Origin of the sequence: Eudoraea algarum (genome assembly GCF_050589645.1) — a bacterium.
Classification (GTDB): Bacteria; Bacteroidota; Bacteroidia; order Flavobacteriales; family Flavobacteriaceae; genus JBNGOQ01.
In genome coordinates this window covers 547,220-662,562 of record NZ_JBNGOQ010000001.1, presented here as the reverse complement: position 1 = coordinate 662,562, position 115,343 = coordinate 547,220, and the positions used below count along the sequence as shown (strand labels likewise).

Below are 115,343 nucleotides of genomic sequence, written 5' to 3'. Positions count from 1 at the left end.
CTCGCGCTCCAGCATGGCCACTAGCTGCGCATCTACATCCGTTATGTAATCCGCTAGACTACCAAAGACATCCTCCGAAAACTGAAGTTGGAAGCTCATGTTTTCATAATCTACCTGCTGCTGCACCATTTCCTTGAACCATTCCATTTGATCTTCTCCCGCGTATTCCCCTTTGGTAGAAATATGTACCAGGTCCAAAGGAATCTTTAAAGGACGTGCAAATTGGGCCACCAACTTGCCTATGGCATAAATATCGGCTTGTTCAAAGGCAGTGGCATAAACCATTCTTTCAATTTTGGTAGGAAGCGCATCGGGTGGAACGGCCAGCACAGGACAAGAAGCGTTATGGATCAAATCTTTGGCAGTGCTGCCCATGAGCAACCGTCGCAAACCGCTTCCTCCTTCCGTCCCGATTACGATCAGTTCGGCCCCAACGGCCTCGCGTTGTTCGAGGATTCCGTCCCAGACCAAGCTATGCTCGTCCACGACTATGCGGAATTTTTTGCCATCTGGTTCCGTTCCCAATTGGTCCTGGCAAAAAGCCGTCAATTTTGCTTTGTGCTTTGCCAAGGCCTCTTCCTGCATGCGGGCATAGGCAATGCTCACTGGACTTACCAGGGTATCTATATCGTATACATGCAGAATCACCAGGTCTGCCTTCAACTTGTCGCTAAGGAATTTTGCAAACTTGAGGGCACTGACAGAGCTTTCGGAATAATCGGTAGCACATAATATGGTCTTCATAGGCCGCTGCTTTTGGATAGGATGAAACTAAAAAAAAGGAGGGATGCCAACTATGACTATAGTCATTTGCCGGTAAGTGGTCCTTTATTAGAAAAGGGTTTTATGCATTGAGGCTCAACAACGGAAAATTGACGCTGGATTCCATTTTTTTCACCAGCCCTTTGTGGAATAGTTTCCGAAAAAATCCTTCGCCCTGTCGTTCCAGGAGCGCCACCATATCTGCATTTACTTGAACCATATAAGCACTTAGGCCTTTGTACACCCCTTGGTGTCGAAATAATTTGAATTCCAGTTTGGCATACCCCACCTTTTGGGAAAGCATTTCGTTGAACCAGGACAACTGCTCCTCACCGCTAAATTCCCCTGTGGTTGGGATGTGAACGGCATAAATTCTCGCCCCAAAGGGTTCAGCAATGCGTACCAATGTTCTTAAGGCGATGATGTCGTCTTCTTCGAAATCGGTCCCATAGACAATATTGGAAATCGTACAGTGGGCAAGGTCGTTGGGTATTATCAACAAGGGGCAGTGTACCCTATCTATGAGTGCCTTGGCAATATTTCCGGAAAAAAAGCCCCGCAGGGTATGGGTACCCTTCATGCCTACAAGGACCATATCGGGCCGCAGTTCCCGTGATTTGGAAAGAATACCTTCCACTATGGATGTATTTTCAACAAGCCTCAGGTAAACCTTGACCCCTTCGGTCCTATCGTCCAAATACTTTTCCACGTAGTTTTTTAAGAGGTCAAAATGTTCATGAAAAGCCAGTTTTTTAATCTGTGCAGGCGCACGTATCGTGGAAACCGTAATCGGAGGAAGGTCATACACATGCAAAACCACCAAATCGGCACCTAGTACAAGGCATAGCTGATGTGCATAAGCCAGGGCACCTACGGAATGTTTTGAGCAATCGGTGGCATATAGAATGGTTTTCATGGTTTTAGACTAACAGATGGTGAATCTATTGCAATCCCTGCCGGATAAAAATGATAACGGTCATTTTAGCTATAGTGTAGTGTGGCTAATTTTATAATCTAATCATTAAAAATGATACACCATGAGCGAATACAGAAATAGACCCAAAGGAATATATATCCAGCAGGCCCCATGGGACGAACTTTATGTCCTCACCCAACACTGGAAATCCGACCTGGAATTTTACAGGGACGATCTTCGCTTTTTGCACCACTTAATCGATAAGTACTTTATGTGGATTACCGAGAAGGAGAACCTGGACCTGGTAAAGGAGATTAAAAAGAACCTCTTTACTACAGGAAAACAGAGCAAGGACCTATTGGCCAAAGTGGGAAAACATCTCATCCAATTGGGACAATTGGTAGAAAATCCAAACTCGGGAGAAGCGGCCATATTTAAAATGGAGCACGAACACCTGGAAGATGAAATCGCCGATTTTGTAAAATCCTTTCGTCAAAATAGAAAAGAGGTATTTGCCATAACGGAATATATCATTGACAGTGAACAACTGCCTCATATATTTGAATCCTAAACCAATGACAAGCAAAAAAACTGCGCTCCCCATCATGCACGAACAAAACGATTGTCCGCCACATCATCGGAAGTTATGTAGGCCCTTATTGAAAGTCAAAGAGGAGCCGTCATGAAAACCTTTCTGGCTTTGGTAATGCTTTTCCATGGACTTATCCACCTCATGGGGTTCGCAAAGGCTTTTGGACTAGCGAAGATTGACCGTTTAACCGTAAATATCCCGTGGTCTCTTGGCCTTTCATGGTTGCTGGCAACGCTGGTTTTTAGTATAAGCGCCATTGCACTTTTATTGAAAAAGGAATGGTGGCCAACTCTAGCTATCCTTGCCGTGGCGATTTCGCAAATCCTTATTATAATCTATTGGAAGGATGCCAAATACGGAACCGTGGCCAACCTGCTTATTCTTCTTGTCAGTATACCCTCCTATGGCAGCTACCGGTTCCAGAGCAGGAGCTTGAAAGCGGCCCGTACCCAATGGGTTCAAAAGATCCCAAAAAACACTTCGGTAATCTATTTGCAAGATCTTGCCCATATGCCCCCCATAGTACAAAAATGGGTGTTGGCCTCCGGGGTGGTGGGACATCAAAAGCCAACTACGGCCCATATCGAACAAAAAGGACGTATGAAAACCGACCCCGATGGGCGGTGGATGCCCTTTACGGCAGAGCAATACGTGAACACACGTTCACCGGGCTTTGTTTGGATAGCAAAAGTGAGGTCCTTTCCATTTATTTATTTGGACGGGCGGGATAAGTTGGAAAACGGCAAGGGGGAGATGCTCATAAAGTTATCGGGGCTTTTTCCGGTCGTGGACGTGCAGCCGGACGATAAGATCAACTCAGCGGCCATGCAACGTTATCTCGCCGAAATTAGTTGGTTCCCATCGGCGGCACTTAATGAAAACATTGTTTGGGAAGCTGTGGATTCCCTTTCAGCCAGAGCGACCATCTCCACAGAAAACCTAAAAGTCTCGGGCATCTTTACATTCAATTCGGAAGGTGGCATGGTTTCCTTTGAAACGGAACGTTATTTTGGAAACGACGCGGACGCACGGCTCGAAAAGTGGTTTATTGAGGCCTTGGAATATAAGGAGTTCCAAAACTTTACCATTCCAAGTAAATGCAAGGTGAGTTGGAAATTACAGGAGGGCGACTTCACTTGGCTTGATCTGGAAATCGATGACGTGTATTATTATCCAAACCTATCTACCGTCCCCGATCGCTGATGTTTTTTGTGGTCCAAAAAAACCATCTCCCAATACCTGTTAGTTGTCCTGAAAATTAATTTTCTTCTTCCACCCTAGCCTGTTTTTCCAGCTTTCTAAAATACCTGCGTGTAAGGAAACTGTGTTTTAAGGCCTCCATGTTCTCGTTGAACCGGGCCGTCCCCTCTTGGATGTGCAGCATCGTGCTATCCAATCGCCGTACCAATGTGGTATCCTTTAGGAGATAGGTCACGGCGCCCTTTCCGTGCCTTATTTCCCCGATTGTCGTATTGAGGTTCCTTGTAAGACTATCAATATGAATACTCGAAGATTCCAGATGGGCAATAACAGATCGCACCCTTTCGGCAGCAATCGTATCACTTAACAAGACCCCGGCCACACTTTCCTCAAACTTCACCTTTTCCAGAAAGGCATTTAAATCGGCTATCGTTTTATTGGCCCTACCGCTCGCCTGCTTCAAATTAAGAATCATTTTTTGCAGGTCCCCAGCCATCAAGGTATCGTTCAATAGTCTCCCTAAGGTACCCTTCCCTTGCGTCAGTGCCTGTGTAACCTGCAAAAGGTCGGCTGTAAGCAACGCAGCATTCTGGTTGGTAACATTCAGGGTACCCAACATGTCCTCCGCACCGATCCTGCTATAGGACGCGATTTGGTTCCCCTCCTGTACCCGTTCCCCGGACATCCTTCCCGGTATGATGTTCACGATCATGTTACCCACCAATCCATCCGAACCAATGCTTGCCACAGCATCCGTGGTGATGTGTTTTCGCATCTTCTCCTCTATGGCCATTTTTACCCGGATAATGGAATCATTTTCCATCTCTATGGATTTTACTATGCCCACATTGATACCTGAAAAACGCACATTGTTGCCCAGTCTCAATCCATTGACGTTGTTAAATACCGTGCTGATCGTGAACGTTCTGCTAAACATGTCCTGATTGTTCCCTATCAGGTAGGCCGCAATCACCAGGAAGACGGTCCCGACCAGTACAAAAATTCCCAAGCGCATTTTTTCCTTCGTTGTTCTATCCATGTTGTCAATGTTTAAAGAAGGCCTTGACCTTTTGGTCCGTAACCTTCAAAAGTTCTTTAAATGTGCCTTCCGCGTAATCAATCCCGTCTACCAACAAGATCATCCGATCCGCGATAACCCGAGCACAATCCACATCGTGGGTGATGATCAAGGAGGAGGTCTTATATTTCTGCTGTATGCTCAGCATCAGTTCAATAATTTCCTTGGAGGTAATAGGGTCCAAACCGCTTGTAGGTTCATCATAAAGAATGATCTTGGGTCGCATAATCAAGGTCCTTGCCAAGGCCACCCTTCTTTTCATGCCACCGGAGAGCTCAGACGGCATCATATTGACCGTGTGCGCCAAGCCTACATTGCCCAAGGTCTCCAGAACCAGGGATTCGGTATCCAAGCCCTCCCCAAATTTGTTCATGTGCCTCCTCAAGGGGAATTCCAAATTTTCCCTTACGGTCATGGAATCATAAAGAGCGCTGCCCTGGAACAAAAAGCCTACGTCCGTTCTAAGGTCGTCCAAAGTGGTTTGGTCCAGGGTACGTATGTCCTTTCCCATCACATTTATGCTTCCGCTATCGGCCTTCATTAATCCGATCAGGCATTTGATCATTACCGATTTTCCGGAGCCCGATTTGCCCATGATCACCAAGTTTTCGCCCTTGTATAGCCGCATATTAAATCCGTTGAGCACATGGTTGTCCCCGAAACTCTTTCTGAGGTCCTTGATTTCAATGACCACCTCCCTGTTTTCCAGGGGTTTTGTAACCGTAAGTACGTCTTTATCTTCCCTCATAGCTCATAAAAAATATCCGATACGAAAACTGCAATAAAATCCAGGATAAAGATGAGCATGGAGGCCATTACAACCGCCGTATTGGCAGCCATTCCCACGCCTACGGTACCCTTTTTACAATTATAGCCCTTAAAGCAACCTACCAACCCGATGGCAAAACCAAAGAAAAAGGATTTTACGGTGGCCGGTATCAAATCGCCAAAATCCAGGGATGAAAAAATCTTGTTAAAAAAAAGCTGAAAGCTAACATCGCCCTTAAAATGTTCCACCAAATAAGAACCAAAGAGTGCCAATACATCGCCCAAGATTACCAAAATAGGAACCATCAAGGTAGTCGCGGCTATCCTAGTCACCACCAAATATTTAAAGGGATTGGTACCGGACACCTCCATAGCGTCTATTTGCTCGGTAACCCGCATGGACCCCAATTCCGCTCCTATTCCCGAAGCCACCCGTCCCGCACATATGAGGGCAATGACCACGGGCCCAATTTCCCGTACTATGGAGATACCCACCATATTGGGCATCCAGGAAACTGCTCCAAATTCTATAAGGGTTGGCCGCGTCTGAAGGGTAAGGACCAATCCAATGATAAAACCTGTAATCCCTACAAGTGTCAGGGACCTGTTTCCTACGCTATAGCACTGGCGTAGAAGTTCATTAAACTCGAATGGGCGTTTGGGAGCTTCCCGGAGAAAACGCCCGGCAAAATGCGAAAGTTCCCCAATTTGAATCAGGAAATCCTTTATGCCCTCCGTTATTTGAGCCTTTGCCATCATACCCTATTCCCAAAATGGGGTATTCAAATATATTCCGGTCTCCACGGGCTAACAATGATATCAGTCATGTAGCGTAGCATGCAGCCAATATCAGGTATCAGAGGTTTAAAAGGTGTTGCTTTTATTGATGAAATCGTTCCAATCTTTTCTTAAGCAATTTTAATTCCTCCTGCAAATCGGTTACCCGATCCAAGAGGTGGTGAATGGCTTGTAAGCCTTCCGCATTAATATCCAATTCGAGATGCAAACGTAGCATTCGCTCCAAGTTTGGAAGTTGGTCCCTGGAAACATGCGGCTTCCTATTGACCGTGTTAAGTTGAACAAGCTCGTATTCCGAGAAGATTAGCACTATGGATTCATCTATGCCATAGTGGGAACAAAAATCCGTTAACGCTATGTAATCCTTTGTTTTCATGCCATATGCTATAGGTTAGTGGCTGCAAGCGCCTCGAACAGTTGCCGTTGCTCATCGTTCAATTGCTTTGGTAGCTTTACGGCAAAGGTCACGTACAGATCTCCATATTGATTCTCCTTTTTGTATTTGGGAACCCCTTTCCCTTTCAGTTTTACGATGGCTCCATTCTGAGTTTCCGGTTTTACATTTAATTTCACCTTTCCATCCAGGGTTTCCAACATAAGCTCCCCTCCAAGGATTGCTGTGATCAAGGGAATTTCAATGGTTTTATATAGATTGGCGCCCTCTCTTTTAAAACCCTTTTCGTTAGCAATGGAAAAGGTAATGTACAGGTCCCCTGCCGGTCCCTGATTGATACCGGGCCCGCCATGGCCGGCTATTTTTATGGTTTGCCCATCCTCAACACCAGCTGGAATGGTAATACGTATTTTCTTGTTGTTCAGTGTAAGCGTTTGTTTTTTAGTGGTCAGGACATCCATCAAGGACAAGTGCAGCATCGTATTATAATCCTGTCCCCGATATCGTACTTGGGAACTCCCCGGGCCAAAGCTGCCTCCTCCGAACATGGATTCAAAGAAGTCCGAAAAATCGCCGGCATCATCCTTGCTGTAGGTGTAGCTCCCAAAACCCCCTTGCTTTCTTCCGGAGCGCTTGGCCTTTTCAAACGCCTCGGCGTGCTGCCAGTCCTTTCCGTAGGCGTCATATTTTTTTCGTTTCTCAGGGTCGCCCAGCACCTCATTGGCTTCATTGATCTGTTTGAATTTCTGTTCTGCCGCCGTGTCGTTAGGGTTCAAATCTGGATGATATTTTCGTGCCAGCTTTCTATAGGTCTTCTTGATTTCGGCTTCAGTGGCAGTTTTATCGAGCCCCAACACCTTGTAGTAGTCTATGAATTCCATGTAACGATATCCTATACCACGTTTGCTACGCTAGTGTTCCAGGAAGCGTAGTTCCGAACGTTTTTTTTTTAACTCCTGTTGGGTAGATTGGTACCCTATTTCAAACACTTTGTCGAGCTGGTTGGTGCTAAAAAGCCCATGATTGCTTAGCTCCTGGGGGTACACCACCAAATCGCAACTTGGGAATTTCGCGAGTGAAGCCCTATGCATCCTGAGATGAAAGGCCCGATCTATAACGTTGTACGATCGTTTAAAGTCGGAAATTTGCATTTTTTTTATGGGGCTCACGTAAACACCGTAAACCTCATCACACAGGCACTTAATAGGGTCTACCGGAAAATTGTCCAAAATGCCTCCGTCCGCGTACAACGAGTTTCCCAGGGCCACTGGGGTAAATATTCCAGGAAAAGAGGCCGAGGCCAAGATAGACGATATCAGTGCGCCCTTTTGGAAGACCTCAATACTGCCATTGACCAGGTCGGTGGCCGTAATGTACAGTTTCTTTTTAAGGATTTCAAAACTGTCCTCCGGCATGTACTTGATCAAAAACTGATAAAAGCTATCGGTATCTACAAAACCGGGTTTTTTTCGCGCATACCTGGAAAAACTGAAAATCTTTATTTTTTTGAAAATTTCGAGGATTTCATATGGCTGGTACCCATAGGCATACAGAGCGCCCACTAGAGCACCGGCGCTGGTGCCGGATATCATATTGGGAAATATCCCGTTCTCCTCCAAGGCCTTGATAGCTCCTGCGTGCGCTGCCCCACGGTGACCTCCGCCCGACAATACCAGTCCTACATTTTTTGATTCCATAACACATGTGTTTGTTGGGGTGACTAAACCGTTGTCATTGCATATGATTGGTACGGCCAAGCGCCAAGACCATCATATACCAATGTTTAAAACTAAGGCCGTAGCGGCAAAATAGAAATGATATTTATCAGCTAGTGTATTAAAAGGGAAGGTATGTCCATCAGCTTAAAAATTCCCGTTGATCCAGTTATACGGTTTCCGCTTTATCCATAGACCCCGAGTAAAATCCGGAAAATTCTGGACCGTTCCATTGTTTTCAATGGATGCTTCGGACAGGGGTGTTATGGCACTCCACGCGGCCGCATCATAGACGTCCAGTGGAGGTGCAATGTTCAATTTAGCAGATTCAACAAAGGCGTTGATCACAAAAAAGTCCATCCCTCCATGTCCGGCGCCTTCCGCGTATTCCCCGTATTTCTTCCAAAGCGGGTGGTCATATTTTTGCAACCATTCGTCTGCCTTGTCCCATTTGTGGGGTTCCGATTTTCCTTCGATATAAATCCGATTTCCATCCACTTCCCAAAGCCCATTGGCACCTTGCACCCGAAACCCCAGCGAATAGGGTCGCGGCAAATTACAATCGTGGGTTACAATAATGGTCTCACCCCTAGCGGTTTCCAAGGTAGAGGTAATGACATCTCCTTGTTTAAATTTAATCTTTGCATTGGGATGGTCCTTTCCGCCCTGTTTCACAATATGGTTGTGCAGACCTATGGCCTTTGAAGCGTTGGCGGTCATGGACACAAAGCGGTTTCCCCTATTGATATCGGCCATGACAGCAATGGGGCCTACCCCATGAGTGGGATAAACATCCGCGTTACGGGTTATGGAATGTTGGGTTCGCCATCTGGCCTCGGAAATCGCGTTTTCACCAAATTCCACGCCGCCGCCATAGGGCTGTTTTCCGTTGTTGAACTTTACTTCCCGTAGATCGTGCTGATAGCCACATCTAAAATGTACCAGTTCGCCAAATACATTTTGCCGCACCATGTTCAATATTGCCAGGACATCCCTGCGGTAATTTACGTTTTCCAAAATCATCAGGTGGGTGCCCGTTTCCTCATGGACATTCACCAGATCCCAACACTCCTCCAAGGTATTTGCCGCCGAGACCTCTAGCCCGACATATTTTCCTGCCCGCATGGCATCTACCGCCATACGGGTATGCCACAACCAGGGTGTGGCTATGAGCACTGCATCCACTTCCTTAGTACCGAGGAGATTTCGATAATCATAATCGTTCTTCCCATATATTTTTGCAGGCTTGGCCCCAGATTTGGCAATCAGGTCCTTGGCGATCTCTATTCGGGACTCATCTATATCACAAAGGGCGGTGATATTGACATCCTTTCTCAGCAAAAGATTTTTCAGATGATTGGTCCCTCTGAGGCCTACCCCGATCAGCCCCATTTTGAGCTTGGCATCCTGCTCCCCATCCAACAAGTCGTGCGTAAGGCCGGGGGCCACAAAAACACCCGTGCCCAATACGGAAGTATCTTTGATAAACTTTCTTCTTGAATTCATAATTTTCGGTTATTTAATCGGTGGCAGTTTAGTCCGGTTTGCCCGCCGCAGCATATCTTTGAACCCGTTGAAAATAGGAAAATATTCTTGGAGTAGTTTATTTCAGCTTTAAAAATTATTTTTGCGACAGAAAAATACAAGATGGTTTTACTATTAATGGCAGCTGGTCGTGGGAGTCGGTACGGAAAGCTTAAACAGTTCGATGAAATGGGTCCGAATGGGGAGTTCCTTATGGAATTCAGTATTTATGACGCTATAGAAAACGGCTTTGACCATATCATCGTGGTGACGAGCAAGGATAATGTCGGCTTTTTGCGAAATTACTTGTCCGACAGATTACCGACAACGGTTAAATTGGATATTGTTCCCCAAGAAATAACGGACCTCCCCGAACCTTCCGAATTTTCAGGGAAACGTGAAAAACCTTGGGGCACGGCCCATGCGGTCTGGTCTGCCAGAAGACTTATTTCAACCCCTTTTGTCGTCATCAACGCTGATGATTATTACGGGAAGAAAGCCTATGCGGACTCGGCCCAGTTCATCCGGACACATTTAGAGGGAACTGGGTTTGGACTTGTTGGATATGCCTTGAACAACACACTTTCGGAACACGGTTCCGTTTCCCGTGGTGTTTGTAATTTACAGGGCAATACCTTGCGTTCCGTTAAGGAACATACCCAATTGGAACGTCAAAATGGACATGTTATCGATCGGGATTCCGGAGCGGAATTTACGGGCGAGGAACTGGTAAGCATGAACTTCTGGATCTGCAGGCCGTCCCTATTTGAACACATAGAACACTACTTTAAACAATTCCTGAAGGATCAGGAAAACATTGCTGGCGGGGAGGTCTATTTGCCGTTTGTTATTCAGGAAATGGTACAACGCCAACAGGTTTCCGTAGAGGTCATCCCCTCCAATGGTAACTGGTTCGGGGTTACCTACGCAAACGATAAGGAAACCTCGCTGCAACGCTTGAAGGAAATGACGGAAGCGGGCAGATATGCCTCACCACTCTGGAAATAGTACAATATCCTGTGGACAAATTAAAAAAAAACGAGCTGGGTTCGCTACTGGAACATTTCTCCATAGAAAGGAAGCCCTACCTCTTTGTGCCCATCAATGATGGCCTGATCAATGACACCTATCGGGTTCTGGACCAGGACACATCGGTGTACATATTGCAGCGTATCAATCATAACACGTTTAAAGATATTGAAGGGCTCATGTCCAATGTGAAAAATGCGTTACAATATCTCAAGGATACCGATTATGCTCCCATTAGCCTTGTACGCACCAAATGGGGAAAATCCTATTTTGAGGATGCTGAAAAAGGTTTTTGGCGTTTAATGACCTACATAGATCAAAGTACTGCCCATAATACCGCAGAAAATGAAAAAATCGCTTTCGAAGCTGGGAGAATCGTAGGGAAGTTCCACACCCTTTTACAATATGCTCCAAAAACGGCTTTTGTAGAAACCATTCCCGACTTCCACAACCTCAGGGTCCGGGAAGTCCAATTTGAGCAGGCGGTGGTTTCGGCCAAAAAGGAAGCCTTGGAAAAAGCGAAAGGTGCAATTGCCTTTGCAAAAGACACCTTCCCGTTATTTTCTGATTTATCCACCGGGGATCTGCCTGTGCGGATTTGCCATAACGATACCAAACTCAACAACATCCTTTTTTCGAAGGTCACGGACAAGTCACTTTGCCTAATTGATTTGGATACCGTTATGACGGGCCACTTTTATTACGATTTTGGCGACGCGGTACGGACCATTGTCAACTCGGCCAAGGAAGATGAACGGCAACATGGAAAAATTTCCTTTGACCGCCGCTTCTTTGAAGCTTTTTTGGACGGACTATCCTTGAACGGCTCTTTCCTAACGGCAAGGGAAATTGAATTGCTGCCGTTAGGAGCGGCCTTTATGCCCTTTATACATGGGCTACGCGCTTTGACCGACTATTTGGATGGCAATAGGTACTACAAGGTGACCTACGAAAATCAAAACCTCGACAGATGTCTAAGCTTGTTCAATTTCACCCAAAAAACGCTGGTCCTATTGGATTACATGAAAATTACAACAGCAGAAAAGTTGGGCCGTTAAATTTCCAGTATCTGCCGAATCATCTGATTGGTAAAGCCCCACTCATTGTCATACCAGGTCATGATCTTTAAGAGGTCACCGTCCACTACACGGGTCATGCTCAGATCTACTGTAGAGGCATAGGGACTTTTAACAATGTCCGAGGAAACAATGGGTTCATAGGTAGTGGCCATAACATTTGCGTAGCGCGCAGTGCTGGCTTCCTCCTCCAAGATGTCATTCACCTCTTGCACCGTAACCGGTTTTTCCGTAACAAAGGTCATATCCGAGATCGATCCTACGGGAATAGGTACCCGTATGGCCACGCCGTCAAATTTACCGGCAAAAGCCGGCAAGGCCTTGGTAGTGGCAATGGCGGCACCTGTTGTGGTAGGCACCAAATTGGCGGCTCCTGCCCGGCCCATCCTAAAGTTCTTTTTGGATACGGCATCTACCATTTCCTGAGAAGCGGTATACGCATGAACTGTGGTCATTATGGCTTTTTTGATCCCTATACGTCGGCCCAGGACCTCCACGACCGGACTAATATTGTTTGTGGTACAACTGGCACAGGAAAAGATACTGGTCTTTCCGTCCTCGGAATTGACCCCATGTACTACGGTAGGGGTATCGGCACTTTTGGTAGGTGCAGAAATTACCACGGTCTTTGCCCCTGCCTTAATATGCCTTTCGGCATCTTCACTTAGCGTAAACATCCCAGTGCTTTCAATAACGATCTCAATGTTGTTCTCTGCCCAGGGCAGTTCCTCCGGATTGCGTTCGGAGGTGTATTTTATCGTTTTCCCATCAATGACCAAGTTCCCCCCATCAGTACCGATCTCCTTGTCATAAATACCGTATACGGTGTCGTATTTTAAAAGGTAGGCGATATTCTCAATGGGTACCAGGTCGTTCACAGCTACCAACTCCAATTCCGGGGTATCCAGAATAACTTTTAGGGAGGCCCGCCCTATGCGACCCATCCCGTTAATGGCAATTCGTTTCATATGTTGTTCTTTTTTAGGTTTTTATTTTAATCTTCTTTCGGTCTCTTTGATGGGAAGGTCATTGATGCTAGCATAGCGTTTTTGCATGAGCCCATCGGCGTTGAACTCCCAATTTTCATTTCCGTAGGCCCGGTACCATTGCCCACTGTCGGTACGGTACTCGTATTCAAAGCGCACGGCTATCCTGTTATCGGCATGTGCCCAATATTCCTTTTTAAGTTTATAGTCCAGTTCGTGGTCCCACTTTCGGGAAAGGAATTCCCGGATCTGTTCACGACCGCGAACAAATTGGGCCCTGTTGCGCCATTCGCTGTTCGGGGAATAGGCCAGGGATACTTTTTCAGGATCCCTGCTGTTCCAGGCATCTTCTGCCAATTGAATTTTTTGCTTGGCCGTTTCCAGCGTAAAAGGAGGTAAGGGTTTTTTTTGCTCGCTCATTGTGTTTGTATTTTACCAATCGTTCGGTAAAAAAGTCGTTCCGCTACCCTTTTCCTTACGTTTTAGGCCTTAAAAAAGTTCGCTCCCTAAAACTCCAAAAAAATAGCACAAAAAAAGGGAATGACCCCATTATTTTTATGTTATTTTTTGAGTGTCAAAAGCAAAGGGAGCCCTCCCGTGGTTCATTTCCCCTATAGCGAATCGGTCCATTTTCGTGTAAAATGATGCATCAAGGCCCAATCATATTGTATATTTGTTGTAAACGATATAAAAATGAGGATCAGAACGCAAATTTCCAGCAAGTATATTGAGGAGACAGATATCAGGACCGCGGAAATAGCCAATGCCCTGGCCCACCCGTTACGGGTTGCCCTGGTCCGGTATTTGAGCACCAAAAATTCAGGCAAGGGGGTAGACAATGTGACCTGTAACAAAGATCTAGTGGAGATGTTTGACTATTCGCAGTCTACCGTATCCCAACATGTAAAAATTCTCAAGGACGCCGGACTGTTTATAACCGAAAACAAGGACAAATACACCTACTATTACCTAAACACCGATTTGCTACAAGAGTTTTCCGAATTCTTCGCTATTTCATAAAACCTTGGTGGGTTTATTTTTTTTTGTAAATTCGTATATCGCTTATAAGCGATTTATATTATTAACCTTTTTAAAATCATCCGTCATGGCAAACAAACTTATTTTAGTTCTGGCCCTCCTTGGAACCAGTGCTCTTCTTTCGCAGAACCTCCACTCCCTTGAAGCCGCCAAGAACCATTATAAAGAATTAAAGGAGCTGAGCACAGATCCACGACCCGAGCAGGCCCCAATGGACAAGATTGTCTTCCCGTCTTCCCAATACAGCAGTGGTACCTTGATCTATACCATGATCACTCCGGAATATCTGACCCAGAATGAGGTAAGTAGTCTTAAAAGCTCCTTGCAATTCCCTGCAAACAGCTCCGAACAGACCAGGGCAGAGCTCGACTTTCTTCTGGAATGGCAAACCAAAAGAACCGCCGCACAGAAAGATAGGGCCTCCAATGTTCTGGCCCCTATAGGCTATTGGCCCCATATTGGCATATTGGAAAACCATTCCCGTTATGAAACCAATAGGGAACACCTGTTTTATGTAGGTAGGGTGGTGTTGGGCGAGGAGTGTGCAGCAGACAACTATCCCGCAACCACCGCCCTTCTAGAAGGTATTACCAAAGATATGCGGCTCATGGAGTTTACGGTGAAGTACCATTTGCTACGACCAAGACCGTATCACCTGGAACCCAAATTACGTCCCTTAGCGACCATCTCATCCCCCTCCTTTGCCAGTGGGCATACGCTTTGGGCCTATATTCATGCCTTTATATGGAGTGAACTGGTGCCCGGGAAACGGGCAGAATTCCTGGCCGTTGCCTACGAGGTCGGGGAATCCCGTGAAATTATGGGCATTCATTATCCAAGTGATGAGGAGGCCGCCAGGGTACTTGCCCACAACATGCTCACTGCCATGTGGGACAACCCTAAGTTCAAAACCGATTTTGAGAAGGCCAAATCTGAATGGTAAGACCTTGCAATTCCCAAAAACGCTACCTTATTGGGTAGCGGTTCAAAGCAGTTGCTCCTTGGCATCCTTAAGAAGTGAAAGCCGAATTTTTCTAATTTCACCAATAAGGTCCTTGATATGTGCCAAGGTGGTTCTTTCACTCATAAATACGAGGCGTAGATACCTTTCCCCGTTAAACAACACTGTGGTAATATAATACCTTCCCTCATCGGTCAATCGCTGCCTAATATCCATTTGGGTCTTGCTATCTCCCTTGATCTTAAAACACAATATATTACTCTGAGGCCTTACGGGACATTCAAAATCCACAAGTTCATTAATATAGTCATAGGCCTGTAAGGCCAGTCCATATTGACGGTCAATGTATTTTCCCAATCCCCGTTCTCCTAGGGCCCCCAACACAAAGAACAGTTTTTCGCCCAGACCGGATTTGGTCGTTTCCAAGGTCCTATGTATGAAGTCGAATCCAGGCTGTTGTTTTTGGTGAAAGAGGTAACTGGCGTCCAGTGAAATCTGGAGTCCTTGGTCCAGATGCTTATGGTCCCTAAGCAATAGGGCCGCACACAAGGAGGGTGTCTGCAATAATTTATGGGCGTCCCATACCAGAGAGTCTGCCTTTTCAACACCTTTGAGAAGTCTGCCATAGGTATTGGAGAGCAATGCGCTGGCGCCGTGCGCCCCATCCACATGCATCCACAGCGCGTTTTCCTGGCAAAAATCGGCGATTTCATCGAGTGGGTCATAAATACCAACGGCCGTACTGCAGGCATTTGCCACTAAGGCTATGGGCCGTTTGCCCTCTTGCAGGGTTCTCTTGTAGCATCTTTGGAGTCGATCGGGGCGAATGGCCCCCATTTCATCCACATCTACAAAACGAATGGCTTCTGCTCCAATGCCCATGACGCCGGCAGCTTTGGCCAGGGAGTAGTGCCCTTTGGAGGGCAGTAAAATAGATAAATTAGAAGGCGTTCCCTTTTCCCAAACATCCGGTACCAATGCGCTTCGGGCAATTACCAGGGCCGTCAGGTTGGCGAGGGAACCCCCATCGACCAATACCCCACCTCCAAAATCTTGATCTTTCACCCTATGGGCCAAGGTAGTCGGGGCCTTTTTCCAGCCTACCTTTTCCAACATCCAGTTGATCAAAAAATATTCCATACAGACCGAAGCCGGTCCCATTTCATAAATGGAGGACACATTGTTGGTAAAGGCGTTGACAAAAGTGCCCAAGGCAGCTGCATAGTGGGGAGCAGCACATTGGTGTCCAAGATAGGCAGGATGGTGCAACCTGGTGTTGTAGGCCAAATATTTGTCCAAAAAAAGTTGCAGTTTCTTCCCCTCCAGTCCCCCTTTTTTGGCATAATATTCCAAATCCAGATCGCGTACAACCTGATCCAATCTTTTTTGGTCGATTACGGGTTTTCTAGCGGAAATGGAATCGTTGTAAAATCTATCCAAGGCCTGGGCCACAATGGTAATGTCTGCTTCGAAGGGCATGTTTAGTTCATTATATCGTTTATTGCTAATATACGATATTAATAATAATTCCGATACACCACTAGGGCTGTTTTTCGGGATTTTGTAAAACCCATTACAATCGCGCTACCTATCAAAGCGGCATACGAAAACCGAAAACGGGAAGATCTCCTTGCATAAAATCCAAGTCGCCCGATCTCTTAAAACCCATATTTTCATACATCTTCCAAGCGGTCTGCATGGCCTTGGTGGTATGGATAATCAGCTGGGACCGTCCGGAGGCCTTGGTCCTTTCAATGCATTCTTGAGTAAGTTGTTTTCCAATGCCTAGACCGCGGGCCTTATGATCCACGGCCAAAAGCCGAAATCCCGAAGCGTCTTTTTCCAAGGTTGCCGTACCCCCAGAGCCATAGTATTGCATATCGCCGAAATACACCACGCCCCCCAGAATCTCTCCCCTGGGAGCGACTGCCACCAAAAGTGCGGCCCGCGGTTTCTTGGTAAGGGAACCGATATTGGCTAGCATCTCATAATATTCGGGTTGTTCATGCCGATCCGGAAATCCATCCAAACGGGAGTAGACTTGGACCATCAGTTTTCCCACGGCACCAAACTCCGAAGGTTTTGCATTTCTTATGGTAAATTTCCCCGGTGGGGAAGCTCGTTGCTTCCCGTATCTTTCGGCATATCGACTCGTGAAACTTTTTTCATTTAAATTTTGCTCAAGCCGATACAGCCCCTGGAGCAATGCATCATCAACAAACCCCCGAATTACGCCCAGGATATTTGCCCACTCCTCCTCGAACCCCGGTAATTCGCGGAGGGCCTTTTTGGAGAGACTTAGGAATTGTTTTCTCCGGTCCTTGGGGTCTACCAAACTTTCCAGATATCCACCCTGCTTCATCTGTTTCGTAATCTTTATTACCGCGGGATGGGAGAACCTGAGGCGTTGTGAAATATCGGTCACCGTAAGTTGCCCCTCTTTTTTAAGAAGCAAAAAAATAAGGTGCCAATTGGGTTCAATACCAATGTTGATCTGCTTATAGTGCTCCCGTGCACTGTACACCAATGTATCGCTGATTCTTTTGAACCTGGCGGTGAAGCCAAGATCGCCCAAATCGTCCAAAAAATCCTCTTGCATTTTTTACGTAACTAGTTACACAAATATAAAAAAATATTCGTAACCAGTTACGTAACTCCAATAATGCCCTGCTTAGGGCAGTACAACAGGCGAAAAGGGGTTTGGCCAGCGTAAGGCAGACCGACCGACCCGCTTCCCGCCCTGGTTGTGCTACTGTATTAAAAGGCGATGCTTTCCATGCGTTTCCCAAAAATTTTTCCCTTCGTTATGCCCCTTTGCATGGCCTTTTCCATGGCGTCCGCTCCACCGTTTTGGGTGACAATGTTGTCGGTTCTGCCACTGTGATGCGCCATAAGTATCCAGCGGGGTGAGAACAAGGTTTTTATGGAATCTATATAGTACGCTCTTACCAAGGGCCATTTGTTGGCAATGACCAAATCCGTTTTGCCATACCGTTCACCTAATTTTCCCAGGACTTCCTTATGGGTCACTCCTCCATTGAGATATACCAGGCCCATTTCCTTTCCCCGAAGTCCCAGCCCTATGTTCTCTACCCCCGAATGGTTGAACCGAAGGATATGTCCCGAAAAAGGTCCCGATTGAAAAGGTTCCAAGGCATTTTCCTCAGGATAGGAGATGCTAATCCGGGACTTGAGGGAAGTACTAAGTCCCTTGTCCTGTAGCACCTTATAGGCCTCAGGCGTAAGTATCACATGGGCCTCCTTATTGGCCTTGAGATGTTTCAGGACGGCGGTGGCATTAAAATGATCGCCGTGCACGTGACTAATAAAGATTAATTTTACCTTGGAAAAAACACCTTCGGCCCTTGCTATTTCGTCATCCGGATTCAGGAGTGCGTCAATTAATATCCCACCTTGCGGCGTATCTATGTAAAAGCCCGAATTTTCTATCCAATTTACGCGGTTCCCGGATTCCTGTTCCTTTGCAATTCCCTGGCCCCAAAGGAATAGGGTGCCCAGAAAAAAGCTGATTATGGAATATGCCATGGACATGATGGTATTTTTGGACGGTGCAGGACTAAAGATAACTATAGGGACATCTATAACTATTGCGCTCGGGAACAATCATTGTCATTGGCAACATTTTATGGCCTTTGCCGCATTTTTTATTGGAATTTTAGAAATACAGACCACCTTTTTTAGTTCCTAAGGCCCCTGGCTCCATATACACAGGGAGAAAGGAATATGCCTTAGCTAAAATTAATGTGTAACTTTCTATATGCAAATTTTAAGAAAACAGAAACCTCCCATACCCCATCGATTCATCTATCTGGCCACGGTGCTTATCAGCTTGGTCATCGTTCTACAGTTTGTTAGCACCAATGCCCAAGGAGAGTTTGTGATTAGACTCAATTATATAGTCCTTTTCATTATCAAATATTTTGTCTGGGCCTTATTGATCGATTTCGTTTATGGCATGGGGAACCTGTTGGACAAAGCGGTCCTTAGGGATTACAAAATGGCTTTTACCCTGCTATGCAACATCGTGCTTCTTACCTGCTTGCATTTCTTGATTTCCAATTTCATTTATTATATGGTTTTGTTTTGTACGGGAGATGCAAATCCAAAGTGTATTTTGCCCACGCTCTACCGCATTCTCCCGGAAGTGTTTATGAGCCGTATAGTTGATCTTTTTGCTATCCTTCTGATTCTTAAGGTTATAGATGCTTATCGGGTTTCAAAGAATCGAAAAATGCAGATTACCAACCTCAAAGGTCAGTTGCACCTGGCCCAACTCCGTTCGTTGCGTGCCCAATTAAACCCCCACTTCCTTTTTAATTCGCTGCACGCCGTGCAGACCCTTATTGGTTATGATGATGTAAAGGCGAAGGCCATGGTTATAAAAATCAGCAATTTATTGCGAAAAATGTTAGATCAGGAAGATCGGCAGCTGATCAGTTTGGAGGAAGAACTGACCTACCTCAAGGACTACCTGGATATTGAACAGGAACGTTTCCACGATCGTCTTTCCATTATATTGGAGATTGATGAGGCCACCAAGCAAATGCTGGTACCACCACTGTTGCTGCAGCCGCTTGCGGAAAACGCGATCAAGCACGGTATCTCCCTCTTGGAACGCCATGGGGAAATTTCCCTGGTCACCACGGCCAAGGACAATGGCCTTCAAATCGAAATGAGCAATACCATGCCCTTAGCACCAAAGGAGACCCCTGTAAGTTCTACCAAACTGGGTCTCAGAAACATAAAAAATAGGCTTTCCCAATTGTTCAAAGAGGATTATACCCTCAGTTTTGATAAAAGTCCGGGAGTTTTTAAACTTACACTAACCATTAAAAACATCGGCAAATTATGAGGTCTACCGTATTGATCGTTGATGATGAGCCACATGCGCGCAGATACTTGCGAGAATTGTTGAGCAAGGACCATGATATAGAACTGGTGGGGGAATGTAAGAACGGAAGGGAAGCCCTGGCCCAAATTGAAAGTAAAAAACCGGATATCCTATTGCTGGATATCCAAATGCCGGGTATTAACGGCATTGAAGTGGCCCACAAACTAAAGGAAAGCTCCTGTATCGTCATATTCACTACAGCCTATGATCAATATGCATTAAAGGCCTTTGAGGCAGAGGCCTTAAATTATTTGCTCAAACCCTTTAATGAAGATCGGTTTTTTAAAGTGCTGGATCGGGCCAAGGAAATGACTGCGCTCCAACAGCATGCTCAACTGGGCGAAAAGATGATGGGGCTCTATAGCGATTTTAGGCAAGCTCATTCTCCCCATCTTACCCAATTTACCTTTAGGGAAAACGGATTGGACAGAACCATACCTACCATGGATATCATTTTTATTGAAGCCCGATCCATCTATGCCATTTTAAATACAGCCGATGATGCCGTACTGTACCGCGCGGCATTAAACCTATTGGAACAGCAGCTTCCTACCAACTTTTTGCGGATTCACCGTTCGTACATTATCAATATGGACCATGTGGAACGGTTTACCTACCTGAACAACAATACCTTTTCCTTTTTGATGACGGACAATACCGAACTGATTTCCAGTAGGTCTTACAAAACTGCAATATCCGAAAGATGGTCCGGTCAATAACGACTTATAAACAGAAAAGGCCTGAAAAACAGGCCTTTTCCTTACATGAAGGGCATGACTAATTTGTGACTAATTCAATGCAATCAAAGCAACCAGCTTGTAGACTTGGCCGGGGCTATACCCTTCAATCTCATGTATATGGTAATTTTTCCGTGTTCCCGTTGCAAATGGTGTTCGGTAAGCATTAATGCTTCCATTCTGGAAAGTGTTTGTCCAAACATATCGATGTTCTCATCGTATCCCTGTATTTTGGGTAGCGTAGCGATCACATAATCAAAAGATGCTTCCAGGTCCTTGATGATGGCGTCCTTGCCCGATACCTTTTCCAAGGTGTTTTTATTGGCCACATTGTTGTCTTCCCCTGCCAAAAAGCCCACAAAAAAACGATTGGATGTGGTAATATGTTTTACCTGATCGGCAAAACTACGGAGACCTTCTGCAGGTATCAGGTCAAAATGTTCTTCTGGCATCTGCTGCGCCGATTTTACCACCATATTCTTCATGTTCTTCCAGGCAAATACCATACGTTCGGTTGCGATGGACTGCGCCGAAATGGTCGATATACTAATTATTGTAACCAGTAAAAATCCTAGTGTTTTTTTCATCAGAACTGTTTTTTAGATGGGAGCAAGTAAGAAAATATAAATGAGCCTTTGCCGCGTTTTGATGCAAGTGTCATTTATTGATGCAAATGGTTATATTCCCGATATATCTTACCCAAGCCCGAACAAAGTTTCCTCTGCATCTTCGGTTTGCTAAAAGAGGGGAAGTATCGGGCTATTTCGGCGTTAACCTAAAATCATCCAAATGTAGCACAGGGTTCCATACTACCTCGGTAATTTCAAAATCCACCAGAAGGCTATCGTTTCCAAACAACGCCATCTTTTTGGGAAAGAGGACCTTTCCCTCTTGTCGGTATTCGGAAAATACCGTTTTAAAGCGTACGCCCTTGTATTGTTCCTCGGCCGAATATTCCTCTACCATTTCCAGGAGTTGCGTCCTTGTATTGATATAATACTGTTGAACGTCCCATTCAGATTTATGTAGGCTGATCTTTGCGTAGTTTTGGTCATTGATCAAGGTATCCTTTAGCCGCTCCATGGAATGGCCCCTTTCCTTGTAGAAAATCAGTTCGTCAAAAAAATCGGCTTCTTCGTGCATTTCATACCGCATGCCCGAGGACATTTTTTCAAGGGTGCCCTGCCTTCCGATCTGGCCCTTCTCCCCATCGTAGGTCAGTATCTCGGAGCCGCTGCTCAATGTAAAGACGATTTTGTAACAATGCGGTTTAAGCATATAATGTTCGGAGACGCTCATATGGTCCCCAAACTCGCCTATCATCTCCAATTTAAAGGATTTTATGGCTCCCCATGCTTCCTTTCCCCCTACTTTTTCAATATAGGAATCAAGTAGGGAATCTGCTTGGGCCCTGGTTCCCATCATAACAAGACATAAGAGGATAGTAAAAACGATTTTTTTTCTGTTCCGTATGGTACTCATGGGTCTTTCAATGTTGGTTGGCGCACGCATTAATCACCCTGCATTGGCCGCGTGGCCAGATAGGAACGTAAGGATTTGCCCAAAATAGACCTCAGGGGATTCCAACCATCCAAAGTGAGCACAATCCTTGAGTATCACCAGTTTTGAGTTTGGAAAAATCGCGTGGCTGGCGCGACCAACTTTGGGGTCTATGACATCATTGTCCCCTTGGATAATAAGAACCGGTTTGTTGAACCGCTTCATTTTGCCACTCAGATCAAATCGGTTTCTTTGCATGTCCCTCCAGACCATGCTATGGACCTTGGGATAAAAACGCGTACTAAAAGCCAAACCTCTGTATACCTGATCCTTAAGCTCCTGGTCAAACACATAGCCACCGGCCAAGAGTCTTGCCCGGTATTTGTAACGAACATCAGGATCTTTCACCTTGGTCAGTTCGGCAAGTGCTTTGCGTTCCGCATCGGTCAACCTGGCCTGCAAACGTCTATTTGTTTCGGGTGCAAAGCCCAGGTTCATTCCGCCAGAGTGTGACAGCACCATTTTTTTTATCTGGTCTGGATATTTGGCCGCATAGGCCATGGCGTACATCCCTCCGAAGGAATGCCCCATAAGATTTATTTGACCGTACCCCAGATGTTTCCGCAACGCCTCCAAATCATCCACCATACTGCTCATGTCAATGGAGGTGCGCCCACTTATCATGGAAGAATATCCCGTGCCCCTTTGATCAAACAGGACCACCGTACGCTGGTCCGCCAACTTTCTGGCCAGGTCTAAAAAGTGATTGCTCGGAAAGCCTGGACCACCGTTGAGTAGGAAAAGAGGCTCCCCCTTACCGAAAGTCCTGTAGGCCAAAGCAACATCGTTCCTAAACAGGTAGCTATATCCTGTTCTGTTTTTATTGATGTATTGGATGATTTTGTCCCTGTAGCCACTTTTTTCGCTAAAGGCCAGATTTCGAAACAGGCCCGAATGATCTTTATCCCTAACATGAAGAAATTCCATGTTTCCATAAGCCGCTTTTTTTGCAGCACGTTCCAAAATTCTCGTGTACTCATAGCTATCTGTCTCTGAGACAACCAGCATGGGAATCCATTGATTTTCCATGTAGGTCGTAGGTGATGCCTGTACCAGTTGCTTTCTGGTGCTACCAAAGACCGCCGCGACGTGATTCTCTGCCATGGCTTTTCCATTATATTTTAAATGGGTGTCATAATAGGCCTCAATGTCATAGGCCCCGGCTATGGGAATGGCCCCCTTAATATCCCTTATCGACCTACCTTCCTTGGCCAAATAGCTCGGGTCCATGGCCAACAGGGCCGATAAATGCGCCCCTGCAGAATACCCACTTACAAAAATAGCGTGTTTATCATATCCGTATTTTGAAGCCTTATCGTAAATCCAGGCAAAAGCCCGGGCCACATCCTTAATATGCTCCGGATGTTGAATACCCTGTGTACGTTTGGGATCCTTCCAGGTTCCAGGGCTTAATCGATAACCAACAACGGCAACGGCAATTCCTTGTCCGGTAAACTTTCGGGCCAGCTCGGTCTCGTCCTTACGATCTCCAAAAGCCCAGGCCCCGCCGTGTATCCATAACATCATGGGCGGATTGTCCACATCATTAGGGATAAAAAGGTTAAGCCGATGTTTGCTATCGTCATAATCTGCCCCCTCATAATAGGGGATATCATAGATTTCCTGAAAATCCCTTTGTACGGGCTTATCGGTCAATACCGTCATGGACCCTGCAAGTTGGGTGCATCCCAGAATGCCCAAAGGAAAAACTGTTAGGACAAACAGTATTTTTAACAACCCTATTTTGATTTTCACGATCACAGCTAAAAATATATCCAGGACCATTGCTTGGCCCCTGGCTTAGTTTTGCTCCCTAAACAAAAGGATATCCTTTCCCCTAAAGTTACACAAATAAACATCCATTAATCCATCGGCATTAAAATCAGCCACTTGGAAGTCGAAGGTGTAACTGTTACATTCCGGAAAATATTCCTTGGTCCTATCCACAAAACGGCTCTTGCGATCGTTTAGGAGTACGATCATTTGTGTGCCGTTAAATCTATTGCCGGAAAGGATATCCATATAATGATCATTATTTACATCAAAAAAGGTGGCCCCTACGGTACGGTAGGCACTTTTAGGCAGTGCCTCCTCTGTAATCTCCGTAAAGTAGCCTTTACCATCATTTATCAAAAGCCTATTCTGTGGATTGCCAAATCCCCGAAAATCAACGTTTGCAAAGAAAATGTCAAGATCTCCATCCGCGTCGATGTCCGCCACTTCCACCTCGCGCGTCTGGTCGTTTACCCGGGGCAATCTTTTTTTGGACTCGTCTACAAAACTTCCCTTGCCCGAATTGATCAACACCCTGTTATAGGTCTCGTTCGCCTCTACCATGTCCAAATCCCCATCACCGTCCAAATCGGCAAGTTCCAGATCCTGGGTGGTATAGGTATTGGATGTCAGATAGGCGCTCGTACGGTCAAGAAATTGGCCTTTGCCGTCGTTCAACAGGACAAAGTTCTGTCCTTGGTTGCCCACAATTAGGTCGGGGAAACCATCCGAGTTAAAATCTGTGGTCCCTACCAGGTTTGAGATTCCTTTTACTTTCAATAGTGCACTCGCGTTCTCAAAATAGCCATTCCCCTTGTTTAGGTAGTATTCATTGGTGCGGTCGTCCTCACTAACAAAAACGATATCCATATCACCGTCCTGATCAAAATCGGCTATGGCCATATCTTCGGAATCGTGTTGGCTGTCCGGAAACCGCTGTGCACTCTGGTCCTCCAGTTTTCCGGTACCATCATTGATCAAAATGACATTTCTTTTATATTCCATGGCCAATATCATATCCATATCCCCATCCTGGTCTATGTCAACGGCCTCGCCATCCATGGAATTGTTCCCTAGGCGGGTACTGATAAGATGTGTGTCACTAACGTTCTTAAACCCTGGCGCCTCTTCCCTGATGGCGCTATCTGCCGCGAAAGCAAATAGCGCTGTAAACAGAACATACCGTAAAACAGGGTATACCATCAAGGGTTCGTTTTATGATTGAATAAAAGCCTGTACCCTAAAAATGCATTAAAATTTTAAATAGGCTTATGAATATGTTGTAGGATACAATTTTTGATCTGGACAACATTGCTATTATAGGTTTCCCTAGAATGTTAGGCAAGAAAGCCCTTGCCGCTCAGGGTTTTTGTTTTTTTACAAACACCGGGGCGTACTGTTCTATTTCATCTTGGGTCAACCGGAGGGTAGTACCCTTAGGGTCCCTGAGATACAGTTCGTAACCGTCCCGATTGTTCATGGAAGCTTCAAAGACCAAAAAACCCTGATCGTTCCAACTGTGAAACACCTGATTGTTCTCTTTCTTGGTAAGGGCTTTTAGGCCAGCACCGTCCGGGTCGATTTCATAGATATCGTAATTACCATTCCGTTTGGAACCAAAGGAGATGCTGCCATCCCTGGGCCATCTGGGTGCTGCGGACAAATAACCCGCCCACTGTGCCTTTTCGTCGGCCTCTGGATGCGAGGTAAGCTTTGTGACCTTCCCGGACCCTATTTCCAGTCGGTAAAGTTCATCGGTAAACCCCAATTCCCTGGGCGATGCTTTGGTCGCTCCCCTGAAAACGATCTGCTTCCCATCTGGGGAAAAAGCGGGATCGTTTATATAGGCCAGGTCTATGGAAATGCGGTCTATTACCTCGCCCTTAAGGTTAATGATATAAAAGCCGGAAAAGTCTTTCCCTGCAGGTTTTACAACGAACTCACTCCCCTGTTTTCTAGCAGAAAACCAGCTGTCGGCAAGTTGAAAGTCGGTCATCTTTCGCAGCTTTCCCGAGTTTACCTCCATCTCATAAAGGTAGAAGCAGCGGTTACAGCTATCTCGGTCAGAAAGAAGATAAATCTTGTTTTCAAAAGCGTAATACACCCAGTCTACCCCGGGGTGCTTCGATAAATTCCGTTGGTTGCTCCCATCCATATCCATAAGGTACACCTCGTAGTCTCCGGACTGGGCATCCTCCAATACATTGTATGCAATCTGATACGTGTCCTGCGCCGCACAGGAAAGGGCAAAAATCAGGCTTAAAAACAGGGAAATCCTCATAGGTTGCTTTTTTAGGTTATCGCCATATTCCAAGAACAAATCCGATCAATGAAAAATAGAAAACAATATAACCCCCGTTGATTAGGATATACTTCCAGGATTTTAATTCAAAAATCGCAATGGTTGCAAATATCATAGCGCTCCATCCAAAACCGGCCAGGAAGCCAGCAGTGGTCCCCCAGGTCCAATCCGTTCCAGGGTCCCCGAGAAAAAAGGCCATATTATAGGACATAATGAGTGCCAACAAAAAGCTGATGAGATACATCTTACCCATATTCACCTGTTTGAAATCCTCATCGCTCAAGGCATTTTCTTTCTTCCACGCTTTGTAGAAAAGGGCCGGGGAGTACCATAAGGCCCCTACAACCAGGTTTAACAGTGCGCAGACAAATACCGCGATGTGATTAATGTAGATGGTTTCCATATTCGGTCAATTAGTTAAACTGTCACAAAGAAATGGTAACCGACCGAATCGGCATTGTAAAAAATTTACCTTATGGGCACATAATGGGGCCAACCGCCCTGCTCGTCGATGTATTTTTTGGGATTCAAGCCCGAAAAAGCCTTGAAATCCTTGATAAAATGTGCTTGGTCAAAATAACCACAGTCCAGGGCAATACTTGCCCATTCCAATTTCTTCTTTCCATACATGGCATTTAGAATATCGTTGAACCGTATAATCCGATGGTAGTGTTTTGGGGTGAGCCCTACATACTGTTTGAACAGATGGATGAACTGCTTTTGGGAATAGCCCGAGTTGAACGCCATTTCCTGCAGCTTTATTTGTCCCTTGGATTGGTCGATTTCTCCAACAAAGGGCCGCATCGCTTTTTGGAGGTCCGATTTAAAATGACATGACCTCAGTAACCACTGCTCCAACGCTTCGAATTTCTCCTGAATGTCCAATTTTTGTATAAGCTCCCGTCTGAGGGCAAAAACAGGTTCGCCAAAGACCTGCCCGCCGGGAACAACAACGTCCTTAAAGGGGTAGAGCGAATCTTTCAAAAGGGTATGGGCGCCTCCGGCCCTAAAGGTAACCACCATCATTTCGGCATGCTGGCCAGAGCTAATGGTGAGATATTGGGTATGCATTCCCGAAAACCAGACTTTGGTGCATTCCTGCTTTTTTTTCAAGGTCTTGTTATCATAAATGTATTTGGGATCGTCCTGAAGGTCAAAAACAATGTTCGTGGTTCCATCGGGCAGAAAACGTTCCTTGGAATGCTCTGGGGCATATCCTTTGTGATATACCATATTTACCAGGATATTCCCTAGCTCGTTTTTTGGGATATAGGTCTCGAATACCAAGTGCTCAACATTTGGTATAAAGTACTAATTTTTCCAATGGCCCGGAATCATTTGTGCGGTTTATTTGGGATGGATACACATAATTTTTATAAGGTGTTGATTGGTACGGCGGGACTCGAATGCCGGTAAGCGTAGCTTGACCGGCATTCTGATTTCCGCAATGCGGATCATCAGTGGTCCCGCTCCCCCAAAACTTTTATGGAACTCATGTTTTTGGGAGCTACCAATGTAATATGCCCTTAAGATGTAAAAATTGCGTAATTATATTATCATACTCTTTTTTCTAGATTCAATGATTATGCACTATCCAGCAATCGCAATTTGCTCAATGCTTCCGATTTTGAATTCACATCCAGTTTCAAATAGATGTTCTGGATATGGAAATTAACCGTACTAGGGGTAACAAAAAGCTTGTCCGCTATGGTTTTGTAGGTAGCTCCCTGTCCTAGATAATCAATGATCTCGTTCTCCCGATCGGAAAAGGAGTCATAGGATTTCCGTTGGAACATGGAAATCACCTTTTTTGCAATATCATTGCTCATAGTGGCGCCCTCGTACTTGATCGAATTCAAGGCATGGTACAGGCGTTTCTTGCTCACCGGTTTGGTAAGATAGCCATTGGCGCCGTTCTTGAACGCCCTTTTGATCAACTCAAAATCGCTCATGGCACTTACGGTAATGATATTTACATCCGGGTCTTTCTTTCGAAAGTGTCCGATTCCTTCTATGCCACATTCATCGGGCATGGAGGCTTCGGTAACAATAATATCGGGCAATATCCGATCATAGTCCGATAGGGCATCCGCTACCGAAACATAGATTCCTTCCAAGGAATAATCCAAGTACTTTTCAAAATAGTACTTGTACGCGTCATGAAATTGTAGGTCATTGTCGATTACGATAACTTTTAGAATGTTTGACTTCATAGCTCATAGTATTTGATTGTATCATATAAGATTTATTGGGTTGCATTTGGTACGTTTTGCGGGATATCATTTCATAGCATTCCTCATTGATCTTGGGCGCGGGGAATAATTGGAGCGTTAAAGCTCCGTCATCTGGTCGCTACCTTGACGTTTTGGATGTTCGTAACCTTAAACAGGTTGCCCTGTTCAATGTACTATACGCTAAATAAAATGGCTATCCGGTCTTTTTAACAGAGTTGATATCCTCCGGGGTTTTGTAAATAAGACCTAAAAAGAAACTTGTTGGAATCGGCACCTGCTTTTGGATCGATGCCAACAGCTTTTTTTGTGGTGTTCCTGAGGTTAAGATAAGTTTTCATATTGGGGGATTTGAGGGTTATCCAGTAGTTTTTTCTACTACTTTCTATAATTAAATATACTAAAAATATATGTAGGTTTTTCGATTTTGTATGTTTTTTCGTTCAAATGCACCTTACAGTTTTTATCTTTTTATGGGCGCTCGGGTTTTGGGCTAAACTTGCTGATTGTATTCCTGGAATTGCTCGTTTTTAACCGTTTCCATTTTTCCTGTATACAATTTTAGTCAATAGGGACGGGCAATGAGCTATGTATGATGCACCGCCCCCTTGAACTAAAATTTAATCTTCGAACATCACATCGGCCGTTGCCGTGTTTGGGTTATCTACCTGCATAATCCATTTTTCATCCCGGTATTTTCCGTTTAAGTTGGAGACAAAAGCCGTTTGGGCGTCCTTCTTCATATCAAAATCTGCCAGGTACACATAGTACAGACCGTTCTCCTTGTTATAGAACTGTTTTGCGTTTAGGCCTTGGGCCTTTAAACGCTTCATAAAAGCGTTCAACCATTTTTTATTTTTGTACACATTGGCGATAAGATAGTATCCTGATTTTACACCAACGATATCGGACTGGTTGAGGACTTTTATGGGCAACTCAATAAAGCCGTTATGTTCGGCAGCATCCAAACTGGTGGGGGTAACGTGCTCTATGGATGCGACTGCCGTTTCATAGGAAGCTTTAGGCTCCTTTCTTCGGTACTTATTCTCGGAATCATTTTTCGTTTTCATCTCGTTGCGCAAGATCCGCACCATGGTTTCGAACTTTTTTTCCAACATATCGTTTCGAGCGGACTCTATGGAATCTTGGCGTAGGATGAGCTCATCCAAAATCAGACGGTTCTCATAGGCAAGGGTGTTCTCGTCGCCTTCCTGATCTGTGTTCTGTTCCGCCCGTAGCTGCAAAATTTGTTCTTCATAATTTCTTACGACCTCATCGATCGTTGCCTCTTCTGAACTTGCAGTGTAACTGTAGGCAGCGGGAAGCTCATCCTTAAAGGTATACGCCAAGGACAATTCGTGGTTCCAACCGAGGTTGGATTCTATTTGGAAGAAGTTTTTTTCCATTAAATATCCCAGAGATAATTTTTTACTAAGATTGAATCCAAGACCCAAGGACAGCCCATAGTTGTCATCCAAGGTGCTCTGTACCCAACCGTATTCGGGCAGATCCAATAATAGAGAGCCAATGTAGGACAAACTGGCGTCCTCATTTCTGCCCACTTGCAACAACGGCATTAACCTGGCATTGGCAAACAGACCCGAGGTGGCCATAAAGGCATGGGTATATTGGAGCGATGCTTTGACCGACCTGTCATTGAGGTTCATCAGCAACTGATTAGTGCTTTGATTGTAATTGAACAGCTCCTGTGCATACAGCCCAAAATCAAATTTGCCAACAGAAAGGGTGATTCCTGGTTGGATGGAGATTTTACTTTCTTTCTCGGCTTCCAAAAGTGCAGGATCGTTTTCGGCAGCGACCACCCTATTTTTATCGAGTCCTTCGCTCAAATAGGTGAGGTTGGTACCAAAGGTCAATTTGCTCTTCTCACCTAATCGGACAGACGTGGCATAATTGGCATTAAAGCCAAACTCTTGTATTACTCCAGTCCATTGGCCGTAGACGCCAATTCCCAGGGCCGTATGGTCGTTTAACTTGTTGCTGAAGCCCACAAAGTAATTTTGGACATTGTCTTCAAAGGTGGTGTACTGATTCCTGTGCAGTATGTTTAGATAGGATTTGTTTTCCCTAACCAATGAAAAAGTGGGGTTGACCAAAAACCTATTAAAAAACAGTTGATTGTGAAAGGGCGTATTTAAACTGAAATTCGTGTTGATCTGCTGCCCCTCCTGACCGTACGATGGCTGCGCTCCTAGAACCAGGCAAAATAGTATCACTTGGAATACTCGCTTTGTTATGGTAGTGCTATAGTTCATCTTAGTACGTGTTAATATTGTTCTGATAGTTAAGCGTCCGATGTCTCTTTTCGTAAACATGTGCTCTTGCAAACATGGGACCTTAACGATTCTAAGTTAACCTTTTACAGCTGTGGACTCCCTATGAAATACTCATAGTTAACCATCAAGGGTAGATGCTCCTTATTCCTGATCTTCAAAAATGGTCGTGGAATAATCGATTTTTAAATCGTTGTTCAAGGTCTCCAAAAGATTGTACTCCTTTTGCTCCATTGGAGTACTCTTTCTAGTCTCGGAATAGGAGAAGGCCAGCTGTTGAACAACGTCCTTATCCCTATTGCGGTTAGACATGACATAGCCTGTTCCCCTTTCGGTCATAAGTACTATGGAGAAATCGTCCTGATCACTGTTGATCGGGCTGCCCAGGTTAAAGGAACGGCCCACTTTTTTGTGACCTACCTCTGCCAGATAGATATCCAGACCACCATTGCCCTTACGCCCATCGGAAGCAAAAAACAGTGAATTGCCCCCTACGATGTTGGGGTATAGGTCATTCTTTTCCGTATTTACCTTTTCACCCAGGTTTTTCGCAATACCTACCGTACCGTCATTGTGTATGGCCGAAACGTAGATATCGTATTTTCCAAAAGTGCCGGGCATGTCCGAGGCAAAGAACAGACGCTTGCCATCCTCGGAAATCGCAGGATGCATTGCGGAAGCGTGTTTGGGGCACACGGCAACTTCCTGGATATTTTTCCATTGCCCGTTGATCCTATCGGCCTTAAATATTTTGTGGACCAGTTGTTTTTTGGAAAACAAGCCGTACAATGGTTTTACATAGATCGCCTTACTGAAATATGCGGTCTTGCCATCTGCCGTTAGGGCCACCGGGGGCTGGTAAGCGTTTCGATATCCAAGCTTTTCACCTGCATCGGCCCCAAGGTCGTTGCCTTCTCCAATTTCGTATTGGACAAGCTCGCGTAAAGCCTGTGATGAATTATCCACTTGAAAGTTGATCTCTCTGTATTTGCCCGCCAAGGGTTGGGCCTGTTCCCCTTGCTGGGGATTCTTTTTTAGTTGATAGTCCGCCCTGATCTCGGCCAACCAGTCCTGTTCGTTCAAGGTGCCCTCAGCAGGGTTCCTCGACATCTTCATTGCGTATTGATACCGCTTGTGGTAACTGGCACTTACCGCATCGTCCTCACTGATGTCCATGAGTTTTTGATACCAGAAAGCCGCGGTTCCATAATTTTCGGTCAGGAAGTTGACATTTCCCAAGTCCTCAAAAATTTCTTTTTCGGAATACCCTAGCTTTAAAAGTTTCCGATAGTCATCGATTCTTTTATCGGCCTCTCCTATATTTGGATTGCTGACGTTGACTGTCTTGGGACGCTGCGCACTTATAGTACAGCAAAGGAACATAAGAAGGCATCCCAGGGCCACTTTGTAGGTTTTAGATTTTTTCATAAGATTAGATATTGGGGTGTTCATGTGTCCAAAGTTGAAAAAATGTTTTGGAAGCCCTATTAGTAATATTTCATAGGTTTTTCATTTTTTTAACCAATTTCCTATGAATAATTCATAGATATTGCCCTTTTTATTGGATTATCGCATCCTAAGAGCCTCCCGTTTACCCGAAAAAGGACACTTTTTATCGGTTACGATTTGGGCGATTTTTGGAAGAAACCAAGAAAAGTACGGATGAATCCATAAGATCCGCAGCGGCTGATTTTTAGAAAAAAGGGCCGTTGTTGTAATTAAGCGAAACGGGCTTATCTTTAAAACGCCATTAAACCTTAAAAACCATGGACTACTTCCTAATTGCTTCCATCCTTGTATTGTTATCTGCCATTTTTGGGTATATCAATGTGCGTTTCCTAAAACTGCCCAATACCATAGGCTTAATGCTGATCACCATTCTGTTTACCCTAGCTGTTTTTGTAGTCAGTTATTTTGATGACACGCTGCTAAATGCGGAAAGATATATTATTGCCCGTATAGACTTCAAAACATTATTATTGGATGTCATGTTAAGTTTTCTACTTTTCGCGGGAGCGCTCCATACCAATTTTGAACGTCTTAGGGTACAGCGCTGGCCTATTTTTGTATTTTCTACATTAGGCGTCCTGGCGTCCACTTTTTTGGTGGGAACCTTTATGTATTTTGTACTTGGTTCCATGCATCTGGACGTAAATTATATCCATTGCCTCTTGTTCGGGGCCCTAATTTCTCCAACCGATCCCATAGCCGTGTTGGGCATTCTTAAAAAGGCCGGGGTCCCTAAAAAACTGGAAACAAAAATTGTAGGGGAATCCTTGTTCAATGACGGCGTAGGCGTTATTGTATTCCTTACCATATTTCAAATTGCTTCCCTGGGCGGCGAGGCAATTGAGGTCTCCCATATCGCAGAGCTGTTTGTGGAAGAAGTTTTTGGAGGTATCGTTTTAGGGATGGTGCTGGGATGGTTGGCCTATCGATTTATGAAAAGAATCGATGATTATCAAATCGAGGTCATTATAACGCTTGCCGTAGTGATGGTGGGCACGGTAATCGCGCAGAAATTTCATTTTTCGGCACCCTTGGCCATGGTAACCGCCGGACTGTTGATAGGCACCGATCGTGTCCGGGAAAACGCTATGTCCGAACAGACAGAAAACTACGTAGATAATTTTTGGGAGTTAATGGATATCCTCTTGAATACCATTTTATTTGTATTGATCGGTATGGAAATGCTGGTACTTGCTTATGATGGCAGTTACTTGTTGGCCGGATTGTTGGCCATTCCCGTTATTTTGATAAGCCGGTTTTTGTCCTTATTGCTCCCGATCAATTTCTTTAAAAAGAAACTGGATTTTGTTCCCAAAACGAATTTGGTGATGACCTGGGGCGGCCTGCGTGGGGGAATCTCCATAGCATTGGCATTGAGCTTAACGGAAACGATGCACAGGGAGCTATTTCTATTTGTCACCTATGTGGTCGTGGTATTTTCAATATTGGGACAAGGGCTTACTATAGAGCGTTTGGTTAAACGCCTGTACAAGACAAGTGCCCTATCCGGATAAGGGAACGATGGAATTTAAACGATGAAACCGCAGCTGAGACTACCGGCAAAATTCAAACAAACAATCTACTATCCGAGACCTAAAAATGATATAATCCATGATTATAGTTCTACATTGGTCAAAATTTAAACCTCCAAAATAGCGGAAGTTTTTGGATTGAATTGGACAACCTAATGAACGGAGCGGCCCAAGCTGCGCTTTTTATCAAGATCGGTGTCAAGGTCTATCTCATCGTGTTGACCGACAAGAAAATGTACTGGGATATAACCCAAATGATATAGGAGAGCTATTGTTCGGTAAGCCGCACCTTACAAAAAGCAGCTTCCATCCAATATCCTATTTTCCTTAACCAAGAGCTTTTGTTTACGGCAAACAGTAAAATTTAACAAGCAACCCTAACACCAGAATGCGTATCTTATTAAAAAAGAACGCCATGAAAAAAGCATTCCTCTTTTTACTGATGATCGGGCTGCTGGGTTTTGCGGGCTGTAATACCGATGACGACGCAACGGGAGTTCAGATTGTGATCTTGCAGGTCACCGATGCCGACTTCCCGGTCACCTTTACGGTCGGGGAGGTATATACTATAGAAGTGACCTTTTTGATTCCGGATGCCTGCACCTTGTTTGAGGGTTTCGATTTTACCTCCACGGGACTGACCGAGCGACAGATCGTCGCCATAGGCACACGCTTTCCCGAAGAGGCCTGCTTACCGGACATGGAAGAACGTACCGCCACCTTTGATTTTGAGGTATTCCATGATCAGACCTACATTTTTCGGATATGGACCGGCACGGACGAAAACGGGGAGAACGAATTTCTAACCTTTGAAGTCCCCGTCAATTAGGCGGTATCGTCAGCTTAGAGAACATTAACTGGGATTAACAACCATAAAAAGGTGGGGCAATGCCCCACCTTTTTCCCCAAATCTTACCATGAACTTAACCTACTTATGCTATGGTCCTTCAAATGTATCCCAATGGATAGTATCCCCGAATTTTTTCAGTTGAACATCCCTAAAATAAGTCGAACTACCTTCTGTGGGGTTTTGCCCATGCAACCAATTTCCGGATTCCGCCGATGGCGGGACGGGCAGGACTCGAATGCCGACGTTTGCGGCCCGCGACCCGTATCATTTCAGGGCCATGTTGTCCGTGAAGGATGATAACCCCAACCACGGGCCCAAAGCTCAGAAAAACAAAAAGCCAACTTGCCTTTATGTGTTATGCTGATTTCAATTTTTGTGATAACAATTGAATCGGGTTCAGGCCAAAAAAGACAATCATTATAAAGGTTGTCGATTTTGCGCTAACAGAATAGTACTATTGAACAGCGGTCTTTGGTTCTGCTGATACGCCTTTGATTCAATGGTCTTTAATGGCGGTCTACACTGGCACACTGGAACAATTGGCACACGGGGTCAAGGGCTAATAGGGAGTTAAAAAAAATATAAATAGAGTAAGCCCTTGTAAAAGCTAACGCGGTACGCTACCCGATACTTTAATTTTGAAGAATTGTTTCCCGTGGATCGTTAGAGCGGACGGTGTTTTTATAGGGAAAGCTCGTGACCACTTTTACTAACCAAAACTACTTCTATGGACTTTTTTGAGGTCGTAATCCTGTCGTTCGCAGTGCAGGCAGTTTTTATCGGGTTCATCTTCATTTTCAATAGAAAAGGTGATCGTGTTGCCAAGATTATTTGGTTTATCTTTCTTTTTCTGTTATCCTACAACCTTTTTAATAGCGTTTTATATTGGTCTTGTGAAAATCCAAAACTCATCAAAAAATTATCGGCTTTCTATTTTTTGCCCATCGCGCTTGTTGGGCCCTTATTTTTTCTGTTTGTAAAGCGACGTATTACACAGCGTAAGCTCAAGTTAAATGAGGTACTGTTACACCTTATTCCCGCAGCTATCGTTTTGATTTCTTGCCTCGGGATTTTTTTGATCCCAGCTGAACTTAAGGAGGCATTGACGAAGGACGGAATCCGTGCACAACACAAGTCCATCATCAATCCCTATTTCCTAGTTGGGTTCATACTCAGCAGCTTGTTTTTTTATGGATTGGCCGCCTACCGAATCTATCGGAAGTATACGTACAAAGGATTTGAAATTACCTTTTGGATAAAGACCATTACCCTGGTTTTCTTGGGATTCTGTACGCTTAGGACGTTGTATTTCATCATGGTCGTTTTTAACGGTTATAAGGCGGAGTACTACTATACACTTATCACGGGGCTAACCCTGTTTCTAGGTTTTGTCACCTATTTAGGATACATACATCCGGAGCTTTTTAACGGAAGAGTTCTAAAAGCGCTTGGATCTCCGGTCAAATACAAGAATGCCGGTTTTTCGGCCAAGCTCTCTATACATTACAAACAAAAACTTCTCGATGGAATGCATAAGGACAAGCTTTATCTGAACAATGATCTTAGACTAAACGACCTATCCGAATATCTGGGTATTGCCAGGCATCATACCTCACAATTGGTCAATGAGCATTTTCAAATGGGCTTTTTTGATCTCATCAACAAATTCCGTGTGGAAGAGGTGGTAAGACTCCTTTTGAACAACACCGAAAATCTCAGCACTATTGAGATTGCCTATAGATCAGGATTTAATAACAAGGTAAGTTTTTACAGGGCCTTCAAAAAGTTTAAGGGCGTTACGCCTACCCATTATCTCTCCAAACACCAAGCATCCACATAGGGTAGTAAACTTTTAATTAGTCTCGGATAATTAGTTTGTCACTATAAGGGCTAACTGTTTGATCCCAATCTTTTTATTGTTTTATCCCGCAATTGTAAAGGTAGGGCAGGGAGAGAGAGGGTCAGTCTTACTTTTTTGGAATAAAAGAATCATTAAGCTTTGTTCTCATTTTAAGTATTAATTGAATTAGTACGAATCTCCATCCTGCCTGCCTTTCTTAATTGCACTAACTCATTTTTTAACCAAAACTTTGATTATGAAAGTAAACAACTCTTGGATTGTGATTGTGCTTTTGTTATTGGGAATAAGCTCGGCAATAGCACAGACGAAAACAATCAATGGTAGGGTCACGGACCAGGAATCCTTGCCTCTGCCCGGTGTAAATGTCTTGATAAAAGGAACAACGACAGGTACACAGACCGATTTTGACGGAAATTATTCCATCAATGCCAGTGTTGGTCAGATTCTGGTATTCTCTTATATCGGCCAAAACACGGCGGAAAGAACTGTAGAAATCCCATCGGTCATTAATGTGCAAATGCAGGAAGACGCCGAAGCTTTGGAGGAGGTGGTTGTTGTGGGCTATGGTTCCAAGTCCAGAGAACTTTCCACTTCGGCCATTTCAACGGTCTCTACGGAGAAGATAGAAGCCTTCGTGCCTTCTACCAGTATAGATAACATACTTCAGGGACAGGCGGCAGGTGTTGCCGTTACTGCGGCAAATGGCAGGCCTGGCAATACGGCCTTCGTCCAAATCCGGGGAATTGGATCTATCAATGCCCAGACCACACCGCTTTATGTGATTGATGGAACACCTATTCCTGTGGACACCACGCGGGATTTCAACCCCATTAGCAACATCAATCCAAATGATATAGCATCATTTTCCATTCTCAAGGACGCCGCCACAGTTTCCAAATACGGTTCTAGAGGTGCTAATGGTGTCGTCTTGATAACCACCAAGAAAGGTAGATCCGGAGATGCGCAAATAACCTTCAGGTCTTCCTATGGCTTTGCGGAACGGATTCCAGATCCCTTCGATCTTTTGGACGCGGAGCGCAAGTTGGAACTGGAAAGGCAATTTGCAGAACTAGGTGTCAATGCAGCACAAAGTCTGCCGGGAGCCACCGCTTCCCCAACACAACTGGCTGCGCTTATTGCCTTGGATACCGATTGGGAGGAAGAACTTTTGAGAAATTCCATCATCCAATCAAATTCGCTGAGTGTTTCTGGAGGGGACGAACGCTTAACCTATTTTCTTTCCTTGGGATATGATAAGAATACAGGTATCATTGACAGAATTGATGGATTTGAGCGGGTCTCCGCTCGTTTAAACACCACCTATCAAGCCAAGGAATGGTTAAACCTCGGGGCCAATATTTCCCTGGCTCGGAGTACGACGGATTTGCCAAGGGATAGGAACAATGTACAAAATCCCTTTCGAGGGTTTTATGACTACAATCCGTATGAGCCCGTTTTTTTGAGGGATGGGAATGGTGCTATTGTCGTTGACGCCGATGGCAATAACGTATTTAACCCCACTTCGACCGGTTTTCCCATCGCTAGGGCGCTTACCACGGAGCCCGAAGACAACAGGAACTTGCTGATCATCGGCAACCTTTCTGCCGACGTGAAACTATCGGACAAGTTCTCAAACCGTTTTACGGTGGGAGCGGTCAGCAATAGGTTTAATAGAACTGTCAGGTCCTTGTCTGGCGGTGTATTGCAGCAGTTCGTTGGGGATGTCAACTTTCCAGGGACACAAACAGATAATTTTGCACTCGATTTCGAATACAACGTCAATAACCTATTCACCTATACGGACACCTTCAATTCGGTACACAATTTGTCCGTAGGTTTCCTTTTGGAATATAACGAGAACATTAGAACCGATCTTTTCGCCGCAGCAAGGGGCTTCCCATCACCTGATATTCCATTTCAGGATGTAGCTGCCGAGGCAACTGATTCCGGTACGGAAGAAGATAGAAGAATCCTATTCTCCCAAGGGCTTTTTGTGGATTATGATTACGAAGGTAAATATATTCTTTCCGGTTCCATCAGGAGGGACGGTTCCTCCCGTTTTGGTCCTGATAATAAGTTTGGGTCCTTCTTTAGTGGTAGCGCTGCATGGAATATTTCCAATGAGAACTTCATGGAAAATTCCGTTTTTAACAATCTTAAGCTAAGAGCTTCTTATGGGACGTCTGGAAACCAAAACATCGGAGACTTCGAATTCCTGAACCTGCTATCCTTCGATACCTATAACGGTTTCACTACCGCCATTCCCATAGGGGTGGGGAATCCTGCCATTCAATGGGAGTCCCAAGCAATTTTGGATATAGGCCTGGAGTACGGGTTGTTCAACAACCGAATCAACGGTGTGGTCGACTATTTCAAAAAAAATTCAAAGGACCTGCTCTTGAATCAGCCACTTTCCAGAACGGTCGGAGATGAGGACGATTCCATTTTGGCAAATATCGGAGAAGTGGAGAACAGCGGTATTGAGGTTTCCCTTAATGCAGATATCATTAGAAACGACAACCTCCTTTGGTCCGTAGGTGGGAACATTACCTTTTTGGACAATAAGGTGTTATCCCTGGTCAATGGTGAGGATATCATTAACGGCAACACCATATTACGGGAGGGCGAAGAAATCAATTCCTTTTACCTGGAGCGTTATGCAGGGGTAAACCCGGCCAATGGGGAACCCTTGTACCTAGATACCGATGGAAACGTCACCAACGAATTCAGTCCGGGTTTTCAAACCCTGTTGGAGGGTAAATCACCCAATGCCGATTTTGAAGGTGGATTCTTCACTTCGGTTCGTTATAAAGGTTTTGGACTGCGGGGCGACTTCGTCTTTAGGTCGGGGAACTACATCCTGAACCTTCAGCGTTCTGCAGGAATAGCCATTGGAAATATTGACGCCAATCAAAGGGAAGAGGCTTTTAACTACTGGAGGCAACCTGGCGACCAAAACGTATTGCCAAGTCCCTTGTTCGCGGAGACAGCCGACCAAACTTCGACGCGATTTCTGGAGCGGGGGGATTACATCCGACTAAGGACCCTCACTCTGGACTATAATGTTCCCAACAAATTTTTAAAGGATACGGGTATCAATTCCCTGCGGATATTTGCCACAGGCCAAAACATTCTAACCATAACGGAATATGAAGGAGATCCTGAAATAGGCCTTGGTTCCGCTGAAAATGCCGAGCCCGGGGATGCCGGATTTGTCCCCGGGGAGTTTTCCCTGTTTAGTTATCCCCAAACAAGGTCGTACACCTTCGGCATAGAGGTAGGGTTTTAATCAAAAAAGAAAGAAAAATGAAAAAAATCAGTTTTAAGATAGCACTATTATATTTTGTATTCGGGTTCATGGCCTGTGATGATGAGTTGAACGGTTTACAACCTTTTACGGAAGGGAATCCTGAGACCTTCTTTAACAGCCTAACTACCTTCCAAAATGGTGTGGACGGTGCCTATGCACAGGTAAGAAACTACTATACAAATGCGAACTTCGGCTTTCAGGGCATCCCGGACATCTTATCGGACAACGTAATATTGGTGCAGACCGGGCGTCGTTCCAATGAGATTTATTATGATTACCGATATGTACCCAACACGGGCGGACCCATAGCGCTTTACTGGAGTGAAGCTTATGAAGCCATAAACGCCGCGAATCTGGTAATCGGCCAAATAGACAATCTTACGAATAGTCCCGAAAAGAACAATATCCTGGGGCAGGCCTTGGCCATAAGGGCCCTGGCCCATTTTGATCTGGCAAGGACCTTTGCAAAGATTCCCACTCAGAGCGGGGATGCCAATGGATCCCCTGGCATTATCTATGTAAAAGTTGAAGATGGAGATACCGGAGACCCCTTTGCCCAGCCTTCGAGGGAAACGGTCCAGAGCAACTATGCCGAAATCATCGGTGATCTGGAACGTGCCAGTCAATTGATCGGCACGTCTAACGGAGAGGGCCGTTTGGACAGAAATGGCGTGTTTGGGACTTTGTCCAGGGTTTATCTTTACAATGGACAGTATCAGGATGCGATAGCTGCTGCCAACCAGGTAAACACCCCGTTGGCGACAGCCGCTGAACTCCCCGGAATGTATACCGATTCCAACAACGCCGGTATCGTATTCGAACTCGCCATAAACACTTCCAATGAAATGGGATCCGATGACAATCCCCCTTCGGGTAACAATGTAGGGGTGCTCTACAGTCAGTCAAGTGCGGGCAGCACCATTTCCGAATATGCTGTTGAGTTCGATTTTTGGAATAGCATCGACCCCAATGATCAGCGCAGAAACGTATTGCAATTTGTAGGGACAAATCAAGGCAACGATTACAACGCCATATTGAAGTTCCTGGGAGAAGCGGGGCAGGTCAACGGACGGGTAGACAATAAGGTTATCCGTGCGGCCGAAGTAGTTTTGAACAAGGCGGAGGCCCAGTTTGAATTGGGTTTAGAGTCTGAAGCACTCGCTTCCCTCGACGTACTGAGAAACCTGCGTTTTACCTCCTTCACAGGGGGAGAGACCGGGCAGACACTGGAAGACGCCATTCAATTTAACCGAAGGGTGGAGCTTGCCTTTGAGGGGCATCGGTTTTTCGACATAAAACGACGTGGGGAGTCTATCGTCCGTTCAAACAACGGGGATATCATTGATGGCTCGGGTACGCCAGCAGAGATACAAATGCTTGAGGCTGGTGATTTTAGGTTCCAGTTGCCCATACCTGTAGACGAGACCAATGCAAATCCCAACTTAATTCAAAACGAAGGGTATTAAAATATAAACAATAGCAATATGAAAAGCCAAACCTATAAATTTATGATGTTGTTCCTGGGAATACTCTCGATGGTTTCCTGCGAAGAAAATGAGATTCCCATCTTCGACACGGAAAATGGAAGAGCCATTGCCGGATTCAACGGAGGAATAGCAAATCCCCGCATCGTGTTCAATCCTGCGGCCGATACGGAAAGTACTGTCACCATTGGAGTCTCTACCCTTTCGTCCTCGGATAGGGCCGTACAGCTTAGCGTGGATGCCAACAGTACCACCCTAGACCCGATGTTCTATGCTATAAGTACCTTGTCCACAGTCATCCCGGCGGGCGCCTTTACCACGGATATCGTCATTACCACGCGGGCCTCTAGCGCACTTCCCGGCGCCAGTGATGCCATTGTATTGGTACTGGACGCCGTGGAAGGGGCAGAAATACTGGACGATAGCATAGACAGGTTATCCATCGGTCTTGACGTTCAGTGCCCCAGCGTGGACATCTCGGCACTTCCCGGAAGCTATGATGTTTCCTTTTCTACCTTTGCCAGCTTTTTTGGCGAAACCGACTTTACCAGAGAAGTCGTTGCCGGACCTGGTGAAAATCAAATTACGATTATAGACGGTACGCACATCACTGAAGGAGCGGAAGACCTTGTCCTTACCATTGACCCAGAAACAGGGGCCATAATCGGGGTGAATGAGGACGGTATAAACTCCGCGGTAAGCTTTGGACCCAACTTCTATACTTTACTTCCCGGGGGTAGGGTATTGAGCTGTGTGGGGATTATTGAGGTGAATTTGGATTTTAATGGTAGTGTAACCGGTAACCCCCATAACTTTAATCTGGTCAAACAACCGTGACCAAAACCGACATTTTGGAAGCTGTAACGGTTTCCCGGAATTTCTAGGCTACGGAATAAACCAAAATTCCGGTTTTAATAAATATAAAAGCCCCCAACTTGCGTTGAAGGCTACAACGGTCCGGATCCCGCCGATGGCGGGACAGGTGGGACTCGAATGCCGACGCTCGCGGTCGGCACCCCGACTTCCGCAAAACGGAACGTCGGCGGCCCGCGGCCCTTATAATCTCAAGACCACGTGGTACATGGAAAATAATAACATGGACAATGGGACCCAAAGGACCAAAAAAACAAAAAGCCCTCAACTTGCGTTGAAGGCTTTTTGCGGTCCGGACGGGACTCGAACCCGCGACCCCCTGCGTGACAGGCAGGTATTCTAACCAACTGAACTACCGGACCAATTCTTAAGCGAGTGCAAATATACATCGGTTATTGAATTCCGCAAACAATTTCCCTCAAAATTATGGCTGGTCTCAAAGAAATTTTTGCCGCTCTATCATGTAGGTATTCAGCACCTTTGAAAAATTGGCATGGATGTCCACATCCACATACTTGATCTTGTACTGGGCACATTTTAGCTTTAGCTCCCCAATATAGCTTCCTATCTCCCTTTCATAGGCAGCCTTGATGGTGTCCGCGTACAAGTCTATATGCTCCCCTGTTTCCACATCCACAAAACGTTTGGGCGTGTTTTCAAAATTAAAGCGATATTCCTTGTCCTTGTCCAACAAATGAAAGAGCACCACTTCGTGCTTGTTGTATTTTAAATGCCGGAGCGCATCAAATAATTGGTCCTTGTTCGTTGTGGTCTGAAACATATCGGTAAACAGAAAGATCAGGCTCCGCCGATGCATCTTTTCAGCAATCTGATGAATGTACTTATAGGTTTCCGTGCTTTTTGCCGGCCCCGTATCCAAACTGATCTTGCTCAAGGTGGCCAGCAGCATTTGATGGTGCCTTTCACTACTCTTTTCCGGGGCGTGAAAATTGTAATTGTCCGAATACACACTGAGCCCTACGGCATCCCGCTGTTTTTTAAGAATATTCATGAGCGCCGCAATGGCCAATACACCGAAACCAATTTTGTTCAGGTTGTCAATGTTCAATTCCTTGACCTCCGGATAGTACATGGAAGCCGAATTGTCCAAAATCATATGACAGCGTAAATTGGTCTCCTCCTCATAACGTTTGGTATACAGCTTATCGGTCTTGGCAAACAGTTTCCAATCGATATGCTTGGTACTCTCCCCCGTATTGTAAATCTTATGCTCCGCAAATTCTGCGGAAAATCCATGGAACGGACTTTTGTGGATCCCACTGATAAAACCTTCCACCACCTGACTCGCCAAAAGTTCCAGGTTCTGGAAGAGGGCGGCCTTATGTAATTCGGAGGGTAGGTTCATGCGACTAAGATAAAATAAAAAAAGGTTTGGCCCCGAGCACTCGAAGCCAAACCTTTCTTAAATAAGCGTAACGCTGTTATGTACTACAATACCGCGTCTATTGCGTCTGTATAGACTTTCTTCGGGGATACTCCCACCTGTCTGTTTACAATTTCACCATCCTTGAACACCAAAACGGTCGGGATGTTACGCACGCCATATTTTGCGGCGAATTCCTGATTGGCATCAACATCTACCTTTCCTACAACGGCCTTGCCGTCGTACTCATTGCTTACTTCATCAATGATAGGCCCTACCATTCTACAGGGACCACACCAAGCTGCCCAAAAATCGACTACTACAGGTTTATCACTTTTTAAGACTACTTCGTCAAAAGTAGCGTCTGTTATCTCTAATGCCATTTTATATTAGTTTTAAATATTACGCAAATTTAGTCAATTATTCTCCCTTTTCCTTACTAGGTGCATATTCGTTTTGCCTATAGGCATATTGGCAAAGTTTATTGCCACCACTTCAAACAGAACGGATTAGACATCAGTTTAGTTTGTAATGTACCGCTTTTTCCTCTAGGGCAGTCAAAAGCTCGCTGGAAATCTGAACCTTTTGTTTCCTGCTCGATAAATTCACCTTTATTTCCTCCTCCATCTCATAAACGACAAAATTAAGGGCGTGATTTCCCTTGTGCATGACCAGGGTATCCTTCAACTCCCGAATGTTTTCCTCCGCTATATGATCAATATCCAGTTTAATGGTCAGTTTTTTGGCAAAGGCCTCCATCACCTCCTGTAACAACATAAAGTTATTGTATTGCAAACGTGGTTCCCCTTTTTTACCCGTGTCACGGTTTACCCAGCCTTCACGGACAAAGACTTTTACAAAAGCAAAGGAATTGATCATCAGGAAATGGCGATACTTTAAATACTCTTCCCCAAAAATTCGAAATTCAAAGGAATCGGTATAATCCTCCATGGTAAACAAAGCCCAGCCCTTGCCATTTTTGGACACCCTGTGTTGCACATCGGTGATTACCCCTGCAAAGGCAAGCTCCCTGTTAACATGCTCCTCCAAATTTGCAAAAGCCGATACATTGGTGTTGCAGAACGCATTGATCTCGGTCCTGAAATCATCCAGAGGGTGCCCAGAGATATATATCCCCACTACTTCTTTTTCCCGTCTTAGTTTTTCCATGGTGCCCCATTCCTCACAAGGAGGGACCACGGGCTCCGGTATCTGTACTTCACTGGCATCCCCAAAGAGGCTTACCTGGGAGGAGTTCTCGTTCTCCTGATACTTGGCCCCGTATTTTATTACCTTCTCCAAAAAAGTAATCCCGTCGCCTTCCTCATGAAAATATTGTGCCCGGTGCACTTGGCCAAAGGAGTCGAAACCTCCGGCCAGGGCCAGGTTCTCGAATGCTTTTTTATTGGCAGACCGCAAATCGATGCGTTTGGCCATATCAAAGACCGATCGGTACGGACCATCTTCTTTTCGGAAGCTTACAATAGTCTCTACCGCAGATCTTCCCACCCCTTTTATGGCACCCATACCAAACCGGACCGCGTTGTCCTTGTTTACCGCGAACTTATAATAGGATTCGTTCACGTCCGGACCCAGTACCTCCAGTCCCATCCGCTTACACTCTTCCATAAAGAAGGTCACCTGTTTAATATCGTTCATATTATTGGACAGCACGGCCGCCATGTACTCTGCTGGATAGTGCGCCTTTAGATAGGCGGTCTGATAGGCAATATAGGCATAGCAGGTAGAATGACTTTTGTTAAAGGCATAGGAAGCAAAAGCTTCCCAGTCTTTCCAAATTTTTTCCAGGGTCTCCCTAGGATGTCCGTTCTTTTCCCCACCATCCAAAAATTGAGGGCGTAATTTTTGCAGGAGCGAGAATATCTTTTTTCCCATGGCCTTCCGCAATACATCTGCCTCGCCCTTGGTAAAACCGGCCAGCTTCTGCGACAACAACATCACCTGCTCCTGGTACACGGTAATGCCGTAGGTCTCCTTGAGGTACTCCTCCATTTCGGGAAGATCATAGGTAATTTCTGCCATCCCGTTCTTTCTTGAAATGAAGGTAGGGATGTACTCCATGGGACCCGGACGGTACAGGGCGTTCATGGCAATAAGGTCATCAAATACCGTGGGCCTAAGGTCCTTTAGATGTTTTTGCATCCCAACGGATTCATACTGAAAGATACCCACGGTATCGCCACGTTGAAAGAGCTCATAGGTCTTTTCGTCGTCCAGCGGAAAATCATCGGGCACCAATTCAACATGGTGTTTGGCCTTAACGATTTTTACCGTATCCTTGATCAGGGTCAGGGTTTTTAGTCCCAAAAAATCCATTTTCAATAAGCCCGCACTTTCCACCACGGAGTTGTCAAATTGGGTGACGTACAGGTCAGAATCCTTGGCCGTGGCCACCGGTACAAAGTTGGTAATATCATCCGGCGTAATGATGACCCCACAGGCATGAATGCCTGTATTTCTCAGGGACCCTTCCAGCACACGTGCCATATTCACCGTCTGCGCCTCCAAATCGTCCCCTTCGGAAATGTTCAATAAGTTGTTCACCTTCTCCAGATCATCTGAGCGAAACTTCTTTTTTAACTCCGCCTCCGGCACCCCAAAGATCTTTCCCAATTTGGACATGGTGGGGATCAACTTGGCAATACGGTCGGCATCGCCCAAGGGAAGATCCAATACCCTGGCCGTGTCCCGAATGGACGACTTGGCCGCCATGGTCCCATAGGTGATGATCTGTGCCACCTGATTGGCCCCGTATTTATTGATGACGTAATCCATGACCTTACCGCGGCCCTCATCATCAAAATCAATATCGATATCGGGCATGGAAACCCGGTCTGGATTCAGGAAACGCTCAAAAAGCAAATCGTACTTCAGTGGATCTATGTTGGTAATGCCCAAACAATAGGCCACTACCGATCCTGCAGCGGAACCCCGGCCCGGTCCTACCGAAACCCCCATGTTCCTGGCCTCCCGGATAAAATCCTCCACAATCAGAAAATAACCCGGATAGCCCGAATTTTCTATGGTCTTTAACTCAAAGTCGATTCGTTCCTCGATTTCAGGAGTGATGGACGCATAGCGTTTTTTGGCGCCTTCATAACTAATATGTCTCAAATAGGCATTCTCTCCGCGTTTGCCCCCATCCGTTTGGTCCTCGACAACCATAAAGCTCTCGGGAATTTCAAAATTGGGCAACAGTACTTCCCTGGCCAAATCGTAGGTTTCTATTTTATCCAAAAGATCCTGGATATTCAGTATGGATTCCGGAAGGTCCTTGAAGAGTTCCTTCATCGCTGCGGCCGACTTGAAGTAATATTCCTGATTGGGGAGTCCGTAGCGATAGCCCCTGCCCCGACCGATTGGCGTTGCCTGTTTTTCCCCGTCCTTGACGCAAAGTAAAATGTCATGGGCATCGGCATCTTCCTTGACACAGTAATACGTATTGTTGGTAGCGATCAATTTTATCCCGTGCTTTTTGGCAAATTCTACCAGGACCTTGTTCACCCGGTCCTCGTCTTCCTGCCCATGCCGCATAATCTCCATATACAGATCGTCCCCAAAGGTTTCCTTCCACCACAGGAGCGCTTCTTCGGCCTGTTTTTCGCCCACATTCAAGACCTTCCCGGGCACCTCTCCGTAGAGATTGCCCGTGAGTACCATAATGTCCTCCTTGTATTGTTGAATTACCTCGCGATCAATACGCGGCACGTAGTAAAAGCCATCGGTATAGGCAATGGAAGACATCTTGGCCAAATTGTGGTAGCCCCTTTTGTTCTTGGCCAGGAGCACGATCTGATAGCCATAGTCCTTTACGTTCTTGTTGGTATGGTCGTCGCAGACAAAGAACTCACAGCCGATAATCGGCTTTATTTCTTGGGCCTCAGCCACTTCCCCATTTTCACTCGCCTGTGCGTTTTTTTCGGCAACCGCGGTATTATGTGCCTTGATCTCCTTTACAAAATGAAAGGCGCCCATCATATTGGCATGATCTGTTATGGCCACAGCGGGCATCCGATCCTCTGCGGCCGACCGTACAAGATCCTTGATGTTGATGGTGGATTGTAAGACCGAAAACTGGGAGTGGTTGTGTAAATGTGCAAAGGGGGCCTCGGCCAGCGAGGCGATGTTCTCCTCCATCTCCTCATGGGAGATTTCCCCGGTATCCTTTTCCCAAAGCCGTTCCGCTATTTTTTTTGAAGCTTCCTTTAGGTTAATATGTTTTAGGCCGATGAGTTGGATTTCCTGGGGATTGGCTTCGGAAAAATTCTGAAAATAATCGATAGGGGCATCCAACTGCTCCAAGGTATAGTGCTTTCTGCGCAGCAGTTCCAGAAAACATCGGGTAGTGGCCTCCACATCGGCGGTGGCATTGTGCGCCTCGGCAAAAGGTTCCTTAAAAAGGTATTCGTGTAGTTCGGTCAGGGTGGGCAATTTAAATTTGCCGCCCCGTCCCCCGGGAATTTGGCAAAGCAGGGCCGTATCTTCCGTACAAGTATCCAGCACAGGGAGTTCCTGCAAAGGATTGTCTATCTGGGCCCTTAGGAATTCAGCCCCCATAATATTTACATCAAAGCCTACATTCTGGCCCACAATGAATTTAGCTTGGGACAGTGCCTCGTTGAACTTTTCCAAGACCTCTGGCATGGGGACTCCCTCTTCCTCGGCCAAGGCCGTGGAAATACCATGAATCTGCTCGGCATCAAACGGTATGTTGAACCCCTGGGGCTGTACCAAAAAATCCTGATGTTCCACCACATTGCCCATGGCGTCGTGCAATTGCCAGGCAATCTGGATACAACGTGGCCAATTGTCCAAATCCGTAATGGGGGCGTCCCAACGCTTGGGCAGGCCGGTGGTTTCGGTATCAAAAATCAGGTACATAGGATATTCTTGTTTGGAAAAATGAATGTATAAAAATATAGAATTGTAGGCTCTTGGTAAAAGGGACTTATCAGGAGTTATGAACCATATTTATTTTCTCAACCAAACTTATATGCCTACTTTACATAGCCGTTAAATTGTCGCATATGAAAAACTTGATCTTTGTAAAAATCCAACTGCTTTTATGGCCTGTCTTGCTCTCCGGTACTTCCCTGTGGTCGCAGACCGCTGCCCGGGAACAGCCCAATTTCATCATCATTTTTGCCGATGACCTCGGATACGGTGATTTGGGAAGCTACGGGCATCCCAGCATACGCACGCCCCATTTGGACCGCATGGCCAGTGAAGGACAAAAATGGACCAACTTTTATGCCGCTGCCAGCGTTTGTACGCCTAGCCGGGCAGCCCTGTTAACAGGAAGACTTCCGGTGCGCAGTGGTATGGCAAGCAATACCACCCGAGTACTCTTTCCCGATTCCAAAAACGGCTTGCCGGCCCATGAAATAACCCTGGCCGAACAACTAAAACAAGTGGGATATCGCACAGCCTGTATCGGAAAATGGCATTTGGGTCATAAAGAGCAGTACCTTCCCACCAATAATGGCTTTGACTATTATTTTGGGATCCCATATTCCAATGATATGGACAAGCTTTCCAACATCCCCTATTGGGAGTACTGGAAACAATCAGATGATTTGATCAAAACGACGGATTTCAATGTCCCGCTGCTACGGAACACGGAAGTTGTAGAACGACCCGCCAACCAGCACACCATAACCAAACGGTATGCAGAAGAGGCGGTTTCCTTTATCAAAAAACACAAAGACCAACCTTTTCTGGTGTATTTGGCCCATAACCTGCCCCATATTCCCTTGTTTGCTTCCAAAGAATTTTTGGGCAAAAGTGACCGCGGGCTTTATGGCGATGTCGTGGAGGAAATAGATTATGGGGTAGGGCAGATCCTGGCCACGCTTGAAGCGGAGGGCCTTGCTGAAAACACCATTGTGGTCTTTACCTCCGACAACGGGCCCTGGTTACCCTTTAAGACCAATGGGGGTAGTGCCGGACCCCTAAGGGCGGGTAAGGGCACCACCTGGGAGGGCGGTATGCGCGAGCCTGGAATTTTTTGGGGACCCGGATGGATCAAACCCGGACAGATCAGCGCATTGGGGTCCACCATGGACCTTTTTACCACCTTTAGTACCCTGGCCGGCGCGGCCCTTCCGGAGGATCGTATAATGGATGGGGTAGATTTGAGCGAAACCTTGCGCTATCACAGGCCAAGCCCTCGTAAAAGTGTCCTTTATTACAGAGGAACGGATCTGTACGCCGCTCGATGGGGGGCTTACAAAGCACATTTTATTACCCATGGGGCCTATGGGCAATTCGGGGAGCGGGAAGAACACGACCCTCCGCTGCTCTATCACCTGGGCCATGACCCGTCGGAACAATTTAATGTAGCCCAAGATCATCCGGAGGTTTTAGCGCAAATCAATGCACTTGTACTGAAGCACCAATCCGAGCTGGTGAGGGGAAAAGATCAACTGGTGGAACGGGAATAAAGGAATTTTGGAAAAGCTATTGCCGAATTGAGGAAATGCAGTATATTTGCACCCCTTTTGAGGGATAAAAAACAAAAAGAATTAATAATCAGGGTCGGGCACCCTACAAATTAATGTGATATGCCAGTTAAGATTAGATTACAAAGACACGGAAAAAAAGGAAAACCATTTTATTGGATCGTTGCTGCGGATTCGCGTTCAAAGCGAGACGGTAAATTCCTTGAAAAATTGGGCATCTACAACCCCAATACCAATCCTGCCACCGTAGAGCTTAAGGTGGACAACTCCGTAACATGGCTTCAGAACGGGGCACAACCTACAGATACGGCCAGGGCCATCCTTTCCTATAAAGGAGCATTGTTAAAACATCACCTATTGGGCGGTGTGCGCAAGGGGGCATTGACCGAGGAGCAGGCAGAAGAGAAATTCAACGCTTGGTTGGCCGAAAAGGAAAAATCCGTTGCCGATAAAATAAGTGGTTTGGACAAAGTGAAAGCGGAAGCCAGGGCCAAGGCACTTGAAGCGGAAAAAGAAGTGAACGAAAAACGTGCGCTAGCAGCAGTGGAAGCGGAAGCTCCCGAGGCTGAAGAGGCCACGGAAGAGGTTGAAGCCGCTGCAGAGGAAACTGCGGTAGCCGAAGAAGCTCCGGCAACTGAGGAAGCCGCTCCCGAAGCAGAGGTTGAAGCCAAAGAAGAAGCTCCCGCTGCTGAAGAAGCTGCAGTGGAAGAAACTCCCAAAGCGGAGGCTGAAGCTAAAGAAGAGGCACCTGCGGTTGAAGAAGCTGCCGCTGACGCCAAGGAAGCCGAAGCGACCACAGAAGAAGAATAGGTTTTTTTGGGAACGATGCAGAAGTCGGATTGTTTCTACCTCGGCAAAATCGTTTCAAAATACAGTTATAAGGGTGAGGTGCTCGTAAAACTCGACACTGACGAGCCCGATATTTACGAAAATATGGAATCAGTATTTGTTTCTTTGGGAAACAATCTGGTTCCTTTTTTTATTGAAACATGTGTGCTGCACAAATCGAGCCTGCTCCGCATTCGTTTTGAAGAGGTGACCAACGAGTCCGATGCGGACAAGGTGATGGGTTCAGAACTTTACCTACCCCTGGAATTCCTGCCTAAATTGGAAGGGAACAAATTTTATTTTCACGAGGTTATTGGTTTTGTGCTGATGGATAGCATTCATGGTGATATTGGTATCATAGCAGGGGTAAACGATACTACCAATCAGGCCCTGTTTGAGGTGGACAAGCAAGGCAAACAACTGTTGATCCCCATAAACGATGAAATCATCACCAAAGTAGATCGGAGCAACAAGACCATCCATGTTACTACACCAGAGGGCCTGGTAGACCTTTATCTGGGCAACCCGTAAAACCAAGAGGGAAATCAAACCTCCCCTTTCCGGCCAAGCCGGGACACCTCTTCTTATCCAAGGAGGGGAGCTAATAAAATCAAAATTTTGGAAAAACCCTTTACATTCAAACAATTTACTATAAATCAGGACCGCTGTGCCATGAAGGTAGGTACGGACGGGGTATTGTTGGGCGCATGGGCACCTTTGGAAAACGATCCCAATTCCATTCTGGATATTGGAGCGGGAACGGGTCTGATCTCCCTAATGTTGGCCCAAAGAAGCAAGGCAGAAGTGCTTGATGCCGTAGAAATAGATGGCGACGCCTATGAACAATGTGTCGAAAATTTTGAAGCTTCGCCCTGGGGCGATCGTCTTTTTTGCTACCATGCCGGGATGGAGGAGTTTGTTGCGGAAATGGACGAGCGCTATGATTTGATCGTTACCAATCCGCCCTTTTACACCGAGGGTGTATCCAGTGGGGACGGCTCCAGGGACCAGGCCAGAAAAAATGAATCCCTACCTTTTGAAGAACTCTTGGAGGGGGCGTCAACTTTACTTTCCCCCCAAGGTGTTTTTGCCGTTATCCTCCCTTTCAAGGAGGAGGACAAGTTTGTACAACTGGCCGCAACTGTTGGGCTTTTTCCTAAAAAAATCACCCGGATAAAAGGCAATCCTTCCTCGGAAATCAAAAGAAGCTTGATTGCGTTCAGGTTTGAAAAGACCGCACCGGTCCGGGAAGAGCTGACCATAGAAAAAAAACGGCACGATTATACCTCCGACTACCGTAGTCTTACACGGGATTTTTATCTAAAAATGTAACATTTTGACTTTGTAATGTTATATTTCTTTAGCTACCTTTGATCAAAATTCTTTGTATGAGACCCGACCTATTTGAAGCTCCCGACTACTATAACCTCGACGATCTGCTCGGCGATGAACACAAATTGGTCCGCGATGCGGCGCGCCAGTGGGTGAAACGGGACATTTCGCCCATCATTGAGGAGTTTGCCCAAAAGGCGGAATTTCCCAAACAGATCCTGGGCGGTCTGGCAGAAATTGGGGCCTTTGGTCCCTATATCCCACCAGAGTACGGCGGAGCTGGATTGGACCAGATCAGTTACGGGCTCATTATGCAGGAAATAGAACGGGGCGATAGCGGGGTGCGCTCCACCGCTTCGGTGCAATCTTCCCTGGTCATGTATCCCATTTTTACCTATGGAACCGAGGAACAACGCAAAAAATACTTGCCTAAACTGGCCACGGGGGAATTTATGGGTTGCTTTGGACTTACCGAACCCGACCATGGTTCCAATCCGAGCGGTATGACCACCAATTTCAAGGACAAGGGCGACCACTACCTCCTCAACGGGGCCAAGCTGTGGATCTCCAACTCCCCTTTTGCGGACATTGCCATTGTCTGGGCCAAAAATGAGGAAGGCCGTATCCACGGCTTGATCGTGGAACGGGGCATGGAAGGTTTTTCCACGCCAGAGACCCATAACAAATGGTCCCTAAGGGCCTCCGCCACCGGAGAGCTCATCTTTGACAATGTAAAGGTGCCCAAGGAAAACCTCTTGCCCAACAAAAGCGGTCTGGGTGCGCCTTTAGGATGTTTGGACTCTGCCCGCTACGGCATTGCCTGGGGTGCGCTAGGTGCGGCCATGGATTGTTATGATACGGCCCTGCGTTACGCCAAGGAGCGTATCCAGTTCGGGAAGCCCATTGCGGCCACCCAGTTGCAACAGAAGAAACTGGCCGAAATGATTACCGAGATTACCAAGGCGCAGCTCATGGCATTTCGATTGGGGCAGTTGAAAAACGAGGGTAGGGCCACTACGGCCCAGATTTCCATGGCCAAGCGCAACAATGTGGACATGGCCATCCATATTGCCCGTGAGGCCCGTCAGGTGCTGGGCGGTATGGGCATTACCGGGGAGTACAGCATTATGCGGCATATGATGAACCTGGAGAGCGTAATTACCTATGAAGGCACCCACGATATTCACCTATTGATTACCGGGGCGGACATCACGGGCCATGCCGCGTTTAAATAAGAGGGATGACCAGCCCTGTCCCAAACCCTTAATGTGTTGTTTTTTTTAATCAGGGTATTTTATTCCGTCCATAGGTGCCCCTTTGAATAGGTTTTTGCCTGTCCACTGATGATTACCCGATCCTTTTGGTTTTTGCAATATAATTTTCCAAGCCTATCGGAAATTTGGATTGCCGTTAGTTCTTCCTTTTGCAGTCTTGCTGACCAAAACGGAATTAGGGAGCAGTGCGCGGAACCTGTTACAGGGTCTTCCAAAATTGACGCCTGAGGCGTAAAAAATCGTGAAACAAAATCACAACTTTCCCCTTCTGCGGTGATAATTACCCCACCTGGGTCAAGATTGATCTGGTCAAAAATTGGTCTATCAATTTTGATATTTCTTATTTCTTCTTCCGAATCATAAACCAATAGGTAGTCCCTTGATTTATGCACCTCTCTTGGCTGTATGTTCAATGCCTTCTCAATGATTTTGGGCAAGTCCGAGGCTGTTGGCATTCTTGATGGGAAATCCAAATGATACCGTCCATTTTCCACAAAAACGGTAAGGTCGCCACTCAATGTTTCAAACGTTATTTCATCCTTTGGATAATCCAAAATCGACTTTAAGCAATGGGCTGTTGCAAGGGTCGCGTGCCCACACAGATCCATTTCAATTTCCGGTGTGAACCATCGCAAATGGATTCTATCGCCTTTGTCAATGAAAAAAGCAGTTTCGGCAACCGAATTTTCTCTGGAGATGTTTAGTAGCGTCTCATCGGAAAGCCAATCCTTTAAGGGGACAACACAGGCGGGATTTCCGCCGAACATCGTATCGGTAAATGCATCTATTTGATATAATTGAAGCTTCATTGGCCTATGTTGGCTTGCTGTTTACGGTCTCGAATAAATCGGGAACGACTTAAAAGTACGTCACTTTCAAACCACTACCAAGTTACTTCATTGCGCTAAACCTACGGGAACAATTCCAGCTGCCATTATCCTGTGCCGAGCTACAGTGCGTTTTTATAATTTTGGTGCTGTCTTATTGAACATATATCGAGCAATTTTCCATTCTCCAGCCTCCCTCTCGAAAACAAATAGTTCCCTATTCGCTTCGGGAATGGTATCCCCTGTTGCGTGAATCAGCGTTGTACCTTTGGAAGATGTTACTGCAAAGGCAAAATCGTTTTCAACTACTATCTCGTCTATATAGAACTCGATATTGAGCTGAATTTGGGAGAAAATGAACTCATACGATTTAAGAATGTTCTCCGAACCTATCGCGGAGGGAGCCTCTGTTGGCATAAATATTCCGTTTTTAGTGTAAAGGCTTTGAGCCAGCGCAGCATCGGAAGTGTTCAATGCCCTCTTGTATTGGTTTAATAATTCTTCGATTTTTTGCTTTTCCCCTTTTTGCATGATTTCCGTTTTTTGGGTTATAGTTTGATTTACTTCCCGATCGTTTTTTTGACCGTAAGAAGCCATAATTAGCAAGACCATTACTGGTATCAGTTTACGTTTCATTTCTCGTGAATTTTATTTGATACAAAGGTTGGGAATCCTCAGCGGGCGTACCTATAAGATAGCTTAAGAAAGCATCTTAAACTACCTTAAGATTTTGCCAAGCGTTTACGTATGGTGCTAAGAAATTCAGGGGTTACTCCGAGGTAGGAGGCTATTTGAACATTGGAAATCCGATTAAAGAAGTGCGGATACCGCTTCATAAAATCAAGATAGCGTTCCTCAGCGGTCGAGCTGATATTTTGTAAAATTCTGCGCTGGGAACTCACCAGGGCATTTTCGGTGATTACTCTAAAAATGCGGTTGAACTTTGGATACTGTACAAATAGACGTAGTTGGTCCTCTTTCTTAATTTGAAGAATCACGGAGTTTTCGATTGCCTCGATATAGAGGGTGCTGGGTTCTTCGCTATGAAAACTGCCTATATCGCCGATCCACCATTGCTCTATAGCAAACTGGAGGTTATGTTCCTTGGCGTTTTCATCCACCATATACATCCTAAAACATCCTTTGACCACAAAAGTGTTGTGCTTGCAGACATCCCCTTCTTGAAGAATGAACTGCCTCCGTTTTATGCGGTGTTCGGTAAAGACTTCTTTTACAAAAGAAATCTCGTCCTCACTCAAGGGAAGTAGTCGATTGAAGTAGGCTATAAGAGGTTCTATTTGCATTTTTAAACCATTGACAGTTTGTTATATAAGGAACTAAAATACGTATTTAACAGGGTATTGTTGGGATAACCGAAGGTTTTGTTCCTGTTTTCGGGTATCGTTTTTCGCAAAAAAGATTGCGATTGGCAAGGCGGTTGTATCCGCACTTGAGCTATTCCAATTTCTTCAAAGTCGTTAACCTTTTTTGATTGGCCACCTTTACCTCCGCATAGCGCGGGTCTTGGATATAGTCCTCTTTTTGCATCTTGATCGTTTCTATGCTCAAAAAACCGAATTCGCTCACCACTTTACCGTAAAAGCGATAGATACCCCTGCCCCTAAAATAGTATTTGGCGGCCACGGGCGGAAACAGTACCGTATCGAAGACTTCCCCATATTGGTCCACCAGGGTGGCAAAGTGCATCTGTCTGCCATGGTGTGTTGTGGTGTTCTTTACCGTTACCAGATAGCCATAAATATCGATATATTGGTTTAAGAAACGATCCAGGTCCTTGCTGCCATGGGTATTCTTCGGGGCCTCTTTTAAAAGTTCAAAAGGACTACACAGGGAAAAACCCAACAGTTCCAACTGCTCAAAGGCCGTTTCCAGATCGGTGGTATGCAATGGGGGAATCTCAAAATTTTGGGGGCGGGGTGGGAAAAGTTTGGGATGGTCCACGGCGGGCCCTTTGGTCAACAACAAATGGGCCTGCCATAAAAGTTCGTGCTTATTGACTTTGGTAAACCGAAAGGCATTGATCCGGATTAGAATGCTCACCTGCTCTATGGAAATGGGCACCCGATCTAAAAAATCCTCCAGGGAGGTATAGGCCCCGTGCAATTCGCGTTCCTTTACCATCCGTTCCATGACCCTGCTCTCCAACTCCTTCAGGTACATATAGCCCAAATATATCTCCTTCCCGTAAATGCAATTGGTGGCAAAACTGCTATTGATACAGGGCGCGTGGATAACGGCCCCTTGCATGCGCGCTTCATGGATATAGAATTCTGAACGGTAAAAACCGCCGCCATTGTTCAATACGGCCACCATATATTCCAACGGAAAGTAAGCCCGCAAGAACAAGCTCTGGTAACTTTCCACTGCATAGGAGGCAGAATGGCCCTTGGCAAAGGCATAACCCGCAAAGCTGGCCACCTGGTTCCAGACTTCAAAAATCAGGGTATCCGTATAGCCCTTTTTCCGGCAATTGCTTATGAACTTGTCCTTCACCTTTTGGAATTCTTCCCGGGAGCGAAACTTACCGCTCATGCCCCTACGGAGCACGTCGGCCTCCCCCAAGGTGAGGTCTGCAAAATAATGGGCCACCTTGATTACGTCTTCCTGATACACCATTACCCCGTAGGTATCGGGCATAATGTCCAACATCACCGGATGGGCTTCCCGTTCGGTCCTGCCTTCCTCCCGATGCCGTAGAATATATTCCCGCATCATCCCACTCTTGGCCACCCCTGGGCGAATAACGGAACTTGCCGCCACCAGGCCCAAATAATTATCCACCTCCAATTTCCTGAGCAGCATCCGCATGGCGGGCGACTCCACATAAAAGCAGCCCATGCATTGTGCGGTTTTTATCAAGCTATTGATCTGGGGATCCTCCTTGAACCTTTTGATATCGTGGATGTCCAAAGTGGAAAATTTTTCGGGTTGATTATACCCTACTATTTCCATGGCCTCTTTGATCTTTCCCAAGCCCCGTTGTCCCAAAATATCAAACTTATAAAGGCCCACATCTTCGGCAATGACCATGTCGTACTGTGTTGTGGGAAAGCCTTTGGGGGGCAAGTGGGTGGCCGAAAAATAATGCAGGGGGCGTTCACTGATCAAAATACCGCCCGCATGGATACTCAGGTAATTGGGTATCCCTTGGATCAGTTTGCCATATTTTAAGACCAGGCGGGAAACCTCATCCAATTTGGAATATTGGTACCTCCCTTGGGACAAAAAATCGATTTCGGCCTTGGGAAGACCAAATACCTTCCCCAATTCACGGACGACTCCCTTTTCCTTAAAAGTGACATAGGTACCCAAGAGTGCCACATGCTCAAAGCGCTCAAAGATATACTCCGTCATGGCCGGCCGGTCCTTCCAGGAGAAATCAATGTCAAAATCGGGGGGATTGGCCCTGTACAAGTTGATAAAGCGCTCAAAATACAGGTCCAGCTCTATGGGGTCCACATCGGTAATGCGCAGCAGATAGGCCACAATACTATTGGCACCACTGCCCCGCCCTACATAGAAGAACCCCCTTTTCCTGGCCTCCGAAACAATGTCCCAATTGATCAAGAAGTAGGAAACAAAGCCTTTTTCCTTGATCAGGTCCAGCTCTTTTTTAAGTCTTTTTGTAATATGCTCCCCTCCCTTGGGATAGCGATATGGCAAGCCCTCCCGGCATAATTTTTCCAACAGCTCCTCGTCTGCCGCCTTGTTGCCCAAATACGCCTTTAAATTTTGGGGTTCCCGTTCTTTGGAGAAATCAAAATGAATGTGGCAAGACTGCACCAGTTGTTCCGTATTCTCCAGGATAAAGCTATATTCCGAAAAGGCGGCCGCCAAATTTTGCACGGGAAACATTTTTTCATCCTCCCGGGCCTCTTCCGTTTTGGGAAGCTTGCTCAACAACACATTGTTATCAATGGCCCGCAGCAAACGATGTGCATTATAGTCGCCCTTATGCCGAAAGGTGACCGCTTGCAACACTACGAGTTTATCCTTGTATTCCTTGAGCCTGGAAAAGGGCAATCGCCTTAGATCGGCAATGGAAATTCCAATAAATTCATGCGGCGCAAATACGGTTTGGTCGTTCAACACCACTTTTTCAAAAGGGTAAATGATATAGGCCTCCTTAAAAAGGGGTGCAAGGGCGGGGAATTCCTTTTCTTCATGGAGGTGCACCGATAAAAAAGTGTTCAATTCCTGATAACCTGCATTATTTTTTGCAATGCCCACATAACAGGGATCTACCCCGTTTCTAAAATCGATGCCCAAGATGGGCCTCACCCCAAATTCGGGTGCCTTTCGCACAAAATTGAGGCAGGCAGAGGTATTGTTGATATCCGTCAGGGCCAAACGGGCCACCCCGTTTTCCTGGGCCAATTGCAAGAGTTGGATCTCGGAAAAGGTCCCGTAACGCATACTGTAATAGGTGTGGCAGTTGAGATACATATACTAGCTAGGGGAATACAAAGCTTGCTGGACCCTGTTTTTTTGAATCCGGTATTTTTTATTGCCCCCTTTATTGTTCATTGTTCATTGTTTATTGTTTCCGATGTGCGAGTACTACCGGCGGTTGGCCGTTGAACGGATTGTGCATTCGCCCAATGGTCTTGGCCCCCATGGCCGAGGCTCTAATGATACTATTGTCCCCATAGCGTTCCCGTATGGTATCCATGGCCGCATATAAATTGAGAGCTTCCTCGGTATCATCGAACAGGTTGATCTGATAATTTCCCTGCACCAAATGGCTAAAACGGATGCCCACCAAGCGAACCAGGAGCCTCCTGTTGTACAGCCTGTTGAACAACTCAAGGATCTTGGGGATCAAAATATGGTCGGCGCTGGTATAGGGAATCCGCAGTTGTTTGGAATAGGTGTTGAAATCGGAATACCGGATCTTTACGGTGATACAGGCCGTGAGCCGTTCTCCCCGTCTTAACTGATAGGCCAAATTTTCTGTCATGGCCATCAGGATGCCCCTAAGCTTTACCACATCTATGGTATCCCTGTCAAAAGTACGTTCAGTAGAAATGGATTTGCGTTCCGAGAAAGGAATCACCGGGGTATGATCTATGCCATTGGCGCGCTTCCAGATGACCCCGCCATTGGCGCCCAATACCCGTTGCATAAGATCCATGGGCATTTCCTGAACGGTCTTCACTTTTCGCAGCCCTAGATTCCTAAGGGTCTGGTAGGTTTTGTCCCCCACCATGGGAATTTTTTTGATGGACAAAGGAGCCAGAAAAGGTTTTTCATACCCCTGATCTACCTTTAATTGATTGTTGGGCTTGGCCTCATTGGTAGCCACTTTGGAAACCACTTTATTTACCGAAAGACCAAAGGAAATAGGAAGTCCGGTCTCCTTAATGATCCTTCTTCGCAGTTCGGAAGCGTACTGGTAACAGCCAAAAAAACGATCCATGCCGGAGAGATCGGCATAAAACTCATCGATGCTCGACTTCTCAAAAACGGGTACCTGCTCCTTGATGATATCGGTGACCACATCAGAATGTTTGCTATAGGTCCCCGCATTGCCCCGTATCACCACGGCCTCGGGGCACAGTTCCTTGGCCATCTTCATGGGCATTCCAGAATGGATCCCAAACCCGCGGGTCTCATAACTACACGCGGCCACCACGCCCCGATCGCTGGTCCCCCCCACCAATAGGGGTTTGTGTATCAGTTCTCTGTTGATGAGGCGCTCTACAGAAACATAAAAGGTATCCAGATCTAGATGTAGTATCGTTTTGTCCACTTTGAGTTGATTCAGTGGTACAATTTATGGATTATTTCCAAATTAATGGAATAATTCCATGTAAAATGATTCTTACACCTGCTCTGGAAGAAAGCACACATAAAAAAGCCCGAAGCTAAGATCGGGCTTTTAACGGAGGACAAATGTTATCGATTTTAAAATACTTCGTCCAACAACTTTTGAAGTTCGCCCCAAGATTTCTCATCGGCCTCCTGTTGGTAGGCCAGGGGCAAATTGAATTCCTTTGCCAAGGAATCGGCTGCCTTGCTCGTAAAGGAATGTGCGGCGTTTTCATAGGCAATGTATTTATAATCTGCCTGCACGCTGTCCATGGCCTTTTTATAGGCTGCTACCGTTTCGGCCGGAATAAAGGGATCCACGGCCCCATTACAGACCAACACTTTGGCCTTAATGTCCGAAGTGGGCATAATGGGAAGTTGCACCCCACTGTGAAAGGCAGCTACCGCATCCAAGTCCAACCCGGCATTTGCCATGGTCAAGACCACACTGCCGCCAAAACAATACCCGATTGCTGCAATCTTTTCGGCATCCACGGATTCCTGTGCCTGCAACATTTCCAAAGCGGCCTTAAAGCGGGCGGTTGCCCCATCTATATTGCCCATAACGCTCATGGCAAACTTCCCCGCATCATCCGGGTGGGCCGCTTGCTTGCCATCACCGTACATATCAATGGCCAGTGCCACATAGCCCAATTCGGCCAACATCTCCGCTCTTTGGCGTACATAATCGTTGTGTCCCCACCACTCGTGGACCACAATGACTCCAGGACGTTTGCCCGTAGCATTTTCGTCCCAGACCAGATAGCCTTTCATGTTCAGGGAATCGGCAGCATAAGTGACCACTTCGCCCTTAAGCTTTACGGCCTGTTCCTCTGTCGTTTCTGCCGCTTCGGAAGCTGTCTTGCTTTTATTTTCCTTGCATCCCGCCAAGATCAAAATAGAAAGGAGCAGTATGCCATATTTTTTTACATCGCTCATAAAAACTGTTTTTTTAAGTTAGCATTATTGTATCCTTAAAAATAAGGAAATTAGCCCGTCCAAATTGTATGTATCCGGGAATTCTCCTAAAATCATGTCCTTTCCAAAGGACACTTGCCCATAGTTCTATACCAAAAATAGCCCCAGGGGGGCCACCTATACAAAAATCCTTGCCAAGCGGTATCCCAATCCCTATATTTAGGGTACTTCCTCCATCACTCCCCCATTAAACCCTTTAAAAATGAAAAAAGCAGTATTCACTTTGTTGGCTTTTGCCTTTCTGGTAGCAGTTACCTCCTGTAGGAAGTCCGATGACGGAGCCTATGACCCACCCAGCGATAGCACCGCAAAAATTGAAGCGGCAGAATCAATGTCCTAATCAAATCGGGGCCACAAATTTGTTGGGAACTATCCTAAACTTGGTCCTGGCCTATATGCCAAGGGCATAAAATCTGCCGTATTGGTGTATGTGTTTTCCCGGATTCTGATCAAAGCCCTCTTTTTGATCCCAGAAGGTAACGTACGATGCGTTTTTTTATACGTAGACCTGTACTGTTTGCAACCTCTTTGGGCCAATTCCAAATCCGGATGGGAAACCGGGCTATCCCTTTGTAACCTATTTTACTGTCGTCAATATTGTTTGTCTTTTTATTCTGGGCAAAACGCCCCGCCAGTATTTTTCGTGACCTGTACCGACCAACCCGACAACAAAGGCTGGAATTACATTCCGTATAGCTACCCATTCCCATGGTGATTTGCCAAAATAGGGAGAAATCTTTCCGTCTATGGGAGTTTAATAAGCCCATAATCGCATTTATCAACATATGTAAATGCAAGGCGCCCAGGGTCAAAATAAATTTGTTCCATAATTAAAATAAGCGATTATGGCACTATACACCAGCTCTTTAAAGGCATTTAGAAAGGATAAATGGGGATACGCCACCATTTCGATCATTGGGCAAAGTTGTTTGGGCTCTATAGCAGCAATGTTTGTCCTAATCAATGGAAACGGCCTAATACAAATGCTACAATTATTCTTGGTGACCGTTGCATGTATGCTCTTCAATGCCGCTGTACTCTCGCAGCGAAAATCAGAATTGGTTTTCAAATTGTTATTGGCGAGTATCTTGACCAGCACATTACTCATCCTCCTGAATGCATTCTGATAAGGTCCTCAGGAAAAAATCGGTAAAAGAAACGGTGAATCAAGGGGGCAGTGTTAATCAATGGTTAAATATGTTGCATATACAACATATTACATTATCTTTACCCTGCAACCATATGTCTGACCGATCAAGGGATTAAAGAAGCGTTTTTCAAAACATTCAAATTTAATGTTGTACATACAACTTATTATAAAAAATAAACCACTAACTCATGAAAACAAAATCACTTAGTTACCTAACTGTCTTACTGGCCACCCTGCTGGTGGCTTGCGCCCAGCAAAGCAACATCCCTGATGTGCCATCGTATACCGATGGGGCCTTGATCAACGAAAATACGGCCCAAAGAGGGCTATCGGAAACACTGTTGCCTTCAAAGGATTTTGAGCACTTTAAACCCCACGAAAACGATCGCAGTTTTCATTCGGACATTGCTTTCTATGAAACCGTATTGTCCTACGGGCCTAGCAAGGACCCCAATCCCGTGTTCCTTCTTGCCAATGCCTATATAGCTGCCAATCAGCAGCAGCATGGCATCCCTTACTTTGAATCGGTCCTTGGACGTTTTCGCCTTCAAATGTCCGACGGGGTCAGGTCCAATTACTTATCCGCCTACGCCCTTTTACGTGCAAGCTATGCCGACAATATTTCCCTTATTTCAAGAATGGGCTGGGTAAAGGACACCTTCAAGATTTTGGAGGAAGCTAAGGCATTGTCACCGCAAAACCCCTTAGCCCGCTGGGCATCGGGCATTATCTACGCCCAAGTCCCCTGGATCTTCGATAAGAAAGAAGCGGCCCTCGAAGAACTTCTGTGGTTACTCAACCATCCGGAACTGGAACCCACGCCTGGCTTCTATCGGGAAGTCTATCACCATTTGGCCAAGCTATACGCCGAGGAAGGCAATACGCCTTTGGCAAAGAAGTATCTGGTCCTAAGCGGATATACGGAATATCAGCCAAAAATGCTGTTTTCCGGTTGGTTTTCCACCACCAAGGAGAAGGGCCTTTTATTTGCTCCGACACCATGGATAGAAGAGGTAATTCCGGATAGGGTGTTTGCTATTAGGGGGTTCGGATTTTCGGACCTGCATTTCGTGGTCTCCCAAAACGGGGAGGAACTTATATCGATCGATGCCGGCACCCAACCTCACAGTTATAAGGAGGGATATGCGTTTTTATTGGAAAAGTATCCCGGCTTACCACGGCTCACAACCGCCTTGATCACCCATGCGCACTGGGACCATATCGGGGGACACACCTACCTAAAGTCCTTGGACCCCGCTATAACACTATACGGGCGCGGGAATTTTCACGGAACGGTAGACCGTGTACTTAAAAACCACAGCTATCGTCAATTCCGTGGGGTCGACTTCAAAGATAATTGGGTGAGTGAATACAAGCCGGACGTCATTGTCGACTCCATAAGGGAGGTTCAAATTGGCAAGTCCAAAGTAACTCTTATACCCGTTACTGGAGGCGAAACCGAAGATGCGCTACTGATTCATTTTCCTGAATTGGAATTGGTCTTCATGGGCGACGCGCTGATGCCCTTTTACGGAGAGCCCTGGACCGAGGAAGGGTTTATGGATGACGCCTTACAGGTAATGGACGTGGTTCTGGAGCTCGACCCCAAATACCTATTGCACGGGCATATTGGTATAACGATTATGTATGAAAACACCCATCAACTGAGCGCATATCGCGATGCTTTTCAATGGTTGGTGAACGCAACCAGAAGGCACGTACGGAATGGGTATTCCGCCAAGGATATCATACGGCTTAATCTGATTCCCCCGGGATTGCAAAACCATCCCGAAATCTTCATCGGCTATTTGTCTCCCCGAGATCATATCATAGCACGTACCGTGGATCACATGGTGGGCATATGGCAGGAGGAAGTCAGTGGGAAAGACCCTGACGGACTCGATGTCATTACTTCCGTGGAGCGCGGGCGCCTTCTGCAAAAATATTTAGGGCTGTCCGGAAATCAAGTGGCCAATGCCTTGAAAAAAATGATTGCCAACGGCGACAACGAGCTGGCGCTGCAGATGGCCGTGGCGGCAGAAAGCAGGTATCCCACAAATGCGCGTATAGGAAGATTAAAAGAAGAAGCGGCAGATCGACTGCGAAGTTCCGTGCAATTTTTTGATCCCTTTAAGTTTGTGACCTACACAGAAATAATCGGGAAAGAACATCGGCCCATAGCAAAGCAATAGAAACACATTTAATTGGTCATAACATCCAAAAGAAATAATTATGAACGATTTTAAACAACAATATGGTCCTTGGGCACTGATTACCGGGGCATCTTCGGGAATCGGCAAGGAATTTGCCAAACAACTGGCCAAAAAAGGGTTGAACCGGATTCTGGTAAACCAGATGCCCGTAAATACCCAAAAAGGATTTCCGGGTCTGGTGCCCTCTAAGTGAACGCGCTTTTGCACCTCATCACCCCAGCCATCTTTTTGGTATCTTTATCTGTACAACACACCATCAAAAATTGCCGTTAAGTGTTACCTGTGCTTAGCACGGGATGATTATCGATAAGACTACAATTATGATTTCTTGGGACCATCCACATATCCAACTTTTTTATCGGTACCTAAACGGATTTGCCCCGGTTTCCCAAGCATCCTTTGAGGCCTTTCTTCCCTATATTAAAATTAGGGATGTCCAAAAAAACGAGAACATCGTATTTCCAGGGCAAACGGCCAGAAACATTTATTTTGTCTGTGAGGGCATATTGGTATCCCAATGGATGGATGATGAGGCCAACGTGTATGTAAAAAACTTCTTCGTCGAGAGCCATTTGGCGGGTTCCACCGTTTCCATGTTGACCAATACCCCTTCTGGTTTTGGCATTGAATCTGTTGAAGATGGGACCATTTTGGAGATGAACTATGAACGTTACAAACAAGTAATTTACAAACATGAGGACCTAAAGAACTATTATATCGCCAATCTGGAACAAAATTGGATTATTGAAAATGAAAGACGACAAATTTCATTTGCCGCCGAAAACGCTACGGAACGCTATTTGTCCTTCCTTAAACAATACCCCAAATTACCTCAACGGGTACCTCAATGGCTAATAGCATCTTACCTCGGAATCACCCCCACCCAGCTAAGCAGAATTAGAAAAGACCTATAAAATTCAAAGGCATCAACATATGTAAATGCAGGGCAGTGTTTACTGGCTTAATTTTGACCCATAAATCATTACTAAACAGATTATGAGTCAGTCAACACCAATTCTTCTAGCATTTATAGGAGGTATATTTTTAGCCATGCATGGCGGTTTTAATGCGCAGCTTAGCGAACAACTTAAAAGTCCTCTGCTGACTTCATTGGTAGCCTATATCGTGAGTACGTTGATCGCTTTCTTAGCCATAGCCGTCCATACCAGACATTTCCCATCTTTCTATCAACTAAAGGACGTTCCTTATTATTTATGGTTTTCCGGAGCACTATTTAGTGTGGCTGGCATAGGCCTGTACTATTACACCATCCCTAAATTGGGTATCTCTACCATGATCTCTATAGGTCTCTTTGGGCAGATTTTGTTTTCGGTCATTGCCGGCCACTTCGGTTGGTTTGGTCTACCCACGGAACCCATCGCCTATAAAAAGGTCTTTGGTGTACTTACCCTGATTTTAGGAATCATATTAATCAAAAACACCTAATACAATGAACCTAGTAAAAGAAAATATTACCAATTTAACTTCACTTTGGCGCTTGGTTAACCAACGAACCGAGGTTTACAAACCAGGTGAAACCTATGACCACGGACTAGTGAATTATTCCAATTGGCCCAACCGTTTGTGGTTTCACGGAGACCCTGACCTGAAGAGCATAAATGAAGCCAGAGCAATAATTGCATCCGCTTCCACCAAGATGACCATTCCCTATTGGGACATCTACCAAAACGAGTCATATCGGTTATTGGAAGAGGCCGGATTTGTAAAAGTATTGGATCAGGTGGGCATGTCATTGGAACTTCCCAAAACCTATCCATTAGAGGTCGAAATTGAGCTTCAAAAAGTAGACAACAGAGCATCTGCTTTACGCTGGGAAGCCTTATTTGAGAAGGCTTTCAACTATACCATTAGTCATCGATTGCTTTTAAAGACCTGCGACACCGTAGATTATTTGATTGCCTTTCACGAAGGGAAAGCGGTGGGAACAGTTGTACTGCATTATACACGCGGTGCCGTAGTGGGTATTCATTCCATGGGAGTCATTCCTGAGATGAGAAGAAAGGGCTATGCCGAAAAAATGATGCATGCCGTTCTTTCACAAGCGGTCGGTGAGGCGTTCGCCCATGCCACCCTTCAGGCCTCCGCCATGGGAAAGGGCCTGTATCTGAAGCTGGGTTTTAAGGACCAGTTCTTAATGAGCAACTACGAATTGCCACAACATATCTAAGCAGCAGATTATAATATTTAATCCTTTAAAATGAAACTAGTAGAAAACCTAAAATGGCGATACGCTATAAAAAAAATTAGATCGTTGCACACTTGTCTAGCAGGTCTTTTTAGATTATTGCAAGATTTCATTTTTCAGACTTCAAAAGGCGTTCCATTTTCGGGAGCATTATCTCTTTCTTATCGTGGTTTTCTTCCATGTCGGAAAGGATGGTATTCAACAAAACAATGGCCCTATTGATATAGGGTCCTTTGTTGAGCATTATACATTCCGCTTGCAGTGCGGCCATGGTATCGGTGATTTCCGATCGGGAGGGCAAGCCCTTTTTTGCCAAATTTTCCAAAACTTGCGTAGCCCATACCACAGGTACATGGGCGGCACCGCATAAAAGCAGGATTTCTTCCTGCACTCTTCCAATAGTGTCCCAACCGGTTTCTACGGCCAAATCGCCCCGAGCGATCATTACACCTATAAACCTGGACCGCATGGCGGCCAACAGGATTTCGCTGAGGTTATCTACTGCAAATTTCGTTTCAATTTTCAGAATAACATCAAGTTCATTGAATGCCCCATGTTTTTTCAATTCCTCATGCAGTTCCTCCACATCCCTTTTGGAATTCACAAAAGAAAAGTTCACGATATCGGCATGTTTTGCAACAAACGCCAGATCTTTCCGATCCTTTTTGGTCAATCCGCTGATTCCCAGGTTGGTATTCGGAAAATTCATTCCCTTTTCCGCTTTGAGCCTTGAACCCTTTTCCTTGGCCAACGTAATACGAATATCAAAAGCGCTTTTACCGACCTCCGTTATGACCCCTTCAATTTTGCCATCATCGAACAAAATGCGATCCCCAGATGTTATATCATCGAAAACCTCCGGAAGTTGACACGATATAAGTGCTTTTTGAATGACCTTCCCATCCTCATCGATCAATGCCGGAATTCCTTCCACATCTTCTTTAACGACCGTAAACACATCGCCTTTCCTTAAAATTAGGGCCTGTTCAATGGGGGGCAACTCGCCCACAATTATTTTTTCCAAGGGTTGGTTGGTACTGTGCAATTCGGTACCCGTTCCTATGTAAGAAGTTTCATAGCAATGGGCGATAGCCTCATTGTCGTTTAATGCAATTATTTTGAGCTTTCGCGTTTTATCCCGCGTATCCGTGAAAGTAAACGTATCATTTAAATCCAATTTGGCAAGGTCGTTAGGGGCAACTGCCAAAGTATTGGGCAGTGAGAATTCATCAATTCGGGGAACAAGGACGATTTCGGCAGGTTGTACAATATTGCCGGTGACATCTTTTTCGGGCGTGAATTTTCTTATTTTGGGCCCTGGGGTTATGCGACCGGTCCTGATTTTTGGTCCGGCCAGGTCCATCGCTATTTTGACATTTTTCCCCGATGCCTTTGCGGCACGCCTCACATTTTCTATGATTTTTAGCCAAACTTCGGGCGTATCATGTGCGCAATTTACCCGCGCACAGTTCATCCCATTTTTGACCATTTGGAGCACCATCTGATAATCATAGGCCGCTGCCGTTGGCTGCGTTACCATAATCCGTACCCTCCTACCCTTGGAACGGTATCCTAAAAGTGCCTTGGTGTTTTTGGCCAGCAGTCGTTTTCCCTTTTTAATGGACAAATGCGATTTTAACGCCACGTCCCCATCATCACGAATCAGGTTTTGCAGTATGTGCCGCGTGTTGGTCAGACTTGCCAAAACATGGCCCTCGGCATTCGCGAACCGCGTAAGCCCCAGGTTTCTGAGTTTCTTTTGGGTACTCCTCAGATCAAACTTTCGGAAGGCCGTATAGTGCACTAGGTTCCGTGCACTTTTGGAATACATGTCATCAACGGTTCCGAGTAGGGCCTCGTGCTGTTTTTCCTCCTGCAATGCCGCTTCGATTACCTGGTTCAGTGCCGCTATGAGCTCTCTTATTTTTTCCGCTTTGATTTTCATTGGGTCATGGGAGTCGGATTCCCGCATTTTTGTTTTGGAATACTACGAACCTAACACAAAAAAAGCCCGGATGCAAATCCATATTGTTGTCCCTGTTTTTTTACAGCTTTATGTAATCATCACAAAAAAAAACGTCTAAATAGTATAGTAAAAATCAACAGTATGCTTATGGACAATAATGGACTTATAACAAAAACCAGTCGTTTGGACTTCGAGGCAACGTACAACAAGTTGAAGACCGGGATTGACACCAATCCCAATCTTGGGATCATACTGGAATTAGATCACGCCAAGAACGCAGCATCGGTTGGACTAAATTTAAACCCGACACGTATTATCATGTTCGGAAACCCAAATTTGGGAACTTTGTTAATGCAAAACAGCCAAGCCGTTAGTATTGATCTGCCACAAAAAATAATCGTATTTCAAGATGACAAGGCCGAGGTTAAGGTGGCCTACAACGATCCAATGTACCTTAGAGACCGCCACAACATTGAGCACAACGAAAAAGTGTTGGATAAGATAAGTATGGTGTTGGATAATTTAACCACTGCCGCAACCACAGACTAACTTATATAATCGGCCGTTCCGTTCGAGATTGGTATGATTGGTTCTGGGGTTTTCACGGAGGTTAAATGCAAAAGCGAGACGTTGGCGGCCCATACTCCTGAAAGAACTGGATTTATTTTCCAGTACGATAATCAGTTAGACGAACTCTTACAGTCCCATAAAAGGTCTATTAACGAAACTACTAAAAGAGACCAGGTTTATGACATTCTAGAAAACGTTTTGCGTATTCCAAAAGTTGCACTATAAATCGGCCGTCAAAAAGAACAGATAAAGCAAATTGGTGGAATCCTATAAATGGTCGTTTTACAGGACAGTATCATACATCCAAAGCCCTATAAGCTCAAAATCGTTCATTTATTTCGGATTAATACTATTGTGTTTGAATTAGGTTTTACCTTATAATATTAACCCAATTATGAAATTACTTTAAGCGCTCTGTTGTACCTTTAACAAATAGGCTTAACGTTGAGGAGTTTTTAATTTTTTTCCAATTACCGCATAATCAAAAGGATAAATCAAATTTGCTCTATCCACAGGAGAACTAAAACACTCATAAATAACCTCGAGATTTAACTTTGCCAATGGATAATGCAATAATAGAATTTTTGTCACAATATATTGAGCTGACACAAGAGGAAAAAGAAGTTATTACCAGTCAAAATGTAATGCAATTCTTTCCTAAAGGAACCATGTTATTGTCCGCAGGGGATTACGCCCGCGAATGCTATTTTATTTTGAAAGGTTGCGTATACAGTTATTATTTAATGGATGGTGAGGTTAAAGTGACTGACTTTTATACGGAAAAACAGCCAATTACACCGATAAGCTATACCACTAAGAAACCCTCTGAATATTATTTAGAATGTTACGAAGATTGCATAATCGCCTTGGGGAATCAAGAGAGAAACGCGGATTTGATGAAAAATTTGCCTCGACTTGCCACAATTGGGGGCTCCGTTATGGAAGACCAGTTGGCCAACCAAAGAATGAAATATGATGATTTCGTAAAACTATCTCCTGAAGAACGTTATCAAAACCTTCAAGAAAATTCGCCTGAACTTCTTAATCGAGTTCCTCAATACTTGATAGCAAGTTATCTGGGTGTAAAACCAGAATCGCTTAGTAGAATTCGGAAACGTCTAACTAAATAAGGACTTGAACACAAATCAAACCCTTATTCTTGCTGAAAGCTTGGTTCTTAACCTAAGTCGAAGAACATGGTCTGACTTTGCCCCAATTTTGCAGTTTAACACATGATTGATTTCTATATTTTTCATTGTTACTATATTTTCATTTGTATAGTTGTATGCCAAAACTGTTATGTAAGTCGATATAAGATGATTTCCGTTGGATTCAGCCTATCCCAAAATTGAAGCAACAAAAAAGTGTAGGGGCGTTCAACAATAATTGACCTGAATCGAGAAATATGGGGGAAGTTCCATAGGTGAGTGACCCCCCATTTAATCATTGAACTGTACTCTCAACAGTTTACTGGATAAAAAACTTTTTAAGACCTTGATGTTCATATGGAAGCTAGAGGCCATGGAAGCTGTATAGTCTTTATATTCATCCAACGCTCCCCTGCTATAATAAACTCCTTCGTGCAATACCCCAAAAATTTCTTCAGTATTTTCAATGGCATGTAATGGGTTATCATTAAGAATTACCAAATCAGCAAGTTTACCCTTTTCAACCGTTCCCAATTCGTTATCTAGATTGGCGTATCTGGCCGGTACGATTGTCGCAGCTTTTAATGCTTCAATAGGAGATAAACCACAAGCCACCAAATCTCTCAGCTCTTGATGTACGCTAAAACCGGCAAAAACATATGAGTCCGTTACATCTGTTCCCACCATTATGGAGGCACCCAAACTATTGGCCAGACCTATTTGCTTTCGGACAATTTCATAGAAACTTCGGCTCACAAATTCATCTTTGTTGCTTAAGTTTTTCTCTTTATTGTTTGATATGTCAAAGGACCACCACAGTTTTTTCCTAATGGTCGAAACGTATTCTAAATGCGGATTATCCAAGAAATTTTCGTCATGAGCATTGGCTTCAAACTTTAAAGTCTGCAATGTTGGCGTCCAATGGGCGTTGTTTTGTTTCATCAATTCCATCAATTGTTTAGCCTGGTCAAAATCAAAGTTTTGAACCATGGAACTTTTATATCTACTAAAATTTTGTTTCCAATTTGGACTCAATCTCAAACTGTCCGCATATGGAAAGCACTCGTACATAAAAATACGACCATGCTCAAAACTTCTTTGCCCCAACTTTATAGCTTCTTCTAAAGTGATAAATATGGGTTTATGGCCGGCTAAATGAATTTTATACTTTGAAGCTTGTTTTGCCAATTCCCTATAGGAATCTGGTTTAATTTGCTGATAGATTTTGATGAAATCCGTGTTCTCATCCCTGTAAAAACTTAAAAATTTCCCAACATCCTTCCGGTTGTTCAACTTGAAAAAATCAGGTGCTCCTTTAGGTACCGAGGCCTCTCCATCTATTTGGTAGCTACTTTGCAGCACATATCTTGGGGCTACTCTTTTGTTTCTGGCTAAATCAGTATTCCATTGAAGTCTTGTTTTGCTACCCACCCAATATGCATCTCTCTCGTTTAGGGTTCCCGACATATCTCTAATGTTGGTTACCCCATTTGCAATATATAAGGGGTGGTGTAACCACTCGGAGTGTACATTGGAATGTGTGTGCATGTCCCATAGACCAGGAATTACGTATTTATTTTCGCCATCTATGGTCAAATCAAATTCTTCTAATCTAAATTTTCCCGTAGTATCGATATGTTTAATCGTATTGTTTTCAATCAGAATATCTCGGTCTATAAGTATACCTCCTGATTTAACATCGATAATATTTGCAGATTTAATAAGTATTCGGCTTTGTTTTGCTGGAGGTTCCAATTTCGGCATCGGCCAGAGTATAGCAACAGTGAATACCACAACAAGCAGTAGCAGAAGAAGTGATAATAGTTTAAGTATTTTGATGACAAGCTTTTTCATTTGTAGTGTTATATCAACCAATCGACGATTTTGTTCGAAAGACGTTACATACGACAGAAACAATATCTTATTGGATTAAGTTTTTTAGCACGATTGCCAGTTTTTTGGAAAGCAGGTTTTTTGTACGCCTTATATTGTTCACAAATAGATGTTTAAATGCTGGCAACTGTTTGTCTTCCGGTATATAAACAGCCTGAAACCCGGAGGCAAGCTTATATTGTTTAACTTGTTTTTGATACTGACCTCCTGTAATGGTATAGTGTTTTTTTTCATCGCAAATAATACCGTTGCACATGAACTCATAATAAATATGACTATCGGAAACCCAGGTTAGTTGGTTACCCGGATTCAAAAAAGCATAATGTGGGTTTTTAGCTGAAATCCTTCCTGAATTATCAAAATGATATACAAATCCCAATATCAGTACCTTGTTCTTTGTGTTCACTACGTAATTCCATCCAAATCCGTCTCCTGTAAAGCATGATTGAAAACCAATCAAAGTAAATCCATCATTTATTTCCATTTTGAATTCCTTTACCGGAAGCCAAAGGTGATGTACTTTCATGGCTTGCCATTTTCCATGCCATTCTCCTGAAAACTCATTCAATGCTTCGAATGCTCTTGATATGCCTATCTTACTTATCTCGGGCCTAATTATTGGATGCTCTAAATCTGGATTCCTCCATAGTTCTAGCTCTATTAAATTGTTTACGGATGACTGATCTATGTATTTAGATGATAAACAAAATTTAAGGGATTCTTTTATTCCTTCCCAGAATAGTTCATCAAAGCATTCTTCTGTTATTCCGTATGATTTCATATTCTCGGAGAAACCTGCTAATTGTTGATAATCGAAAGACAATAAGTCACTGAAAGCTTGAAACTTCGAAAGGTGTAGTGGTGCGGTTTTTCTTTTTTTGGACCATTCTTCTTTTCGTGAATAGACGGACCACCCATGAATAGAATCTGATTTTTTTTCATCCTCTCGCCTTTCATTGGACTCCCATTCCTTGATACTCTTATCCCTCGGGCTGAGAATCCATTGTGAGGAACAACTTGCCGAAGACAGCAAGATCAGTAGTGTGAAATTAAATATGACATCAAAACGCAGTGATTTTCTTGTTTGTGCCAGAACTTGGTTTTTGAGAACTTTCATGACATAATTTATTTTGTTTGATTAACACTTAAGTTAAAGGGCAACATAAGATTGATTGATATGGATTTTAGAATACCAGTATCTGAATTCTCCTTGGTCATTCTAATTATTTGTTACACTGCTAAAATGAAGATGGTCTATAACGGCATTTGATTTGCCATAGTAATAATTATCATCGCTGCCGGATTTTATGATCAATTGAATAACCATGTACTTTTCTTCGGTGATATTGATGGGTGCTGCGAGGTTTAGATAAAAGGATTCAAATTGAGCCAAAGGCTCACTTAGTTTTAGTAGAGCTGCTTTATCTGGAATTAAGCCTTTATTCAAGTTGGCTATTAATAGAGAATCTGTTGATTTTACATAGTGCGCAGCAATAATTAGGGTGTCTTTGGTTTGATCGATATCTGATCCAGAAAACTTTGCCCTACCCTTTATCGCTTTTAGACTTTTATTTGGGTCATCAATCGCTATTATTGAAAAACCATTATTAATCGGTGTATTATATGCTCTGAAAAGGGCCAGTGCTTCTCCATGGGCATCAGGTAAGTCATATGGATAGAAGAAACCAATGTCTCCATGTTTTCTATATTCAACATTCTTACTTGATTCTGTCCAGAAGAAATCATCCGAAATTATGTTCATAGACAATTCGCTTTCCTTTGGCATTACCTGTGATAACGCCAGATTATAATAGACTAAGGCTACGAAGGGTGCTATTAACTTCTTCACTATTTTTTTCATACTCACTATTTGTAAATACCTTGGTATTATTTTTCCCATTTCAAAGCAATTCTGAAGATGATAGTCATGGAAGTGTTTTAATTCATTGATTCATTACAACAAGTTGCTTTTTTAATAGAGATTTATTTTAGTTCAAGACGAGATGTTTTAGTTGTCTATGTCTTGATTTGTTTTGATAATCACATTTCCCTTTTTACGTCCGGTTTCAACATATCGGTGGGCCTCGGCAGTTTGTTCCAGCGGGTAGCATCGGTCTATTACCGGCTTTAGTTTTCCAGTCTCAACCAACTTTTTTAAGATGACCAGGTCTTGTTTGATTACACTCACCGGTCTCATATATGTAGTCGTTAGGATGGCTTTTTTACGGCTTAATAGTGAAGTCCAAAACATGTGAAAAACAGTAGACAACCCAGCGGCATCAAGATATATTCCTTCTGGTTTCAGTGAATCTCTGCAGTGTAAAAATGATTGCTTACCCACCGTGTCAAAAATAATGTCGTAGGTCTGGCCGCTTTTGGTAAAGTCCTCCTTACTATAATCTATTACAGTATTTGCTCCCAAAGATTTAACCATTTCAATATTTGTCGTACTACAAACCCCGGTAACTTCCGCACCAAAGTACTTGGCCAACTGTATGGAGGCGGTTCCTACCGATCCCGATGCACCATAGATAAGAACCTTTTGCCCGTGCTGGATTTTCGCTTTGTTCTTAAGAAAGTTCAATGCCGTTAAGCCCCCTTCAATAACAGCTGCAGATTCCTTATAGTTAGTATTGATTGGTTTTTTGATTACAGCAGCGTCCTCAGGCAGACTTTTGTATTCAGCATTTGAGCCGAGGGTCATTCCCGTGAGTCCAAAAATCTGTTCTCCTTTTTTAAATAATTTTACATTTTTACCGATGGCTTCAATTTCACCGGCCAGCTCCATTCCCAGAATATTTTTTTTGGGTTTAAGGAGACCACTGAATAATCTGGTGAAAAAGGGCTCACCCTTTCGACCAATAAGTCCTGCCGTGGTCACTGCGGCAGCGTGGATCTTTATTAGTACTTCATCTTCTTTTGCCACAGGTTTTTCTACCTCTTGAAGCCGAAGCACGTCAGGAGTTCCATATTTTGTACATACTATTGCCTTCATATCGAAAACTGAGAATTAGTCTTATTATGAGAAGGCAATTTCCATGCAATGATGATAATTGCTAAAAATGCTGCAGATTCAATGATCGTAAAAAAAATATCATCCATATCTGCTGAAGGTAGGTTAGTGAGTAATACCAGTATAGTAATTACGCTAGCGATTATGTTTGTCCATTTGTTTGCTTTTGCATTTAATGTTTTGGAGAGAAGCACCATTAAAATGGGTATCTCTGCTAAAAACCCTCCAAACAGCATAAGTTCTTCCGTAATTTTAATGCCATTCACCATGCCTGTCATAATTTCTTCAAGAAAACCTTTTTTGCCTAGTTGATGGAGATCTCGAAAAATCATGTTAAAGAGGACAAATGTCCATAATGTTGACAGTAATTGCTGCCGCTCAATTTTCTGTTTCTTCACTTTTCTAATTTTTTGAAAAGCAAAATTGCAAAGTCAGGAGGCTATTTACATTGACTTGGGTTAAGAAAGGCCTAACGTTTGAACTTAAGGAATAAGAATTATACAGAAACATGGGATGAAAAATTGTAAGTTTAATTAAGTTGAAATAGGTTTGGTTGAAATTTGGAGATTGGATGTAGTCCCATAAAATCAAGGTTTTAAAGGACATCTTAATATACAATTAAATAAATTTTGTGATTAAAAGGCATCAAAATATGTCGTTTCAAATGAGCCTCTAAAAAACAGTGATTTATTGTACCTATGTTGTACCTGGGCATGAAAAAAGCCCAGACTTTCATCTAAGCTTTTGTATTCGTGCACCGTAGCGCAGCGAAGGTGTACCTTGGGTGGGAATCGAATGCCGACGCTCGCGGTCGGCACCCCGACTTCCGCAGAGCGGAACGTCGGCGGCCCACACCTTGTCCCAAAACAAAAAAGCCTAGACTTTCATCTAAGCTTTTGTATTCGTGCACCGTAGCGCAGCGAAGGTGTACCTTGGGTGGGAATCGAACCCACACGTCCTAAGACACTGGATTTTGAATCCAGCGCGTCTACCAATTCCGCCACCAAGGCAAATTAAGGACTGCAAAACTAAAAAATATTTTGATTTCCAGGACAAAAAATAACAACATTTATCCTTTAGCAACCCAAATAAATTTTTAAATTTGCACCTCCTTTACAAAAAGGGGTGCCAATAAACTAGATAACAATACCTTAAGCATGTCCTATACAGTCCCGGAACCTAAGATTTTTGCCTGTACGCAGAGTAGTGCCTTGGCAAAAAAAATAGCAAAAGCCTATGGTACGGATCTGGGCAATGTCATCTTTTCCAGGTACAGTGATGGGGAGTTTCAACCCTCCTTTGAGGAATCGGTGCGTGGGGCGAGGATCTTTATCATAGGATCCACCAACCCGAGCTCCGAAAATCTTATGGAAATGTTGTTGATGCTCGATGCGGCCAAAAGGGCCTCGGCACGGCACATTACAGCTGTTATGCCCTACTATGGTTGGGCCCGGCAAGACAGAAAGGACAAGCCACGGGTTCCCATAGCCGCTAAATTGGTGGCCAAAATGTTGGAAGCGGCAGGCGCCACGCGGATCATCACCATGGACCTGCACGCAGACCAGATCCAAGGGTTCTTTGAAAAGCCGGTAGATCATTTGTTCGCTTCTACCCTTTTCCTGCCCTATCTAAGGGGACTTAATCTGGAAAATTTGACCATCGCCTCGCCCGACATGGGAGGTTCCAAAAGAGCCTATGCCTATTCCAAGGCCCTGCAGAGCGATGTAGTGATTTGTTATAAACAGCGTGCCAAGGCCAATGTAATTTCCCATATGGAACTTATTGGCGATGTACAGGGGAAAAACGTGGTGTTGGTAGATGATTTGGTAGATACGGCAGGTACCTTGGCCAAAGCGGCCGATTTGATGATGGAACGTGGCGCTAAAAGTGTAAGGGCCATTACCACCCATGCTTTGCTTTCCGGGGGCGCTTATGAAAAAATAGAAAAATCACAACTATTGGAATTGATCGTCACCGATTCCATTCCCATTAAAAAGGAAAGTGGAAAGGTGCGCGTGTTGAGCTGTGCGGAGCTTTTTGCCGATGTAATGCATCGTGTGCACCACAACACCTCCATCGCTTCCAAATTTTTGATGTAGCAATTAAAGTTTAATTTAATATATATAATGAAGTCAATTACAATTAAAGGATCAGAAAGAGAAAGCGTGGGCAAGAAGGCAACGAAGGCCCTACGTAATGCTGGAAAGGTTCCTTGCGTGGTATACGGAGGGGATAAACCATTACACTTTTCAGCAGATGAACTGGCGTTCAGAGATTTAGTGTACACCCCAAATGCCCATACGGTTGTGGTTGATTTGGAGAACGGTGAAAAAGTGGAGGCCGTAATGCAGGATATCCAATTTCATCCGGTAACGGATAAAATCCTGCATATTGATTTTTACCAATTGTTCAAGGACAAAGAGGTTACCATGAACATCCCCGTTAAATTGATAGGAAATTCTCCCGGGGTACGGAACGGGGGTAGGCTATTGTTCCGAAAAAGAAAACTGGCCATCAAGGCATTGCCGGACAATTTGCCCGATTTCTTTGATGTGGATATTTCCAAACTGAAAATCGGTCAGAACATCGCAGTGTCCTCCTTGTTGAACGACGATTTCTCCATTCTTCACCCTGACAGTACCGTGGTAGTACAGGTTAAAACGGCTCGTGCTGCTATTGTGGTCGAGGAAGAGGAAGAGGAAGAAGGAGTTGAAGGAGCAGAAGCTACTGCAGAAGGCGCAGCCGAAGGAACAGAGGCACCTGCTGCCGACACGGCCGCAGAGAGCAAGGAATAAGCATATTTGTTCATATGTAAAAGCATCCCTCCCGGTAACCATCGGGATTCGGGATGCTTTTGTACTTTTATACCGATCAAGTCCATGCTATGTGCTCTTTTTTAAAATCGTTTTTCGGTAAAAACAAGCAAGTTCTAGAAGAAACGGATACAATGAAAAAGTTTTTGGTCGTAGGCCTAGGAAATATTGGGGAAGAATACGCGCATACCCGACACAACATCGGCTTTAAAATATTGGACGCCCTTGCGGAACGCGATGCCCTTAGCTTTGAAACCGAAAAACTCGGGGACATCTGCTCCACTAGGATCAAAGGGAAGAGTGTCCTTTTTCTAAAACCCGCTACCTACATGAACCGAAGTGGAAAAGCGGTAAAGTATTGGTTGGAGAAGGAAAAAATTCCTTTGGAAAATTTATTGGTAGTAACGGATGATATCAATCTACCCTTTGGTACCCTCAGGGTAAAGACCAAGGGAAGCGATGGAGGGCACAACGGCCTAAAAGATATCCAAAATAGCTTGGGAACCACATCCTACCATCGGTTTCGATTTGGTGTGGGGTCCGATTTTGGAAAGGGGAGACAGGTAGATTACGTGCTTGGTGAATGGAACGAAGAAGAACTTGCCGGGTTATCCGAACGCTTGGAAAAATCGTGTGCCTTGATACATTCTTATGTCTTCGCCGGAGTGAAGAACACCATGAACCAATTTAACGGCACCTAAGGCCACTAGTTCACTCTAAAATCAAAGATTCCGCTGTCCGAGCTATTGCCCTCGCTATCCGTAGTAATTACTTGCCAGTAGTATACGCTGCCTGCAGCAATACTGACCTTTATGTTTGTTGTGAACGCAGAAGGAGTGGCTACCAAGGTTTCCGGCGGTGTACTCGTTGAAAGATATACTTCATATCCCTCAATATCATTGTCCACGTCCGCACCTGTCCAATTCAAGCTTACCTCGTTATTGATATCCCTCAAAATGGAAGCACCCGATTGTGGCGCGATGATATCTGCCCTAAAGGGGGCATAGGTAGTCTGTGAGCCTGCATTATAAAATTGCCAGGTGCTGCTTGTCGCCGTTGCACTGGTATTGGATTGTTTGGAGATGACCAACCAAGAATAGGGCGCGCCCTTTTCCAAGGGCAATTGGGCAGACAGGGACAAAGTGCTTATGGTCTGGAGGACGTTTGTGTTTAAATTGGTGGCGCGCAACTCGTATCCCTCCGCATTGGCCCCCGCCTGCCATCTGAACTCCACCTGGCTCGTGGTCTCATCTAGGGATACCCCGGTGGTACACTCTGAATTTTGCAGGGGAAATTCCAAAACTGCGGCCTGCGGAAGCTTTGGGGCATCATCGCCACCACCACAACCAAGTAAAACAAGGCCGATCCAGAGTACATGTACACATTTCCTCATCGCTTCAATACTTTAAAAGTTCCTTTTACCCCATTTCCGTCAAAACGGATAAAATACATTCCAGAGGGCAGTCCGATAAAATCCAAATCCAGTTCGCTACCATTTACTGTATGGTTGGTCTTGCTGATCAGCCTGCCGTCGGCCGTATGTATGCTCAGTTGCAACTGTGTTACCTCTGACCCCAAAAACACTTTTGTACCAATGTCAAAAGGGTTAGGAGCAATTATAGGGCCGTCCGCTGTAAAAAATTGTTCCTCGAACGTCCCTTGACAAGGAAGATTGGTGGAAACTTTAAGCGTATTGATGCCCTTTATCAGGTCTAGTGAAATTTCAGATGCCGAGGTCTGGGTCACGATGCCGTTCAGTTCCACATTGTACAAATTTCCTCCCTGCATGGTCAACATCAACTGTTCCCCGTTCGTGGAAATTTGGGAGGAAACACTTAGCGGCTGTGGTTCACTGATGACCACATCCAAACAAAATTCTTCATAATCATTGGTGCCGTCCGTAGCCGTGATACATACCACATAGGTGCCTGCCGAAAGGTTTTCCAAAAGGTAGGAGTCTGTGAAATCGGCATTTTCGTTGACGCCGTTACCGGTGGTTACCACGCTATAGGTCAGTGAGGTATCCTCTACATCTATCTGAAAGGAACCGTCATTATTGTTGCTGCAGCTTTCACTTTGTATGGCAACCCTAAAATTATCCGCGGGAAATCTGAACACCGGACAGCCATCCGTGCCCACCTCGGTCCCTGGAGGTGTTCCCAGGCAGAGATCGTCCCCATCATCAAAAACGCCATCCCCATCCGCATCTGGCCTAAAGCTGCCTTCCACACATATTTCGAGCGAAAAAGCGTTTAAAGAGCCTCCATCGGCCGGGGCGGTATCCATAATCCGTAGGATCCAATCCCCCTGAATGGACTCGCCGTTAAAGGAAGACAGAAAACCCAGTGGTTTTACCGTTCCGGTAATGCCAGGGCTTCCTCCGCAAACAAAAGTTGCAGCAGCCTCATCATCAAAGGTTGCATTGATATCCCTTAGATTCCCACAGGATTTAGAGGTAAGCACCACAGTAGTCCCTTGAGGCGAGGTAAGGCTTATGACCAGATCGGCCAGAAAACTGTGTGCAATGTCCAAACTTACATTGACATCGGCCACGGGAAGGTCGTCCAAAAAGGAAATGGTGGAAGTCACCGTAGGCGTTCCCGTGGTAGAGATTTCCAAAGGTAGGCCCGTAGCGATCTCGGTATTGCAGTTTACGTCGATGGTCGTAAAATTAAAGGCAGGACCAAAAACCCCCTCCCCACACTCATTTTTTGGTTTTACCCGCCAGTAATAGGTGGTTAGTTCCTGCAAGGTAGTGGTAAGGTACTGATCAAAGATCACCGTAGCCGATTCCAACACGGATCCAAAGCCAGGGTCTGTACTTATTTCCACATCATAGGAAGTATAGGCGGCATTTGATTCCCATTGGAGCAATTGCTGCAGTGCGGCGTTCTGGAGACCATTGGCCGGGGCTGTCAAGTTCACATTTGAAAAGCTTGTATTGTAAATGTTCAGGTCCAGGACCACGTTTTGGGTAAGGCTGGCCGAGGTAGCGGTAATGGTAATGGGATAGCTGCCCACGGCAACAGCGGCCGTATTGGAAAAAGTCAAATCTACCGGGGTACCATCAGCAGTCGCGGTAGTCGGTGAAAAAGCAGCGCTTAGGCCCGCAGGAATATTGGTAGCGCTAAAGGTAACCTGCTCGTTAAAGCCCAGATCGGTTTCATAAACAAAAGGTATGGTGATATCGTCCGATTGACATACCGTAAATTCCAGTGCATCAAAATCCAATACGGCCTGCGCTGCGTTAATGGTAAAATTGGACGTATTTACCGCAAAGAAAATATTGTTTTTTGCCCGTACCATAATGCGTGCACTTGTTGTCGCAGTTGCGGGTAGTAAGACCGTATGGGCGCCATTATTGGGAACATCCTCGGCCAAGAATATTGGGAAACTGAGCCCTCCATCGGTAGACAGCAAGATATCCACCATCTGTGCATTTATGGGCGTTTCGTTGGTTTGCGCCACATCCCATAGGACCTCCTGTGAGGTTCCTGCCGTATGGGTTTCACTAGTAGTCTGTGAGGTCACCACAAAGGGGCCTGCATTGTTCACCACCCTGACCTTTACCAAATCGGAAGCCACTTGGCCGCCCCCATTGGCATTATCCCTAACGGTGAGCGCAAAATTCATTTCGCGTGCAACATCCGACACGGTTTCCCAAGCCGAATTGGTGGCCGGATTGGTCTGGACAAGATTTCCCTGTACTACCCTTGCCAATTGGGGGAAATAACGTTCTGGGCTAAGAGAAGGTCTTCTAGACCTGAAATTGGCGCCACTTGGATTTGTTGGTCCAAAAGTGGCGGTCGTCACCACTCCGTCATCTATCTGTTCCCAAGCATAGGTGAGGGTATTTCCATCGGGGTCTGTCGCATTTCCCGTAAGAACAAAGGCCGTAGAGCGCGGAATCACAAAATCACCCGTTGCCGTGATTACCGGCGGATTGTTGGTCAAAGGCGTTTCCATCGCGCAACTAGTCGTGCCCAAATATGCGGTAATCTGAAGTATGCTAAAATAGTGGAAATAGTCATCACCGTTGGGTGCCACGTTGTTGCCCGGCGCTATACCTGCATAGCCCATAATCGTGGTACCGCTGGCCGGTTCTGCTTGCACCGAAGTGCCTTCGGACTCAAAGGACCAGGTGTGGTTGGCCCCAAACTGGTGTCCCAGCTCGTGCCCCACAAAATCCAGGTCGTAGGTATCGCCCTCGGGGGTCGTACCCGAAGAAAACGCACTTCCCTTCTGACCATCTCTACAGACCGATCCAATAAAACCGGCGTTCCCGTTATCGGTATCCTGGTGAAAAAGATGTCCTACATCGTAATTTGCCTCGCCTATGATACTGGTAAGGGTAGTTTGCGTCTGTGAATTGAAATTGCCCGTATAGGGATCCGTGGCCGCGTCCGTATAGATGACTTGATCGGTATTGGCCACCAGTTCCAGGGTAACCGCTAAATCAGTTTCAAAAACCTCGTTTACCCGCGTTAAGGTAGCGTTTATGGCAGCTAGGGCATCTGCAATGGTGCCCCCATGGAAGGCGGTATATTCCCCTGTCGCCGAAACGGCAATCCGATATTTTCGCAGCACTTGATCATCCACGAGTTTAAGGGTGGTACCTCCCAGGAAGGTAGTGCCTCCCAGACTTTTTTCTACGTCCGAACGTGTACGACAGATAAAGCCACTATTTGCGAAATCTTTGGAATCTTTGTTATAGACAACATAGCGGTTACTTTCCCTGGTCGTTTTTTGCATAAAGGTGGTACTGCCCTTATCCGTATGTACGATCATACTTTGTACGCCCCTATGGGAAACGCTAAAACGTATTCTATCCCTTTTATTGGTTAAGCTATATCCCTTATAGGACCTAATTCCCGGATATTTCGCCGCCAATTCCGGGGACAGTACGGATGCTTCGGAAACCTGAAAGGGTATGAGGGTTCCCGTTTCATCCGGAAAGTAAACGGTTTTTTCTCCGTTAACATCCTTCCTTCCTGCCTGTAACTGTCTGCTAAAGGCTTCCTGTTCTAGCGAAAATACCTTGGTTTTTTGTAGGTCCAAATGTTTTATGGACCTCCCCATAACCGTGTTTTGGGGTGCTTCGGCCTGCCAATAATCCGTCTGCGCATACCCGTAAAAGCAGGCAAAAAATATGGTTATTGGCAAAACAAGACGTAGTTTTGTAATCATCTGGGGTTATATGATAAATCAAATGTAAGCCTTTTTCTTATTTTATTTGAGTGATAACAGTCCAAAGCATTTCCAAATACGACGAAACGCGGTCCACGGCCATAACCATTGGCACTTTTGATGGTGTGCACCTAGGTCATAGAAAGATACTTAAACGCCTCATAAATGATGCCAAAACCTTAAATTTAAGGGCCACGGTACTCACTTTTTTCCCGCACCCCAGGATGGTGCTTCAAAAAGATACGGATATAAAGCTTCTGAACACCATTGAGGAACGCATCCAAATATTGGAAGAAACCGGTTTGGACTGCCTGATCATCCATCCATTTACCAAGGAATTTTCCAGGCTTTCGGCCACGGAATTCGTAAGGGATATTCTAGTTAATAGCCTAAGGATCAAAAAAATAGTCATTGGATACGACCACCGCTTTGGTAGAAACCGAAATGCGAACATAAACGATCTTACCGCCTTTGGGAACACCTTGGATTTTGAGGTAGAGGAGATTCCGGCAGAGGAAATAGACCATGTATCCATTAGTTCCACCAAAATAAGAAAGGCACTTCAGGAGGGCGATATCAAAACGGCCAATACCTACTTGGGATACGCCTATATGCTTACAGGCACCATAAAAAAAGGAAAGGGTTTGGGGAGGCAATTGAATTTCCCCACCGCCAATCTTTTGATCGAGGAAGGCTATAAGTTGATTCCCAGAAACGGGGTCTATGTGGTAAAAAGTAACTTGGATAATCGGGTAATCCATGGGATGATGAATATCGGGTACAACCCTACCGTCTCGGGCAAGGAAAAAAGTATTGAAATCCATTTTTTTGACTTTGAACAGGACCTCTACGATCATAAGATCCAGATACATATTTTAGAACGGATCCGGGACGAACACAAGTTCGATTCGGTGGAAGCCCTGAAGGAACAATTGGAAAAAGACCGGGAAACATCGCTCGCCCTAATTGCCAAATAAATGCTGAACAGGTTTCTTTTTAAGAAAATCGACAATAGCTCCCTAATCATTTTTAGGGTCTTCTTCGGTATCTTGATCGGTTTTGAATGTTTCGGGGCCATTGCGACCGGATGGGTGCGAAGAACCCTGATCGCTCCGCAATTTACTTTTTCCTTTATCGGTTTTGAGTGGCTGCAGCCCTTGCCTGGACCGGGCATGTACCTCTACTTCTTTATTATGGGCATCTTGGGCATATGCATTGCGCTGGGATACAAATACCGATGGAGCACTATCTCCTTCACCCTCCTCTGGGCCGGAGTGTACCTAATGCAAAAAACATCCTACAACAATCATTATTATTTGTTGGTATTAATATCGTTTATCATGATATTTTTGCCAGCAAACCGGGGTAGCTCCTTGGATGTCAAACAAAATCCTTCCCTGAAGACCAATGCCATGCCCCAATATGTAAAATGGATCGTGGTGGGACAACTTTTGATCGTCTATACGTTCGCCTCCCTGGCCAAACTGTACGAGGACTGGCTCGATAATAGTTTTATCGAAATTTTGATGCGGAGCCGAGCCGATTACTTTCTTATCGGTGAGTTTTTGCAACAGACATTCGTCCATAAGGCCATTGGATGGTTTGGAATCATTTTCGATCTGCTCATTATACCTGCCCTGCTGTGGAGACCCAGCCGAAAAATTGCCTTTGTACTGGCCATTTTCTTCCATCTGTTCAACTCCGTTGTGTTGCAAATCGGGATTTTCCCCTATTTGGCATTGGCCTTTACCGTATTCTTTTTTGAACCGCAGACCATACGAAAGCTGTTCTTCAAGGGAAGGGACTTGTATACCGGAGCGGAAACCGAGGTCCCTACCTACAGAAATCCCCTGTTATTGGGCCTAGGTCTCTATTTTTTGATCCAATTGGCGTTGCCCGTAAGGCATCATTTTATAGAAGACGATGTATTGTGGACGGAGGAGGGGCACCGTATGAGCTGGCGAATGATGCTCAGAAGCAGGTCGGGTTCTACTTCCTTCAGGATAGTACACCCCCAAAAGGGAACATCGGAGATCGTGAAGCTCCAGGATTATCTTACCAAAAAACAGCAGAGGAAAGTAGCCTGTTATCCTGATTTTATCTGGCAATTTGCCCAACATATTAAAAAGGAATACGCCAAAAAAGGGGAGGACATAGAGGTCTACGTAAGGTCTAGGGTCAGCATCAACGGAAAACCGTACAAAACCTTTATAGACTCCAAAACCGACCTGACCAAGGTTTCCTGGAACCATCTTGCCCATCACGAGTGGATTTTGCCTTCAGAAAAAAGGAAATGAGGCTTTCCCATGAATTTGAAAGCTTTAAATTTGTGCTCTAAATAAAAATCAATGCTACAGTTACAGGCTATTCGTGAAAATAAGGAGGACATTCTTCGCGCTTTAAAAAAGCGAAATCTTGATGCTTCCCCCCTATTGAACAGCGTTGTGGAATTGGACGAAAAACGCCGTGGTATCCAGACCAAACTGGACAACACCCTAGCGGAGTCCAACAAACTTTCCAAGGAAATAGGCATGCTCTTTAAAAGCGGCAAGGCGCAAGAGGCCAATGCGCTAAAGGAACAAACAGCTGCGCTAAAAGACCTTTCCAAGGAGCTGGGCGAAGCATTGAACAGCACGGCAAACGAGCTTCAGACCGTGCTGTACCAGATTCCGAACGTACCCCATGACAGCGTTCCTGCAGGGGATTCGGAGGAGGACAATGAGGAGATATTCAGGGAAGGCGATATACCTCAATTGGATAGTAAGGCCCTGCCCCATTGGGAATTGGCAAAAAAATACGACATCATAGATTTTGAACTGGGAGTCAAGATCACCGGGGCGGGTTTTCCGGTATACAAAGGAAAGGGGGCCCGACTACAAAGGGCTTTGATCTCTTATTTTCTGGATAAAAATACGGAAGCCGGATATCAGGAAATCCAGGTGCCCCATTTGGTGAATGAGGCCTCGGGCTATGGCACCGGACAGTTGCCCGATAAGGAAGGGCAAATGTACCACGTGCAGGCCGATGACCTTTACCTGATCCCTACGGCAGAGGTGCCGGTTACCAACCTATTTCGGGACAACATCCTACAGGAAAGTGAGTTCCCCATCTGCTACACGGCCTATACTCCTTGTTTTAGGCGGGAAGCCGGCAGTTATGGTGCCCATGTCCGGGGCCTTAACCGCTTGCACCAGTTCGATAAGGTAGAGCTGGTCCGCGTAGAACATCCAGACCATTCCTATGCCGCTTTGGACGGGATGGTAGCCCATGTAAAAACCCTTCTGAGGGAACTCAAATTGCCCTACCGCATCCTCAGGCTCTGTGGCGGTGATCTGGGCTTTACCGCTGCGCTCACTTATGATTTTGAGGTCTTTTCCACAGCCCAGGACCGCTGGTTGGAGATAAGTTCGGTCTCCAATTTTGAGGCCTACCAGACCAATCGGTTAAAACTCAGGTTCAAGGACGGCAATGGGAAAAGTCAACTGGCTCACACTTTAAACGGAAGTTCCCTTGCCTTGCCCAGGGTATTGGCGGGCATTCTGGAAAACTACCAGACCGAGGCGGGCATACAAATTCCTGAAGTGCTTGTACCCTATACGGGCTTTGATATACTAAACTGATTCCCATGGATGCAAACACAGTGGCCCAGGCCTATCTCAAGCACCTACAGGAAGGAAATATGGCCCAGGTGGTAGCGCTTTTTTCTGAAAAGGGCCTAGTGGTCTCGCCCATTTACGGTACCCGGCCGGCAGCGGAGTTTTATAGCCTCTTGGCCAAGGACACCCAAGCTTCGGAACTCCATTTCAACGGCCTTTTTGAAGAAAAGGACACTGGACGGGTCGCCTTGCTTTTTGATTACCATTGGACCCTAAAGCATGGTAAAAAAGTGACCTTTACCGTTGTGGACATCCTGGAGCTGGACCAAGACTCTAAAATAACGAAGCTCAGTATCATTTACGATACCGTAGTCAGCAGGGAACTGGTAAAATCACTTTAAAATAACCGCAAAAATGGCCATTTGACCATATTATGGTTTCTTTGGCAGTTTATTTTAGTGGGCTTGCTTAAATTTGATAAATTTCCAATATGAGATGGATCATTCTTTTGGCAGTCTTGATCGTGTCCCACCCTGTTTCGGCACAGGACGATTTTCTCGCCAAACAGTATTTTAACGATGGGGATTTTAAGAAAGCCGTGGTGTTCTACGAAAAACTTGCCGAAAGAAATCCGCGAAGGACGGATTATGCCGAAGGCCTGGTGGCATGCTACCAGCAGTTGGAGCAATATGATAAGGCCCAGGCATTTCTGTTCAAGAGCCTGAGCCTGCCCAATGTGTACCCCACCCTATATATTGAAATGGGATACAACTATGCGCTACAGGACTTTCCCGAAAAGGCCGAGGAGTATTATAAAAGGGCCTTGGCGAAAATAGATGAAAATCCCAATTACGGCTACGGCATCGGGTTCCGTTTCCACAAATACGTGTTGTTGGAGCATGCCATAAAAGCGTATTCCCGGGCCATGGAGCTAAATCCACAGTTAGACTATAACTTTCAATTGGCCCGTATCTATGGGGAACAGGGAGACGTGGAAAAGATGTACGAGTCCTATCTGCAATTGGTAAGCAATGGCAAGTCCTCCAAATCCAATGTGCTGCGCAATATTGATGATTTCATCACCTCGGATGCCGAACATGAGAATAATAGCGCACTCAAGCGCATCCTGCTCAGAAGAGCCCAAAAAAGTCCCAATTTGCTTTGGAACGAGCTTTTAAGCTGGCTTTTTGTGCAGCAAAAACAGTACAACAGTGCATTTAGTCAAGAAAAGGCCATCTATAGGAGAGCAGAGGGCGGATCGCTACAACGGCTACAGGGCCTTGGCAATCTGGCCCTGGAAGATAAGGAAATTGAAGTGGCGCAGGATGTTTTCAAGTATATTCTGGAAAACAGTAGAGATCCAGTCACCAAACTGAACGCCGAACTGAACCTCATCGACATTGAACTTTTAGATCCAAGCCCCAAACAGCTCCAACAGGTCCAAAAAAGCTTTCAGGAACTGATCCAATATTACGGATACCGGAGTCAGACCCTACAGCTTCAAATTGCCTATGCCAATTTTTTGACCTTTAGGAAGGATGACCCCCAAAACGCGGTGGGCATGTTGAAAAAGTGTTTGGAACTTCCATTGAACCGCTACCAGCGGGCCTATACAAAAATGGCGCTTGGGGATATTCTTGTCTTCGATAGGAAATTTAACGAGGCCTTGATCTATTTCACGCAAACACAAAAAGACCTAAAAAATGATGTGCTGGGACAGAATGCCCGATTCAAAGTGGCGCAGACTAGTTTCTATAAAGGTGATTTTGACTGGGCTCTGACCCAACTTAAAGTGCTTCGGGGCTCCACCTCCCAACTCATTGCCAACGACGCCATGCAGCTAAGCTTGTTAATTTCTGACAATTCCCTGGAGGATTCTACCCAAACTGCCCTAAAAAAATATGCCAGGGCCGATCTTCTGGCCTATCAGAACAAGACCCAGGAAGCCATTACCGTATTGAAGGACATTCTGGAAAACCATAAAGGCGAAAAGGTAGAGGACGAGGCGCTTTTGAAACAGGGGAAGCTTTTGGAAGGCACAAAAAACTATGAGGCTGCAGAATTCAATTATCAAAAAATTGTAGAGTTCTATCCCAACGATATTTTGGCAGACGATGCGCATTTTGCGCTGGGAGAACTGTACGGCAATATCTTGAACGAGCCAGAAAAGGCCAAACGTCATTACGAGAAAATAATATACGACTACCAGGACAGCTATTATTTTCCACAGGCGAGAAAAAAATATCGGGTCTTGCGCGGGGATGCGATCAATTGAGATGGTACAGCCCACTTTCGCAAACCAAAAAACCATCGTAACGAACTTTAGCACCATGTACATCTACAACGTTACCATAAACATTGAGGAAGCCGTTCATGACGAATGGCTCGGCTGGATGCAGGAAATTCATATCCCTGATATGTTGGCGACCGGGAAATTTTCACAAGCCAAAATATGCAAGGTGCTTGTGGAAGAGGAAAACGGAGGCATTACTTACGCCGTGCAATACACCACTGGAAGTAAGGAAATCCTGCAGCAGTATTATGAGGAAGATGCAGCACGTCTACGGCAGGACGGCTTAGCGCGTTTCAAGGATAAATTTGTGGCCTTCAGAACGGAACTGGAAATCATAAGCGAACATTAGGGGTGTATGGGGAAACATAAAAAAAAAGGCCCACTTCAAAAGAAGCGTAAAAAGCCTTGGCAAGAGGAAAGTCCGGTGAAGGCCAAAAAACATTTGGGCCAACATTTTTTAAAAGACGAGGAAATTGCACGGAAGATTTCGGAAACCCTTTCCTTTAACGGATACGGTAAAGTCCTTGAAATTGGACCGGGAACCGGTGTGCTTACCAAATATCTTTTGCAAAAGAATACTGACTTGGTAGCCATGGATCTGGATTCCGAATCCATTGTCTATCTCAACCACAGTTTCCCTTTGGAATACCCCCAGCTATTTGCCAGAAAAGGGAAGTTCAGGGTCTTGGAGGCCGACTTTTTAAATTATGATATTCAAGGGCTATTTGGAGCAGAGCCTTTTGCGATAACTGGAAATTTTCCCTATAACATTTCTACCCAAATTGTCTTTAAATTATTGGACCTAAAAGAACAGGTCCCGGAGTTCTCCGGAATGTTCCAACGTGAAGTGGCCCAACGCATATGCCAAAAGGAAGGTAGCAAGACCTACGGTATTCTATCGGTTTTGGTGCAAGCGTTCTATGAGGCCGAATATCTTTTTACCGTACCTCCACAGGTCTTCGACCCGCCCCCCAGGGTACATTCTGGCGTACTAAGACTAATCCGCAAAGCGAATTTTGCCCTGGATTGCGATGAGTCTCTGTTCTTCAAAGTGGTGAAAACGGCCTTTAACCAACGTAGGAAGACGTTGCGCAATAGCCTAAAAACATTTATGCTTTCCGAAAATTTAAAAGAAGATGCTATCTTTGATCGGCGTCCGGAACAATTGGCGGTTGCCGATTTCGTTACGCTGACAAAGAAGATAGCAAATGACATCGTTTAAACTCACCGAAGATCTTATAGCTGAGATAGAACAGCTTGTTGAAAACCAAAGGGATACACAGCTGGTATCGCTTTTGGAAGAGGTGCACTACGCGGATGTTGCAGAAATCATAAATGAGCTTAACGAGGATGAGGCCACCTACCTTATTAAACTCCTGGATAGCGATAAAACCTCCGATATCCTTACCGAACTCGATGATGATGTAAGGGAATCCATTCTTAGGAATCTTTCCACTAAGGAAATAGCCAGTGAGTTGGAGGAACTGGATACGGATGACGCCGCGGACATCATTGCCGAATTGCCAGAAGAAATTGTACAGGAGGTTATTTCGGAAATCGAGGATAGGGAACATGCTCAAGACATTGTAGATCTACTCCGATACGATGAAAACTCGGCCGGGGGGCTCATGGCCAAGGAATTGGTAAAAGTGCGGGAAAGTTGGGACGTGCTCAAATGCGTGCGGGAAATGCGGCAGCAAGCCGAAAATGTGACCCGGGTACACTCCATTTATGTAGTGGACGACGAGGACCGACTCATTGGTCGTTTGTCCCTAAAAGACCTTCTGACCACCTCTACCCGTACCCATATCAAAGAAGTATATATCCCAAAAGTAGATTCCGTAGACGTAAATGAAGACCCCGAAGAGGTGGCCAAGATCATGTCCAAGTACGATTTGGAAGCCATCCCTGTCGTTGACGAAATGGGCCGTCTAGTGGGCAGGATTACCATCGATGATATTGTGGATGTTATTAAGGAAGAGGCCGATAAGGATTATCAACTGGCGGCAGGTATCTCGCAGTCAGTAGAGGCAGATGACAGTATATGGGAACTTACCCGGGCTCGTTTGCCCTGGTTATTTCTAGGATTGGTCGGAGGTGTAGGTGCCGCGGCCATCATGGGTGGTTTTGAGGAGATGATCAGCAAACATGCCATTCTTTTTTTCTTCACCCCACTTATCGCGGCGATGGCGGGAAACGTAGGAGTCCAGAGTAGTGCCATTATTGTACAGGGCTTGGCCAATGACGATTTAAAAGGGAGTATAGGCAACCGCTTGGTGAAGGAAATGCTTTTGGCAACCCTTAACGGGCTAGTCCTGGCCGTGGTGCTTCTGGTTTTTACCTGGTGGTGGAATGGGGATTTCAATACGGCCCTTGCCATAGCCATGTCCCTGGTGGTGGTCATCATCGTGGCCGGAATCATAGGCACGTTTATTCCCTTGTTTTTGGACAAAAAAGGGATAGATCCGGCCATAGCCACCGGACCCTTTATTACGACCAGCAACGATATTTTCGGCATCCTCATCTATTTTTGGATCGCCAAATGGATTCTGGGCATATAACCTTAAATGCAAACCGATGAAAAATGGCCTTATCAGCATGGTATTTATGACCATCGCATGTGCGGTTTACGGTCAGCAAGTGCAGGAAACCATCCTGTCTAACCATCCGGGTCAGGACCGATACGGCAGCTATTCCCCAGACGGGAAACACATTGTTTTTGAATCGGATCGGGACGGTAACTGGGAAATATACAGGATGGACGCCACGGGTGAAAACCAGGAACGGCTGACAAAATCGGACGTTGAAAACCGAAGACCCAGTTGGCACCCCAACGGAAAGAAGGTCTTATTTGAGTCCAACAGAAATGGCCGTTTTGAACTGTATGAACTTTACATCCGCACAAAAAAAATTAAAAAACTATCCCTGCCACCCCTAGAGGGTGAACCCATGTTCGCTCGCTATTCCCCTGACGGCAAGACCATCGCCTATTCCAATAAAAAATCAGATCAGGAAGCGGAAATCGTTCTTGTAGACCGCAAGGGAAGGTTATTGGCATCGTTAACAAATAATGGATTCAGAAGTTTTTATCCCTCCTGGTCGCCCCAAGGCGATGCCCTTTTGTTCTTTTCCAGACATGAGACCAACAATGAGGACGATGAAATCTACAGCATTAATTTGGATGGATCGGGTCTTGACCGATTAACCCATTGGCCCAAGCATAATTTTTGTCCGGCTTGGTCCCCGGACGGAAAAAAAATAGCCTATGTTACATCAATGGAAGGCACCAGACCCGAAATTTATGTCATGGACACCAAGGGGCAAAACGAGTTTCGAATTACCTATAACGAAGACGGGGATACCCTTCCCAACTGGTCTGGGGATTCCAAGAGACTATTGGTTACAGGGTATAGGAACGGGAACTTTGAAATTTGTGAACTGACCTTTTTGGACTAGGCCGTCCCCTTGAAAATAGAATTGACCCTCCCACACACAGACCTATTTTACAAACTCCTTGTAAGAAAAGTACCTCCCCGGGATTGGTGCTTTTTTAGTACTTTTATTTTCCGATTTCGAACCCCCAGAATACACGCTTAAGATAAACACATTGATTTTATGAAACCCATCAATTTAAAAGAAAAACATGCCGCCTTTGACAAACGGTGGCATCCCCATCAAATTGCCGTGGTAGATGATATGCAAGTCATCCTGGCCAAAATTCAGGGAGAATTTGTATGGCACGCCCATGAGCATGAGGACGAGCTTTTCCAGGTACTCAAAGGTACCTTGTACATGCAGTTCAGGGACAAGACCGAGGTGGTGCGAGAAGGAGAGCTCATTGTAGTGCCCAAAGGAGTGGAACATTGCCCTGCCACCAAAGGAGGTGAGGAGGTGCATCTTTTGCTTTTTGAAAAACTGAATACAGCTCATACCGGTGATGTGCAACACGAAAGAACGCAGACGCATTATCCAAAAATTTGACCCTACCCTATGAGAGTACTGCACCTGGATACGAACCATCCGCTACTTATTGAGCAGCTTACCGCCTTAGGCTTACAGAATGATGAGGATTATAGTTCCCCCAACGAGGAGGTCCTACAAAAAATACATGCCTATGACGGTATCATTATCCGCAGTCGTTTGACCATTGATCGGCCCTTTTTGGACAAGGCAACCCAATTAAAGTTCATTGGTCGCGTTGGGGCGGGATTGGAAAATATCGATGTGGCCTATGCCCAGGAGAAAGGAGTGTTTTTGGCCGCTGCACCAGAGGGCAATCGTAACGCAGTTGGGGAACATACCCTGGGTATGTTGTTATCGCTTTTTAACCAATTAAACAAGGCCGATGAGGAAGTACGCCAGGGCAAATGGGACCGTGAAGGCAATCGGGGAACGGAACTCGATGGCAAGACGGTAGGTATTATCGGTTACGGAAATGCCGGAAAGGCCTTTGCCAAAAAACTGCGCGGTTTTGATGTGGAAACCATTTGTTATGACATTTTGGAAGGTGTTGGCAATATTGATGCAAGACAGGTAGACCTCATGGAACTACAACAAAAATCGGATGTGATCAGTCTTCATGTTCCCCAGACCAAGGACACCATGGGCATGATAAACAAGCGGTTTATCAACGCCTTTCAAAAACCTTTTTGGCTGCTGAACACCGCAAGGGGTAAATGCGTGGTAACACAGGATCTGGTATCGGCCTTAGACACAGGTCAAATCCTGGGGGCAGGATTGGATGTATTGGAGTATGAGAAGAAGTCTTTTGAGCATATGTTCCAAAATGTAGGTGGGAAAAAGCAACTGCCAGAGGCCTTTCAATACCTTACCTCATCAAACAAAGTGCTGCTTTCACCGCACGTTGCGGGTTGGACCATAGAGAGCAAGAAAAAGTTGGCTCAGACCATCGTGGACAAAATCAAAGCCGAATTTTACTAAATTCGAAGGTGAAAAAAACCGTACTGGTATTCGGACTGCTTATCTTGGCGCTGCTGCTACTGTTCCAAATAAGCAAATATTCCATAGTTAGCGGCAACTTACAGGTCGAGATGGCCATAGCTGTGGTCGCCATCGTTTTTTTTCTTATTGGGGTATACCTCAACAAGAAAAGCCTGCATAGGAACAAGCTGCCCCAAGGCGAAATTGATTACCAAAAAATTGAGGCCTTGGGCCTTAGCAAAAGGGAGTACGAGGTACTTCGCGAAATCTCAAAGGGCGCTTCCAACCAAGAAATCGCAGATCGTTTGTTTCTATCGGAAAGTACGGTAAAGACCCATGTTTCCAATGTCTTGCTAAAACTAAACGCCAAACGCAGAACACAGGCCGTACAGATTGCACAGGAGATGCAGATCCTATAAAAGACCCATTTCTATCCAAGTTATGTTATTTTGGTACTTTAGTATGAGTGCCATCTAGGTGGTAAAAACTAGTTTTGAACCCAATGCCTTTACCAACCATAAAACTGGAAGTTTGCGTCGGGGGTATATAGGTATACAAGCATCTACCCCAATCCATTATGCGGTGGCAATGCAGATAATTAACCATCAACCATTAAACCATCACATATGAAAAGTACCGTAATCAGATTTGGCGCCCTTGGGTTTGTCCTAGGGCTGTTATTGTTTCTTTCCGGCCTATATTTTGGACAGGGAATGGATTATTCCATGGGAGAGGTCATTGGCTATGCCACCATGATCGTTTCCCTGATTTTTGTCTACTTTGGAATAAAACACTTTAGGGATAGGGAAAATGGTGGGCAACTCAGCTTTGGCAAAGGATTGACTGTGGGACTGCTTATTTCTCTTTTCACAGCAGCGGGCGTTGCCATTGCCGATTATATCTATACCACCCTGATCAATCCGGATTTTTTTGAGTCCTACAAAGCGGTAATGATAGCGCAAGGACATACCGGTGAACTACCGGATTATGGAAGTGCGTCCGTAGCGGCGCTTATGTTCCTTATGGTATTAATCATTGGTCTGATCATCTCCCTCATTTCGGCGCTGATGCTTCAACGCAAAAACTAACCTTATGCGATACGAAGCGGCAACACCGGAAGAATACATAGAACAACTCCCCAAAGATCGACAGCAGGTTATGCGCAAACTGAGGTCGGTGGTCTTGGAGAACCTGCCCGAAGGATTCGAGGAAACCATGAATTACGGAATGATCGGCTACGTTGTTCCCCATTCGCTTTATCCGGAGGGCTATCATTGCAGTCCGGAACTTCCCCTGCCCTTTATGAACCTGGCCTCCCAAAAAAACTTTATCGGGGTATACCATATGGGCATCTATTCCAACAAGAGCCTTTTGGATTGGTTTGTAGAAGAATACCAAAAGCAGGTACCGACCAAATTGGATATGGGAAAAAGCTGTATTCGGTTTAAAAAACTGGAAACTGTCCCATATGGACTTATTGGGGAACTATGTACAAAAATTAAGGTTCAGGATTGGATCAATTTTTATGAAAACGCAATTAAAAACAGAAAAAAATGAAAAACAGGGTAACAGGACTGGGCGGTTTTTTCTTTAAGACAAAGGACCCGGATGCAATTAAGAAATGGTACAAGGAACATTTGGGCATCCCAACGGATCAATACGGATGGACGTTTTGGTGGAAGGACAAGGAAGGTAACGACTGTTCTACCCAATGGAGTCCCTTCAAGGAAGACACCACCTACTTTGCCCCTAGCAAAGCCCCTTTTATGATGAACTTCAGGGTAGAAAACCTGGAGGAATTACTCAAAGCGCTCAAAGCGGAGGGGGTTACCATAGTTGGGGAAATGGAAACCTATGATTACGGCAAATTTGGTTGGGTCCTAGATCCGGAGGGTAACAAACTGGAACTTTGGGAACCGGTAGACAAGGCATTTTTATAAGGTGGGGGCCAAACGGCTCATTTAGGGTTGCGAAGTTTGCTCCTTGGTTTAGGAAGCAATAAAAATTTTAACCCGATAAAAATTATTGTTACATTTAACAATAGTATTAACCACCAAAAAAACAACAAGATGTCAGACGAAAATAAGGATTTGGGCGATAAGGCCGAAGATGCTTTTGATAACGCCAAGGATGCTGCCAAGGACGCAGCTGAAGATGCCAAGGAAGCGGCAAGTGATTTTGCCGAAAGTGCCAAGGAAACCGCCAAAGAGTTTACCGAAGGGGCTAAGGAAGCTTTCAATACTGCAGGCGGTGACAACAAAAAAATATTAGCGGGCATCCTGGCCATCGTACTGGGAGGTTTCGGGATTCACAAATTTGTACTGGGCTATAACAAGGAAGGCATCATTATGCTCGCCTGTACACTGGTACTTGGAGTTCTTACCTGTGGTATTGCGGGATGGGTCATTTGGTTGATCAGTTTGATCGAGGGGATTATCTACCTCACGAAATCTGACGAAGAATTCTACAACACCTATCAAGTAGGCAAGAAACCCTGGTTCTAATCAATGTATAAAGTCAGATTTTTTACCGTCTGACTTTTTTATTACGTTTTATTATCGTAATATTGCAATATATAAATATGTTATGGGCATTACCAAAACAGATATCTTCAATACCGAACAAAATGAATTGGCCGTGATCTTTAGGGTACTGGCCAATCCGGCACGAATCGCCATTCTGGAATATATAAGCGGTCAGGACGCCTGCATCTGCAATGATATTGTTGAAGAAATTGGGCTGGCCCAACCCACTATTTCGCAGCACCTTAAGGAATTAAAAAGTATTGATTTGATCAAAGGTGAGATAACGGGAAAAAAAATATGTTACTGTATTAACCTGGAGAAATGGTCCGAAATACAAGGGCTGTTAAACTCCTTTTTCGAAAAGACAAAATTTAACTGTTGTTGATTTAAACATTCATTTTATGCAAACCAAGGAATTTTTATCATTGTTAAAGGAACATCCCAAAAAAAGCCTTCTCTTTGAGTATCGGGATGGGCATACCGTGGGAGCCAACTATCACATAACCGAAGTTAAGAACATCACCGTAGATTCGGTAGACTGCGGTGCGGGAACCGATTTTTGGAAGGAGACCGTCATCCAACTTTGGGAGAGTCCGACTGAAAGGGATAAAAAGGACTATATGTCGGCTTACAAAGCACTGGGCATTCTCAAAAAAGTAAACGGCATTAAACCTCTGAACCAGGATACCGAGCTAAAATTCGAATACAGCAATGCACATTTTCATACTGCACAGCTTTTTGTGAACGACATCCAGGTAGCTCCAGACCGACTGCTGCTTAAGTTAGGTGTGGAAAAAACGGACTGTAAGGCCAAGGAAACCTGTGGGGTGGCCGTTGGTGCCACGGAAGAGGCGTGTTGCGATCCGGCTAGTGGCTGTTGCTAACCATAGGGTATATGGAACTTAGAGCAATGAAACCAAAAGATTGGCATAGGGTCTCCGCCATTTACGCTGAAGGAATCGCTACGGGTTTTGCTACTTTTGAGACCCAGGTTCCCCCCTACGAGGATTGGGACCGGGCACATTTGAAAGATTGCCGGGTAGTTGCCATAGAGGACGAGCATATTTTGGGATGGGCGGCCCTATCTCCAGTGTCGGGCAGATGTGTCTATGGAGGTGTTGCCGAAGTAAGTGTATACATAGGCCAGTCTAGCCGGGGTATGGGCGTAGGCAAACGGCTCATGGAGGCACTTATAACACAAAGCGAAGCGGCCGGTTTTTGGACATTGCAATCGGGTATTTTCCCGGAAAACACCTCGAGCATTAAATTGCACGAACGCATGGGGTTCCGTTTTATCGGCGCACGGGAACGCGTAGGTCAATTGCACGGTGTTTGGAAGGACAACCTGCTTTATGAAAGAAGGAGCAAGCGGGTAGGTGTGGATTGAACTTTTGCCCTACAAACAAAATAGATGGCTGTACCTATAGGATCTGCACAAGATAGCAACGAAAACCCTTGGACCCTGGTCAAAGAAATTAAACCCAATTAAAAGAATGAAAAACATTTTAGTCCTGTGTACAGGCAACTCCTGCAGAAGCCAAATGGCCCATGGTTATCTCAATCAACTCCAAAAGGGTTTGGCCCAAATTTACAGTGCAGGTATAGAGACCCATGGTTTAAATCCGGGGGCAGTGGCCATTATGCGGGAAGATGGCATCGATATTTCCGGACATACCTCCAACCATGTGGACGAATACCAGGGCATAAGCTGGGATTTCATCATTACGGTGTGCGATCATGCCAAGGAAAACTGCCCTTTTATTCCATCAAAAGGAGCAGAGCGTATTCACCATAACTTTTTTGACCCCTCCAAGGTAGAGGGAAACGAGGAAACGAAGCACGCCGCCTTTTTAAGGGCAAGGAACGAAATCCGTGATTTTTGTGCGCGTTTTGTCCGTGAAAAACTTTCCTAGCACCGCTAGAGCTTTGTGCCTTCCATAAGTTTGCGTTCCAGCTCGGCCTGGAATTCTTCCATGACAGGCTTGACCGTACTTTCGGGTAAATCCGATATCTTAATATACATGAGTCCGTCTACCGAATTGTTGAAGAGGGGGTCCACGTTAAAGGCGATGACTTTTGCGTTCTGTTTGATGTACTTTTTGATCAACACGGGCAAACGCAGACTTCCCGGTTCTACCTCATCAATAATGCGATCAAATTTGTTCAGATCGGCCTTCGTCTCGTCAAAGACGAATTCCTTGTCTGCATCTTTCAATTTTACTTTGAATTCCTTTTTGGGGTGTATATATTGGGCCACATAAGGGTCCCAATAATGCGATTTCATAAACTCGATCATCAGGGACTTGGAGAAATTGGAAAATTGGTTGCTAATGCTTACCCCACCAATTAAATATTTGTGTTCCGGATGCCGCAAGGTAGTATGTACGATACCCTTCCACAATAGGAACAATGGCATGGGCTTTTGTTGGTATTCCTTTACGATATAGGCCCGGCCCATCTCAATGGATTGCCTCATCATCCCATAAAGTTCGGGCTCTACACGGAACAGGTCCTGAAGGTAAAATCCATCGATTCCATATTTTTCAAAGATATCGGCGCCCATTCCCATACGATAGGCTCCTACAATGTTCTTTTCCTCATCGTCCCAAAGGAACAAATGGTAATAGTAGGAATCAAATTCATCCAAATCAATGGAATTATTGGTGCCTTCGCCTATGGCCCTGAAAGTGACCTCGCGTTGCCTGCCAATTTCCTGCAGAATGAACGGCATATCGGCCTTTTTGGCCAAAAAGACCTCGTAGTTCTTGCTCTGCAACAATCTACAGTCCTTTTCCCGTAATCGTTCAATTTCGCCCTCGATTACCTCGGTACGTACGGCAGAAGCTATTCGCCTGGGAGGTTTGGGTATCTTTAGGGTAGAAGGCACTTTATCGATAAGTCGCTCCTTCTCGTACGCATTGGCAAGAATATATGTTTTCTTCCGCAGCAGATCCGAAAACTCCTCCAGAGTCTTGTTTTCCTGTTGCGCCGTTACGGAAATGGGTTGGCCGATCCTTACCCGGATGAGCCTATTTCTTTGGGAGGTGACTTCTGATGGTAATTTTGCGGTCCTGAAAACATCACTGATCTTTGACAAGCGGTAGAACAGCCTACTGTTCTTTGCATGGAAATATATAGGCACTACCGGTACTTCGGCACGTTGTATGAGCTTTAGGGCGGCCTCTTCCCAAGGTCGGTCCACAATCAGTTTCCCGTCCCGATAGGTAGAAACTTCCCCGGCCGGGAAAATACCCAAGGGGTGGCCTTCCCTTAAATGCATAAGAGCGCTTTTAAAGCCCGATACACTGCTTTTGGCATCCTTGTGGTTTTCAAAGGGGTTCACGGGCAATATGTATCCGGCCAGCGGTTCCACCCGATGCAACAAAAAGTTCGCAATAATCTTAAAATCGGGTCGGTGCTGCAACAGTAGTTTTAACAGCAATACACCGTCAATCCCCCCCAAGGGGTGATTGGAAATGGTGATATAGGGGCCTTCTTTGGGCAAACGCTTAAAGTCCTCTTCAGGGATTTCGAACTCTATTTCGTAATACGCCACCACGGCATCCAAAAACGCCACGCCCTCCAGGTGTTTATGCTTGTTGTAAAAACGATTGATCGAAGCAATTTTGGTGACCTTCAACAGAATCCATCCGACGGAAGTCCCCAAAAAACCGTATTTGTGCAGATTAATTGCCTTGGCTACCTCCTTTGCGGTCACTAAACCCATGCATCCAGAAATTAGATAACGGTAAATATAACAAAATAGCCAATGGCATCCCCCTTTTAACATTCAGGGATGCCGGAATTGTCAAGTTTTCACCACCAACTGAACCGTTTCCTTTCCACGCTGCTCCAACAGTACTTCCCTCCCGTTTTGCAATGAAGCTATGGCCTCGGCATTAAAGTGCCGTATGGTGTACAGGGAAACATTATCGTGATGTACCACTTTGAACTTGCGCTGTAGTTCATTGAGCAGTTCCGGCAGCTTACCAAACCTATTGTCCACACAAACAGAAAAACTGATAGCGGAATTTTGAATAAGATCCACCTTCATCCTATAATCGTGGAAAAGTTTAAAGATCTCACTGATGCTATGCTCCACGATGAAAGAAAAATCCAGGGAGGACAGCTTCATGAGCACCTGGTTTTTTTTCACGATAAAACAGGGGATTTCCGGTTCCAGGCCTATTCCCTTCCCTACCGTTGTCCCAGCGTCCTTGGGGCGCACAAAAGACTTTACGTGCAAGGGAATTTCCTTACGCTGTAAGGGTTGCAAGGTTTTGGGGTGTATTACGGAAGCCCCGTAAAATGCAAGTTCTATAGCCTCTCGATACGATATTTTATGCAGGAGGGTGGCTTCCTTAAAGTACCTGGGGTCGGCATTCAATACCCCTGGAACATCTTTCCATATGGTAACGGACCGGGCGTTTAGGCAATAGGCCAAAATGGCTGCGGTATAGTCCGAGCCTTCCCTTCCTAGGGTTGTGGTAAAGTTATTGTCATCACTCCCCAAAAAACCTTGGGTAATATATAGGTTGTCCTTGTCCACATCCCGGGAAACGATTTGCTGCGTTTTTTCCCAGTTTACCCGTGCATCCCTATAGCTGTTATCTGTTTTGATAAGACTTCGCACATCCAACCAGGTGCTTTTTATTCCCGCCTCATTGAGATAGGCATTTAAAATGGTCGTAGAGACCAATTCCCCATAGCCTACCACCTGGTCATAAACAAAACTGTAGTTGGGCGATTTGTTCCATGCAAGGAAACCCTGTACTTCTTCGAAAAGCAATTTTACCTGATCAAAAACAGGATGCTTGGGGTTAGTGAACAAGGCCCCCGTTATTTCCTTATGAAAGGAAACGACTTCGTGCAAGGCCAGGGCCAGGGAAGCCTTATCCGTAAAATACGAATCGACCACTTTTTCCATGGCATTGGTGGTCTTGCCCATGGCAGACACTACCAACAAAGTATGCTCATGGCCTACTTCCTCGAGTACCGCCACCAGGTTCCTTACCCCCTCTGCATCCTTGACCGATGCTCCACCAAATTTGAAAATCCTCATAAATTTCCTATAAAGTTTTGTATTCCCTGTTCATCCAATTGCACTACATCCCAGTCTCGCATTACTTTGGCACCCTTGCCCTCGTAAAAGGCAATGGCCGGTTCATTCCAATCCAACACTTCCCAACTAATCCGTTTTACCCCTAGGCGGTGTCCGTACTTGACCACCTCGGTCAGTAGGGCGCTCCCCAAACCACTTCCCCGCATAGATTCGGTAACGATGAGGTCCTCCAAATGGATTACAGGGCCCTTCCAGGTAGAATAGCGTGGATAAACCAGGGCCATCCCTACCAAGGTGCCGTTAGATTCCGCTACAAAGCACTGAAAAAGCTTGTTCTCTTCAAAACCATCGGCCACTAGATCGGCAACGGTCACCTCTACGGCTTCGCTTTCCTTTTCAAAGATGGCGAGTTCCCTGACCAGTCCCAAAACCTGGGCCATATCTCCAGCTTTAGCTTCCCGAATGATGTAATCCATAACTGTTACAAATAAAACACAAAGTTATAAATATAAAAAACTATTCCCTGGCGAAAACGTTATAGTTTCACAAAATACACGATATTTGTTCACAAATAAAACACTATTCCATTCATGCAGAAAGCGAACCGTACACTGGGGGAATTTATTATTGAAAACCAGGCCTCCTTTCAGTATTCCTCCGGAGAACTCTCCAAGCTTATACACGCGATCCGTTTGGCCGCAAAAGTGGTCAATCACGAAGTAAACAAGGCCGGGCTCGTCGATATTTTAGGCGCCGTAGGCGACACCAATGTCCAAGGGGAAGACCAGCAAAAACTGGACGTCTTGGCCAACGAGAAATTTATACAGACCCTGAAGAACCGGGAAATTGTGTGTGGAATTGCGTCCGAAGAGGAGGACAATTTCATCAGCGTCAATAGTCATGACGAGCAGCATCTCAACAAATATGTGGTCCTAATCGATCCGCTCGATGGTTCCTCCAATATCGATGTCAACGTATCGGTGGGGACTATTTTTTCCATCTATAGAAGGATTACCCCGGTAGGCACCCCAGTGACCCTGGCCGATTTTCTGCAGGCCGGTAAAAATCAGGTGGCCGCGGGTTATGTTGTTTATGGTACCTCTACCATGTTGGTCTATACCACGGGCGACGGTGTAAACGGATTTACGCTAAATCCGGCCATCGGTACCTTCTACCTCTCGCATCCAAATATGCAGTTCCCGGAAACAGGGAAAATCTATTCCGTTAACGAGGGCAACTATATCCACTTTCCCCAGGGCGTTAAGGACTATATCAAATACTGTCAGAAGGAAGAGGGCGATCGCCCCTATACCTCGCGGTATATTGGTTCATTGGTTTCCGATTTTCATCGGAATATGATCAAAGGGGGAATTTATATGTACCCCAAGAGCAGTACAGCCGCCAAGGGAAAATTGCGCTTGCTTTACGAGTGCAATCCCATGGCTTTTATTGCAGAGCAGGCCAACGGAAAGGCCAGTGATGGCTATCAGCGCATCCTGGATATTGAGCCCACGGAACTTCATCAGCGCGTACCCTTCTTTTGCGGAAGCAAAAAGATGGTGGAAAAAGCGGAAGAGTTTATGAAATAGCGATTAAGGGAAGGAAACTATAAGAATCAAGGTTTCTGGAAAGCATTTTACAATTACCTAAAGTAAAGTTGGGCTCTTTTGAGGTCTTGATTTTCAAATAGTTGCGCTACACTCCCTACTAACGGACCATCCTTCTAAGCACGCTACATCCATCCACATAAAATTATGAACCTAGGTCTATGAAATATGCGGTAACGACTATTTCCTATTCGCTTATCCCCTAAGACCTACAGAGGGAACGCCTGAATCAGCGATTCATCTTTTTGATCTCATCGATGAAATTATCCCGGTCTACCCCGGCGTGGACCAACTTAAGGGCCTTATCCACCACGTAGCCCACATTTCCCGTGGAAAACCCAAGGCCAATCCCCAAGCGTTCCAACAGAGCGGTCTGTTTTTCTCCCAGGTTATGATCGGCATAGACCATTCGCGCCAAATCGTATAGGCGCTCCAAACGAACGTCATAGCTCGTCGGTGGGTTGATCTCGTGCGATTTGTAATCCTTTAAAATTTTCTTGTAGTCGGCCTCCGAAATATGGAGTTTGGCGGCTAGTCTATGTAAAAAAGCCCGTTCTTCCTCTGTGATTATCCCATCGCTCATGGCTACCCGAACAATGGCTGCAAAATGGGACTGATTGCGCTTTCTGAACCCGCTATCAAACAAATCTAAAATAGACATACAATGTGAAATTTATGGCAAATATAAATCTTTAAACCGCATCATTTTAATTTGTGGAAACTTTATTTTAGGGCAAAATTTGTACCTTCACAGGGCTATGGGAAAACCCCTTCTTGAATTTACGGAAAGTGGTATTTATTGTAGTGCGGCCGGGGTGTTTCTCGACCCGTGGAAGCCGGTTGACAAAGCCATTATCTCGCATGGACATGCCGACCACAGTCGCTGGGGCCACAAAAAATATATTACCCACCACCGAAACGTGCCCATAGTGAAACACCGCCTGGGTGACATCGTCATTTCCGGTAGGGAATGGGGTGAATCCTTTACAGTGAACGGCGTGGAATTTAGTTTGCATCCGGCCGGTCATATCATTGGTTCATCCCAAATACGGGTAGCCTACAAAGGAGAGGTTTGGGTGTTCACCGGGGATTACAAGACAGAGGATGACGGCCTCGCCACCCCATACGAACCCGTGCGCTGCCATACTTTTATTTCCGAATGTACCTTTGGCTTGCCCGCCTTTAAGTGGGTCCCGCAGAAAGACGTTTTTAGCGAGATCAACAGTTGGTGGGCCACGAACAGGGCCTTGGGCAAAACCTCTGTGCTTTTTGGATATTCCTTGGGCAAGGCACAGCGTTTATTGAAACATTTGGACCCCGGCATAGGAAAAATATATACCCATGGCGCCATAGAGAACATGACCGAGGTACTTAGACACTTGGAACACTTCCCCGCAACAACCCGCATTACTGAGGAGACCAAGAAGGAAGCACTTTTGGGCCATATGGTTTTGGCACCGCCCAGCGCCCATGGGAGTCCATGGATGCGAAAAATGGCCCCTTATGAGACCGCCTCGGCCAGCGGTTGGATGGCCTTTCGGGGCGCTCGAAGAAGACGGGCCATGGACAAAGGTTTTGTACTAAGCGACCATTGTGATTGGGACGGCCTTTTGAAAAGCGTGGAAGCCACCGGTGCCACCAAAATAATCTGCACCCATGGCTATACCGATATTTTTTCCCGTTTTCTAAGGGAGAAGGGCTACGATGCCAGAACGGAAAGCACACAGTATGAAGGGGAAACCGGTGAAGTAGATCCTGAAACCCAAAAAGTTAGGTAATGAAACGTTTTGCCCAACTGATCAAAATATTGGACAGCACCAATAAGACCAACACCAAGGTAGATGCTTTGTCCGCCTACTTCCAAGCTGCGGACGACCGGGATAAGGTGTGGACGATTGCCATACTTTCGCATAGGCGGCCGCCCCGGCCCGTCAACACCACCTTGCTGCGCAGCTGGGCGTCCGAACATGCCAATATTCCACTTTGGTTGTTTGAGGAAAGTTATCACATCGTAGGGGATCTGGCAGAGACCATTGCCCTGGTCCTTCCCTCCCCACGGTCCAGAACGGAAAAAACACTCACCCAGTTTCTGGAGGAAATGATCAGCCTCAAAACCAAACCGGAAGAAGAAAAAAGAAGCTACCTCATTGAAAACTGGAAAGATCTGGACTACTATGAACGTTTTGTCTTTACCAAATTGATCACAGGTGGGTTCCGAATTGGGATTAGCCAAAAATTGATGACCCGAGCCCTGGCCAAGGCGACCCAAATGGACGAGGATGTGCTTGCCTATAAGCTCATGGGCAATTGGGATCCCGGCAGTATCTCCTTTACCGATCTGGTGCTAAAGGAAAACGAAAGCGATTATCTTTCCAAGCCCTACCCATTTTACTTGGCCTATGCCATGGAAGGCAAGGTCGAAGATTTGGGCAATGTGACCCAATGGTCCGCCGAGCACAAATGGGACGGTATTCGGGCACAACTGATCCTAAGGAATAGCGAAATCTTCGTTTGGAGCAGGGGCGAGGAATTGGTGACCGATAAATATCCGGAGTTTCAGGAGTTTGTGGGCCGTATTCCGAACGGTACCGTTTTGGACGGGGAGATTCTTCCTTATCCTAATGGGGGCATTGGTTCCTTTAATGAATTACAGACCCGAATTGGCCGAAAGACAATCTCCAAGGCCTTGCTGGCAAAAACGCCTGTAATCTTAAAAGTCTATGATCTGTTGGAATGGGAGGGGAAGGATATTAGGGGCAAAAGCTTTTTGGAAAGAAGAACGCTTTTGGAGACGCTTTGTAAAAACCTAACAGTGGAAAAGGACCCGTTACACCAACCCTTGACCCACCTACAGCTTTCCCAAACCATGCGTTTCAACTCTTGGGAAGCTGTGGCCAGGGAACGTGAACAGGCACGAGAAGCTAAAAGCGAAGGCCTTATGCTAAAGCATTGGGATTCTCCCTATCGGGTAGGCCGCAAAAAAGGGGACTGGTGGAAATGGAAGGTAGATCCCCTTACCATCGATGCCGTGCTCACCTACGCCATGCGCGGCCATGGCAGGCGAAGCAATCTTTTCACGGACTACACCTTTGCCCTTTGGTCGGAAACCGAAACTGGGGAACGGGAATTGGTCACTTTTGCCAAAGCATATTCCGGGCTTACGGATGCTGAATTTAGGCAGGTGGATGCCTGGATCAAAAAGAACACCCTGGAACGCTTTGGCCCCGTCCGTAGTGTGGTCCCCCAGCATGTATTTGAAATTGCCTTTGAAGGCATTGCGCTTTCCAAAAGGCACAAAAGCGGTGTTGCTACCCGTTTTCCACGGATCCTTAGATGGCGGCAGGACAAGAAGATCGCGGATGCCAATTCTTTGGAGGATTTAAGGGCATTGATTCCGAGCGAAGTGAAGGAATCCGCCAACAACAAAAACCGATGAAAAAAGGATATACCTACATCCTGGCCAACAAAAATAAAACCGTATTGTATGTGGGTGCTACGAACGATATTCAAAAGCGCATCAATGAACACAAAAACAAAATCCATAAAAATTCCTTTACCGCACGCTATAATTGTGATGTATTGGTCTATTTTGAGGAATACGATAGAATAAAGGATGCATTTATTCGTGAGAAACAGCTAAAAGCGGGAAATAGAAAGAAAAAAGAAGACCTGATCAATTCCATGAATCCGGAGTGGTCAGACCTATCGATTAATTGGATAGATAAAAATTTTAACTTAAGAAAAAAAAGAAAAATTCCCTAGGAAGCCGAAAAGCATTATGGCAGTTTGCTTCGCTTCGCTCGCAAATTATGAACAACGACCAACTATACCAATTGGCAAAAAACTGGTTTCATGCACAGGACTGGAAGCCCTTTGCTTTCCAAAAACAAAGCTGGAAGGCTTTTTTACAGGGCAAGAACGGCCTGCTGAATGCCCCAACGGGAAGCGGCAAGACCTATGCGCTCTGGTTTCCCATAATGTTGAACTATCTGAAACAAAACCCCAAGTACAAAACCACGCATAAAAAAGGGTTAAAGGCCGTTTGGATTACGCCCTTACGCGCACTTTCGCACGAAATAAAACAATCTGCCGAACGCGTGAACGAAGATTTGGGAACAGGATTGACGGTAGGCATCCGTAGCGGGGACACTTCCACCAAAGAACGGGCCCAGCAGAAAAAAAACATGCCAGACCTGCTCATCACCACCCCGGAAAGCCTGCAACTGCTGCTCTCCTCAAAAGGGTACGACAAAACCTTTAAAAACTGTTCAGCCATCGTCGTTGACGAGTGGCACGAACTTTTGGGTACCAAACGCGGCGTACAGATGGAGCTGGGCCTTTCACGCCTTAAAACCATCGCAAAGGATTTAAGGATTTGGGGCATCTCCGCTACCATCGGTAATCTGGACCAAGCCAGGGAAGTGCTTCTGGGCCCTACAAGCAAGGCACTTCAAAATTCGGTGCTGATCAAGGCCAATCTCAACAAGAAGATCAAGGTAAAAAGTATCATTCCCAAGGAAATGGAAACCTTTCCTTGGCGAGGCCATCTCGGCATCCGCCTATTGGAAGACGTTATTCCTATCATCAACAAAAGCAAGACCACCCTGCTGTTTACCAATACCCGGAGCCAATGTGAAATCTGGTTCCAGAAAATACTGGAAAAACACCCCGAATACGCAGGGGAAATTGCCATGCACCATGGGAGCATCAACAAGGAAACCCGCATCTGGGTGGAACAGGCCATACGACGCGAAAATCTTAAAGCGGTGGTCTGCACCTCTAGCTTGGATCTGGGGGTAGACTTTGCCCCTGTGGAGACCGTGGTGCAGATCGGGGGACCCAAAGGAGTGGCACGCTTTCTGCAAAGGGCGGGTCGCAGTGGACATCGTCCCGGAAAAGAAAGTGTCATTTATTTTTTGCCCACCCATGCCATAGAGTTGGTAGAGGCCTCTGCCCTGCAGCAGGCCGTGAAGCTCAAGGCCGTAGAGGACAGAATTCCCTACCTCAACAGTTTTGACGTCTTGATACAATATCTGGTTACGCTGGCCATCTCGGACGGTTTCTATCCCGATCAAATCTTTAAGGAAGTAACAGATACCTTCTGTTTTCAGGCCCTTTCCAAGGCACAATGGACTTGGTTGTTAAACTTTATCGTATTGGGCAGTCAGAGCCTCCAAAGTTATGATGAATACAAAAAGGTAGAGGTAGAGTCAGACGGCAGGTTTGTGGTACACCACCGGGGCATCGCCATGCGCCACCGTTTCCAGATCGGCACTATCGTGGGCGATGCCAACCTGTCCGTAAGATATCAGCGTGGTGGTTATATCGGTACCATCGAAGAGTCCTTCATCTCCAAGTTGACCCCTGGGGACGTATTTACCTTTGCCGGCAGGAACCTGGAATTTATTAGAATCAGGGACATGCAGGTCCATGTTCGCAATTCCACAAAAAAGACGCGGAAAGTGCCCAGCTGGATGGGCGGACGTTTGACCCTCTCGGCCCAGATGTCCCGCTTGTTGAGAAACGAGCTGTACTCGGTCTATAAGGACCCCGCCCAGCAGTCGTCAGAAATAAAGGCGCTACATCCCCTTTTTGAGCAGCAAGGCCTGGAAAGTGCAGTGCCCAAACCTGATGAATTTCTCATAGAGACCTTTAAGACCCGGGACGGATACCACCATATTTTTTATCCCTTTGAGGGCCGCTTTGTTCATGAGGCCATGGGCAGCCTACTTGCCTATAGAATTAGCTTGCTTTTGCCAGTGACCTTCTCCCTGGCCTTTAACGATTATGGTTTTGAACTACTGTCCGATCAGGAGGTAGATATGCAGCAGGTTTTGGACAATGATCTGTTCAGCACCGCCTACCTTTTGGAAGACCTTCAAAAAAGCCTGAACTCCACGGAAATGGCCCGTAGGAAGTTTCGCGACATCGCCGTCATTAGCGGCCTGGTCTTTACGGGCTATCCCGACAAAGGCATCAAAATGAAACACTTACAGAGCAGTTCGCAATTGCTCTTTGATGTCTTTCGGGAATACGAATCCGATAACCTCCTCTTTCAACAAGCATTTACAGAAACCTTTGAACATCAATTGGAGGAGGGACGTCTGCGGTTGGCCCTGGAGCGAATCGCGCGTCAGGAAATCCTTTGGAAGGCCTGTAATAATCCTACCCCCTTCTCCTTTCCCATCATTACTGACCGGCTACGCGAAAAACTCTCCAGCGAAAAACTGGCAGATCGCATAAAACGGATGTCGGCCAAATTGATGCGGAAATAAATTTTACTGCTTGCAATGCGGCTTCCTTCCCTCTTGTTTAGGGAACAACTTTTAGTACTTTTGAGGGTATGTGTACCCAAAACATTCAAATACAGGATCAATCTTTTGTCCTGCACCCTATGGGTGTCTTGTTCTGGGAGCAACAATCCTTGTTGCTCATCAGTGATGTGCATCTGGGTAAAATTTCCCATTTTCGAAAGTATGGGGCAGCCGTACCCCAAGTGGCATTGCTTAAAAACTATACGGCCCTGGATGCTGCGGTCGCTTTTTTTAACCCCAAGACTATTTGTTTTATGGGCGACCTGTTCCATTCTGCCATGAACAGTGAATGGAAATTGTTCCAGGAGTGGACGGCCCAGGTACGGGGGAAGATTATCCTGGTAAGCGGTAACCACGATATCATTTCCCCATTGAAATATGAGGAAATGGGCATTGAAGTAGTGGACCAACTGATATTGAACGGGTTTCTGTTGACACATCATCCCCAGGACGGAGGGGATCTTTTCAACATTTCGGGCCATATCCATCCTGCGGTGCGCCTTCGGGGAAGCGGTCGACAATCCGTAAAACTTCCATGCTTTTTTCGAAGTCCGCAACAGCTTATTCTTCCCGCCTTTGGCGAATTCACCGGAAATCACGTGCTAAAACCCAATAAAAGGGATACCGTGTACGCCATTACGGAAAATGAGGTTATTTTAGTGGCCAATTAATGCCAAAAACATGCTCACCGATCAAAAACAACTGTTCTCCCTGCCAGAGGAAATCACCTATTTAAATGGAGCGTACATGGCACCCCAACTCAAAGCCTCCGAGGCCATCGGAATTGAAAACCTAAGGCGGAAAAATCATCCCTACGCCATCACGTCCGAGGATTTCTTTTCGGAGCAAACAGTGCTTAAAAAACGTTTTGCCGAACTCGTCCAAATATCGGACTACCGCAATGTGGCCCTTATCCCGTCGGTTTCCTATGGCATCGCCAATGTAGCCAACAATGTGACCCTTGCCCAGGGCGAGGAAATCGTATTGGTGGATGAGCAGTTTCCCAGCAATGTGTACGTCTGGAAACAACTCGCCAAGAAAAAGGGCGCTTCCCTGAAGATTGTGGCTCCCCCCCAGGATTTTACGGCTAGGGGCGAACAATGGAACAAAAATATCTTAAAAGCCATAACCAGTAAAACGGCGGTGGTGGCCATGCCCCATGTGCACTGGGCAGACGGTACACTTTTTAATTTGAAAGCGGTACGGGAGAAAACCAGGGAGGTAGGTTCCCTATTGATCATAGATGGTACCCAAAGTGTGGGCGCCCTGCCTTTTTCCGTTGCCGAACTGCAGCCCGATGCCCTGATCTGTGCAGGATACAAGTGGTTGTTGGGCGGATACTCCCTGGGGGTCGCTTACTACGGTGATGTCTTTAACCATGGCGACCCTATTGAACACAGTTGGATGAACCGCTTGCACAGTGAAAATTTCTCGGCCCTTACCCAATACGAGGATGAATTTTTACCAAAAGCGGGCAGATATTCCATGGGAGAGGCCAGCAGTTTCATTTTGGTGCCCATGCTTATCAAGGCGTTGGAACAATTGTTGGAATGGCAACCCAAAAACATCCAGAACTACTGCGGGACCATCTCCATGGACACCGTGGAAGCCCTACGCAGCAAGGACTGTTTCGTGGAGAATGATGCCTTTAGGGCCAAACATCTGTTCGGAATTTATCTCCCCAAAGCCATGTCCCTGGAAACGATAAAGCAAGGCTTAGTGGATCAAAAAATCTATGTCTCCTACCGGGGGAACGCTATTCGGGTGTCCTGTAATGTCTATAATACCGAAGCGGATCTTAAGAAACTGTTATCCTGTTTTTAAACTTAGGCTACGTGGCCGTTTTGCTTTTCATAAGAAGGATAGAGTGCCTATATTTGCACAAATTTTAACGGTTGACGCATTCTCAGATCCCACAACTGTTCTCACGGTCTCTGCCAGTGCAGAAACTGCGGAATGCTATTGCCGAGTCGCAAGATAACATCGAAATAAATGGCCTTACGGGCTCCGCACTTTCCTTTGTCCTAGCAGAGATGTTTAAAAGTGGTGAACGGCCGTTCCTGTTAATCTTGAACGACAAGGAAGAAGCGGCTTACCACCTTAATGACCTGGAGCAGCTTGTCGAGGAAAAACAGGTCCTTTTCTACCCCGGAAGTTACCGTAGGCCCTATCAGATAGAGGAAACGGACAATGCCAATGTGCTACTGCGGGCCGAAGTGCTGAACCGGATCAATTCCAAGAAAAAACCAGCGCTTATCGTCACCTATCCCGACGCCCTTTTCGAAAAAGTGGTCACCAGAAAGGAACTTAACAAGAATACCCTAAAGATAAAGTTGGGCGATAGCCTAAGTCTCGATTTTTTGAACGAGGTCTTGTTCGAATATCAATTTAAGCGCGTGGATTTTGTTACCGAACCCGGGGAATTTTCTGTACGGGGAGGTATCGTGGATGTCTTCTCCTTCTCCCATGATGAACCGTACAGGATAGAATTTTTCGGGGACGAGGTAGATAGCATACGTACCTTTGATGTAGAGACGCAACTATCTACGGAAACGGTCAAGAAAATTACCATTATTCCAAACGTAGAAAACAAATTTTTGAACGAGAACCGGGAGAGTTTTCTGCGATACATTTCGCCCAAGACCGTGGTATTTATCAAAAACAGGGACATGCTCTTTGGAAGAATCGATGCTTTTTTCGAGAAGGCCAAGAATACCTTTGCCCAACTCTCACCAGACATAAAACACGCCGCGCCGGAAGAGCTGTTTACGAGTTCTGGCCTGCTTAAAAAGCAGCTGCCCGATTTTATGCAGGTAACCCAGGGCCAACGCGGTACCGACATCAGCTTTAGTACCCGCCCCCAGCCCTCCTTTAACAAGAAATTTGACCTCCTGATCCAAGACCTGGATCAGAACCATAAGCGCGGGTATACCAATTACCTCTTTTGTGCCTCCGAACAACAGGCCAAACGGTTCCACGATATTTTCGACGAGGTAGAAGCGGAGGTGCATTACCAAACCGTAGTTTTTCCACTCTACCAAGGGTTTATTGCCGATGACCTACAAATAGTTTGTTATACGGACCACCAGATTTTTGAGCGCTACCACAAGTTTCATCTCAAGAACGGCTATGCTAAAAAACAGGCCATTACCCTTAAGGAACTCAACAAGTTGGAAATTGGGGATTACGTTACCCATATCGATCACGGTATCGGCAAGTTTGGTGGCCTTCAAAAAATAGATGTGGAGGGCAAACAGCAAGAGGCGATCAAGCTCATGTACGGGGAACGCGATATTCTTTACGTGAGCATCCATTCCCTACATAAGATTTCCAAGTTTAACGGCAAGGATGGGGCGGTACCCAAAATCTATAAGCTAGGGTCCGGTGCTTGGAAAAAATTAAAGCAAAAGACCAAGGCAAGGGTCAAAAAAATAGCCTTCGACCTCATCAAGGTCTACGCCAAGCGCAGAATGGAACAAGGCTTCGCCTACGATCCCGACAGCTACCTGCAACACGAATTGGAAGCCTCCTTCATCTATGAGGATACCCCCGATCAGACCAAAGCCACGGAAGACATCAAGAAGGATATGGAGAGCAAACGACCCATGGATCGGCTAATCTGCGGGGATGTGGGCTTTGGAAAGACAGAAGTGGCCATCCGGGCGGCCTTCAAGGCCGTGGACAATGGCAAACAGGTGGCCATTCTGGTACCTACCACCATCCTGGCCTTTCAGCACCAAAGGACCTTTTCGGAGCGCTTACGGGAAATGCCGGTGACCGTGGATTATATCAATCGGTTCAGAACGGCCAAGGAAAAAAGGGAGACCCTGGAAAGACTGGCAGCCGGAAAGGTAGATATCATTATTGGCACCCATCAGTTGGTGAACAAAAATGTAAAGTTCAAGGACCTGGGCCTATTAATTGTGGATGAGGAGCAAAAGTTTGGGGTTTCGGTCAAGGACAAGCTTAAAGCGATCAAAGAGAATGTGGATGTGCTTACCCTCACGGCCACTCCTATACCCCGTACCTTACAGTTTAGTCTTATGGCTGCGCGAGACCTATCCGTGATCAACACCCCGCCGCCCAATAGGTATCCTATAGAAAGTCAGGTTACCCGTTTTAACGAGGAAACCATAAGGGATGCCATTACTTACGAAATTCAACGGGGCGGACAAGTGTTCTTTATCCACAACCGGATAGAAAACATAAAGGAGGTAGCCGGAATGATACAGCGCTTGGTCCCAGACGCAAAATTAGGCATCGGCCACGGACAGATGGAAGGCAAAAAACTGGAACATTTAATGCTTGCCTTTATGAACGGGGAATTTGATGTACTGGTATCCACTACCATCGTGGAAAGTGGACTGGACGTTACCAACGCCAATACCATTTTTATCAACAATGCCCACAATTTTGGTCTTAGCGACCTGCATCAAATGCGCGGACGCGTGGGCCGGAGCAATAAAAAGGCCTTCTGTTATTTCATTACCCCCCCTTACGACATGATGACTACGGACGCCAGAAAAAGAATACAGGCCTTGGAGCAGTTCACTGAATTGGGAAGCGGTTTTAATATTGCGATGAAGGACTTGGAAATCCGTGGCGCCGGTGACCTGCTGGGCGGCGAACAAAGTGGATTTATCAATGAAATTGGCTTTGATGCCTATCAAAAAATTCTATCCGAAGCCATAGAGGAGCTCAAAGAAGATGAATTCAAGGAATTGTACGACACCATAGAGGGTACGGATAGGACGTTTGTGAAGGACACACAGATCGATTCCGATTTTGAATTGCTTTTCCCGGATGACTACATCAACAATATCACGGAGCGTCTCAATTTGTATACCCAACTGAACGGGGTAAAGGACGAGGAAGGGTTGCAAAAATTCGAAACCCAATTGGTAGATCGCTTTGGCGAGTTGCCAGAGCCGGCCATTGATCTTTTGAATTCGGTTCGCATCAAATGGATCGCCAATGGCATCGGTTTGGAAAAAATCGTGATGAAAAAAGGAAAGCTTATCGGATATTTTATCTCGGACCAGCAGTCGGATTTTTATCAAAGTGATACCTTTACCAAGGTATTGCACTTTGTTCAGGCCCATACGGACCGTTGTAAGATAAAGGAAAAACAGACGCGGAACGGACTGCGATTATTGCTTGTTTTTGAACAGGTACGGTCGGTTACCAAAGCTTTGGAGGTACTGGCACCCCTTGCCCATAAAAGGGAAGCCGTTCTTTAGGCCCGTTTGGAGTAGTTTTTGAGTTAGTAAATAGTGTATGAAATACAAACAGCACCTCTGGTCATTGTTCTTTTTTTATATGGTATGTAGCCTACAGGCACAACATACCATTTCGGGCAGCTTTTCCCCGGCCGGGGACTACTCGTGGCTTATCGCCTATCGGCTGGATCCCAATGCCGAGACCTATGTGGCCGATACGGCCATAAAGGAAGGCAAGTTCAACTTGCAGTTACCCCAAAATGCCAAGACCGGTCTCTACCGTATCGTGTATGCCCTTCCACAGGATCAATTCTATTTTGATGTCATTTACAACGGTGAGAAATCCGTAACCTTGGAATTCAACCCCCAAACGGGTGTCTCATTTAAAGAATCCGGGGAAAACCAGCTCTTCTATGGTTATAGGCGTTCCATAAACACAGTAGAAAGAGCTATCGTGGACTTTTACTCCAACCAAAAAACGGACAAGAACGAATTCTTGGGGCTGACTGCTAAATTAAAGGGCGTTCAGGACAAGTATGAAGAAAAATCCAAGGGGCTGATATGCCAGAGCTACATCAAGGCGAGCAGACCTTATATTCCCACCACCTATGAAACGGCCCAGGTC

At 45.5% G+C, this 115,343-nt stretch carries 106 protein-coding genes and 2 tRNA genes (2 of these 108 running past the window's edge); 60 read left to right on the top strand and 48 right to left on the bottom strand.

Going from position 1 to position 115,343, the window contains the following annotated elements:
- Together ACRD67_RS03025 and ACRD67_RS03020 are read right to left on the bottom strand one after the other, a co-directional pair.
- A protein-coding gene (locus ACRD67_RS03025) for a universal stress protein (protein WP_430965558.1) crosses the window boundary here: on the bottom strand, positions 1-744 show its 5' portion. The gene continues 102 nt to the left of window position 1, outside the view; 744 of the gene's 846 nt are visible here — the first part of the coding sequence; its start codon is at positions 742-744; the stop codon falls past the left edge of the window.
- 100 nt (positions 745-844) lie between these two features.
- A complete protein-coding gene (locus ACRD67_RS03020) occupies positions 845-1,678 on the bottom strand; it encodes a universal stress protein (protein ID WP_430965557.1) in 834 nt (277 codons plus the stop codon).
- A 121-nt stretch (positions 1,679-1,799) separates the two neighbouring features.
- On the opposite strand from ACRD67_RS03020, the gene ACRD67_RS03015 reads away from it, so the two are divergent.
- Positions 1,800-2,249, top strand: a complete 450-nt coding sequence (locus tag ACRD67_RS03015) for a hypothetical protein (protein ID WP_430965556.1) — start codon at positions 1,800-1,802, stop codon at positions 2,247-2,249.
- A 111-nt stretch (positions 2,250-2,360) separates the two neighbouring features.
- Positions 2,361-3,473: a DUF6544 family protein gene (locus tag ACRD67_RS03010; protein WP_430965555.1), complete on the top strand. Its 1,113-nt coding sequence runs from the start codon at positions 2,361-2,363 to the stop codon at positions 3,471-3,473.
- 55 nt (positions 3,474-3,528) lie between these two features.
- Here ACRD67_RS03010 and ACRD67_RS03005 read toward each other — a convergent pair whose 3' ends face one another.
- From ACRD67_RS03005 to ACRD67_RS02975, 7 genes are all read right to left on the bottom strand, one after another.
- Positions 3,529-4,509, bottom strand: a complete 981-nt coding sequence (locus ACRD67_RS03005) for an MlaD family protein (protein WP_430965554.1) — start codon at positions 4,507-4,509, stop codon at positions 3,529-3,531.
- 4 nt (positions 4,510-4,513) lie between these two features.
- Positions 4,514-5,296: an ABC transporter ATP-binding protein gene (locus tag ACRD67_RS03000; protein ID WP_430965553.1), complete on the bottom strand. Its 783-nt coding sequence runs from the start codon at positions 5,294-5,296 to the stop codon at positions 4,514-4,516.
- Entirely contained in the window at positions 5,293-6,075 is a 783-nt protein-coding gene (locus ACRD67_RS02995; RefSeq protein ID WP_430965552.1) for an MlaE family ABC transporter permease, read from the bottom strand. The genes ACRD67_RS03000 and ACRD67_RS02995 overlap by 4 nt, the downstream gene beginning before the upstream one ends.
- Before the next feature lie 121 nt (positions 6,076-6,196).
- Positions 6,197-6,490, bottom strand: a complete 294-nt coding sequence (locus tag ACRD67_RS02990) for a chaperone modulator CbpM (protein ID WP_430965551.1) — start codon at positions 6,488-6,490, stop codon at positions 6,197-6,199.
- An 8-nt stretch (positions 6,491-6,498) separates the two neighbouring features.
- Positions 6,499-7,389, bottom strand: a complete 891-nt coding sequence (locus ACRD67_RS02985; RefSeq protein WP_430965550.1) for a DnaJ C-terminal domain-containing protein — start codon at positions 7,387-7,389, stop codon at positions 6,499-6,501.
- Positions 7,390-7,419: 30 nt separating this feature from the next.
- On the bottom strand, positions 7,420-8,205 hold the full coding sequence (locus ACRD67_RS02980) for a patatin-like phospholipase family protein (protein ID WP_430965549.1): 786 nt from the start codon (positions 8,203-8,205) through the stop codon (positions 7,420-7,422).
- A gap of 165 nt (positions 8,206-8,370) precedes the next feature.
- Positions 8,371-9,729 (bottom strand): Gfo/Idh/MocA family protein, encoded by a 1,359-nt coding sequence (locus ACRD67_RS02975; RefSeq protein ID WP_430965548.1) that lies wholly within the window; start codon positions 9,727-9,729, stop codon positions 8,371-8,373.
- Between the two features lie 141 nt (positions 9,730-9,870).
- Here ACRD67_RS02975 and ACRD67_RS02970 point away from each other — a divergent pair, with 141 nt between their 5' ends.
- Positions 9,871-10,755, top strand: a complete 885-nt coding sequence (locus ACRD67_RS02970) for a nucleotidyltransferase family protein (RefSeq protein ID WP_430965547.1) — start codon at positions 9,871-9,873, stop codon at positions 10,753-10,755.
- A gap of 11 nt (positions 10,756-10,766) precedes the next feature.
- Entirely contained in the window at positions 10,767-11,834 is a 1,068-nt protein-coding gene (locus ACRD67_RS02965; protein ID WP_430965546.1) for a phosphotransferase enzyme family protein, read from the top strand.
- On the opposite strand, the gene gap is transcribed toward ACRD67_RS02965, so the two are convergent.
- Together gap and ACRD67_RS02955 are read right to left on the bottom strand one after the other, a co-directional pair.
- Entirely contained in the window at positions 11,831-12,820 is a 990-nt protein-coding gene (gene gap, locus ACRD67_RS02960; RefSeq protein WP_430965545.1) for a type I glyceraldehyde-3-phosphate dehydrogenase, read from the bottom strand. The two genes, ACRD67_RS02965 and gap, sit on opposite strands and share 4 nt — an antisense overlap.
- A 21-nt stretch (positions 12,821-12,841) precedes the next feature.
- A complete protein-coding gene (locus tag ACRD67_RS02955; RefSeq protein ID WP_430965544.1) occupies positions 12,842-13,258 on the bottom strand; it encodes a nuclear transport factor 2 family protein in 417 nt (138 codons plus the stop codon).
- 273 nt (positions 13,259-13,531) lie between these two features.
- Here ACRD67_RS02955 and ACRD67_RS02950 point away from each other — a divergent pair, with 273 nt between their 5' ends.
- Both ACRD67_RS02950 and ACRD67_RS02945 read left to right on the top strand, forming a co-directional pair.
- Positions 13,532-13,858, top strand: coding sequence for an ArsR/SmtB family transcription factor (locus ACRD67_RS02950; protein ID WP_430965543.1), 327 nt, complete (start codon positions 13,532-13,534; stop codon positions 13,856-13,858).
- Positions 13,859-13,943: 85 nt separating this feature from the next.
- Complete coding sequence (locus ACRD67_RS02945; protein WP_430965542.1) at positions 13,944-14,819, top strand: phosphatase PAP2 family protein; 876 nt, start codon at positions 13,944-13,946, stop codon at positions 14,817-14,819.
- A gap of 42 nt (positions 14,820-14,861) precedes the next feature.
- Here ACRD67_RS02945 and ACRD67_RS02940 read toward each other — a convergent pair whose 3' ends face one another.
- The 3 genes from ACRD67_RS02940 to ACRD67_RS02930 form a co-directional block, all read right to left on the bottom strand.
- Positions 14,862-16,316, bottom strand: coding sequence for a pyridoxal phosphate-dependent decarboxylase family protein (locus tag ACRD67_RS02940; RefSeq protein ID WP_430965541.1), 1,455 nt, complete (start codon positions 16,314-16,316; stop codon positions 14,862-14,864).
- A gap of 112 nt (positions 16,317-16,428) precedes the next feature.
- On the bottom strand, positions 16,429-17,436 hold the full coding sequence (locus ACRD67_RS02935; RefSeq protein WP_430965540.1) for a GNAT family N-acetyltransferase: 1,008 nt from the start codon (positions 17,434-17,436) through the stop codon (positions 16,429-16,431).
- Positions 17,437-17,594: 158 nt separating this feature from the next.
- A complete protein-coding gene (locus ACRD67_RS02930; RefSeq protein ID WP_430965539.1) occupies positions 17,595-18,383 on the bottom strand; it encodes an MBL fold metallo-hydrolase in 789 nt (262 codons plus the stop codon).
- A gap of 232 nt (positions 18,384-18,615) precedes the next feature.
- On the opposite strand from ACRD67_RS02930, the gene ACRD67_RS02925 reads away from it, so the two are divergent.
- Together ACRD67_RS02925 and ACRD67_RS02920 are read left to right on the top strand one after the other, a co-directional pair.
- Positions 18,616-19,710, top strand: a complete 1,095-nt coding sequence (locus ACRD67_RS02925) for a sensor histidine kinase (protein ID WP_430965538.1) — start codon at positions 18,616-18,618, stop codon at positions 19,708-19,710.
- The gene (locus ACRD67_RS02920; RefSeq protein WP_430965537.1) at positions 19,707-20,468 is read left to right on the top strand and encodes a LytR/AlgR family response regulator transcription factor; all 762 of its coding nucleotides are present in this window, start codon (positions 19,707-19,709) and stop codon (positions 20,466-20,468) included. The genes ACRD67_RS02925 and ACRD67_RS02920 overlap by 4 nt, the downstream gene beginning before the upstream one ends.
- A gap of 83 nt (positions 20,469-20,551) precedes the next feature.
- Here the strand turns inward: ACRD67_RS02920 and ACRD67_RS02915 are convergent, their stop codons facing one another.
- The 11 genes from ACRD67_RS02915 to ACRD67_RS02865 all read right to left on the bottom strand — a co-directional run bounded on the left by ACRD67_RS02915 (position 20,552) and on the right by ACRD67_RS02865 (position 32,074).
- Positions 20,552-21,073 (bottom strand): DinB family protein, encoded by a 522-nt coding sequence (locus ACRD67_RS02915; RefSeq protein ID WP_430965536.1) that lies wholly within the window; start codon positions 21,071-21,073, stop codon positions 20,552-20,554.
- A gap of 172 nt (positions 21,074-21,245) precedes the next feature.
- The gene (locus tag ACRD67_RS02910) at positions 21,246-21,968 is read right to left on the bottom strand and encodes a hypothetical protein (RefSeq protein ID WP_430965535.1); all 723 of its coding nucleotides are present in this window, start codon (positions 21,966-21,968) and stop codon (positions 21,246-21,248) included.
- Between the two features lie 33 nt (positions 21,969-22,001).
- Complete coding sequence (locus tag ACRD67_RS02905) at positions 22,002-23,801, bottom strand: alpha/beta hydrolase (RefSeq protein WP_430965534.1); 1,800 nt, start codon at positions 23,799-23,801, stop codon at positions 22,002-22,004.
- Positions 23,802-23,846: 45 nt separating this feature from the next.
- The gene (locus ACRD67_RS02900; RefSeq protein ID WP_430965533.1) at positions 23,847-25,022 is read right to left on the bottom strand and encodes an FG-GAP repeat domain-containing protein; all 1,176 of its coding nucleotides are present in this window, start codon (positions 25,020-25,022) and stop codon (positions 23,847-23,849) included.
- Between the two features lie 157 nt (positions 25,023-25,179).
- Positions 25,180-26,100, bottom strand: coding sequence for a TolB family protein (locus ACRD67_RS02895; RefSeq protein WP_430965532.1), 921 nt, complete (start codon positions 26,098-26,100; stop codon positions 25,180-25,182).
- Positions 26,101-26,116: 16 nt separating this feature from the next.
- Positions 26,117-26,524, bottom strand: a complete 408-nt coding sequence (locus ACRD67_RS02890) for a DUF1761 domain-containing protein (RefSeq protein WP_430965531.1) — start codon at positions 26,522-26,524, stop codon at positions 26,117-26,119.
- Positions 26,525-26,589: 65 nt separating this feature from the next.
- Positions 26,590-27,408 (bottom strand): helix-turn-helix domain-containing protein, encoded by an 819-nt coding sequence (locus ACRD67_RS02885; protein WP_430965530.1) that lies wholly within the window; start codon positions 27,406-27,408, stop codon positions 26,590-26,592.
- Between the two features lie 296 nt (positions 27,409-27,704).
- Positions 27,705-28,334, bottom strand: coding sequence for a response regulator (locus ACRD67_RS02880; protein WP_430965529.1), 630 nt, complete (start codon positions 28,332-28,334; stop codon positions 27,705-27,707).
- A gap of 227 nt (positions 28,335-28,561) precedes the next feature.
- Positions 28,562-28,693: a hypothetical protein gene (locus ACRD67_RS02875; protein ID WP_430965528.1), complete on the bottom strand. Its 132-nt coding sequence runs from the start codon at positions 28,691-28,693 to the stop codon at positions 28,562-28,564.
- A gap of 279 nt (positions 28,694-28,972) precedes the next feature.
- A complete protein-coding gene (locus ACRD67_RS02870) occupies positions 28,973-30,589 on the bottom strand; it encodes a PorP/SprF family type IX secretion system membrane protein (protein WP_430965527.1) in 1,617 nt (538 codons plus the stop codon).
- Positions 30,590-30,790: 201 nt separating this feature from the next.
- Positions 30,791-32,074 carry a cell envelope biogenesis protein OmpA gene (locus ACRD67_RS02865; protein ID WP_430965526.1) on the bottom strand — a complete coding sequence of 428 codons (1,284 nt, stop codon included), beginning with the start codon at positions 32,072-32,074 and terminating at the stop codon, positions 30,791-30,793.
- Between the two features lie 338 nt (positions 32,075-32,412).
- Here ACRD67_RS02865 and ACRD67_RS02860 point away from each other — a divergent pair, with 338 nt between their 5' ends.
- The 6 genes from ACRD67_RS02860 to ACRD67_RS02835 all read left to right on the top strand — a co-directional run bounded on the left by ACRD67_RS02860 (position 32,413) and on the right by ACRD67_RS02835 (position 42,029).
- Positions 32,413-33,669, top strand: coding sequence for a cation:proton antiporter (locus ACRD67_RS02860; RefSeq protein WP_430965525.1), 1,257 nt, complete (start codon positions 32,413-32,415; stop codon positions 33,667-33,669).
- A gap of 433 nt (positions 33,670-34,102) precedes the next feature.
- Entirely contained in the window at positions 34,103-34,516 is a 414-nt protein-coding gene (locus tag ACRD67_RS02855) for a hypothetical protein (RefSeq protein WP_430965524.1), read from the top strand.
- A 748-nt stretch (positions 34,517-35,264) separates the two neighbouring features.
- The gene (locus ACRD67_RS02850) at positions 35,265-36,377 is read left to right on the top strand and encodes an AraC family transcriptional regulator (protein ID WP_430965523.1); all 1,113 of its coding nucleotides are present in this window, start codon (positions 35,265-35,267) and stop codon (positions 36,375-36,377) included.
- Positions 36,378-36,633: 256 nt separating this feature from the next.
- Entirely contained in the window at positions 36,634-39,687 is a 3,054-nt protein-coding gene (locus ACRD67_RS02845) for a SusC/RagA family TonB-linked outer membrane protein (RefSeq protein WP_430965522.1), read from the top strand.
- Positions 39,688-39,704: 17 nt separating this feature from the next.
- Positions 39,705-41,174, top strand: a complete 1,470-nt coding sequence (locus tag ACRD67_RS02840; RefSeq protein WP_430965521.1) for a RagB/SusD family nutrient uptake outer membrane protein — start codon at positions 39,705-39,707, stop codon at positions 41,172-41,174.
- 18 nt (positions 41,175-41,192) lie between these two features.
- Positions 41,193-42,029, top strand: coding sequence for a hypothetical protein (locus ACRD67_RS02835; protein ID WP_430965520.1), 837 nt, complete (start codon positions 41,193-41,195; stop codon positions 42,027-42,029).
- A gap of 324 nt (positions 42,030-42,353) precedes the next feature.
- Here ACRD67_RS02835 and ACRD67_RS02830 read toward each other — a convergent pair.
- From ACRD67_RS02830 to dnaE, 4 genes are all read right to left on the bottom strand, one after another.
- A tRNA-Asp gene (locus ACRD67_RS02830) sits at positions 42,354-42,427 on the bottom strand.
- A 74-nt stretch (positions 42,428-42,501) separates the two neighbouring features.
- Positions 42,502-43,431 carry a DUF58 domain-containing protein gene (locus ACRD67_RS02825; RefSeq protein WP_430965519.1) on the bottom strand — a complete coding sequence of 310 codons (930 nt, stop codon included), beginning with the start codon at positions 43,429-43,431 and terminating at the stop codon, positions 42,502-42,504.
- Positions 43,432-43,514: 83 nt separating this feature from the next.
- Positions 43,515-43,832: a thioredoxin gene (gene trxA / locus ACRD67_RS02820; RefSeq protein ID WP_430965518.1), complete on the bottom strand. Its 318-nt coding sequence runs from the start codon at positions 43,830-43,832 to the stop codon at positions 43,515-43,517.
- A gap of 133 nt (positions 43,833-43,965) precedes the next feature.
- Complete coding sequence (dnaE, locus tag ACRD67_RS02815) at positions 43,966-48,351, bottom strand: DNA polymerase III subunit alpha (protein ID WP_430965517.1); 4,386 nt, start codon at positions 48,349-48,351, stop codon at positions 43,966-43,968.
- 146 nt (positions 48,352-48,497) lie between these two features.
- Between dnaE and ACRD67_RS02810 the strand changes: the two genes are divergently transcribed.
- The 5 genes from ACRD67_RS02810 to ACRD67_RS02790 all read left to right on the top strand — a co-directional run bounded on the left by ACRD67_RS02810 (position 48,498) and on the right by ACRD67_RS02790 (position 53,326).
- Entirely contained in the window at positions 48,498-49,913 is a 1,416-nt protein-coding gene (locus tag ACRD67_RS02810; protein ID WP_430965516.1) for a sulfatase family protein, read from the top strand.
- A 120-nt stretch (positions 49,914-50,033) separates the two neighbouring features.
- On the top strand, positions 50,034-50,741 hold the full coding sequence (locus ACRD67_RS02805) for a 30S ribosomal protein S16 (protein WP_430965515.1): 708 nt from the start codon (positions 50,034-50,036) through the stop codon (positions 50,739-50,741).
- 15 nt (positions 50,742-50,756) lie between these two features.
- The gene (gene rimM, locus ACRD67_RS02800; RefSeq protein ID WP_430965514.1) at positions 50,757-51,290 is read left to right on the top strand and encodes a ribosome maturation factor RimM; all 534 of its coding nucleotides are present in this window, start codon (positions 50,757-50,759) and stop codon (positions 51,288-51,290) included.
- 87 nt (positions 51,291-51,377) lie between these two features.
- The gene (locus ACRD67_RS02795) at positions 51,378-52,091 is read left to right on the top strand and encodes a tRNA1(Val) (adenine(37)-N6)-methyltransferase (RefSeq protein WP_430965513.1); all 714 of its coding nucleotides are present in this window, start codon (positions 51,378-51,380) and stop codon (positions 52,089-52,091) included.
- Positions 52,092-52,147: 56 nt separating this feature from the next.
- Positions 52,148-53,326, top strand: a complete 1,179-nt coding sequence (locus tag ACRD67_RS02790; protein WP_430965512.1) for an acyl-CoA dehydrogenase family protein — start codon at positions 52,148-52,150, stop codon at positions 53,324-53,326.
- A gap of 59 nt (positions 53,327-53,385) precedes the next feature.
- Here the strand turns inward: ACRD67_RS02790 and ACRD67_RS02785 are convergent, their stop codons facing one another.
- From ACRD67_RS02785 to ACRD67_RS02760, 6 genes are all read right to left on the bottom strand, one after another.
- Positions 53,386-54,174, bottom strand: coding sequence for a PhzF family phenazine biosynthesis protein (locus ACRD67_RS02785; RefSeq protein ID WP_430965511.1), 789 nt, complete (start codon positions 54,172-54,174; stop codon positions 53,386-53,388).
- 153 nt (positions 54,175-54,327) lie between these two features.
- Positions 54,328-54,828, bottom strand: coding sequence for a YybH family protein (locus ACRD67_RS02780; protein ID WP_430965510.1), 501 nt, complete (start codon positions 54,826-54,828; stop codon positions 54,328-54,330).
- Between the two features lie 86 nt (positions 54,829-54,914).
- Entirely contained in the window at positions 54,915-55,496 is a 582-nt protein-coding gene (locus tag ACRD67_RS02775; RefSeq protein ID WP_430965509.1) for a Crp/Fnr family transcriptional regulator, read from the bottom strand.
- A gap of 151 nt (positions 55,497-55,647) precedes the next feature.
- A complete protein-coding gene (locus ACRD67_RS02770) occupies positions 55,648-58,659 on the bottom strand; it encodes a DNA polymerase III subunit alpha (RefSeq protein WP_430965508.1) in 3,012 nt (1,003 codons plus the stop codon).
- A 91-nt stretch (positions 58,660-58,750) separates the two neighbouring features.
- Complete coding sequence (locus ACRD67_RS02765; protein WP_430965507.1) at positions 58,751-59,965, bottom strand: DNA polymerase Y family protein; 1,215 nt, start codon at positions 59,963-59,965, stop codon at positions 58,751-58,753.
- 155 nt (positions 59,966-60,120) lie between these two features.
- The gene (locus ACRD67_RS02760; RefSeq protein WP_430965506.1) at positions 60,121-60,963 is read right to left on the bottom strand and encodes a dienelactone hydrolase family protein; all 843 of its coding nucleotides are present in this window, start codon (positions 60,961-60,963) and stop codon (positions 60,121-60,123) included.
- 241 nt (positions 60,964-61,204) lie between these two features.
- Between ACRD67_RS02760 and ACRD67_RS02755 the strand changes: the two genes are divergently transcribed.
- From ACRD67_RS02755 to ACRD67_RS02725, 7 genes are all read left to right on the top strand, one after another.
- On the top strand, positions 61,205-61,342 hold the full coding sequence (locus ACRD67_RS02755) for a hypothetical protein (RefSeq protein WP_430965505.1): 138 nt from the start codon (positions 61,205-61,207) through the stop codon (positions 61,340-61,342).
- 505 nt (positions 61,343-61,847) lie between these two features.
- Positions 61,848-62,129, top strand: a complete 282-nt coding sequence (locus tag ACRD67_RS02750; RefSeq protein ID WP_430965504.1) for a hypothetical protein — start codon at positions 61,848-61,850, stop codon at positions 62,127-62,129.
- Positions 62,130-62,340: 211 nt separating this feature from the next.
- Positions 62,341-64,344: an MBL fold metallo-hydrolase gene (locus ACRD67_RS02745; protein WP_430965503.1), complete on the top strand. Its 2,004-nt coding sequence runs from the start codon at positions 62,341-62,343 to the stop codon at positions 64,342-64,344.
- 40 nt (positions 64,345-64,384) lie between these two features.
- Positions 64,385-64,558, top strand: coding sequence for an SDR family NAD(P)-dependent oxidoreductase (locus tag ACRD67_RS02740; protein ID WP_430965502.1), 174 nt, complete (start codon positions 64,385-64,387; stop codon positions 64,556-64,558).
- 127 nt (positions 64,559-64,685) lie between these two features.
- Positions 64,686-65,279: a Crp/Fnr family transcriptional regulator gene (locus ACRD67_RS02735; protein WP_430965501.1), complete on the top strand. Its 594-nt coding sequence runs from the start codon at positions 64,686-64,688 to the stop codon at positions 65,277-65,279.
- A gap of 82 nt (positions 65,280-65,361) precedes the next feature.
- Entirely contained in the window at positions 65,362-65,811 is a 450-nt protein-coding gene (locus tag ACRD67_RS02730) for a DMT family transporter (RefSeq protein ID WP_430965500.1), read from the top strand.
- Between the two features lie 4 nt (positions 65,812-65,815).
- Positions 65,816-66,553, top strand: coding sequence for a GNAT family N-acetyltransferase (locus ACRD67_RS02725; protein ID WP_430965499.1), 738 nt, complete (start codon positions 65,816-65,818; stop codon positions 66,551-66,553).
- A gap of 127 nt (positions 66,554-66,680) precedes the next feature.
- Here the strand turns inward: ACRD67_RS02725 and ACRD67_RS02720 are convergent, their stop codons facing one another.
- Positions 66,681-68,543 carry a pyruvate kinase gene (locus ACRD67_RS02720; protein ID WP_430965498.1) on the bottom strand — a complete coding sequence of 621 codons (1,863 nt, stop codon included), beginning with the start codon at positions 68,541-68,543 and terminating at the stop codon, positions 66,681-66,683.
- Positions 68,544-68,678: 135 nt separating this feature from the next.
- Here ACRD67_RS02720 and ACRD67_RS02715 point away from each other — a divergent pair, with 135 nt between their 5' ends.
- Complete coding sequence (locus tag ACRD67_RS02715; RefSeq protein ID WP_430965497.1) at positions 68,679-69,086, top strand: DUF302 domain-containing protein; 408 nt, start codon at positions 68,679-68,681, stop codon at positions 69,084-69,086.
- 581 nt (positions 69,087-69,667) lie between these two features.
- Complete coding sequence (locus ACRD67_RS02710; protein WP_430965496.1) at positions 69,668-70,237, top strand: Crp/Fnr family transcriptional regulator; 570 nt, start codon at positions 69,668-69,670, stop codon at positions 70,235-70,237.
- Between the two features lie 309 nt (positions 70,238-70,546).
- Here the strand turns inward: ACRD67_RS02710 and ACRD67_RS02705 are convergent, their stop codons facing one another.
- From ACRD67_RS02705 to ACRD67_RS02680, 6 genes are all read right to left on the bottom strand, one after another.
- Positions 70,547-72,109, bottom strand: coding sequence for an amidohydrolase family protein (locus ACRD67_RS02705; protein WP_430965495.1), 1,563 nt, complete (start codon positions 72,107-72,109; stop codon positions 70,547-70,549).
- Positions 72,110-72,176: 67 nt separating this feature from the next.
- On the bottom strand, positions 72,177-73,265 hold the full coding sequence (locus ACRD67_RS02700; protein WP_430965494.1) for a hypothetical protein: 1,089 nt from the start codon (positions 73,263-73,265) through the stop codon (positions 72,177-72,179).
- A 102-nt stretch (positions 73,266-73,367) separates the two neighbouring features.
- The gene (locus ACRD67_RS02695) at positions 73,368-74,009 is read right to left on the bottom strand and encodes a hypothetical protein (RefSeq protein ID WP_430965493.1); all 642 of its coding nucleotides are present in this window, start codon (positions 74,007-74,009) and stop codon (positions 73,368-73,370) included.
- A 147-nt stretch (positions 74,010-74,156) separates the two neighbouring features.
- On the bottom strand, positions 74,157-75,143 hold the full coding sequence (locus ACRD67_RS02690; RefSeq protein WP_430965492.1) for an NAD(P)-dependent alcohol dehydrogenase: 987 nt from the start codon (positions 75,141-75,143) through the stop codon (positions 74,157-74,159).
- Complete coding sequence (locus tag ACRD67_RS02685) at positions 75,140-75,559, bottom strand: DUF6326 family protein (protein ID WP_430965491.1); 420 nt, start codon at positions 75,557-75,559, stop codon at positions 75,140-75,142. The genes ACRD67_RS02690 and ACRD67_RS02685 overlap by 4 nt, the downstream gene beginning before the upstream one ends.
- A gap of 530 nt (positions 75,560-76,089) precedes the next feature.
- Positions 76,090-76,171 (bottom strand) — tRNA-Leu (locus tag ACRD67_RS02680).
- A 147-nt stretch (positions 76,172-76,318) separates the two neighbouring features.
- Between ACRD67_RS02680 and ACRD67_RS02675 the strand changes: the two genes are divergently transcribed.
- The 3 genes from ACRD67_RS02675 to pth all read left to right on the top strand — a co-directional run bounded on the left by ACRD67_RS02675 (position 76,319) and on the right by pth (position 78,675).
- A complete protein-coding gene (locus ACRD67_RS02675) occupies positions 76,319-77,260 on the top strand; it encodes a ribose-phosphate pyrophosphokinase (RefSeq protein ID WP_430965490.1) in 942 nt (313 codons plus the stop codon).
- 27 nt (positions 77,261-77,287) lie between these two features.
- Positions 77,288-77,956, top strand: a complete 669-nt coding sequence (locus ACRD67_RS02670; RefSeq protein WP_430965489.1) for a 50S ribosomal protein L25/general stress protein Ctc — start codon at positions 77,288-77,290, stop codon at positions 77,954-77,956.
- A gap of 89 nt (positions 77,957-78,045) precedes the next feature.
- Positions 78,046-78,675 carry an aminoacyl-tRNA hydrolase gene (pth, locus tag ACRD67_RS02665; protein ID WP_430965488.1) on the top strand — a complete coding sequence of 210 codons (630 nt, stop codon included), beginning with the start codon at positions 78,046-78,048 and terminating at the stop codon, positions 78,673-78,675.
- A gap of 5 nt (positions 78,676-78,680) precedes the next feature.
- Here pth and ACRD67_RS02660 read toward each other — a convergent pair whose 3' ends face one another.
- The gene (locus ACRD67_RS02660; RefSeq protein WP_430965487.1) at positions 78,681-79,367 is read right to left on the bottom strand and encodes a hypothetical protein; all 687 of its coding nucleotides are present in this window, start codon (positions 79,365-79,367) and stop codon (positions 78,681-78,683) included.
- Positions 79,364-83,161: a reprolysin-like metallopeptidase gene (locus ACRD67_RS02655; protein WP_430965486.1), complete on the bottom strand. Its 3,798-nt coding sequence runs from the start codon at positions 83,159-83,161 to the stop codon at positions 79,364-79,366. Before ACRD67_RS02655 ends, ACRD67_RS02660 begins: the two co-directional genes overlap by 4 nt.
- A 50-nt stretch (positions 83,162-83,211) precedes the next feature.
- On the opposite strand from ACRD67_RS02655, the gene ACRD67_RS02650 reads away from it, so the two are divergent.
- From ACRD67_RS02650 to ACRD67_RS02555, 20 genes are all read left to right on the top strand, one after another.
- A complete protein-coding gene (locus tag ACRD67_RS02650) occupies positions 83,212-84,138 on the top strand; it encodes a bifunctional riboflavin kinase/FAD synthetase (protein ID WP_430965485.1) in 927 nt (308 codons plus the stop codon).
- Positions 84,139-85,458: an HTTM domain-containing protein gene (locus ACRD67_RS02645; protein ID WP_430965484.1), complete on the top strand. Its 1,320-nt coding sequence runs from the start codon at positions 84,139-84,141 to the stop codon at positions 85,456-85,458.
- Between the two features lie 51 nt (positions 85,459-85,509).
- The gene (serS, locus tag ACRD67_RS02640; protein ID WP_430965483.1) at positions 85,510-86,781 is read left to right on the top strand and encodes a serine--tRNA ligase; all 1,272 of its coding nucleotides are present in this window, start codon (positions 85,510-85,512) and stop codon (positions 86,779-86,781) included.
- A 5-nt stretch (positions 86,782-86,786) separates the two neighbouring features.
- Positions 86,787-87,158: a nuclear transport factor 2 family protein gene (locus ACRD67_RS02635; RefSeq protein ID WP_430965482.1), complete on the top strand. Its 372-nt coding sequence runs from the start codon at positions 86,787-86,789 to the stop codon at positions 87,156-87,158.
- An 89-nt stretch (positions 87,159-87,247) separates the two neighbouring features.
- Positions 87,248-89,032 (top strand): tetratricopeptide repeat protein, encoded by a 1,785-nt coding sequence (locus ACRD67_RS02630; protein WP_430965481.1) that lies wholly within the window; start codon positions 87,248-87,250, stop codon positions 89,030-89,032.
- A 55-nt stretch (positions 89,033-89,087) separates the two neighbouring features.
- Positions 89,088-89,399, top strand: coding sequence for a DUF4286 family protein (locus ACRD67_RS02625; RefSeq protein ID WP_430965480.1), 312 nt, complete (start codon positions 89,088-89,090; stop codon positions 89,397-89,399).
- A gap of 6 nt (positions 89,400-89,405) precedes the next feature.
- Entirely contained in the window at positions 89,406-90,272 is an 867-nt protein-coding gene (gene rsmA / locus ACRD67_RS02620; RefSeq protein ID WP_430965479.1) for a 16S rRNA (adenine(1518)-N(6)/adenine(1519)-N(6))-dimethyltransferase RsmA, read from the top strand.
- Complete coding sequence (gene mgtE / locus ACRD67_RS02615) at positions 90,259-91,611, top strand: magnesium transporter (protein WP_430965478.1); 1,353 nt, start codon at positions 90,259-90,261, stop codon at positions 91,609-91,611. The genes rsmA and mgtE overlap by 14 nt, the downstream gene beginning before the upstream one ends.
- Positions 91,612-91,627: 16 nt before the next feature.
- Positions 91,628-92,506, top strand: coding sequence for a TolB family protein (locus ACRD67_RS02610; RefSeq protein WP_430965477.1), 879 nt, complete (start codon positions 91,628-91,630; stop codon positions 92,504-92,506).
- Positions 92,507-92,665: 159 nt separating this feature from the next.
- Positions 92,666-93,031: a cupin domain-containing protein gene (locus ACRD67_RS02605; protein ID WP_430965476.1), complete on the top strand. Its 366-nt coding sequence runs from the start codon at positions 92,666-92,668 to the stop codon at positions 93,029-93,031.
- 9 nt (positions 93,032-93,040) lie between these two features.
- On the top strand, positions 93,041-93,991 hold the full coding sequence (locus ACRD67_RS02600; protein ID WP_430965475.1) for a 2-hydroxyacid dehydrogenase: 951 nt from the start codon (positions 93,041-93,043) through the stop codon (positions 93,989-93,991).
- A gap of 8 nt (positions 93,992-93,999) precedes the next feature.
- A complete protein-coding gene (locus ACRD67_RS02595; RefSeq protein WP_430965474.1) occupies positions 94,000-94,410 on the top strand; it encodes a response regulator transcription factor in 411 nt (136 codons plus the stop codon).
- A 207-nt stretch (positions 94,411-94,617) separates the two neighbouring features.
- Positions 94,618-95,079 carry a DUF4199 domain-containing protein gene (locus ACRD67_RS02590; RefSeq protein ID WP_430965473.1) on the top strand — a complete coding sequence of 154 codons (462 nt, stop codon included), beginning with the start codon at positions 94,618-94,620 and terminating at the stop codon, positions 95,077-95,079.
- Positions 95,080-95,083: 4 nt separating this feature from the next.
- Positions 95,084-95,548, top strand: coding sequence for a DUF1801 domain-containing protein (locus tag ACRD67_RS02585; protein ID WP_430965472.1), 465 nt, complete (start codon positions 95,084-95,086; stop codon positions 95,546-95,548).
- Positions 95,545-95,931, top strand: coding sequence for a VOC family protein (locus ACRD67_RS02580; protein WP_430965471.1), 387 nt, complete (start codon positions 95,545-95,547; stop codon positions 95,929-95,931). Before ACRD67_RS02585 ends, ACRD67_RS02580 begins: the two co-directional genes overlap by 4 nt.
- A 129-nt stretch (positions 95,932-96,060) precedes the next feature.
- The gene (locus tag ACRD67_RS02575) at positions 96,061-96,495 is read left to right on the top strand and encodes a TM2 domain-containing protein (RefSeq protein WP_430965470.1); all 435 of its coding nucleotides are present in this window, start codon (positions 96,061-96,063) and stop codon (positions 96,493-96,495) included.
- 82 nt (positions 96,496-96,577) lie between these two features.
- On the top strand, positions 96,578-96,901 hold the full coding sequence (locus ACRD67_RS02570; protein WP_430965469.1) for an ArsR/SmtB family transcription factor: 324 nt from the start codon (positions 96,578-96,580) through the stop codon (positions 96,899-96,901).
- A gap of 16 nt (positions 96,902-96,917) precedes the next feature.
- Positions 96,918-97,400: a DUF6428 family protein gene (locus ACRD67_RS02565; RefSeq protein ID WP_430965468.1), complete on the top strand. Its 483-nt coding sequence runs from the start codon at positions 96,918-96,920 to the stop codon at positions 97,398-97,400.
- An 11-nt stretch (positions 97,401-97,411) separates the two neighbouring features.
- Positions 97,412-97,903 carry a GNAT family N-acetyltransferase gene (locus tag ACRD67_RS02560; RefSeq protein WP_430965467.1) on the top strand — a complete coding sequence of 164 codons (492 nt, stop codon included), beginning with the start codon at positions 97,412-97,414 and terminating at the stop codon, positions 97,901-97,903.
- A 106-nt stretch (positions 97,904-98,009) separates the two neighbouring features.
- Positions 98,010-98,429, top strand: a complete 420-nt coding sequence (locus tag ACRD67_RS02555; protein ID WP_430965466.1) for an arsenate reductase ArsC — start codon at positions 98,010-98,012, stop codon at positions 98,427-98,429.
- A gap of 5 nt (positions 98,430-98,434) precedes the next feature.
- Here ACRD67_RS02555 and ACRD67_RS02550 read toward each other — a convergent pair whose 3' ends face one another.
- From ACRD67_RS02550 to ACRD67_RS02540, 3 genes are all read right to left on the bottom strand, one after another.
- Complete coding sequence (locus tag ACRD67_RS02550) at positions 98,435-100,243, bottom strand: GNAT family N-acyltransferase (protein WP_430965465.1); 1,809 nt, start codon at positions 100,241-100,243, stop codon at positions 98,435-98,437.
- A gap of 81 nt (positions 100,244-100,324) precedes the next feature.
- Positions 100,325-101,578 (bottom strand): aspartate kinase, encoded by a 1,254-nt coding sequence (locus ACRD67_RS02545; RefSeq protein ID WP_430965464.1) that lies wholly within the window; start codon positions 101,576-101,578, stop codon positions 100,325-100,327.
- Positions 101,575-102,054, bottom strand: coding sequence for a GNAT family N-acetyltransferase (locus tag ACRD67_RS02540; protein WP_430965463.1), 480 nt, complete (start codon positions 102,052-102,054; stop codon positions 101,575-101,577). Before ACRD67_RS02540 ends, ACRD67_RS02545 begins: the two co-directional genes overlap by 4 nt.
- A gap of 114 nt (positions 102,055-102,168) precedes the next feature.
- Here ACRD67_RS02540 and fbp point away from each other — a divergent pair, with 114 nt between their 5' ends.
- Positions 102,169-103,167 carry a class 1 fructose-bisphosphatase gene (fbp, locus tag ACRD67_RS02535; RefSeq protein WP_430965462.1) on the top strand — a complete coding sequence of 333 codons (999 nt, stop codon included), beginning with the start codon at positions 102,169-102,171 and terminating at the stop codon, positions 103,165-103,167.
- A 247-nt stretch (positions 103,168-103,414) separates the two neighbouring features.
- Here fbp and ACRD67_RS02530 read toward each other — a convergent pair whose 3' ends face one another.
- Complete coding sequence (locus ACRD67_RS02530) at positions 103,415-103,846, bottom strand: tellurite resistance TerB family protein (protein WP_430965461.1); 432 nt, start codon at positions 103,844-103,846, stop codon at positions 103,415-103,417.
- 97 nt (positions 103,847-103,943) lie between these two features.
- On the opposite strand from ACRD67_RS02530, the gene ACRD67_RS02525 reads away from it, so the two are divergent.
- The 8 genes from ACRD67_RS02525 to ACRD67_RS02490 all read left to right on the top strand — a co-directional run.
- Entirely contained in the window at positions 103,944-104,963 is a 1,020-nt protein-coding gene (locus tag ACRD67_RS02525; RefSeq protein WP_430965460.1) for a ligase-associated DNA damage response exonuclease, read from the top strand.
- Complete coding sequence (locus ACRD67_RS02520; protein ID WP_430965459.1) at positions 104,963-106,621, top strand: ATP-dependent DNA ligase; 1,659 nt, start codon at positions 104,963-104,965, stop codon at positions 106,619-106,621. The genes ACRD67_RS02525 and ACRD67_RS02520 overlap by 1 nt, the downstream gene beginning before the upstream one ends.
- Entirely contained in the window at positions 106,618-106,947 is a 330-nt protein-coding gene (locus tag ACRD67_RS02515; RefSeq protein ID WP_430965458.1) for a GIY-YIG nuclease family protein, read from the top strand. The genes ACRD67_RS02520 and ACRD67_RS02515 overlap by 4 nt, the downstream gene beginning before the upstream one ends.
- 47 nt (positions 106,948-106,994) lie before the next feature.
- A complete protein-coding gene (locus ACRD67_RS02510; RefSeq protein WP_430965457.1) occupies positions 106,995-109,460 on the top strand; it encodes a ligase-associated DNA damage response DEXH box helicase in 2,466 nt (821 codons plus the stop codon).
- Positions 109,461-109,528: 68 nt separating this feature from the next.
- Positions 109,529-110,170 (top strand): ligase-associated DNA damage response endonuclease PdeM, encoded by a 642-nt coding sequence (pdeM, locus tag ACRD67_RS02505; RefSeq protein WP_430965456.1) that lies wholly within the window; start codon positions 109,529-109,531, stop codon positions 110,168-110,170.
- A gap of 10 nt (positions 110,171-110,180) precedes the next feature.
- Positions 110,181-111,323: an aminotransferase class V-fold PLP-dependent enzyme gene (locus tag ACRD67_RS02500; protein WP_430965455.1), complete on the top strand. Its 1,143-nt coding sequence runs from the start codon at positions 110,181-110,183 to the stop codon at positions 111,321-111,323.
- Between the two features lie 71 nt (positions 111,324-111,394).
- Positions 111,395-114,739 (top strand): transcription-repair coupling factor, encoded by a 3,345-nt coding sequence (mfd, locus tag ACRD67_RS02495; RefSeq protein WP_430965454.1) that lies wholly within the window; start codon positions 111,395-111,397, stop codon positions 114,737-114,739.
- A gap of 37 nt (positions 114,740-114,776) precedes the next feature.
- Positions 114,777-115,343: the beginning of a TlpA family protein disulfide reductase gene (locus tag ACRD67_RS02490; RefSeq protein WP_430965453.1), read on the top strand. Its footprint extends 762 nt past the window's final position; only the first 567 of its 1,329 coding nucleotides appear in the window; the start codon lies at positions 114,777-114,779; its stop codon lies off the right edge, out of view.

Bases quoted from the DNA above. Each gene is read 5' to 3' on its own strand.
- ACRD67_RS03020 (WP_430965557.1), bottom strand. From the start codon at position 1,678: ATGAAAACCATTCTATATGCCACCGATTGCTCAAAACATTCCGTAGGT.
- ACRD67_RS03015 (WP_430965556.1), top strand. From the start codon at position 1,800: ATGAGCGAATACAGAAATAGACCCAAAGGAATATATATCCAGCAGGCC.
- ACRD67_RS03010 (WP_430965555.1), top strand. From the start codon at position 2,361: ATGAAAACCTTTCTGGCTTTGGTAATGCTTTTCCATGGACTTATCCAC.
- ACRD67_RS03005 (WP_430965554.1), bottom strand. From the start codon at position 4,509: ATGGATAGAACAACGAAGGAAAAAATGCGCTTGGGAATTTTTGTACTG.
- ACRD67_RS03000 (WP_430965553.1), bottom strand. From the start codon at position 5,296: ATGAGGGAAGATAAAGACGTACTTACGGTTACAAAACCCCTGGAAAAC.
- ACRD67_RS02995 (WP_430965552.1), bottom strand. From the start codon at position 6,075: ATGATGGCAAAGGCTCAAATAACGGAGGGCATAAAGGATTTCCTGATT.
- ACRD67_RS02990 (WP_430965551.1), bottom strand. From the start codon at position 6,490: ATGAAAACAAAGGATTACATAGCGTTAACGGATTTTTGTTCCCACTAT.
- ACRD67_RS02985 (WP_430965550.1), bottom strand. From the start codon at position 7,389: ATGGAATTCATAGACTACTACAAGGTGTTGGGGCTCGATAAAACTGCC.
- ACRD67_RS02980 (WP_430965549.1), bottom strand. From the start codon at position 8,205: ATGGAATCAAAAAATGTAGGACTGGTATTGTCGGGCGGAGGTCACCGT.
- ACRD67_RS02975 (WP_430965548.1), bottom strand. From the start codon at position 9,729: ATGAATTCAAGAAGAAAGTTTATCAAAGATACTTCCGTATTGGGCACG.
- ACRD67_RS02970 (WP_430965547.1), top strand. From the start codon at position 9,871: ATGGTTTTACTATTAATGGCAGCTGGTCGTGGGAGTCGGTACGGAAAG.
- gap (WP_430965545.1), bottom strand. From the start codon at position 12,820: ATGAAACGAATTGCCATTAACGGGATGGGTCGCATAGGGCGGGCCTCC.
- ACRD67_RS02955 (WP_430965544.1), bottom strand. From the start codon at position 13,258: ATGAGCGAGCAAAAAAAACCCTTACCTCCTTTTACGCTGGAAACGGCC.
- ACRD67_RS02950 (WP_430965543.1), top strand. From the start codon at position 13,532: ATGAGGATCAGAACGCAAATTTCCAGCAAGTATATTGAGGAGACAGAT.
- ACRD67_RS02945 (WP_430965542.1), top strand. From the start codon at position 13,944: ATGGCAAACAAACTTATTTTAGTTCTGGCCCTCCTTGGAACCAGTGCT.
- ACRD67_RS02940 (WP_430965541.1), bottom strand. From the start codon at position 16,316: ATGCCCTTCGAAGCAGACATTACCATTGTGGCCCAGGCCTTGGATAGA.
- ACRD67_RS02935 (WP_430965540.1), bottom strand. From the start codon at position 17,436: ATGCAAGAGGATTTTTTGGACGATTTGGGCGATCTTGGCTTCACCGCC.
- ACRD67_RS02930 (WP_430965539.1), bottom strand. From the start codon at position 18,383: ATGGCATATTCCATAATCAGCTTTTTTCTGGGCACCCTATTCCTTTGG.
- ACRD67_RS02925 (WP_430965538.1), top strand. From the start codon at position 18,616: ATGCAAATTTTAAGAAAACAGAAACCTCCCATACCCCATCGATTCATC.
- ACRD67_RS02920 (WP_430965537.1), top strand. From the start codon at position 19,707: ATGAGGTCTACCGTATTGATCGTTGATGATGAGCCACATGCGCGCAGA.
- ACRD67_RS02915 (WP_430965536.1), bottom strand. From the start codon at position 21,073: ATGAAAAAAACACTAGGATTTTTACTGGTTACAATAATTAGTATATCG.
- ACRD67_RS02910 (WP_430965535.1), bottom strand. From the start codon at position 21,968: ATGAGTACCATACGGAACAGAAAAAAAATCGTTTTTACTATCCTCTTA.
- ACRD67_RS02900 (WP_430965533.1), bottom strand. From the start codon at position 25,022: ATGGTATACCCTGTTTTACGGTATGTTCTGTTTACAGCGCTATTTGCT.
- ACRD67_RS02895 (WP_430965532.1), bottom strand. From the start codon at position 26,100: ATGAGGATTTCCCTGTTTTTAAGCCTGATTTTTGCCCTTTCCTGTGCG.
- ACRD67_RS02890 (WP_430965531.1), bottom strand. From the start codon at position 26,524: ATGGAAACCATCTACATTAATCACATCGCGGTATTTGTCTGCGCACTG.
- ACRD67_RS02880 (WP_430965529.1), bottom strand. From the start codon at position 28,334: ATGAAGTCAAACATTCTAAAAGTTATCGTAATCGACAATGACCTACAA.
- ACRD67_RS02875 (WP_430965528.1), bottom strand. From the start codon at position 28,693: ATGAAAACTTATCTTAACCTCAGGAACACCACAAAAAAAGCTGTTGGC.
- ACRD67_RS02865 (WP_430965526.1), bottom strand. From the start codon at position 32,074: ATGAAAAAATCTAAAACCTACAAAGTGGCCCTGGGATGCCTTCTTATG.
- ACRD67_RS02860 (WP_430965525.1), top strand. From the start codon at position 32,413: ATGGACTACTTCCTAATTGCTTCCATCCTTGTATTGTTATCTGCCATT.
- ACRD67_RS02855 (WP_430965524.1), top strand. From the start codon at position 34,103: ATGAAAAAAGCATTCCTCTTTTTACTGATGATCGGGCTGCTGGGTTTT.
- ACRD67_RS02850 (WP_430965523.1), top strand. From the start codon at position 35,265: ATGGACTTTTTTGAGGTCGTAATCCTGTCGTTCGCAGTGCAGGCAGTT.
- ACRD67_RS02845 (WP_430965522.1), top strand. From the start codon at position 36,634: ATGAAAGTAAACAACTCTTGGATTGTGATTGTGCTTTTGTTATTGGGA.
- ACRD67_RS02840 (WP_430965521.1), top strand. From the start codon at position 39,705: ATGAAAAAAATCAGTTTTAAGATAGCACTATTATATTTTGTATTCGGG.
- ACRD67_RS02835 (WP_430965520.1), top strand. From the start codon at position 41,193: ATGAAAAGCCAAACCTATAAATTTATGATGTTGTTCCTGGGAATACTC.
- ACRD67_RS02825 (WP_430965519.1), bottom strand. From the start codon at position 43,431: ATGAACCTACCCTCCGAATTACATAAGGCCGCCCTCTTCCAGAACCTG.
- trxA (WP_430965518.1), bottom strand. From the start codon at position 43,832: ATGGCATTAGAGATAACAGACGCTACTTTTGACGAAGTAGTCTTAAAA.
- dnaE (WP_430965517.1), bottom strand. From the start codon at position 48,351: ATGTACCTGATTTTTGATACCGAAACCACCGGCCTGCCCAAGCGTTGG.
- ACRD67_RS02810 (WP_430965516.1), top strand. From the start codon at position 48,498: ATGAAAAACTTGATCTTTGTAAAAATCCAACTGCTTTTATGGCCTGTC.
- ACRD67_RS02805 (WP_430965515.1), top strand. From the start codon at position 50,034: ATGCCAGTTAAGATTAGATTACAAAGACACGGAAAAAAAGGAAAACCA.
- rimM (WP_430965514.1), top strand. From the start codon at position 50,757: ATGCAGAAGTCGGATTGTTTCTACCTCGGCAAAATCGTTTCAAAATAC.
- ACRD67_RS02790 (WP_430965512.1), top strand. From the start codon at position 52,148: ATGAGACCCGACCTATTTGAAGCTCCCGACTACTATAACCTCGACGAT.
- ACRD67_RS02785 (WP_430965511.1), bottom strand. From the start codon at position 54,174: ATGAAGCTTCAATTATATCAAATAGATGCATTTACCGATACGATGTTC.
- ACRD67_RS02780 (WP_430965510.1), bottom strand. From the start codon at position 54,828: ATGAAACGTAAACTGATACCAGTAATGGTCTTGCTAATTATGGCTTCT.
- ACRD67_RS02775 (WP_430965509.1), bottom strand. From the start codon at position 55,496: ATGCAAATAGAACCTCTTATAGCCTACTTCAATCGACTACTTCCCTTG.
- ACRD67_RS02770 (WP_430965508.1), bottom strand. From the start codon at position 58,659: ATGTATCTCAACTGCCACACCTATTACAGTATGCGTTACGGGACCTTT.
- ACRD67_RS02760 (WP_430965506.1), bottom strand. From the start codon at position 60,963: ATGAGCGATGTAAAAAAATATGGCATACTGCTCCTTTCTATTTTGATC.
- ACRD67_RS02755 (WP_430965505.1), top strand. From the start codon at position 61,205: ATGAAAAAAGCAGTATTCACTTTGTTGGCTTTTGCCTTTCTGGTAGCA.
- ACRD67_RS02750 (WP_430965504.1), top strand. From the start codon at position 61,848: ATGGCACTATACACCAGCTCTTTAAAGGCATTTAGAAAGGATAAATGG.
- ACRD67_RS02745 (WP_430965503.1), top strand. From the start codon at position 62,341: ATGAAAACAAAATCACTTAGTTACCTAACTGTCTTACTGGCCACCCTG.
- ACRD67_RS02740 (WP_430965502.1), top strand. From the start codon at position 64,385: ATGAACGATTTTAAACAACAATATGGTCCTTGGGCACTGATTACCGGG.
- ACRD67_RS02735 (WP_430965501.1), top strand. From the start codon at position 64,686: ATGATTTCTTGGGACCATCCACATATCCAACTTTTTTATCGGTACCTA.
- ACRD67_RS02730 (WP_430965500.1), top strand. From the start codon at position 65,362: ATGAGTCAGTCAACACCAATTCTTCTAGCATTTATAGGAGGTATATTT.
- ACRD67_RS02725 (WP_430965499.1), top strand. From the start codon at position 65,816: ATGAACCTAGTAAAAGAAAATATTACCAATTTAACTTCACTTTGGCGC.
- ACRD67_RS02720 (WP_430965498.1), bottom strand. From the start codon at position 68,543: ATGCGGGAATCCGACTCCCATGACCCAATGAAAATCAAAGCGGAAAAA.
- ACRD67_RS02715 (WP_430965497.1), top strand. From the start codon at position 68,679: ATGCTTATGGACAATAATGGACTTATAACAAAAACCAGTCGTTTGGAC.
- ACRD67_RS02710 (WP_430965496.1), top strand. From the start codon at position 69,668: ATGGATAATGCAATAATAGAATTTTTGTCACAATATATTGAGCTGACA.
- ACRD67_RS02705 (WP_430965495.1), bottom strand. From the start codon at position 72,109: ATGAAAAAGCTTGTCATCAAAATACTTAAACTATTATCACTTCTTCTG.
- ACRD67_RS02700 (WP_430965494.1), bottom strand. From the start codon at position 73,265: ATGAAAGTTCTCAAAAACCAAGTTCTGGCACAAACAAGAAAATCACTG.
- ACRD67_RS02695 (WP_430965493.1), bottom strand. From the start codon at position 74,009: ATGAAAAAAATAGTGAAGAAGTTAATAGCACCCTTCGTAGCCTTAGTC.
- ACRD67_RS02690 (WP_430965492.1), bottom strand. From the start codon at position 75,143: ATGAAGGCAATAGTATGTACAAAATATGGAACTCCTGACGTGCTTCGG.
- ACRD67_RS02675 (WP_430965490.1), top strand. From the start codon at position 76,319: ATGTCCTATACAGTCCCGGAACCTAAGATTTTTGCCTGTACGCAGAGT.
- ACRD67_RS02670 (WP_430965489.1), top strand. From the start codon at position 77,288: ATGAAGTCAATTACAATTAAAGGATCAGAAAGAGAAAGCGTGGGCAAG.
- pth (WP_430965488.1), top strand. From the start codon at position 78,046: ATGTGCTCTTTTTTAAAATCGTTTTTCGGTAAAAACAAGCAAGTTCTA.
- ACRD67_RS02660 (WP_430965487.1), bottom strand. From the start codon at position 79,367: ATGAGGAAATGTGTACATGTACTCTGGATCGGCCTTGTTTTACTTGGT.
- ACRD67_RS02655 (WP_430965486.1), bottom strand. From the start codon at position 83,161: ATGATTACAAAACTACGTCTTGTTTTGCCAATAACCATATTTTTTGCC.
- ACRD67_RS02645 (WP_430965484.1), top strand. From the start codon at position 84,139: ATGCTGAACAGGTTTCTTTTTAAGAAAATCGACAATAGCTCCCTAATC.
- serS (WP_430965483.1), top strand. From the start codon at position 85,510: ATGCTACAGTTACAGGCTATTCGTGAAAATAAGGAGGACATTCTTCGC.
- ACRD67_RS02635 (WP_430965482.1), top strand. From the start codon at position 86,787: ATGGATGCAAACACAGTGGCCCAGGCCTATCTCAAGCACCTACAGGAA.
- ACRD67_RS02630 (WP_430965481.1), top strand. From the start codon at position 87,248: ATGAGATGGATCATTCTTTTGGCAGTCTTGATCGTGTCCCACCCTGTT.
- ACRD67_RS02625 (WP_430965480.1), top strand. From the start codon at position 89,088: ATGTACATCTACAACGTTACCATAAACATTGAGGAAGCCGTTCATGAC.
- rsmA (WP_430965479.1), top strand. From the start codon at position 89,406: ATGGGGAAACATAAAAAAAAAGGCCCACTTCAAAAGAAGCGTAAAAAG.
- mgtE (WP_430965478.1), top strand. From the start codon at position 90,259: ATGACATCGTTTAAACTCACCGAAGATCTTATAGCTGAGATAGAACAG.
- ACRD67_RS02610 (WP_430965477.1), top strand. From the start codon at position 91,628: ATGAAAAATGGCCTTATCAGCATGGTATTTATGACCATCGCATGTGCG.
- ACRD67_RS02605 (WP_430965476.1), top strand. From the start codon at position 92,666: ATGAAACCCATCAATTTAAAAGAAAAACATGCCGCCTTTGACAAACGG.
- ACRD67_RS02600 (WP_430965475.1), top strand. From the start codon at position 93,041: ATGAGAGTACTGCACCTGGATACGAACCATCCGCTACTTATTGAGCAG.
- ACRD67_RS02590 (WP_430965473.1), top strand. From the start codon at position 94,618: ATGAAAAGTACCGTAATCAGATTTGGCGCCCTTGGGTTTGTCCTAGGG.
- ACRD67_RS02585 (WP_430965472.1), top strand. From the start codon at position 95,084: ATGCGATACGAAGCGGCAACACCGGAAGAATACATAGAACAACTCCCC.
- ACRD67_RS02580 (WP_430965471.1), top strand. From the start codon at position 95,545: ATGAAAAACAGGGTAACAGGACTGGGCGGTTTTTTCTTTAAGACAAAG.
- ACRD67_RS02575 (WP_430965470.1), top strand. From the start codon at position 96,061: ATGTCAGACGAAAATAAGGATTTGGGCGATAAGGCCGAAGATGCTTTT.
- ACRD67_RS02570 (WP_430965469.1), top strand. From the start codon at position 96,578: ATGGGCATTACCAAAACAGATATCTTCAATACCGAACAAAATGAATTG.
- ACRD67_RS02565 (WP_430965468.1), top strand. From the start codon at position 96,918: ATGCAAACCAAGGAATTTTTATCATTGTTAAAGGAACATCCCAAAAAA.
- ACRD67_RS02560 (WP_430965467.1), top strand. From the start codon at position 97,412: ATGGAACTTAGAGCAATGAAACCAAAAGATTGGCATAGGGTCTCCGCC.
- ACRD67_RS02555 (WP_430965466.1), top strand. From the start codon at position 98,010: ATGAAAAACATTTTAGTCCTGTGTACAGGCAACTCCTGCAGAAGCCAA.
- ACRD67_RS02550 (WP_430965465.1), bottom strand. From the start codon at position 100,243: ATGGGTTTAGTGACCGCAAAGGAGGTAGCCAAGGCAATTAATCTGCAC.
- ACRD67_RS02545 (WP_430965464.1), bottom strand. From the start codon at position 101,578: ATGAGGATTTTCAAATTTGGTGGAGCATCGGTCAAGGATGCAGAGGGG.
- ACRD67_RS02540 (WP_430965463.1), bottom strand. From the start codon at position 102,054: ATGGATTACATCATTCGGGAAGCTAAAGCTGGAGATATGGCCCAGGTT.
- fbp (WP_430965462.1), top strand. From the start codon at position 102,169: ATGCAGAAAGCGAACCGTACACTGGGGGAATTTATTATTGAAAACCAG.
- ACRD67_RS02530 (WP_430965461.1), bottom strand. From the start codon at position 103,846: ATGTCTATTTTAGATTTGTTTGATAGCGGGTTCAGAAAGCGCAATCAG.
- ACRD67_RS02525 (WP_430965460.1), top strand. From the start codon at position 103,944: ATGGGAAAACCCCTTCTTGAATTTACGGAAAGTGGTATTTATTGTAGT.
- ACRD67_RS02520 (WP_430965459.1), top strand. From the start codon at position 104,963: ATGAAACGTTTTGCCCAACTGATCAAAATATTGGACAGCACCAATAAG.
- ACRD67_RS02515 (WP_430965458.1), top strand. From the start codon at position 106,618: ATGAAAAAAGGATATACCTACATCCTGGCCAACAAAAATAAAACCGTA.
- ACRD67_RS02510 (WP_430965457.1), top strand. From the start codon at position 106,995: ATGAACAACGACCAACTATACCAATTGGCAAAAAACTGGTTTCATGCA.
- pdeM (WP_430965456.1), top strand. From the start codon at position 109,529: ATGTGTACCCAAAACATTCAAATACAGGATCAATCTTTTGTCCTGCAC.
- ACRD67_RS02500 (WP_430965455.1), top strand. From the start codon at position 110,181: ATGCTCACCGATCAAAAACAACTGTTCTCCCTGCCAGAGGAAATCACC.